The 115,343-nt window shown below is 58.6% G+C and carries 92 protein-coding genes; 40 read left to right on the forward strand and 52 right to left on the reverse strand.

Going from position 1 to position 115,343, the window contains the following annotated elements:
- The first annotated feature begins 91 nt into the window (after nt 1–91).
- Genes bchF through hemA form a run of 14 tightly spaced genes read left to right on the forward strand, consistent with a single transcriptional unit; the run spans nt 92 to nt 15,327 of the window.
- Nucleotides 92–598, forward strand: coding sequence for a 2-vinyl bacteriochlorophyllide hydratase (gene bchF, locus AB731_RS12380; RefSeq protein WP_047094350.1), 507 nt, complete (start codon nt 92–94; stop codon nt 596–598).
- Nucleotides 595–1,890: a ferredoxin:protochlorophyllide reductase (ATP-dependent) subunit N gene (locus AB731_RS12385; protein ID WP_047094351.1), complete on the forward strand. Its 1,296-nt coding sequence runs from the start codon at nt 595–597 to the stop codon at nt 1,888–1,890. Before bchF ends, AB731_RS12385 begins: the two co-directional genes overlap by 4 nt.
- A gap of 4 nt (nt 1,891–1,894) precedes the next feature.
- Nucleotides 1,895–3,430, forward strand: coding sequence for a ferredoxin:protochlorophyllide reductase (ATP-dependent) subunit B (gene bchB / locus AB731_RS12390; RefSeq protein ID WP_047094352.1), 1,536 nt, complete (start codon nt 1,895–1,897; stop codon nt 3,428–3,430).
- A complete protein-coding gene (locus tag AB731_RS12395) occupies nt 3,402–7,007 on the forward strand; it encodes a magnesium chelatase subunit H (protein WP_064971836.1) in 3,606 nt (1,201 codons plus the stop codon). Before bchB ends, AB731_RS12395 begins: the two co-directional genes overlap by 29 nt.
- 9 nt (nt 7,008–7,016) lie before the next feature.
- On the forward strand, nt 7,017–7,916 hold the full coding sequence (gene bchL, locus AB731_RS12400) for a ferredoxin:protochlorophyllide reductase (ATP-dependent) iron-sulfur ATP-binding protein (RefSeq protein ID WP_047094354.1): 900 nt from the start codon (nt 7,017–7,019) through the stop codon (nt 7,914–7,916).
- Nucleotides 7,916–8,647: a magnesium protoporphyrin IX methyltransferase gene (gene bchM, locus AB731_RS12405; RefSeq protein WP_047094355.1), complete on the forward strand. Its 732-nt coding sequence runs from the start codon at nt 7,916–7,918 to the stop codon at nt 8,645–8,647. The genes bchL and bchM overlap by 1 nt, the downstream gene beginning before the upstream one ends.
- A complete protein-coding gene (locus AB731_RS12410; RefSeq protein WP_047094356.1) occupies nt 8,647–10,074 on the forward strand; it encodes a BCD family MFS transporter in 1,428 nt (475 codons plus the stop codon). The genes bchM and AB731_RS12410 overlap by 1 nt, the downstream gene beginning before the upstream one ends.
- A gap of 21 nt (nt 10,075–10,095) precedes the next feature.
- Nucleotides 10,096–10,848 carry a photosynthetic reaction center subunit H gene (gene puhA, locus AB731_RS12415; RefSeq protein WP_047094357.1) on the forward strand — a complete coding sequence of 251 codons (753 nt, stop codon included), beginning with the start codon at nt 10,096–10,098 and terminating at the stop codon, nt 10,846–10,848.
- Nucleotides 10,845–11,474, forward strand: coding sequence for a photosynthetic complex putative assembly protein PuhB (puhB, locus tag AB731_RS12420; protein ID WP_047094358.1), 630 nt, complete (start codon nt 10,845–10,847; stop codon nt 11,472–11,474). Before puhA ends, puhB begins: the two co-directional genes overlap by 4 nt.
- Entirely contained in the window at nt 11,471–11,956 is a 486-nt protein-coding gene (gene puhC / locus AB731_RS12425) for a photosynthetic complex assembly protein PuhC (protein ID WP_047094359.1), read from the forward strand. Before puhB ends, puhC begins: the two co-directional genes overlap by 4 nt.
- A complete protein-coding gene (locus AB731_RS12430) occupies nt 11,953–12,240 on the forward strand; it encodes a hypothetical protein (RefSeq protein WP_047094360.1) in 288 nt (95 codons plus the stop codon). Before puhC ends, AB731_RS12430 begins: the two co-directional genes overlap by 4 nt.
- The gene (acsF, locus tag AB731_RS12435) at nt 12,237–13,298 is read left to right on the forward strand and encodes a magnesium-protoporphyrin IX monomethyl ester (oxidative) cyclase (RefSeq protein WP_047094361.1); all 1,062 of its coding nucleotides are present in this window, start codon (nt 12,237–12,239) and stop codon (nt 13,296–13,298) included. Before AB731_RS12430 ends, acsF begins: the two co-directional genes overlap by 4 nt.
- Entirely contained in the window at nt 13,292–14,104 is an 813-nt protein-coding gene (puhE, locus tag AB731_RS12440; RefSeq protein WP_047094362.1) for a putative photosynthetic complex assembly protein PuhE, read from the forward strand. Before acsF ends, puhE begins: the two co-directional genes overlap by 7 nt.
- A 2-nt stretch (nt 14,105–14,106) precedes the next feature.
- Nucleotides 14,107–15,327: a 5-aminolevulinate synthase gene (gene hemA / locus AB731_RS12445; RefSeq protein ID WP_047094363.1), complete on the forward strand. Its 1,221-nt coding sequence runs from the start codon at nt 14,107–14,109 to the stop codon at nt 15,325–15,327.
- Nucleotides 15,328–15,407: 80 nt separating this feature from the next.
- Here the strand turns inward: hemA and AB731_RS12450 are convergent, their stop codons facing one another.
- The 3 genes from AB731_RS12450 to AB731_RS12460 form a co-directional block, all read right to left on the reverse strand.
- A complete protein-coding gene (locus AB731_RS12450; protein ID WP_047094364.1) occupies nt 15,408–15,920 on the reverse strand; it encodes a c-type cytochrome in 513 nt (170 codons plus the stop codon).
- Between the two features lie 233 nt (nt 15,921–16,153).
- Nucleotides 16,154–16,912 (reverse strand): enoyl-CoA hydratase/isomerase family protein, encoded by a 759-nt coding sequence (locus AB731_RS12455; protein WP_047094365.1) that lies wholly within the window; start codon nt 16,910–16,912, stop codon nt 16,154–16,156.
- 119 nt (nt 16,913–17,031) lie between these two features.
- Nucleotides 17,032–17,268: a DUF6356 family protein gene (locus AB731_RS12460; RefSeq protein WP_047094366.1), complete on the reverse strand. Its 237-nt coding sequence runs from the start codon at nt 17,266–17,268 to the stop codon at nt 17,032–17,034.
- A gap of 104 nt (nt 17,269–17,372) precedes the next feature.
- On the opposite strand from AB731_RS12460, the gene AB731_RS12465 reads away from it, so the two are divergent.
- Nucleotides 17,373–17,849 carry an Lrp/AsnC family transcriptional regulator gene (locus AB731_RS12465; RefSeq protein WP_047094367.1) on the forward strand — a complete coding sequence of 159 codons (477 nt, stop codon included), beginning with the start codon at nt 17,373–17,375 and terminating at the stop codon, nt 17,847–17,849.
- A 45-nt stretch (nt 17,850–17,894) separates the two neighbouring features.
- On the opposite strand, the gene AB731_RS12470 is transcribed toward AB731_RS12465, so the two are convergent.
- Genes AB731_RS12470 through AB731_RS12480 form a run of 3 tightly spaced genes read right to left on the reverse strand, consistent with a single transcriptional unit; the run spans nt 17,895 to nt 20,046 of the window.
- The gene (locus AB731_RS12470) at nt 17,895–18,965 is read right to left on the reverse strand and encodes a YeiH family protein (RefSeq protein ID WP_047094368.1); all 1,071 of its coding nucleotides are present in this window, start codon (nt 18,963–18,965) and stop codon (nt 17,895–17,897) included.
- Nucleotides 18,962–19,387: a cytidine deaminase gene (locus AB731_RS12475; RefSeq protein ID WP_047094369.1), complete on the reverse strand. Its 426-nt coding sequence runs from the start codon at nt 19,385–19,387 to the stop codon at nt 18,962–18,964. Before AB731_RS12475 ends, AB731_RS12470 begins: the two co-directional genes overlap by 4 nt.
- Nucleotides 19,384–20,046: a queuosine precursor transporter gene (locus AB731_RS12480; RefSeq protein WP_047094370.1), complete on the reverse strand. Its 663-nt coding sequence runs from the start codon at nt 20,044–20,046 to the stop codon at nt 19,384–19,386. Before AB731_RS12480 ends, AB731_RS12475 begins: the two co-directional genes overlap by 4 nt.
- Nucleotides 20,047–20,155: 109 nt before the next feature.
- Here AB731_RS12480 and AB731_RS12485 point away from each other — a divergent pair, with 109 nt between their 5' ends.
- The 4 genes from AB731_RS12485 to AB731_RS12500 all read left to right on the forward strand — a co-directional run bounded on the left by AB731_RS12485 (nt 20,156) and on the right by AB731_RS12500 (nt 27,958).
- Nucleotides 20,156–21,514: a NupC/NupG family nucleoside CNT transporter gene (locus AB731_RS12485; RefSeq protein ID WP_047094371.1), complete on the forward strand. Its 1,359-nt coding sequence runs from the start codon at nt 20,156–20,158 to the stop codon at nt 21,512–21,514.
- Between the two features lie 11 nt (nt 21,515–21,525).
- Nucleotides 21,526–22,449 (forward strand): isopenicillin N synthase family dioxygenase, encoded by a 924-nt coding sequence (locus tag AB731_RS12490; RefSeq protein ID WP_047094372.1) that lies wholly within the window; start codon nt 21,526–21,528, stop codon nt 22,447–22,449.
- Between the two features lie 238 nt (nt 22,450–22,687).
- Entirely contained in the window at nt 22,688–26,170 is a 3,483-nt protein-coding gene (locus AB731_RS12495) for a TonB-dependent receptor (protein WP_047094373.1), read from the forward strand.
- Between the two features lie 90 nt (nt 26,171–26,260).
- Entirely contained in the window at nt 26,261–27,958 is a 1,698-nt protein-coding gene (locus AB731_RS12500; protein WP_047094374.1) for a bifunctional metallophosphatase/5'-nucleotidase, read from the forward strand.
- Between the two features lie 11 nt (nt 27,959–27,969).
- On the opposite strand, the gene AB731_RS12505 is transcribed toward AB731_RS12500, so the two are convergent.
- The 12 genes from AB731_RS12505 to AB731_RS12560 all read right to left on the reverse strand — a co-directional run bounded on the left by AB731_RS12505 (nt 27,970) and on the right by AB731_RS12560 (nt 47,134).
- Entirely contained in the window at nt 27,970–29,424 is a 1,455-nt protein-coding gene (locus AB731_RS12505) for an AMP nucleosidase (protein ID WP_052769081.1), read from the reverse strand.
- 41 nt (nt 29,425–29,465) lie between these two features.
- Nucleotides 29,466–30,290 (reverse strand): S1/P1 nuclease, encoded by an 825-nt coding sequence (locus tag AB731_RS12510; RefSeq protein ID WP_231638943.1) that lies wholly within the window; start codon nt 30,288–30,290, stop codon nt 29,466–29,468.
- 190 nt (nt 30,291–30,480) lie between these two features.
- Nucleotides 30,481–31,512: a sugar kinase gene (locus AB731_RS12515; RefSeq protein ID WP_047094376.1), complete on the reverse strand. Its 1,032-nt coding sequence runs from the start codon at nt 31,510–31,512 to the stop codon at nt 30,481–30,483.
- A gap of 4 nt (nt 31,513–31,516) precedes the next feature.
- Nucleotides 31,517–32,170 (reverse strand): bifunctional 4-hydroxy-2-oxoglutarate aldolase/2-dehydro-3-deoxy-phosphogluconate aldolase, encoded by a 654-nt coding sequence (eda, locus tag AB731_RS12520; protein WP_047094377.1) that lies wholly within the window; start codon nt 32,168–32,170, stop codon nt 31,517–31,519.
- A gap of 30 nt (nt 32,171–32,200) precedes the next feature.
- The gene (locus AB731_RS12525) at nt 32,201–32,953 is read right to left on the reverse strand and encodes an SDR family NAD(P)-dependent oxidoreductase (RefSeq protein WP_047094378.1); all 753 of its coding nucleotides are present in this window, start codon (nt 32,951–32,953) and stop codon (nt 32,201–32,203) included.
- Nucleotides 32,954–32,967: 14 nt separating this feature from the next.
- A complete protein-coding gene (locus tag AB731_RS12530) occupies nt 32,968–34,257 on the reverse strand; it encodes an MFS transporter (RefSeq protein WP_047094379.1) in 1,290 nt (429 codons plus the stop codon).
- Nucleotides 34,254–36,437, reverse strand: a complete 2,184-nt coding sequence (locus AB731_RS12535; protein ID WP_047094380.1) for an alginate lyase family protein — start codon at nt 36,435–36,437, stop codon at nt 34,254–34,256. Before AB731_RS12535 ends, AB731_RS12530 begins: the two co-directional genes overlap by 4 nt.
- On the reverse strand, nt 36,434–38,674 hold the full coding sequence (locus AB731_RS12540) for a polysaccharide lyase 6 family protein (protein WP_047094381.1): 2,241 nt from the start codon (nt 38,672–38,674) through the stop codon (nt 36,434–36,436). Before AB731_RS12540 ends, AB731_RS12535 begins: the two co-directional genes overlap by 4 nt.
- Nucleotides 38,675–38,787: 113 nt before the next feature.
- Complete coding sequence (locus AB731_RS12545) at nt 38,788–39,528, reverse strand: FadR/GntR family transcriptional regulator (protein WP_047094543.1); 741 nt, start codon at nt 39,526–39,528, stop codon at nt 38,788–38,790.
- Between the two features lie 131 nt (nt 39,529–39,659).
- A complete protein-coding gene (locus AB731_RS12550; RefSeq protein WP_052769059.1) occupies nt 39,660–42,758 on the reverse strand; it encodes a TonB-dependent receptor in 3,099 nt (1,032 codons plus the stop codon).
- Between the two features lie 275 nt (nt 42,759–43,033).
- On the reverse strand, nt 43,034–46,102 hold the full coding sequence (locus tag AB731_RS12555; RefSeq protein WP_047094382.1) for a TonB-dependent receptor: 3,069 nt from the start codon (nt 46,100–46,102) through the stop codon (nt 43,034–43,036).
- Nucleotides 46,103–46,495: 393 nt separating this feature from the next.
- Nucleotides 46,496–47,134, reverse strand: a complete 639-nt coding sequence (locus AB731_RS12560) for a TetR/AcrR family transcriptional regulator (protein WP_047094383.1) — start codon at nt 47,132–47,134, stop codon at nt 46,496–46,498.
- Nucleotides 47,135–47,276: 142 nt separating this feature from the next.
- On the opposite strand from AB731_RS12560, the gene AB731_RS12565 reads away from it, so the two are divergent.
- The 5 genes from AB731_RS12565 (at nt 47,277) to acs (ending at nt 53,570) form a co-directional block, all read left to right on the forward strand.
- Nucleotides 47,277–48,413, forward strand: a complete 1,137-nt coding sequence (locus tag AB731_RS12565) for an ABC transporter permease (RefSeq protein ID WP_047094384.1) — start codon at nt 47,277–47,279, stop codon at nt 48,411–48,413.
- On the forward strand, nt 48,410–49,147 hold the full coding sequence (locus tag AB731_RS12570) for an ABC transporter ATP-binding protein (RefSeq protein ID WP_082126492.1): 738 nt from the start codon (nt 48,410–48,412) through the stop codon (nt 49,145–49,147). Before AB731_RS12565 ends, AB731_RS12570 begins: the two co-directional genes overlap by 4 nt.
- Nucleotides 49,148–49,156: 9 nt before the next feature.
- Nucleotides 49,157–50,143, forward strand: coding sequence for an efflux RND transporter periplasmic adaptor subunit (locus AB731_RS12575; protein ID WP_231638944.1), 987 nt, complete (start codon nt 49,157–49,159; stop codon nt 50,141–50,143).
- Nucleotides 50,144–50,147: 4 nt separating this feature from the next.
- Nucleotides 50,148–51,554 (forward strand): efflux transporter outer membrane subunit, encoded by a 1,407-nt coding sequence (locus AB731_RS12580; RefSeq protein ID WP_047094386.1) that lies wholly within the window; start codon nt 50,148–50,150, stop codon nt 51,552–51,554.
- 84 nt (nt 51,555–51,638) lie between these two features.
- Nucleotides 51,639–53,570, forward strand: coding sequence for an acetate--CoA ligase (gene acs, locus AB731_RS12585; RefSeq protein ID WP_047094546.1), 1,932 nt, complete (start codon nt 51,639–51,641; stop codon nt 53,568–53,570).
- 10 nt (nt 53,571–53,580) lie between these two features.
- On the opposite strand, the gene AB731_RS12590 is transcribed toward acs, so the two are convergent.
- From AB731_RS12590 to AB731_RS12600, 3 genes are read right to left on the reverse strand one after another with little or no spacing between them, the layout of a single operon-like run.
- Complete coding sequence (locus AB731_RS12590) at nt 53,581–54,891, reverse strand: spinster family MFS transporter (RefSeq protein WP_047094387.1); 1,311 nt, start codon at nt 54,889–54,891, stop codon at nt 53,581–53,583.
- The gene (locus AB731_RS12595; protein ID WP_331386710.1) at nt 54,888–55,790 is read right to left on the reverse strand and encodes an alpha/beta fold hydrolase; all 903 of its coding nucleotides are present in this window, start codon (nt 55,788–55,790) and stop codon (nt 54,888–54,890) included. The genes AB731_RS12590 and AB731_RS12595 overlap by 4 nt, the downstream gene beginning before the upstream one ends.
- Nucleotides 55,780–58,131 carry a TonB-dependent receptor gene (locus tag AB731_RS12600; protein ID WP_047094388.1) on the reverse strand — a complete coding sequence of 784 codons (2,352 nt, stop codon included), beginning with the start codon at nt 58,129–58,131 and terminating at the stop codon, nt 55,780–55,782. Before AB731_RS12600 ends, AB731_RS12595 begins: the two co-directional genes overlap by 11 nt.
- 109 nt (nt 58,132–58,240) lie before the next feature.
- On the opposite strand from AB731_RS12600, the gene AB731_RS12605 reads away from it, so the two are divergent.
- Nucleotides 58,241–58,867, forward strand: coding sequence for a TetR/AcrR family transcriptional regulator (locus AB731_RS12605; protein WP_047094389.1), 627 nt, complete (start codon nt 58,241–58,243; stop codon nt 58,865–58,867).
- 8 nt (nt 58,868–58,875) lie between these two features.
- Here AB731_RS12605 and AB731_RS12610 read toward each other — a convergent pair whose 3' ends face one another.
- Both AB731_RS12610 and AB731_RS12615 read right to left on the reverse strand, forming a co-directional pair.
- The gene (locus AB731_RS12610) at nt 58,876–59,577 is read right to left on the reverse strand and encodes a Crp/Fnr family transcriptional regulator (protein ID WP_047094390.1); all 702 of its coding nucleotides are present in this window, start codon (nt 59,575–59,577) and stop codon (nt 58,876–58,878) included.
- Nucleotides 59,578–59,623: 46 nt separating this feature from the next.
- Nucleotides 59,624–60,805 (reverse strand): acetyl-CoA C-acyltransferase family protein, encoded by a 1,182-nt coding sequence (locus tag AB731_RS12615; RefSeq protein WP_047094391.1) that lies wholly within the window; start codon nt 60,803–60,805, stop codon nt 59,624–59,626.
- 248 nt (nt 60,806–61,053) lie between these two features.
- Between AB731_RS12615 and AB731_RS12620 the strand changes: the two genes are divergently transcribed.
- Both AB731_RS12620 and AB731_RS12625 read left to right on the forward strand, forming a co-directional pair.
- On the forward strand, nt 61,054–62,265 hold the full coding sequence (locus tag AB731_RS12620) for an aromatic ring-hydroxylating oxygenase subunit alpha (protein WP_047094392.1): 1,212 nt from the start codon (nt 61,054–61,056) through the stop codon (nt 62,263–62,265).
- Nucleotides 62,262–63,179, forward strand: coding sequence for an SDR family oxidoreductase (locus AB731_RS12625; protein WP_047094393.1), 918 nt, complete (start codon nt 62,262–62,264; stop codon nt 63,177–63,179). The genes AB731_RS12620 and AB731_RS12625 overlap by 4 nt, the downstream gene beginning before the upstream one ends.
- Before the next feature lie 28 nt (nt 63,180–63,207).
- Here AB731_RS12625 and AB731_RS12630 read toward each other — a convergent pair whose 3' ends face one another.
- Together AB731_RS12630 and AB731_RS12635 are read right to left on the reverse strand one after the other, a co-directional pair.
- Nucleotides 63,208–64,842: a class I adenylate-forming enzyme family protein gene (locus AB731_RS12630; RefSeq protein ID WP_047094394.1), complete on the reverse strand. Its 1,635-nt coding sequence runs from the start codon at nt 64,840–64,842 to the stop codon at nt 63,208–63,210.
- 31 nt (nt 64,843–64,873) lie between these two features.
- Entirely contained in the window at nt 64,874–65,368 is a 495-nt protein-coding gene (locus tag AB731_RS12635) for a VOC family protein (RefSeq protein ID WP_231638945.1), read from the reverse strand.
- Between the two features lie 160 nt (nt 65,369–65,528).
- Here AB731_RS12635 and AB731_RS12640 point away from each other — a divergent pair, with 160 nt between their 5' ends.
- The gene (locus AB731_RS12640) at nt 65,529–65,984 is read left to right on the forward strand and encodes a MaoC/PaaZ C-terminal domain-containing protein (protein WP_047094395.1); all 456 of its coding nucleotides are present in this window, start codon (nt 65,529–65,531) and stop codon (nt 65,982–65,984) included.
- A 4-nt stretch (nt 65,985–65,988) separates the two neighbouring features.
- Here the strand turns inward: AB731_RS12640 and AB731_RS12645 are convergent, their stop codons facing one another.
- Genes AB731_RS12645 through AB731_RS12665 form a run of 5 tightly spaced genes read right to left on the reverse strand, consistent with a single transcriptional unit; the run spans nt 65,989 to nt 72,481 of the window.
- Complete coding sequence (locus AB731_RS12645; RefSeq protein ID WP_047094396.1) at nt 65,989–66,606, reverse strand: FMN-dependent NADH-azoreductase; 618 nt, start codon at nt 66,604–66,606, stop codon at nt 65,989–65,991.
- A 4-nt stretch (nt 66,607–66,610) separates the two neighbouring features.
- Nucleotides 66,611–66,943 (reverse strand): Rieske (2Fe-2S) protein, encoded by a 333-nt coding sequence (locus tag AB731_RS12650; protein WP_047094397.1) that lies wholly within the window; start codon nt 66,941–66,943, stop codon nt 66,611–66,613.
- A gap of 1 nt (nt 66,944) precedes the next feature.
- On the reverse strand, nt 66,945–68,105 hold the full coding sequence (locus tag AB731_RS12655) for an acyl-CoA dehydrogenase family protein (protein ID WP_047094398.1): 1,161 nt from the start codon (nt 68,103–68,105) through the stop codon (nt 66,945–66,947).
- 7 nt (nt 68,106–68,112) lie between these two features.
- On the reverse strand, nt 68,113–70,002 hold the full coding sequence (locus AB731_RS12660) for an outer membrane protein assembly factor BamB family protein (RefSeq protein ID WP_231638946.1): 1,890 nt from the start codon (nt 70,000–70,002) through the stop codon (nt 68,113–68,115).
- Between the two features lie 4 nt (nt 70,003–70,006).
- Nucleotides 70,007–72,481, reverse strand: a complete 2,475-nt coding sequence (locus AB731_RS12665) for a TonB-dependent receptor (protein ID WP_047094399.1) — start codon at nt 72,479–72,481, stop codon at nt 70,007–70,009.
- A gap of 160 nt (nt 72,482–72,641) precedes the next feature.
- Here AB731_RS12665 and AB731_RS12670 point away from each other — a divergent pair, with 160 nt between their 5' ends.
- Genes AB731_RS12670 through AB731_RS12680 form a run of 3 tightly spaced genes read left to right on the forward strand, consistent with a single transcriptional unit; the run spans nt 72,642 to nt 74,601 of the window.
- On the forward strand, nt 72,642–73,994 hold the full coding sequence (locus tag AB731_RS12670; protein ID WP_047094400.1) for an aromatic ring-hydroxylating oxygenase subunit alpha: 1,353 nt from the start codon (nt 72,642–72,644) through the stop codon (nt 73,992–73,994).
- A 9-nt stretch (nt 73,995–74,003) separates the two neighbouring features.
- Entirely contained in the window at nt 74,004–74,294 is a 291-nt protein-coding gene (locus AB731_RS12675; RefSeq protein ID WP_047094401.1) for a putative quinol monooxygenase, read from the forward strand.
- Nucleotides 74,281–74,601 (forward strand): putative quinol monooxygenase, encoded by a 321-nt coding sequence (locus AB731_RS12680; RefSeq protein ID WP_047094402.1) that lies wholly within the window; start codon nt 74,281–74,283, stop codon nt 74,599–74,601. Before AB731_RS12675 ends, AB731_RS12680 begins: the two co-directional genes overlap by 14 nt.
- A 66-nt stretch (nt 74,602–74,667) precedes the next feature.
- Here the strand turns inward: AB731_RS12680 and AB731_RS12685 are convergent, their stop codons facing one another.
- Genes AB731_RS12685 through AB731_RS12715 form a run of 7 tightly spaced genes read right to left on the reverse strand, consistent with a single transcriptional unit; the run spans nt 74,668 to nt 81,789 of the window.
- Nucleotides 74,668–76,077, reverse strand: a complete 1,410-nt coding sequence (locus AB731_RS12685; protein ID WP_047094403.1) for a 2-oxo acid dehydrogenase subunit E2 — start codon at nt 76,075–76,077, stop codon at nt 74,668–74,670.
- 4 nt (nt 76,078–76,081) lie between these two features.
- On the reverse strand, nt 76,082–77,092 hold the full coding sequence (locus AB731_RS12690; protein ID WP_047094404.1) for an alpha-ketoacid dehydrogenase subunit beta: 1,011 nt from the start codon (nt 77,090–77,092) through the stop codon (nt 76,082–76,084).
- 14 nt (nt 77,093–77,106) lie between these two features.
- Entirely contained in the window at nt 77,107–78,078 is a 972-nt protein-coding gene (locus AB731_RS12695) for a thiamine pyrophosphate-dependent dehydrogenase E1 component subunit alpha (protein ID WP_047094405.1), read from the reverse strand.
- Nucleotides 78,078–79,421: an aromatic ring-hydroxylating oxygenase subunit alpha gene (locus tag AB731_RS12700; protein WP_047094406.1), complete on the reverse strand. Its 1,344-nt coding sequence runs from the start codon at nt 79,419–79,421 to the stop codon at nt 78,078–78,080. The genes AB731_RS12695 and AB731_RS12700 overlap by 1 nt, the downstream gene beginning before the upstream one ends.
- Before the next feature lie 24 nt (nt 79,422–79,445).
- The gene (locus tag AB731_RS12705; RefSeq protein WP_047094407.1) at nt 79,446–80,207 is read right to left on the reverse strand and encodes an SDR family NAD(P)-dependent oxidoreductase; all 762 of its coding nucleotides are present in this window, start codon (nt 80,205–80,207) and stop codon (nt 79,446–79,448) included.
- Between the two features lie 4 nt (nt 80,208–80,211).
- Nucleotides 80,212–80,976 carry an SDR family NAD(P)-dependent oxidoreductase gene (locus AB731_RS12710; RefSeq protein ID WP_047094408.1) on the reverse strand — a complete coding sequence of 255 codons (765 nt, stop codon included), beginning with the start codon at nt 80,974–80,976 and terminating at the stop codon, nt 80,212–80,214.
- A 57-nt stretch (nt 80,977–81,033) separates the two neighbouring features.
- Nucleotides 81,034–81,789: an SDR family NAD(P)-dependent oxidoreductase gene (locus AB731_RS12715; protein ID WP_047094409.1), complete on the reverse strand. Its 756-nt coding sequence runs from the start codon at nt 81,787–81,789 to the stop codon at nt 81,034–81,036.
- Between the two features lie 91 nt (nt 81,790–81,880).
- On the opposite strand from AB731_RS12715, the gene AB731_RS12720 reads away from it, so the two are divergent.
- The gene (locus AB731_RS12720; RefSeq protein WP_052769060.1) at nt 81,881–82,552 is read left to right on the forward strand and encodes a TetR/AcrR family transcriptional regulator; all 672 of its coding nucleotides are present in this window, start codon (nt 81,881–81,883) and stop codon (nt 82,550–82,552) included.
- A gap of 3 nt (nt 82,553–82,555) precedes the next feature.
- Here AB731_RS12720 and AB731_RS12725 read toward each other — a convergent pair whose 3' ends face one another.
- Entirely contained in the window at nt 82,556–83,284 is a 729-nt protein-coding gene (locus AB731_RS12725) for a ThuA domain-containing protein (protein ID WP_047094551.1), read from the reverse strand.
- A 101-nt stretch (nt 83,285–83,385) separates the two neighbouring features.
- On the opposite strand from AB731_RS12725, the gene AB731_RS12730 reads away from it, so the two are divergent.
- Complete coding sequence (locus AB731_RS12730) at nt 83,386–84,600, forward strand: CaiB/BaiF CoA transferase family protein (protein ID WP_047094410.1); 1,215 nt, start codon at nt 83,386–83,388, stop codon at nt 84,598–84,600.
- On the opposite strand, the gene AB731_RS12735 is transcribed toward AB731_RS12730, so the two are convergent.
- A complete protein-coding gene (locus AB731_RS12735; protein ID WP_047094411.1) occupies nt 84,588–84,956 on the reverse strand; it encodes a Zn-ribbon domain-containing OB-fold protein in 369 nt (122 codons plus the stop codon). The genes AB731_RS12730 and AB731_RS12735 overlap by 13 nt on opposite strands.
- A gap of 65 nt (nt 84,957–85,021) precedes the next feature.
- On the opposite strand from AB731_RS12735, the gene AB731_RS12740 reads away from it, so the two are divergent.
- Complete coding sequence (locus tag AB731_RS12740) at nt 85,022–86,173, forward strand: thiolase (protein WP_047094412.1); 1,152 nt, start codon at nt 85,022–85,024, stop codon at nt 86,171–86,173.
- 24 nt (nt 86,174–86,197) lie between these two features.
- The gene (locus AB731_RS12745; RefSeq protein ID WP_047094413.1) at nt 86,198–86,758 is read left to right on the forward strand and encodes a carboxymuconolactone decarboxylase family protein; all 561 of its coding nucleotides are present in this window, start codon (nt 86,198–86,200) and stop codon (nt 86,756–86,758) included.
- A 24-nt stretch (nt 86,759–86,782) separates the two neighbouring features.
- Here the strand turns inward: AB731_RS12745 and AB731_RS12750 are convergent, their stop codons facing one another.
- Complete coding sequence (locus tag AB731_RS12750) at nt 86,783–87,043, reverse strand: hypothetical protein (protein WP_047094414.1); 261 nt, start codon at nt 87,041–87,043, stop codon at nt 86,783–86,785.
- Nucleotides 87,044–87,150: 107 nt separating this feature from the next.
- Here AB731_RS12750 and AB731_RS12755 point away from each other — a divergent pair, with 107 nt between their 5' ends.
- Nucleotides 87,151–89,025: an ABC-F family ATP-binding cassette domain-containing protein gene (locus AB731_RS12755; protein ID WP_047094552.1), complete on the forward strand. Its 1,875-nt coding sequence runs from the start codon at nt 87,151–87,153 to the stop codon at nt 89,023–89,025.
- Here AB731_RS12755 and glgX read toward each other — a convergent pair.
- From glgX to AB731_RS12785, 6 genes are read right to left on the reverse strand one after another with little or no spacing between them, the layout of a single operon-like run.
- Nucleotides 89,022–90,809, reverse strand: a complete 1,788-nt coding sequence (gene glgX / locus AB731_RS12760) for a glycogen debranching protein GlgX (RefSeq protein WP_047094415.1) — start codon at nt 90,807–90,809, stop codon at nt 89,022–89,024. The two genes, AB731_RS12755 and glgX, sit on opposite strands and share 4 nt — an antisense overlap.
- Nucleotides 90,806–92,434, reverse strand: a complete 1,629-nt coding sequence (locus tag AB731_RS12765) for an alpha-D-glucose phosphate-specific phosphoglucomutase (protein WP_047094416.1) — start codon at nt 92,432–92,434, stop codon at nt 90,806–90,808. Before AB731_RS12765 ends, glgX begins: the two co-directional genes overlap by 4 nt.
- Nucleotides 92,431–93,888 (reverse strand): glycogen synthase GlgA, encoded by a 1,458-nt coding sequence (glgA, locus tag AB731_RS12770; RefSeq protein WP_047094417.1) that lies wholly within the window; start codon nt 93,886–93,888, stop codon nt 92,431–92,433. Before glgA ends, AB731_RS12765 begins: the two co-directional genes overlap by 4 nt.
- The gene (gene glgC, locus AB731_RS12775; protein ID WP_082126494.1) at nt 93,888–95,153 is read right to left on the reverse strand and encodes a glucose-1-phosphate adenylyltransferase; all 1,266 of its coding nucleotides are present in this window, start codon (nt 95,151–95,153) and stop codon (nt 93,888–93,890) included. The genes glgA and glgC overlap by 1 nt, the downstream gene beginning before the upstream one ends.
- Before the next feature lie 21 nt (nt 95,154–95,174).
- The gene (gene glgB / locus AB731_RS12780; protein WP_047094418.1) at nt 95,175–97,343 is read right to left on the reverse strand and encodes a 1,4-alpha-glucan branching protein GlgB; all 2,169 of its coding nucleotides are present in this window, start codon (nt 97,341–97,343) and stop codon (nt 95,175–95,177) included.
- A complete protein-coding gene (locus AB731_RS12785; protein ID WP_047094419.1) occupies nt 97,340–99,772 on the reverse strand; it encodes a glycogen/starch/alpha-glucan phosphorylase in 2,433 nt (810 codons plus the stop codon). The genes glgB and AB731_RS12785 overlap by 4 nt, the downstream gene beginning before the upstream one ends.
- 195 nt (nt 99,773–99,967) lie before the next feature.
- Here AB731_RS12785 and malQ point away from each other — a divergent pair, with 195 nt between their 5' ends.
- The 3 genes from malQ (at nt 99,968) to AB731_RS12800 (ending at nt 104,401) form a co-directional block, all read left to right on the forward strand.
- On the forward strand, nt 99,968–101,956 hold the full coding sequence (gene malQ, locus AB731_RS12790) for a 4-alpha-glucanotransferase (protein ID WP_047094420.1): 1,989 nt from the start codon (nt 99,968–99,970) through the stop codon (nt 101,954–101,956).
- Nucleotides 101,957–102,088: 132 nt separating this feature from the next.
- Nucleotides 102,089–102,889 carry an SGNH/GDSL hydrolase family protein gene (locus AB731_RS12795; RefSeq protein ID WP_156167466.1) on the forward strand — a complete coding sequence of 267 codons (801 nt, stop codon included), beginning with the start codon at nt 102,089–102,091 and terminating at the stop codon, nt 102,887–102,889.
- Nucleotides 102,890–102,931: 42 nt separating this feature from the next.
- Nucleotides 102,932–104,401 carry an SLC13 family permease gene (locus tag AB731_RS12800; RefSeq protein ID WP_047094421.1) on the forward strand — a complete coding sequence of 490 codons (1,470 nt, stop codon included), beginning with the start codon at nt 102,932–102,934 and terminating at the stop codon, nt 104,399–104,401.
- A 5-nt stretch (nt 104,402–104,406) separates the two neighbouring features.
- On the opposite strand, the gene AB731_RS12805 is transcribed toward AB731_RS12800, so the two are convergent.
- Both AB731_RS12805 and AB731_RS12810 read right to left on the reverse strand, forming a co-directional pair.
- Nucleotides 104,407–105,621 carry a M14 family metallopeptidase gene (locus tag AB731_RS12805; RefSeq protein WP_082126495.1) on the reverse strand — a complete coding sequence of 405 codons (1,215 nt, stop codon included), beginning with the start codon at nt 105,619–105,621 and terminating at the stop codon, nt 104,407–104,409.
- Between the two features lie 49 nt (nt 105,622–105,670).
- Nucleotides 105,671–108,790 carry a TonB-dependent receptor domain-containing protein gene (locus tag AB731_RS12810; RefSeq protein ID WP_052769063.1) on the reverse strand — a complete coding sequence of 1,040 codons (3,120 nt, stop codon included), beginning with the start codon at nt 108,788–108,790 and terminating at the stop codon, nt 105,671–105,673.
- Between the two features lie 230 nt (nt 108,791–109,020).
- On the opposite strand from AB731_RS12810, the gene AB731_RS12815 reads away from it, so the two are divergent.
- Nucleotides 109,021–111,264: a CHASE2 domain-containing protein gene (locus AB731_RS12815; RefSeq protein WP_047094422.1), complete on the forward strand. Its 2,244-nt coding sequence runs from the start codon at nt 109,021–109,023 to the stop codon at nt 111,262–111,264.
- Between the two features lie 6 nt (nt 111,265–111,270).
- Here AB731_RS12815 and AB731_RS12820 read toward each other — a convergent pair whose 3' ends face one another.
- The 4 genes from AB731_RS12820 to AB731_RS12835 form a co-directional block, all read right to left on the reverse strand.
- The gene (locus AB731_RS12820) at nt 111,271–112,359 is read right to left on the reverse strand and encodes a FecR domain-containing protein (RefSeq protein WP_047094423.1); all 1,089 of its coding nucleotides are present in this window, start codon (nt 112,357–112,359) and stop codon (nt 111,271–111,273) included.
- Between the two features lie 3 nt (nt 112,360–112,362).
- Entirely contained in the window at nt 112,363–112,791 is a 429-nt protein-coding gene (locus AB731_RS12825; RefSeq protein WP_047094424.1) for a hypothetical protein, read from the reverse strand.
- A gap of 164 nt (nt 112,792–112,955) precedes the next feature.
- Nucleotides 112,956–113,408, reverse strand: coding sequence for a methyltransferase family protein (locus AB731_RS12830; protein WP_047310228.1), 453 nt, complete (start codon nt 113,406–113,408; stop codon nt 112,956–112,958).
- 24 nt (nt 113,409–113,432) lie between these two features.
- A complete protein-coding gene (locus AB731_RS12835; protein ID WP_047094426.1) occupies nt 113,433–115,190 on the reverse strand; it encodes a SulP family inorganic anion transporter in 1,758 nt (585 codons plus the stop codon).
- Nucleotides 115,191–115,343: the final 153 nt, after the last annotated feature.

Consider the following 115,343-nt stretch of genomic DNA (forward strand, 5'->3'; position numbering starts at 1 on the left):
AGTTTGGTTGACACTTTGCCAGATATGGGAGTAGGCTCCAATTATGAACTGGCGAAAAATATCGCCGCATAGCGGAGGGGACAGCACTGAAATGCAGAGCGCCGTACATGGCCGTGAACTGCCCCGGAAAAGCCGGGCTCTTTACACGCCGGAAGAGCGCTGCCGGCGCGATGCGTCCCGCTGGACCATCGTTCAAGGTGTGCTCGCACCGCTGCAATTCGTAGTCTTCCTGACCAGCCTCATATTGGTGTTGCGATACCTTGCAAATGGCGAAGGTGCCTTCGCCGCAGATGCCTCCATCGTTCTGAAAACAATCGTTCTTTATACCATCATGATCACAGGCTCGATCTGGGAGAAAGTGGTCTTCGACAAGTGGCTTTTTGCTCCCGCGTTCTTCTGGGAAGACGTGTTTTCAATGCTCGTCCTGGCGCTGCACACAGCCTATCTTGTGATGCTGTTTGGCGGCATCGGATCGGCTGAGGAGCGCATGCTTGTCGCGCTTGCAGCCTACGCTGCCTACGTCATCAATGCGGGTCAGTTCCTGTTGAAACTGCGCGCCGCGCGACTCGAATCAAATTCGCGTGCGGTGACGGCATGAGCATCACCCAGACACTCCCCGCCAACGGTTCGGACTGCGCGCCGGTGCTGAACAAAGGCGTGCTACGGGAACGTGGCCAGCGCGAGGTATTCTGCGGACTTACCGGCATCGTCTGGCTGCACCGCAAGATGCAGGATGCCTTTTTCCTCGTCGTGGGCTCGCGCACCTGTGCACATTTGCTGCAATCCGCAGCCGGGGTGATGATTTTCGCAGAGCCACGCTTTGCCACAGCTATCATCGAGGAACGCGATCTTGCCGGCATGGCCGACTGCCATGACGAACTCGACAGGATCGTGGACAAGCTGCTCACCCGCCGTCCCGAAATCAAAACGCTGTTTCTGGTGGGATCATGCCCTTCCGAAGTCATCAAGATGGACCTTGCGAAGGCCGCACAGCGCCTTGGGACCGAATATGCGGGGCAGACGCGCATCCTCAATTATTCCGGAAGCGGGATTGAAACGACTTTCACCGAAGGCGAAGATGCATGTCTCGCCACTCTGGTGCCGGAAATGCCGGTTGCGAGGCCTGATGCCGCGCAAGAGCTCCTGATTGTCGGCGCATTGCCGGATATCGTAGAAGACCAGTTCCTGCGTCTGTTTGCCGAACTCGGCATCGAGCCAGTGCACTGTCTGCCAGCGCGCCGGGCTTGCGACCTCCCCTCGGTCGGCCCGAATACGCGCTACCTTCTCGCGCAGCCCTTCCTTACGGAAACGGCTCTGGCGCTGGAGGATCGCGGTGCGCAGCGGCTCGATGCCCTTTTCCCTTTCGGCGCAGAGGGCACAACCGCATGGCTCCGCGCTGCTGCCGATGCTTTCGGCGTGGACGAAATGCATTTCAACCGCGTGGTCGCGCCGGGCCGCGAACGCGCCAAGCGTGCGATCGCCCACAGCCGCGAACGGCTTGAAGGCAAGCGCATTACTTTCCTGCCGGATTCCCAGCTGGAAGTGCCACTTGCCCGCTTCCTTGCCACCGAGGCAGGTATGATCCCTGTGGAAGTCGGCACGCCGTACCTCCACCGCCAGCACACCGCACGCGAGCTGGAACTGCTGCCCGAAAGTACCCGCATTTCCGAAGGCCAGGATGTCGACAAGCAGCTGGACCGGGTGCGCGAAGACAAGCCCGACCTTACCGTTTGCGGTCTTGGCCTTGCCAATCCGCTGGAGTCCGAAGGCTTCACCACCAAATGGGCAATAGAGCTCGTTTTCTCCCCTATTCACGGCTTTGAGCAGGCAGGCGATCTGGCTGAACTCTTTGCCCGTCCGCTCCGGCGGCGTGACGTGTTGAGGGTCTAGGGCGATGCAGCTTTCCGTCTGGACTTATGAAGGCCCGCCCCATGTCGGCGCAATGCGTGTCGCAACCGCGATGGAAGGTATGCATTATGTGCTGCACGCGCCGCAAGGCGATACATACGCGGATCTGCTGTTCACGATGATCGAGCGGCGCGGCAAGCGTCCTCCTGTCACATACACAACCTTCCAGGCCCGCGATCTGGGCAAGGATACAGCCCAGCTGTTTCAGGACGCTGCGCGCGACGCCTTGGAGCGGTTCAAACCGCAGGCGATGATGGTCGGCGCAAGTTGCACCGCAGAACTTATCCAGGACGATCCGGCCGGCCTTGCCGAAGCAATGCGCCTGCCCTGCCCTGTCATCCCGCTGGAGCTGCCAAGCTATCAGCGCAAGGAAAACTGGGGCGCTGCGGAAAGCTTCTACCAGATCGTTCGCAAGCTGGCCGATACTGCCATCACGCCGCGCGGTGAAAAGCGCGCACTGGTCAATATCCTCGGCCCTGCTGCACTCGGCTTCCGTCACCGCGACGATGTGATCGAAGTGCGCAAGATCCTCGATACGCTCGGCATCGAAGTCAACATGGTCGCCCCGCTCGGCGCATCGCCAGCAGATATCGCCCGTATCGGCGCGGCTGATTTCAACATCGTGCTGTATCCGGAAATCGGCGACGAAGCTGCGCGCTGGCTGGAAAAGACATTCCACCAGCCTGCCATTCGCACAGTGCCGATCGGTGTCGGCGCAACGCGCGAATTCATCACCGGTGTAGCCGCTCTCGCAGGCGTTGATCCAGAACCTGCTTTGGGTGACAGTAGTTCACGGATGCCCTGGTGGAGCCGTTCGGTCGACTCGACTTACCTCACGGGCAAGCGTGTGTTTATCTTTGGCGATGCGACCCATGCCGTCGCCGCCGCCCGGATCGCGCAGGAAGAACTGGGCTTCGTGGTCTGCGGCCTTGGTTGCTACAACCGCGAATTTGCCCGCGATGTGCGCGCTGCTGCCAAGAAGTACGGCGTCGAACCGCTGATCACCGACGATCACATGGAAGTCGAAGACGCGATTGCCGCAGCTTCGCCAGAACTGGTTCTGGGCACGCAGATGGAACGGCACATTGCCAAGCGTTTCGGCATGCCCTGCGCCGTGATCTCCTCGCCGGTCCATGTGCAGGATTTCCCTGCACGCCATTCCCCACAAATGGGTTTCGAAGGCGCGAATGTGATCTTCGACAGCTGGGTGCACCCGCTGGTGATGGGCCTTGAAGAGCATCTTCTGGTCATGTTCCGCGATGATTTCGAATTTTCGGACGAAGCTGGCCCCTCCCATCATGCAGCGCATTCACCCAAGACTGCAGCGCCAAAAGTCGAGATTGAAGAACCGGCGAGCGAAGGCGAATTGTGGACTGAAGAGGCATCGCGCGAACTGAAGAAGATTCCATTCTTCGTTCGCGGCAAGGCACGCCGCAATACAGAGGCCTTCGCCGCTGAACAGGGCCGCGCCGAGATCGACATTGCCACACTATATGACGCGAAAGCGCATTATGCACGGTAACCGCAAGCCTCCCGTGCGCGTCGTTTTCGTGACGCTGGACAATCACCTGAAAGGTGCAGTCGAGCGTGCGGACCGTGCGCTTTGCGGTGAGAATATCGATGTGACGCTGTACGCTGCCGCCGACTGGGACCGCGACAGCAGCGCGCTGGACCAGACCAAGGCTGCGATCGAGAAGGCCGACCTGGTCATCGTATCAATGTTGTTCCTGGACGATCATGTTCGCGCGATCCTGCCCACGCTGGAGGCGCGGCAGGAAAATTGCGACGCGATGGTTTGCATGATGTCTGCCGGGGAAGTCGTGAAGTTGACCCGCATGGGCGCTTACCGGATGGATGCCCCTGCAAAGGGGCCGCTGGCGCTGCTGAAGAAATTGCGCGGATCGAAGAAGCCCGGCGCAAGCTCGGGCGCCAAGCAGATGCGCATGTTGCGCCGCCTGCCCAAAATCCTGAAGTTCATTCCTGGCACTGCGCAGGATGTGCGCGCCTATTTCCTCACCCTGCAATATTGGCTGTCAGGTTCTGAAGAGAACGTGGTGGCCATGGTCCGCTCGCTCATTGATCGTTACGCCGCTGGCGAGCGCGAAGAGCGGCGCGGGGCAACGCACGCGGATGCGCCGCACGAATATCCTGAAGTCGGCGTCTATCACCCGCGCACCGATCAACGGATCAGCGAAAGCGAGCGCCTTCTGCCGCGCAAGAAGGGAGCTAACGGCACTGTTGGGCTGCTGATGCTGCGCTCTTATCTGCTGGGCAATGATAGCGGCCATTATGACGGCGTGATTGCTGCGATGGAAGCAGCCGGCCTGCGCGTGATCCCCGCTTTTGCCAGCGGCCTTGACGCACGGCCCGCGATTGACAAATTCTTCGTCCGGAACGGCAAGCCGCAAGTTGATGCGGTGATAAACCTCACCGGCTTTTCGCTGGTTGGTGGCCCTGCGTATAATGACGCCGGTGCTGCGGCGGAATGCCTTACCAAGCTCGATGTGCCATTCATCGCGGCGCATCCCATTGAATTCCAGTCGCTTGAAGAATGGGGCGCGCGCCATCAGGGCCTGCTGCCGCTCGAAACGACGATCATGGTCGCCATTCCGGAACTGGACGGTTCGATTGTCCCGATGGTGTTTGGCGGCCGTTCGAATGGTTCGGGTGAAGCGTGCCAGGGCTGCAGCCGCGCTTGCGTGTTTGAACCTACCGGCTCGGTCCGGGCGATGCGCAGTTGCCCCGAACGCGCCGAAATGCTGGCTGCAAAAACGGTCAGGCTGATCGCCAATCGCAATGCAGAACGCGCCGAGCGCAAGCTGGCGGTTGTCCTGTTCAACTTCCCACCGAACGCAGGAGCGACCGGAACCGCTGCTTTCCTTGCCGTATACGAGTCTCTGCATGCAACGCTGCTGCGCCTGGCCGATGAAGGCTATAGCGTGGATGTGCCGGAAAGCGTCGATGCGCTGCGCGATGCCATCCTTCACGGCAATGCCGCGCGCTACGGTTCCGAAGCCAATGTTGCTGCCCGCGTCGATGCTGACACCCACGTCCGCCGCGAACCGCATCTGGCCGAAATCGAAGCGCAATGGGGCCCTGCACCTGGCAAAATCCAGAGCGATGGCTCGCATATCCAGATATTCGGCGCGCACTTCGGCAATGTCTTTGTAGGGGTGCAGCCGGCCTTCGGGTATGAAGGCGATCCGATGCGCCTGATGTTCGACGGCGATTTCGCACCGACACACGCCTTTGCCGCCTTTTACCGCTGGATCCGCGAAGACTTTGGCGCACATTCGGTGCTGCATTTCGGCACGCATGGCGCGCTGGAATTCATGCCCGGCAAGCAGACTGGCCTGTCTGCCGATTGCTGGCCGGAACGCCTGCTGGGCGATCTGCCGAATTTCTATCTCTATGCGTCGAACAATCCGTCCGAAGGCATTCTGGCCAAGCGCCGCTCTGGCGCGACGCTGATCAGCTATCTCACGCCTTCACTGGCACAGGCTGGCCTTTACAAAGGCTTTGCCGATCTCAAGACCAGCGTTGAACGGCTGCGCAATACCAATGATGCAGAAGAGCGCGCCGCGCTGGAGGCAATGATTGCCGACCAGTGCGACGCGCTGGATATCGAAGGCGGCGATGCCAGCGATTTGGCCGCGCGCCTGTATGAACTCGAACGCACCTTGATCCCTCACGGCCTGCATGTGCTGGGCAAGGCACCTGTGGGCGAAGAGCGCGTCGATATGCTCGACGCAATGATGGGCGCAGATCCGGACGCAGACCGCGACGAATTGAACGCCCTGCTCGACAGCTGCAATGAACTCGGCTCGCTCGTCCATGCGCTGGATGGCGGCTACGTTCGCCCTGCACCCGGGGGCGATATTCTTGCCAATCCGGCTGTGCTGCCGACGGGCCGCAACATCCATGGGTTCGACCCGTTCCGCATCCCCACGCGCTTCGCCTGCGAAGAAGGCCGCAAGCAGGCAGAGGGGCTGATCGCCCGCCACGTGGAAAGCGGAGAGCCTTATCCCGAAAGCCTCGCCATGGTGCTGTGGGGCACGGACAATATGAAGAGCGAGGGCGTGCAGATCGCCCAGGTTCTCACCTTGATCGGCGCGCGCCCACGGATGGACAATTATGGCCGCCTTGCTGGTGCCGAACTGATCCCTCTGGAAGAACTGGGCCGCCCGCGCATTGACGTGGTCGCCACCCTGTCCGGCATTTTCCGCGACCTGCTGCCACTTCAAACGCGCATGCTGGCCGAAGCTGCCCTACTGGCCTCACAAGCAGACGAGCCGCTGGAAATGAACTTCGTGCGCAAGCACAGCCTCGCCCATCAGGCGACGCACAATTGCGATCTCGAAACTGCATCGCTGCGGGTCTTCTCCAATGCCGAAGGTGCCTACGGCGCCAATGTGAACCAGTTGATCGACGGCGGCGTGTGGACCGATCAGGATGATCTGGCCAACGCTTTCGAGAACAAGAAAGGCTACGCCTACGGGGTTTCCGGCGCGCCGGTGAAGCACAGCGCATTGCTGCGCAGCGCGCTAGCCGATGTCGAATTTACTTACCAGAACCTTGAAAGTGTCGAGATCGGCATCACTGACATCGATCAGTATGTCGATGGTCTGGGCGGCGTCACACGCTCTGTTGCGCGGGCGCGCGGCAAGAACGCCCCGGTTTATATTCTCGACGCGACGCAAGGCGGCGCTGCGAAAGTGCGTACGCTGTCCGAACAGGTCGCGCTCGAAACCCGCAGCCGCACGCTCAACCCCAAGTGGTACGAAGGGATGCTGAAGCACGGCTATGAAGGCGTGCGTAGCATCGAAAGCCACGTGACCAATACCTTTGGCTGGTCTGCCACTACCGGCCAGGTCGATCCGTGGGTCTACCAGAAAATCAGCGAGACTTTTGTGCTCGACCCCGAAATGCGTGAGCGGCTCTCCGCTCTCAACCCGAAAAGTTCGGCGCGTGTCGCAACGCGCCTGCTCGAAGCCTGCGAACGCAACCTTTGGGAACCGGACGAGGACACGCTGGAGGCACTCCGTGCTGCAAGTGATGATCTGGAAGACCGGCTCGAAGGCGTGATTGCGGCTGAATAGGAGAATATAATGAACCTGCTAGATCCCCGTGCCAAATTCAGTGCTCCCGATGGCGAGGGTTCGGTTCAGGTCGCGCTTGATCCGGAAGATGCGATCAAGGGGGCCAAGGTATTTGCGGTTTATGGCAAGGGCGGGATCGGCAAATCGACCACGTCTTCCAACTTATCGGCTGCCTTTTCCAAATTGGGCCACCGGGTGTTGCAAATCGGCTGCGATCCCAAGCATGATTCCACTTTCACCCTCACCAAAAAGCTTATGCCTACGGTGATCGATGTGCTGGAATCGGTGGAATTCCATGCAGAGGAACTGCGCCCCGAAGATTACATGTTCGAAGGCTACAACGGCGTGATGTGCGTCGAAGCTGGCGGCCCCCCTGCGGGCACAGGCTGCGGCGGTTATGTGGTAGGCCAGACGGTGAAATTGCTCAAGCAGCACCACCTGCTGGAAGACACTGACGTGGTGATCTTCGACGTGCTGGGCGATGTGGTGTGCGGCGGGTTCGCCGCACCGCTGCAACATGCAGAACGCGCCGTGATTGTCGCGGCCAATGACTTCGACAGCATCTTCGCCATGAACCGCATCGTCGCCGCGATCGGTGCGAAGGCCAAGAATTACGAAGTTCGGCTGGCAGGCGTGATCGCCAATCGTTCTGCCGCGACTGACGAGATTGACCGCTTCGCGAATGAAATCGGCATGCAGCGTCTGGCGCATTTCAAGGATCTCGATGCCATCCGTCGGAGCCGCCTGAAAAAATGCACCCTGTTTGAAATGGGAGAGGATGATCCCGAAGTGCTTGCTGCACAGATGGAATACATCCGCCTTGCCCAGCTCCTTTGGGACGGTGTCGAACCACAAGAAGCGCGCCCGATGAAGGACCGCGATATCTTTGATTTCCTGGGGTTCGAATAATGGCCAGTCACGCCCAAACTCACCAGGCCCACACCAATCACGCTCCTACGCAGTATGATACGCAGCGCGAAAAGCTGGCCGAGTATTTCGACCGGACCGCACAGAAAGCATGGATCGACCTGACATCCGACGCCAAGGTCAGCGGCATCCGCGCCACTGTTCGTGCCGGGCGTGACGAGATGCGCGGCACCTTGCTCAGCTGGCTGCCGCAAGATTTGCGCCGCCAACGCATGCTCGATGCAGGCTGCGGCACAGGCGCACTCAGCATGGAAGCTGCCTGCCGGGGAGCGGACATCACCGCGATCGACATTGCTGGCGGCCTGGTGGACATCGCGCGCAAGCGGGCGGACACATTCCACGGCCATGGGCGGATCGACTGGCGCGTGGGCGATATGCTTGACCCGGCACTGGGTGAATTTGACCATGTGGTCGCGATGGATTCGCTGATCCACTATTCGCTGGATGACATGGTCGACACGATCACATGGCTTACGCAGCGCACCAACCGCTCAATCCTCTTCACTTTCGCGCCCTACACTCCCGTGCTCGGCGCGATGCATACGGTGGGCAAGCTGTTCCCGCGTTCTGACCGGTCCCCCGCAATTGTGGTCGTTTCCGAAGAGCGCCTGCGCGAAAAGCTGGCCGGTATCGGTGAATGGCGCGTGGCCCGCAGCCACCGCGTCTCCAGCGGCTTTTACAAATCCCATGCAATGGAACTGGTGCGCCGCTAATGGAACAAGGCCCTCCCCAATCTGCGAACTGGCGCGCGGTAGCAACCGCGTGGCTGCCGTTTGCGGATGCGGCGAGTGCCGACCTGCCATTGAAGCAATTGCTGCGCCTTTCACTTTTCCAGTTCAGCGTCGGCATGGCGTTGGTACTGCTCAACGGCACGCTCAACCGGGTCATGATTGTGGAACTTGGCATTCCCGCCTGGCTGGTCGCGCTGATGATCGCCGTTCCGCTGATGATTGCGCCATTTCGTGCCGCATTGGGCCACCGCTCCGACACGCACCGTTCAGTGCTCGGCTGGCGGCGCGTGCCCTACATCTGGTTCGGATCGCTGATGCAGTTCGGCGGGCTGGCCATCATGCCATTTGCGTTGTTGCTGATGAGCCGCCCGGATGCCTTTATCCTTGGGGTGGCCGCCAGCGCGCTGGCGTTCCTGCTGGCGGGTGCTGGCATGCACACGGTCCAGACAGCGGGCCTTGCGCTTGCGACAGACCTCGCCCCTGAGGAAAAGCGCCCGCGCGCCGTGGCCCTGCTCTATGTCATGCTGCTTGTCGGCATGATGTTTGCAGCGCTGGTCATTGGCGGTCTGCTGCGTGATTTCACGCCGACACGGCTTGTTCAGGTCATCCAAGGTGCAGCGGTCCTCACCATCATTCTTAACATGATCGCCCTGTGGAAGCAGGAGCCGCGCAACCGCGCCCTGACCGACACCAGCGAACCGCGCATTCCTTTTGCGCATGTCTGGAAGGGCTTTACCGCGCAGCCAAACACCGTGCGCCTGCTGGTCGCCATTGGCCTGGGCACAATGGGCTTTGCCATGCAGGATGCGCTGCTTGAACCATTTGGCGGCGAAATTCTGCACCTTTCCGTAGGCGCAACTACCGGCTTGACCGGTGCATGGGCCTTTGGCGCGCTGCTGGGCTTCGCATTTTCTGCCAGCCACCTGACGCGCGGCACCGATCCTCTACGGCTTTCCGGGACAGGCGTGGTCATCGGCATTTCCGCCTTTATGATGGTTTTGTTCGCTGATCCGCTTGGCGCGCCCGCCTTGCTGGGTCTTGGCGCTGTTGCCATCGGTCTTGGCGTCGGCCTGTTTTCAGTCGGCACGCTGGTTGCCGCCATGGCGCTGGCGCCGAAGGAAAGTGCTGGCCTGGCTCTGGGCGCATGGGGCGCTGTGCAGGCAACGGCCATGGGCTTTGCCATCGCATTGGGCGGCATCATCCGCGACGTGGTTGGCAGCTTTGCTGCTGCCGAGGGTCTCGGCACAGCACTGGCGGACCGCGCAACCGGCTATACTGCGGTCTACACACTCGAAATCATTCTCTTGCTTGGCACATTGATCGTGCTTGGCCCCCTCGTTGGACGCACTCGCTCCGGCGGATCTGACAATGCAGCCACACCCTTCGGCTTGCAGGAATTCCCGACATGATACCCGCGAAAGGAAACACCCATGGCTAATGGCAATATCGACGTTGCGGAGCTGGCGCTCCTTTTATTCGTCCTGTTTTTCGTAACGCTGCTTTTCTACCTGCGGCGCGAAGACCGGCGGGAAGGTTATCCGTTGGAAGACGCCATGACGGGCCATATCAATCCACCGGGCGGCCCGCTCAATACCGCTGAGCCCAAGACGTTCAAACTGCCATTCGGCAAGGGCACAGCGACTGCACCGCATAACAATCGCGACGCGTTTGAACTTGCCGGCGAGCGCCGCGAGCCCTTTGACGGCGCACCCTATTTCCCCACCGGCAATCCGCTGGTCGATGGCATGGGCCCGGCAGGTTACGCAGACCGCGCGAAATATCCTGATATGACCGCGCACGGCACGGCGCGCATCGTGCCAATTTCGCAGGACGATGATATCACCGTCGCACCGCTCAGCACCGATCCACGCGGGCTGAAGCTGGTCGCGGCAGATGGCAAGGTGGCTGGCACTATCACCGACCTGTGGGTCGACCGGGCCGAGCACATGATCCGCTATCTGGAAGTCGACATCGGCGAGAAAAAAGTGCTCGCACCAATGGCGATGGCCGTTGTTCGCAAAGACCGGGTGATGATCGATGCGATCAACGCTGCTGACTATGCTGGCGTGCCTGCGCTGGCATCGGGTGAAGAGATCACCCGTTACGAAGAGGAGCGCGTCGTCGCCTACTTCGGCGGCGGATATCTCTACGCCAAGGAATGCCGTCAGGAGCCATTCGTATGATCGAATATGATCATGAGCCTGTTCGCGGCCTGCCGGGTGACTTGCCTGCAGGAGAGGAAATCCTCTGGCAGGGAGCACCTGACTGGCGGGTCTTCCTGCGATCTGCACTGAAATCGCGGTGGATCATCGGCTATTTCGTCGCCATCGCGCTTGTCGCATTGGCAAGCGGATCGTTCGGTGGTGCACTTGCCAGCGCGATCAGCGGTGTGCTCGCCGTGGGCCTGCTCGCGGTCTATGCCGTTCTGGTGGCCCGAACCACGGTCTACACGATCACCAATCGCCGGGTTGTGCTGCGTATTGGCGTGGCGCTGAACAAGTGCATCAACCTGCCGCTCAAGCTGATCGGCGCTGCCCATCTTCGCCCACAAGGCGGTGAGTTCGGCGATATAGCGCTGGAGCTGCTGGGCCGCCACGGCCTTGGCTATGCGATGATCTGGCCGCATGCCCGCCCACTCAAGCTGCGCTCTGCCCAGCCGATGATGCGCGGCCTGCCGGATGCACAGAACGTTGCAGGCCTGCTGACCAAGGCTTGTGCAGCTGTGGTTGCCAACGCTCCAGTCAATGACGCTCCGAAGCAGGCAGGCGCAGCTGTACTTCCGGGCCGGTTTGAGGAAGCCATCGCATGAGCCACGCGCATAGCCATGAAAACACCGTCCCGAAGCCTGCCCTTGTCGCAGCCGGGCTGCTGGTTGGTGCCTGCCTGCTGATGACGTCCGCCGTTTCGCTCGGCTTCATGGACAGACAAGCCGTGCCGACCGTAGCGCGCGCAGAAGCCAATGTTGCGCCCGTCACGCAGCGCTCGCTGCAATTCCTCGACCAGGAAGACGGCACTGTATTGATCGCCGATGTCAGCACTGGCGAAACGGTCCAGGTAATCGACATGGAAACGCAAAGCGGCGGCTTTGTGCGCGGCGTATTGCGCGGTCTTGCCCGCGAACGCCGCCTTAACGGGATTGGATCTGAGCCTCCGTTCGACCTCACCCTGTGGGAAGATGGCGGAATTTCGCTGACCGACAGTGCAACGGGCCGGATCATTGAACTCGGTGCGTTCGGACCGGACAACCGCGCCGTTTTTGCCGCGATGCTGTCCGGCGGAAACATCACATGATGCCGCAGACTTTCGACATGCCTTGCCGCATCGCGGTCGAACAAAGCGACGCGCATTTCCACGCGCATGTCGAACTGGCTGACAATATCGCCATCTATCCGGGAGACCGCGTGCGGGTTCACGGCGATCCTATCAGCGTCGATTTTGGCGAGAGTGCCACGTTTGAACGCATGGCCACCGTCACCAGGGCAGGCCCCATGCGGCGCGGCTGGACCAAGATTGCTGCCTATTTCGATTTTGCCGAACTTGTTGAAGTTAGTTTCAATCCAGGGAGGGTGCGATGAACGCCCACACGCCGATCACCAGCGAAGACACCATGGAAATGGCCAAGCACGAAACCGTGCTCAGCCCGCGTTTTTATACCACCGATTTCGATGCGCTCGACGCGATCGACGTGTCGCTGGTGCGCACCGAATGGGACTCGCTGATCGAGGAAATGAAGGGCGATCCGAACAAGCAGCACTTCAAGAAGGACGACAGCTTCAAGGGCGCGATTGACCGGCTGGAGCCGGAGCTGCGCGCGGAGATGATCGACTTCCTGGTCAGCTCCCTGACGGCGGAGTTCTCCGGCTGTGTGCTGTATGCAGAAATCGCCAAGCGGACCAAGAACCCGGATGTGAAGCAGCTGTTCAAACTGCTTGCCCGTGATGAAAGCCGCCATGCCGGCTTTATCAATGAATCGCTGAAAGATGCCGGGATCGGGATTGATCTGGGCTATTTGACGAAGACCAAGAAATACACCTTCTTCAAGCCGAAATTCATCTGGTATGCCGTCTATCTGTCTGAAAAGATCGGCTATGCGCGCTACATTACGATCTACCGCCATCTCGCCGCCAATCCGGACAAGATGATCCACCCGATTTTCAACTGGTTCGAAGAATGGTGCAATGATGAATTCCGCCACGGCGATGCTTTCGCGCTGCTGATGCATGCCGATCCCAAGCTGCTGAAAGGCCATAACAAGCTGTGGATCCGGTTCTTCCTCCTGGCTGTATATGCCACCATGTATGTGCGCGATCACAATCGTCCGGTGTTTCACGCCGCGCTGGGCATCGATCCAACCGAATATGACTACAAGGTCTTCTCGATCTGCAACCAGATCAGCCGCCAGGTCTTCCCGGTAGAACTGGACATTGATGACCCCGCCTTCCGCCGCAAGATGGAGGCACTGCTTCAGGCCAGTCACAAGATCGAAGACGGTAAGGAACGCGGCGGTATCGTTGGCGGCTTGATGCGGCTCAGTGGCATGGCCGGTGCAGGCTGGAACTTTGCGCGCATGTATTTCCACCGCGCCAAGCCGAACACTCTTCCAGAAACCGTCAGGCTCCAGCCCGCATGGTAAGCTGGAGCGGCCATATCCTGCCTGTTCTGGCGACGATTGCGATCTGGTTCATCGCCACGGGGCTCGTCGCATGGATCGATAACCGCGAACGCCGCACTTTTCCGCGCAGTCTTGCGCTGGGCGGTATTGCTGGTCTCGTCGGATTGACCGCGATTTTCCTGACCATGGGTTCAGCCTCGCTCTGGTCTGCCTACATCGCATTTGGCGGCGCAATTCTGGTCTGGGCATGGCACGAAATCGGCTTCCTGACCGGTGCGGTTTCCGGGCCTCGCCGGGAAAGGTGCGATCCTTCAGTCAGCGGCTGGGAAAGATTTCGTCAGGCCAGTGCAACGCTGATCCATCATGAAATTACTCTGGCAGTAACAGCGCTTCTCTTGATCTCGATCACCTGGAACGAAGCCAACCAGATCGCGGCGATGACTTTCACGCTGCTGTACGCAATGCGCCTATCGACCAAGCTCAACATCTTTTACGGCGTGCCCAATTCGGCAACCGACATCCTGCCGCCACACCTGGCCTATATGAAGAGCTACTATGGTCCTGCCCGCCTCGGCTGGCCTTTGCCACTATCAATCGCCGCGGCTGCCGGACTTACAATCTGGCTCGGCAATGTTGCCATGGCATCGCCCGCTGGTAGTGCAGAGGCGGTAGGCGCAAGCCTTTTGTTCGCATTTGCCGCGCTGGGCACAATTGAACACCTTTTTCTCGCCCTGCCGTTTCGCGACGGCGTGCTGTGGGGCTGGGCCTTGCCCAGTGCGCGGCGCAAGAAAATTGGGCGAAATCCGATTACCGAAGGGGATAGCTGACCATGAATTTTGACGGGTTTTTCAAAGCTGAACTGGAAGCTGTCCGCGAAGAAGGGCGTTACCGGGTCTTCACTGAAATCGAGCGGCGACGAGGCGCATTTCCACATGCCACGCGCTACGTTCAGGACGGCACGCAGGAAGTAACCGTCTGGTGTTCCAATGATTACCTGGGGATGGGTCAGCATTCCATTGTTATCGATGCGATGCACAAGGTCCTTGACGAATGCGGAGCAGGTGCTGGCGGAACGCGCAATATCTCCGGTACAAATCATCACCACGTGTTGCTGGAACAGGAATTGGCCGACCTGCACGGTAAGGAAGCTGCCCTACTGTTCACTAGCGGATACGTCTCCAACTGGGCGGGCCTTGGCACTTTAGCGAGCCGTATTCCCGGCTGCGTCGTGTTTTCTGACGCGCTCAACCACGCCTCCATGATCGAAGGCATTCGCCACAGCCGCGCAGAATACAAGATCTGGAAGCACAACGATCCCAAGGATCTCGATCGTCTGTTGTCGGCCTACGGTTCTGATGTGCCCAAGCTGGTCGCTTTCGAAAGCGTATATTCGATGGACGGCGATATCGCCCCCATCGCCGAGATCCTCGACGTGTGCGAGAAGCATGGCGCGATGACTTATATCGACGAAGTGCATGCCGTTGGCCTGTACGGCCCGCGCGGCGGCGGCATCGCCGAACGCGAAGGCCTGATGGACCGCATCACCGTGATCGAAGGAACGCTGGGCAAGGCATTCGGCGTGATGGGGGGCTACATTGCAGCCTCCGCCGACCTGGTGGATTTCGTGCGGACTTTCTCAAGCGGCTTCATCTTCAGCACGGCGCTTCCACCTGCAGTGGCTGCTGGCGCATGCGCCAGCATCAAACACCTTAAAGCCAGCAGTCATGAACGCGAAATGCAGCAGGACCGCGTGGCGACGGTGCGGCGCAAGCTCGACATGCTCGGCATCCCGCATCTGCCGAATCCCAGCCACATTATTCCAGTGATGGTAGGCGATGCGCACAAGTGTAAGATGATCAGCGACTGGCTGATGGACAATCACGGTATCTATGTTCAGCCGATCAATTATCCGACTGTGCCGGTCGGGAGTGAACGACTGCGGATCACGCCCTCTCCTGTGCATGGCGATGGTGATATTGACCGGTTGATCAACGCGCTGAGCGATATCTGGTCTCAATGCGAATTGGCCCGCGGGTCTGTCGCCGCCTGACATCTAAACCTTCGCCGGACACAAAAAGGGGCGCGGACCATACGGTACGCGCCCCCTTTTGTTGGTCGTTAAAAAACCGCTTATTGAGCGCCAGCGCCCTGAAGATAGGCGATCACATCAGCGCGGTCCTGTCCTTCGGGAAGCCCAGCGAATGCCATCTTGGTGCCCGGCACGACGCGCGCAGGATTTTCAAGATACTGGAACATCTTCTCAGGTGTCCAGGTGATGCCGCTGTTGGCGTTTGCCGGCGTGTAGTTAAAGCCATCTACCGTACCAGCTGCACGGCCAACGATACCAGCAAGCGATGGACCAACGCGGTTCACGCCTTCTTCAAGTACGTGGCATGTCTGGCACTGGGCGAAAACCTGTTCGCCATGCGCCACGTCCGGTGTGAAGGACGCAAGCGTTGTGCCGTCGAGCGTGTCAGTTGAATCGGCCGTGGGGGCAGCCGCTTCTGCAGTATCGCCAGCATCAGCGGTTTCGCTGGTTGTAGCTGGTGTGTCGTCCGCAGGTGGCGGTGCATCAGAGCCGCCACAGGCAGCGAGCAAACTGGCACCAGCGATGGCCGAAAGATACTTCAAACGAGTATTCATCAATTCAAACCCCTCTTCTATTTTTGTCGTATTACTCACGAAAAATATCGCGGATCTGTTTCTCAACGCACAAATGCGAAACACGTGCCCAGGAAAATCTGCTTTTGAATTATAACTCACCCGTTTGCAAAGCAAAAGCTTGGTCTTTGGGCGGTGTTGGGGAGACCTGCGCGCCGTTATCCAGGATCAGACATCAATACAAAATAACAAGCAGACCCGCTGCCTTGCGATGTTCACCCATTGAAATCCGGTTTGCGTTTGCCAGCGAAGGCCGCGGCACCTTCTGCAAAGTCGCCGCGCATGAAGGCATCGGTAAAGATCGCCAGCGTCTGGTCGTCATCGCCGGTCTGACCATCGAGAACGCGGCGCACGAACATCTTGATTTCACGGATTGAATGCGGACTGGCAGAAAGGATGTCATTCAACAAGCCGCGTGGACTGTCGGCGATCATCTCGACAAGTCCGATGCGCTGCGCTTCGGCGGCGTCCAGCAGTCCACCGGTGAATAGCATCCGCTTAGCCTGGCCCGGCCCGACAAGATCAGTCAGCAATTTCACATCATGCAGCGGGTATACAATCCCCAACTTGCCCGGTGTAATTCCAAAACGCGCCTTGTCGGTTGCGACGCGCAGATCGCAGGCAATGGCGATCCCGCAGCCACCGCCCACACAATCCCCTTCGACAAAAGCAACGGTCGGCAGGGTCAGCCGCGCCAGATCATGTTGCACACGGTTGATCGCCGCCTGATTGGCCGCGAGCCACGCGCCATCGTCCTTATGCAGGAGCATTTCCTTAATGTCGGCACCAGCACAAAACACACCGCCTGGCTGCGCGGAGCGAATAACCAAGGTCCGCACGGCAGGATCAGCCCGCGCCTGTTCCAGCAAGCCCGGCATAGCTTCCCACATGGCCATATTGAACGCGTTGCGCTTATCCAGTCGGTCGATAAGCAAATGCGCGACGGGGCCATCGAATTCGAGGCGAAGGTTCATGCTGAATGGCTTTCAGGAAGTGGTCTGCATTGGTCCACATCTTCAAAGCCTGCATGTCAATCCCTGCGAAGACAGCGAGGCCTGGAAAAAAAGCGAGTAAGCTGCTCAGCGAGGCTGTTTCAGATAATGTAGCTCCAGCCGTCGGGCAGCTTCGTCCGGTTGGCGACCATTCGGTCATGCAGATGGGCGATCTGCTTACTGCCCGTTTTTATAAACAGGAATGGGAATACGCCGTGCAGAACGCAGGCCAATCCCGCCCAGATCATGCGGAACCCGAAACCTGATGCGTGAACAAGATGCTCACCATAGGTCTCACCGACGTCGGCGGGGTGCTGTGTGAAGGTCTTCAGGATCATTTTTGCCTATCCATTCTGTTTGCAGGACTTATATGCTACTGTCTGCTGAAATTCTTCCCAAATTTATCGCTTTTTTGCCTCATGTCAGTTAGTGTATCTCATATATGATCGATAAATTGAAACTTGATTCCATAGACTGGGCCATCCTGGGCCAATTGCAGCGCGATGCTTCGCAAACAGTCCAGGCAATCGGCGATCAGGTCGGTCTGTCGTCCAATCCCTGCTGGAGGCGGATCAAGCGGATGGAGGATGCAGGAGTAATCGCCAAACGCGTCGCCCTGCTTGATCCGCACGCGGTGGGGCTGGCCACAACCGTCTTTGTGGCGATCCGTATAAACCGGCACGATTCCGGATGGCTGGAGACTTTCGCCGCAGCCATCAATGCGCTCGACGAAGTGATAGAATGTCATCGGATGGCAGGAGATATCGATTATATGCTGAAACTGAGGGTCCGGGACATTGCCGATTACGACCGCATCTATCAGCGCTTGATCGGGCGTGTTGCGGGCCTTTCGGATGTCACAGCCAGCTTCTCTATGGAGGAGATGAAATTCACTACCGCCTTGCCGCGGCCTGACTAACGCAAACTGGCTCCGGCTATTGTCCGCACGGCAGTACGCAGCTGGCTAGAGCAGCAAGCTGGCTACAGCGAAGGCGATTGCAAAAGAGGCAAGCGTCGCACCGATGACGGGAAGTAGTGTGGACCATCCCGCCTCCAGCAAATCGGACAAGCGAGAGCGCATTGCGGTGGCCGTCACTGCAAGCAATAGCAGAGCCTTGGAAGCATCCAGTGCGCCGCCGCGAACGACCGCCGGCACATCAATCATGCTGTTCGCTATCAGCAAAACCAGAAACCCGATGATGAACCAAGGCAGAAATGCGCGGCCCCTGCTGGCAATTCCCTTTGCGCCCGATCCGCCCAGCCAGACAGCAACCAGCGCCACAATCGGACCAAGCATCGCAACACGCGCCAGTTTCACCACTGTTCCGTCGCGCCCGGCGGCGTCGGAATAGGCGAAGGCACCGCCAATTGCCTGCCCTGCATCATGCACCGATGCGCCGATTAGGAAGCCTGCCTGCCGGTCTGAAAACTCCGCCAGTTGCGCAAGCGCCGGATAGGCGGACATGGCAATCGCGCTGGCAACTGCCACCCCGACCAACGTGACGGAAAAGCGCGCCTGATCCAGCCGGTCCTTGCCAATAACGCCGTACAGCGCGAGTGCGGCGGAGGCACCGCAAATCGCGGTCGCTCCGCCCGCCAGCATACCTGCTTCACGCGATTGCCCACTTAGGCGCGCTGTAATCATGGCTGCACCAAATGCGCCAAGCATCACCAACAGCAGGCCGCCAAAGGCCACCCAGCCCAGCGCCATGACTTGCGCGAAAGTGACTTGCAGCCCAAGCAATACAATACCGAATTGCAAGAACCGTTTCGCCGCAAAATCCAGGCCAGGCGCAGTCACCTCGACTTCCGATACAAAGCTCAAAGCCAGACCGATAAGCAAACCCAGCAGGATAACCGGGAAGCCATATTGGCTCGCTAGCCAGGCCGCCGCCAGTGCTGCGGTCCCGCAGAGTAACAATCCCGGAACATATTCGCTGAAAGCCCGCTGCGCAGCGGGAGCCGCCGTGTCTTCGGCAAGATACAGTTCCCCGAACAGATCGCCAGCGTTGTAGTCGGATGAGCGCCGCGTCATTCGAGGATAAAGGCGTTCGGAAGAAGTGTGCTGATATCTGTGTGCAGGCGGTCTTCACCCGCCGCATCGCAGCAGATAATCCGGGTATTGCTCTTTGCCAATTGCGCGGCCTCCGCAATCGCCTGCCTGCACCCTCCGCATGGCGTGATCGCGCCATTACCGCCTTCGGTATCGCTACGGTGTCCGCCAACGATTGCAATGCGCGCAACATTTTCGAGGCCGAAGGCCTGCTGTGCCGCGGTCAGAGCGGATTGCTCTGCACACACGCCCAGCCGGTAACAGGCGTTTTCCATATTCGCGCCCACGGCAATCCGGCCATCGGTGCTTTCCACCGCACAGCCGACCAGGAAATTCGAATAGGGCGCATGGGCCCGTGCCCTTGCCTCGCGCGCCATGGCGATCAGCGCGTCCTCGTTCTTCATGCTTCACGGTCCAGACGTTTCGCCAGGGCAACCGCGCCAGCAATCAGGAACGGCACCAGCACGAAAGAAAGCACAACCTTGGCGATGGCTTGGCCGACGAGCAAATTGCCAATGGGGAATTCGCCATAGAATGCCAGCGTTATGAAGATCAGCGTATCGACCGCCTGACTGATGGCAGAGGCAATCGCGCCGCGCGCCATGAGCCAGAAGCCGCCCCCATCGCCCTTGCCGCGCAGTTTGTTGAATATCCAGACATTCAGCAGCAGTGATACACCATAGGCGACCGGCCCGGCCGCCATGATCCGCGGCGTCTGCCCATGGACCGTATCAAATGCTGCGAGATTTTCGGCAGGCATTTCTGGCGAAGCCGGCAACGCGAGCACCAGGAAAATGAGGCCGATGGAAAAGGCGAGCGGCAAAAAGCCCCACAGCACCAACCTGTCGGCAACTGGCTTGCCATGCTGCTGCGAAACAACGCTGGAAATCACAACCAGCAACAAGAACGCCAGAATGCCGCTTTCGACCACAATGGGCCCGATCGCGAACTGTTTGAAAGCCAGCACCCCCGCGATCACGGTCATCCCGCCATACAGCAGGGTCATCACGAAGAGCGAGCGGGCAATCGGCACGGTGCCGGCGGGCAATGGTGGGTTGGTCATCCACGATGGCTATGGCCCGAAGGCAGCGATTGGCAAGTCCTCGTGCGGGATAACTCCCAATTTCCGTTTGTACACGGCGGGGGAATCGGCAAGGACCCAAATCGACTGCATGTTAGGAGAAGCCGTGCCTCCCCAAATCGTATCACTCGCCGGGATCGCTGTGATCCTGTTGATCGCATTCCTGTTATCAACCGGAAAGCGCCGCATCAAATTGCGTATCGTCGGGGCGGCCTTTGCGCTTCAGGCGCTGATGGCAGTTCTTGTGCTCAGTACGCCTTGGGGCGTGCAGGCGATCCAGTTTCTGTCCAATGGCGTCATCGCGCTGCTGGACTATTCCAAGGTCGGGATCGAAGCCGTGTTCGGCTCCATGGATGCAAACCCCTTCACCAACACCTTTGTTATCGCGGCGTTGCCTGTGATCGTGTTCTTCGCAGCGATTGTTTCGATTCTGTACCATTGGGGCATCATGCAGCGGCTGGTGCGCTGGGTTGGCGGAGCGATTGGCTGGATTACCGGCATCAGCAAAGTGGAAGCGCTGGGCAGTGCAGCCAATATCTTTGTCGGCCAGTCGGAAAGCCCGCTTGTCGTGCGGCCATATCTTGCAGCTCTCTCTCCGAGCCGGTTGTTCACCTTGATGACCGTGGGCATGGCCGGGGTCGCAGGGACTATTCTTGCGGCATACGCCAGTTTTATCGGTTCAGAAGCTGTCCCGTTCTTGCTGGCCGCTGCCTTCATGTCCGCACCTGGCGGTATCCTGATGGCCAAGATCATCATGCCCGACGATGAAAGCGATCTGGCGCGCGATGCGGCCATATTGTCCGGTGTCGAAACCGAAGAGATCAAACTGCCTGATGCGCGTATCAGCGCGGAGGGGCCAGCTGCACTTACCGAAGGCGGAAAGGCGCATGAGGTCGAGGTCGCCGAAACCTTTGAAGAAGGGCACAAGCCCGCAAACGTGATCGAAGCTGCCGCACAGGGTACACAGACGGGCGTAAAGCTGGCCGTGGCAGTAGGCGCGATGGTGATGGTCTTTGTCGCGCTGGTGGCGCTGGCCAATGGCATCCTTGGCGGCGTTGGCGGCTGGTTCGGCTATCCCGATGTCAGTTTCCAGCAGTTGCTCGGCTTTGTCTTTGCACCGGTGATGTATCTGATCGGCGTGCCTTGGAACGAGGCCGGAATCGCCGGAGGTTTGTTCGGCACCAAGATCGTTCTCAACGAATTTGTGGCGTTCATTGAACTGGGCAGCCTGAGCGAGGGCACGTTTTCGGTACGCACAACTGCCATCGTGACCTTTGCACTATGCGGCTTTGCCAATTTCAGTTCGATTGCCATCCAGATGGCGGTGACAGGAGGCCTTGCGCCCAATCAGCGTCCGGTTATTGCAAAGCTGGGCCTGCGCGCACTGGCGGCAGGCTCTCTTGCCAATTTGATGAGCGCGGCACTGGCCGGGCTCTTGCTGCCCTACTGAGGACCCGGGAAATGGCCGAGCTTGCATCCATATCACTCGAACAGCCGCTGGAAGAGATTTCAGACGAGCTGGGTAACAGCTTTGCCGAATTCGGTTTCGCTATCGTCCGCGATCACGGCATTCCGCAGGATCTGATCGATCGAGCAGAAGATTTGGCCAAAGCCTTTTTCGCGCTCCCGGAAAATACGAAGAAAGCGTACCATATTGCGGGCGGCGGCGGAGCGCGAGGCTACACTCCCTTTGGAACAGAAATTGCCAAGGACGCAGAGGTCCATGACCTGAAGGAATTCTGGCACGTCGGGCGTAGCCTGCCGGAAGGCCATGCGCTTTCGGATTTCATGGCACCCAATATCTGGCCATCCGAAATCCCGGGCTTTCAACAAACTTTCGAGCAGCTTTATACAGAGTTCGAAAAAGCGGGCGACACGATCCTGCGGGCCATCGCGATGCACCTTGGTCTGGCAGATGATTACTTCGTACCAACGGTGGAGGACGGCAATTCGGTAATGCGCCTGCTGCATTATCCACCACTCGCCAATGACGTGCCCAAAGGCGCGATCAGAGCTGCCGCGCATGGTGATATCAACACCATCACGCTGCTGCTTGGAGCCGAAGAAGCAGGGCTGGAACTGCTGAACAAGCAAGGCGAATGGGTGCCTGTCTCGCCGCCCAAGGGCGCGTTGGCAGTCAATGTGGGGGACATGCTGGAACGGCTGACAAACTGCCGCCTGCGGTCAACGACGCACCGCGTCGTCAATCCCGGCGGCGAGGCAGCGCGCCGCTCACGTTATTCCATGCCGTTCTTCCTCCATTTCCGGCCAGATTTCGTGATCGAGCCGCTGGAACAATGCCTCGCGCCAGGTGACAAACCTGCCCCGCCGATCACCTCCCATGAGTTTTTGCTCCAGCGATTGCGGGAAATCGGCCTCGCCTGACAGGCTCAACCGATTCGCAGGGAAATTGACGGATTGCACCGCTTGGGCTCGCCAGAATGTTGCGATGCAGCAACAGTTGCTTCTGAAACCATGCTCAACCCACAAGAAATAGCCCGAATCTGACCCCTAGAGATTGCAGTGTCACATCTCTGTAAGAAAAGTGCCGTTGAGCACGGCTATCCAGCCAATCACCCACTCTCAGGGCTAAGCGTTCTCCAGATCAAGGATTTCCAGGGACATGAAAATCAGATTCCTTCTTGCTGCCAGTGTGGCAAGCATCGCCAGCGCCGCAATGCTGCCGCAAATGGCACAGGCCCAGCAAATTACTTCCGGCGTTCAGGGCGAAGTCACGGACTCCGAAGGCAACCCGCTTCCTGGCGCGGTTGTTACCGTCACTGACACCCGTACTGACAATACTCGCACACAAACTGCCGATGTCGACGGGTCCTTCCGCTTCGGCTCGCTGGTTTCGGGCGGTCCCTACACCGTTACCGTCACCGCGCCGGGTTTCGAAGGCCAGTCGGTTGAAGACCAGTACATCAGCATTTCGGGCAACACGTCCTACACCTTCGCTCTGACATCTGCTGCGGCCGCCAGCGAAAACGTGATCGTCGTCAGCGGCGCGCGTGTGAACGTGCAGCAGCTTGCCGTCGGGCCGAGCTTGTCCTTCGACCAGCAGACACTGGAAAGCTTCCCTTCGATTACGCGTGACGTGCGCGACATCATCCGCATCGACCCTCGCGTCAGCCTCGACCGCGACAACGAAGTTGACCGCATTTCCTGCCTGGGCGGCAACGATCGCGGCAACACTTTCACCGTTGACGGCACCATTCAGGCTGACGTTTTCGGCTTGAACGGCACGCCGTTCGCAGCGCGTAACGCCCTGCCCCTGCCGTTTGACACCATCCGTGAAACATCGGTCGAATTCGCTCCGTTCGATGTGGAATACTCGGACTTCACCGGCTGTCTCGTGAACGTTGTTACAAAGTCGGGCACCAATCAGTTCCACGGCAGCGCGTTCTTCAATTACCGCGATTCCGCATTGCGTGGCAACTCGATCGATGGCGACGATTTCAGCGTCGATCCTTTCCAGGAAAAGCGTTGGGGCGCGACACTGGGTGGTCCAATCATCCCTGATCGCCTGTTCTTCTTCGCCGGTTACGAAGAAACCGACCTTGGCGGTGCCAATGATTTCGGTCCGTTCGGCGCCAACTTCCCGAACGAGGCACTTTTCGTAACGCAAGGCCAGTTCGACGAATTCTCCCAGATCGCAAGCAGCGTCTATGGCCAGGAAACCGGCGGCTACCCCCGCACACTGGCAGAATCTTCGGTCCGTTATTTCGGTCGTCTCGATGCTTACATCACTGACGGGCAGCGTCTGGAAGCGACCTACCAGCGCCTTGAAGAAACCAATGTCGAAAGCGATTTCGGCGGCGACAATCTGACCGGCCTGAATTCGTTCGAAGACGAAGGCACGATCTCCGACTATTATTCGCTGCGTCTGTATTCCGACTGGAATGACGTGCTTTCTACCGAAATCCGCCTCAGCCGCGCAGACGTGGCCGATCAGCAGGGCCCGTTCGGTGGTGGTGAAGCCCAGTCGGACAATCCGATCCCGCGTCTGGTCGTGGGTGTAACCGGCCCCGGCGCTGATGGCGTCATCGGAACTGCCGATGACCGCAATGGCGTGCTGTCCACCGGCCCGGGCATCTTCCGCTCGGCCAACCAGCTCAACACCAACATCGACCAGATCAAGGTTCAGGCGAACCTCAATCTCGATCGTCACCAGATCAAGTTCGGTGCGGACATAAACGATCTGGAAGTGTTCAATCTGTTCGCAATCAACGCGACGGGTTCGCTCTACTTCCAGAGCCTGGCGGACTTCCAGCAAGGCCTGCTGTCTGACGGTAGCGAGCTGTTCCCGGATGCAGACGAAGTTGTTGCCGGCCTTGCATATGGTGCTGACATCAACGCTGCGTCGGGCGGCGATATCAACAACGCTGCCGCAGCATTCAGCCGCCGCATCTATTCCATCTACTTCCAGGATGAAATCCAGGCGACGCCGCAGCTTAGCCTTACCGCAGGTTTGCGTCTGCAATGGTATGATGGCGACGAGCCGACTGAAAACCCCAATTTCATCACGCGTTATGGCTTTTCAAACGCCACATCGTTCAGTGATCTGGGCAAGCTTTGGTTGCCGCGCCTTTCGGCCACTTATGAGCTGGACAACGACGGGTTCCTTTCCAACTCCAGCCTTACCGGCGGCATCGGCCGCTTTGCTGGCGGCGATCCGGTCGTATATTTCTCGAACGCATTTTCGAACAACGGCTTCTCGTCCGCACTTGGCGCACTTACTTTCGGCTGCAACACGCCGAATGATGGTGTCCAGGCCGATGTTGTCACCAACGGCACCTTCACAGGCTTCCCGCAGTGCGTAATCGACAGCGGCGCGAATACCGCTGCTGCCGGCCTGGCCGACACCCAGTCGACCGATCCGGAATTCAATGTACCAAGCGTGTGGCGTGCCAACATCGGCTTCGCCACGGAAATTGGCACCGAGGGAGGCTTCTTCAGCAACTGGAACCTGAATCTCGATTATATCTACAGCCGGTATATCGATACGCTAAACTTCGTCGACCTGTCGCAGACGCCTAACATCACGCGCGGCCTCAACGGCTTTACCGTAGATGGCCGTCCGATTTACGCGGCAATCGATCCGACCGATTCAGATGCGGCAGGGTGTAACGCAAATCTGGTCTATCCAGGTGGCACTCCGCCGGTTTGGAACAACGTGACCGCACAGTGTTTCAACCGCATTGGCCGTGATGATGAAATCCAGCTGACCAACGGCCCGGATTATTCCAGCCAGACCGCATCGGTGATCCTGAACAAGCGCTTCGACGGCGGACTGTTCACGCAAGGCGGCAGCACACGTATGACCTTTGGTTATGCCTGGACTGATGCCGACAACAACCGCAACGTCGGTTCTTCCACCGCGACTTCGTCCTATGACGTGACTGCGGCGTTCGACCGGCAGAACCCGGCAATTTCGCGGTCCAACTACGAAACGCGTCACAATTTCACTGCTGCGCTCTCGCTCCGTGAAGAATTCATCGAGGACTATTCCACCAGCCTCGGCATCTTCTTCTCTGCACGTTCGGGCCGTCCATACAGCCTGACATTCAACGGCGGCGGCGTGTTCAACGACAGTTCTTCGGGTAATGACAACGCACTGCTTTATGTGCCGACCGGCCCGAACGATCCAAACGTCGTTTTCCGCGATTATGTCGTAAGGGGCAATGTAGTCCAGACGGCACAGCAGGCTTCGGATCGGTTGTTCGCCTATCTCGACGATAACCCTCTCAATTGTGACATCCCGCGCGGTCAGACGATCGAGCGTAACACCTGCAGCAATGACTGGTATTACGACGTGGATCTGCGCATGAGCCAGGAACTCCCGTTCCTCGGTTCGGTCACAGGTCTGGTGCAGGACAAGATCGAGTTGTTCTTCGACTTCGACAACTTCCTGAACTTCGTCGATGATGGTGCGAACCTGTTCACCCGTCGCGGCGGCTTCCAGCAGACTGTCGAATTGATCGATACTTCCGTTGATTCGCAGGGCCGCTACGTGCTCTCCAACTTCAACGCGAATGACTTTGAATCGCTCGGTCTCTCGGCTTCGATCTGGCGCATCCAGGTGGGCGTCCGTTACGAGTTCTGATCGCTTCGATCATAACGAATAAAAAGGCGGCGGCGTTCGAAAGAGCGCCGCCGCCTTTCTTTTGTCACAAGCTTGGGCATAAGGGATGGCATGAACACGAAACTCTGTGCCGCGCTGCTCGGCAGTCTTTCACTTTCCGCCTGTGCGACGGTGCCCGCCAATGTCCTTGGCGCGCCATCCGAAAGCGCTGCCGTGACTGTGCAAATCCTCGCGATCAACGATTTCCACGGCAATCTGGAAACGCCGCAAGGCACCTACACATTTGTCGATTCAGGCGAGACAAGACGCGCCCGGCTTGGCGGTGCAGCGCACCTTGCCGCCGCGCTAAACAATCTGCGCGAAGGCAATTCAGTGACGGTAGCCGCTGGCGATCTTATCGGTGCAAGCCCGCTTATTTCGTCACTTTTCCTTGATGAACCATCGGTCCGCGCATTGTCGGAAATGGGTCTAGAGATAGCTTCTGTTGGCAACCACGAATTTGACCGCGGCACGCAGGAATTGCTGCGGATTCAGCAAGGCGGCTGTGAAAAGTTCACCTTGCGGGAGCCATGCGCGGTGGAGCCATTCGCAGGTGCCGGATTCGCTTATCTCGCCGGCAATGTCGTGGACAGCACCGGCAGGACTTTGCTTCCCGGCACATCCATGCGCGAAATCGACGGTGCGCAGATTGGCTTCATCGGTCTGACGCTGCAAGATACCGCCAATCTGGTGGCTGCCCAGGCGACCGAGGGATATGATTTTCTGGACGAGGCAGACACTGCAAACAGGCTTGCGATGGACCTGCGCGAACAGGGCGCGGATACTGTGATCTTGCTTATCCATGAAGGCGCAGATGTTGAAGGCCGGTACAGTCTTGCCGGTTGCCCAGAGGTGTCCGGTCCAATTGTGTCGATTGTGGAACGGCTCGATCCGTCGATTTCGCTAGTCGTCTCAGGCCACACCCATCAGGCTTATGTCTGTAATGTCGCTAATTCTGCGGGCGGAGAGACATTGCTGACCTCTGGAGGAAGTTTCGGCGGCTTCGTGACAGACATCACCATGACGATTGATCCGGTCAGCGATACGGTCTCGTCCGTCAATGGCCGCAATGTCGCAGTCGACGGGAGCGCCGGCAGCGACGCTGCGATCGAGAGCCTTGTCGCGGTTTATGCAGAGGCATCGGGACCAGTGACCAACAGGGCCGTCGGCACAATCACCGACAATGGCGAACGCGGAGAAGACTGCGCAGACAATTCCGCCCAGGGTCTGGTTGCAGATTCCTACCTCGCCGGCGCAAACGCTGCCCTGACGGAACCGGTTGATCTTGCTTTGGTCAATTCCGGCGGCGTCCGTGCAGATCTTTCGGGCGCTGATGACGGCTTGCTGACCTTCGGAGAGCTTGCCGCTATTGCGCCGTTCGGCAACGCACTGATCGTATTGGAAATGTCAGGCGCAGAAATTAGCGCTGCGCTGGAGCAACAGTTTTGCGAAGAGGGGCCGGCAACCATCTGTACTTCGCGCATTATCCCGTCTGCCGCCATGCAATATACCGTCGATCGCGCGCTTCCGGTCCGGCAGCGCGTTACGTCGATCACGCTCGGCGGAGAGCCGCTGGATGAAGCGCGCAAGTACCGCGTCGTCACCAACAGCTTCCTTGTCGGCGGCGGTGATGGCTTCGTCCAGTTCACGCAGGTCCCAGAGATCGACAATGTCGGCTTCGATATCGACGCACTGGAAGCGTATGTAGCAGCGGGCAGCCTGACTGTTCCCGTGTGTGGGCGCGTGCGCGACCTTACGCCCCGCAGCTAACTGATCAGCAGCTAACGCAAAGGAGGTTCGTCGAAGCTGCGCAGCTTGCGGCTGTGGAAACTGCCGCCGACCTTACTCAGCAGGGCCAGAGTCTCGATCCCGATCCGCAGATGCTGGCTAATCGACGTTTCGTAGAAACTGTTCGCTTGTCCCGGCAGCTTTATCTCACCGTGCAGCGGCTTGTCAGACACGCACAGCAAGGTGCCATAGGGTACCCGGAAGCGATACCCCTGGGCAGCCACAGTTGCTGATTCCATATCAATCGCCACGGCGCGGCTCTGATTGAACCGCAAGGCCGAGCGGGTGTAGTGCAGTTCCCAATTGCGATCATCGGTCGTTACTACCGTGCCCGTGCGCAGGCGGCCCTTCAGCTGCTCGTCGCTATCGCTGGTAATGTTACGAGCGGCATCGAACATCGCTGTTTGAACCTCTGCAATCGGAGGTATCGGAATTTCGGGCGGGATTTCATTGTCGAGCACATTGTCATCGCGCAAATACGCATGGGCCAGCACGTAATCGCCGATCTTCTGACTGGGCCGCAATCCGCCGCAATGGCCGATCATCAACCAGACCTCCGGCCGCAATACTGCAATGTGATCACAAATGGTTTTCGCGTTGGAAGGACCCACACCGATATTGACCAGCGTGATGCCCGAATTGTCTTTGCCGACCAGGTGATAGGCAGGCATCTGGTGCTTGCGCCAGGTGCCCTCCGTAACTTTCGCGCGCGCGCCTTCCAGATTGCCGCGTTCGATCACCACGCCGGGCGCGGAAAAACTGTCATAGCGGCTGTCAGGATCGGCCAATTGGGCCAGTGCAAAATCAATGAATTCTTCGACATACCGGATATAGTTTGTGAACAATACATAGCGCTGGAAATGCTGCGCCGGCGTGCCGGCGTAATGCCGCAACCGGGCAAGGCTGAAGTCGGTGCGAAGCGCGTCAAACAAGGACAAAGGCCGCTGGTCGGACCCGTCACTGATCCATGTGCCATCGACCACTTCGTCGCCGATCTTTACCAGATCGGAAGCCGGAAAATGGCGAGTCAGCTCGGCGCTGCTGGCGCCCTGCAATTCAAGCGCGCCGCCATCCAGCACATATTGATAAGGTATTTCGTCAGCGGATCGGCCTACTTCCAGTTCGACGGGATAGTCATTCACCAGATGCTGCAACTGCTCTTTCAAATAAGGCCGGAAAAGCCCCGGTTCTGCAATGGAGCTGCAATAAGTGCCGGACTGGTTCAGCCGCGCGAAAGAACGGGCCGGATGGCTGGTCCGCTCGTCATCGGAATACCGCAGTGTCAGTTCAGGATAGGCAAAAATGCCTTTCGCCCTTGCAGCGGGATCCGGCGGTGTCCGGTCCTCCGCATAGCGGCGCACGGCCGCTACCAGATTGGCGCGGGAGGAATTCGAGATTTCCTCCAGCTGGTCCAGAATACCGTCAATTTCGCCTGCTGTTGTCGGCACAAACACTCCATTTTCAAAACTGCTGATTTCGATGGCCTAGCCTACCTTTCGGCAAACACCCAATCGAGATAGGCTGCCAGTCGAATGCCCGATTGGGCGAGGCGTTCCTCTGCGGACGGCATCCATGTCCAATAATAATCATAACGGATTCTCACGGGCGATTCCCGTGTGCCCATGCCCAGCTCCGGCCCGGTCTCGGGATAGATGCGATCGCGCAGTGCACTGCTTTCGGCAATCCAGGTGACCGGATCAGCATCCCACCATCCCAGCACTTCTTCCGATCCGATCCGCCGTTCCAGCCGGTCTGCATATTCAGTATAGGAAAGCTGCTGTTGCAGGATCATTCCCGAATCCCAGACCGAATGCAGATTGGTCGTTTCGTCAAACCATCTGACGATCACGTTATTGCCGCCGCGATCAGTGCCGTTCCCGGTATGCAACGGCTGATGCAGGTCGGACACGATGTGCACGATAAAGCGCAAGGCCAGCGCCTTCTCTTCCCGGGTGGCCGTTTCGTCCCGCAATGTAGCCGTAAACCGTTCCAGCGCCGTTAGTGCATCGCCTTCGGGGGGATGCTCCAACTGATCGGCTGATCGGCCTTCTGGCAGCGTGACATAGTGGAAAGGACCAGCCTCTTCCTGCCAGAATGGTGCCGGATTGGAACGCTGTTCATCCGGCCAGGTGCTGCCTTCTGGCAATCCTTCGGTGCCCAGGATCGCTGCAATCTCGGCGCGCGTTCTCCCGCTGATATTGTCTTCGGCGATTTCGGCCGTGACCCGGTGACCGATAGGCCCCCAGGCAGCGGCAGGGATCGACGAGAAGAGCGCGGTAGCGGCGAGCGAGAATGCGAGTGTTTTGATCATCATGCGCAATTAGCTACACGATATGACATCGCTGTGAATACCGAACTCAACGTTTCTGGGGATGCCGCAAGCTCTATAAAGAGTGGGTGCGGCTGAAGGCACACTTGCAAAATGCATGGATAAAGGGGCAGCGATGCATCAGCACCGCTACCCCTCTGTGCGCGTAATTCCGATTATGTCGGATTTTTTGCGGTTAGCGCTGGACGCGGCCCGATCCGTCACCAGTCATCAGTTTTTCAACTTCCGGAACGCTTACGCGATTGAAGTCGCCCATGATTGTGTGCTTGAGCGCGCTGGCTGCCACAGCAAATTCAAGGCTTTGCTGGCGATCTTCGTAGGCGTTGAGGCCGTAAATCAGCGCCGATGCAAAACTGTCACCACCGCCAACACGGTCTACAATATCGGTCAATTCATAACGCTTGGACAGCATGAAGCCGTCATCGCGCGTGCGCAGGCAGGCGGACCAATTGTTGCGGTCAGCGCTCAGGCTTTCACGCAGAGTGATCGCGATTGTGTGCATATCGGGGTAAATATCGAGCACCTTCTGGCCCAGCGCTTCATATTTCGCCGTATCCAGTTCGCCCGATTCCACATCGACATCGACAGAGATATCGAGCGACTTCTGGCAGTCTTCTTCATTGGCGATGCCGACATCGACATATTTCACCAGTTCACGCATCACTTCAGGCGCGGTCTTGCCGTACTTCCACAGCTTCCCGCGGAAGTTGAAGTCGCACGATACGGTAACGCCCGCGTCTTTGGCAGCTTTCACGCAGGCCATCGAAAGATCGGCCGCCGACTGGCTGAGCGCAGGAGTAATACCGGTAATGTGCAGCCACTTCACGCCGTTGAAGATGGTGGGCCAATCAAACTCGTCTGCACTGGCATTGCAGATGGAGGAATTGGCGCGGTCGTAAACAACCTTCGAGGCGCGCTGGTTGGAGCCCGTTTCCAGGAAATAGATGCCGACACGGTCGCCGGAACGGCTGACGTGGGCGGTGTCCACGCCAAACTTGCGCAGTTCCATGATGGCGTTTTCGCCAATGTCATTGTCGGGTAACGCGCTGACAAAACCTGCATCGAGGCCGTAATTGCACAGTGCTACCGCGACATTGGCTTCGCCGCCGCCGAAAGTCGCTTCGAAACCGGGCGACTGGAAAAACCGCTCGTGCCCCGGTGTCTTGAGACGCAACATGATTTCACCGAATGAAAGAAAATCCGCCATAGTCTTAACCTTGGTTCCTTGATTTGCCTGCGATCGCGACAGCTTCGCGGGCGAGTTGTTCGACAGCGGCGAAATCACCACCATGCGTTGATTCTTTTGGTGTCAGCCAGCTTCCGCCACATGCCAGGACGTGCGGCAGGGCCAGAAAATCAGGCAGGTTGGCAGCGCTGACGCCGCCGGTTGGCATGAACCGCATGTCGCGGAACACCGATCCCAGCGCTTTCAACATGGGAACGCCCCCCGCCAGGGTTGCCGGGAAGAACTTCACATCGCGCAGGCCCAGCGCATAGGCGCGCTGCACTTCGCCAGCGGTCATGGTGCCGGGATAGACCGGGATATCCTCACCCATGCAGTATTCGACGATGTCATCGACAAGGCCGGGGCAAACCGTGAACTGGCTGCCAGCCTTCTGGACCGCCTGTGCCTGCTCGCGCGTCAGGACGGTGCCCGCCCCCACGATCAGACCTTCGGTCTCGGCAATGATGGCTTCCATGCCTTGCAATGCCGCATCGCTGCGCATCACCACTTCGATAACGGTCAGGCCGCCAGCTTGCAGCGCCTTTGCCGTCTTTACCGCGATAGCCGGATCATCCTCTGCGATAAGAGGGACGACCGGGGCTACCGCGAGACGGGCGGCCAGATCTTCTTTAATTGTCACTTGTGTCCACCTGCATCTGCGATTCGGGGCTTAAGAGTAGCCGAGGCCCCCGTTTATATCCAAATTGACACCGGTGACAAATGAAGCTTCGTCTGATGCCAAATATGCCACGGCATCAGCGATTTCCTCGGCCTTGCCCTGACGCTTGAGAGGAGTTGCATTGGCGACGTTTTCCCGGGCTGCATCGGGCGTAAACGTATCGTGGAACGTGGTTGCGATCATGCCGGGGCACAGGGCGTTCACGCGAATGCCGTCCGGGCCAAGTTCCTTTGCCAGACCTCGTGTAAAGGTCATCACAGCGCCCTTGGACGTGGCATAGGCAATCGCGCCGCCGCCGCCGCCATCACGGCCGGCCAGAGAGGCAAGGTTCACGATCGCGCTGCCTTTGGACATATGCGGCACGACAGCCTTGCACGTCATGAACGTAGATGTGAGGTTGAGCTGCATGACATGGTTGAAGAATTCTTCGTCCATTTCACCCAGCTTCTTGCGTGCGACCATACCGCCAGCATTGTTCACAAGGATATGGATGTGATCGCCAAAAGCGTCGCGCGCGGCTGCCACCAATGCATCGACATCGGCAGATTTGGTCACATCGGCCTTCACCTTGATCGCCTTGCCGCCTGCCGCTTCGACAGCTGCTACCGCTGCATCGGCATCTGCTTCATTGCTGTTGTAGTTGATGACAACGTTGGCGCCTTCACTTCCCAGCTTCACACACACGGCCCGGCCGATGTCGCGACTGCCGCCAGTGACGATGGCGGTTTTGCCTGCAAATTTCATGATATTATCCCTGATTATCCGAGTTGGTTATTTGGTTTATTTGCATTGAGAGGTTTGATTTCCGGGCACAGAATGAAGATCGACAGAACAGTCAGGATCGCCAGTGCCGCGCCGACCACGAATGCCGGAGTGTATGAATTGACCGTGATGACCGGGATCAGGAAATTGAGCCCGACCACCGCCAGCTTGGCCGCTGTCCCTGCGAAGCCTGCCAGCGAGCCCACGGAAGCGCCGCTGTAGAAATCACTCGGCAGCGTCTGGATATTGCCAATCGCTGTCTGGAACCCGAACAGGATCACCGCCATGATCAGCACCGCGGTCAGCGGTGTGGCTGCCTGCGTTGTGAGCAATAGCGACACCAGCATGATCAAACCGCCAAGCGCGATCACGGTTTTCCGCGTGCGATTGACTGTCCAGCCCGATTTGATCCGGTTGCCTGCCAGCCAACCGCCGAACCATGCGCCGAACATCGCGCCAACATATGGTACCCAGGCGTAGGTCGCGATTTCTTCGACGCCGAAGCCATAGGTGTTGAACAGGTAGATCGGCAGCCAGCCAACGAACAGCCACCAGATCGGATCGATGAAGAAGCTGGCGAGAATTACACCCCAGCTTTCCTTGCGGCTGAGGATTTCGCCGGTCTTTGGCGCATAGTCGGCGATCTCGTTGGTTTCTGCATTACGCTGGCCTTTGAGAATGAACTGCCGCTCTTCCTCACCAAGCCACGGGTGCGCCTCAGGTCCTGATTTGTAGACGATCAACCAAGGCACGAGCCACAGGAAGCCCAGCGCACCAACCGCGATGAAAGTTGCCTGCCAGCTGCCAAGAAATACGAACAACAGGCCGATGATCGGGGCTGATACGATACCGCCAATGGCAGCACCGGAATTGAAAATTCCTTGTGCCAGCGCGCGTTCGTCAATCGGAAACCATTCGGCATTTGCCTTGGTCGCTCCTGGCCAGTTGCCCGCTTCCGACACGCCCAGAAGCCCCCGGAATAACGCAAACGTCATCAGGGAGTGAGCGACCGCATGAAGCATTGTGGCTGCCGACCAGACAACGATGGACAGGACAAAGCCCAACCGCACACCGATCCAGTCGAATATTTTCCCGAAAATCGATTGGCCGAATGCATAGGCGAACGTGAACACATTCAGGATGATGGCATAATCCGTTTCGGTCAGCCCGAGCTCGGAAGATATTTCCGGCCACAAGAACCCCAACGCCCCGCGATCAATATAATTGATGATGGTTGCCAGAGCGACAAGCCCCACAATCCAGAACCGGAATTTACCCTTCATCATGTGTCGTCTCCCCCTCCCAGAGGTACACGCGCGGCATAGCCCCGCCAGTTGATTTCGCGCCCTTCAATCGTGACGCTGTGTTGTGCTGCGGGATCATTGTCCCACGATATGGCGACAACCACTTCCTGACCGGCAAGCGTCTCGATAAAAACAAGGTCATACCCGTGGGAGCGGACATGGTGCAGCGATGCGATCTGGCTGTTGCTGCCAATCGTCTGTTCAGTTGCGCCGTCATAAAGACCGTGCGATTCCAGCACACTGACGAAGCTTGCACTGTCCGTACCGCTGACCCGCTGGATCACCAGCGGTTCGCGCCGCAGGTTGAAGTCCGGATCGTTTGCGCCGCTTTCGCCCAGGATCACTTCCATGCCCGCGCTCGGTACGAAACGGTAAGTGTAAAACCGGCCATCCAGCAGCCATGTCATAAAACCTTGGTCAGGCGCAGGCGTGGCGCTGCCATCGACCCAGATGTGCTGATAGCCATTGTCAGCGCCAAGAACCGGGCGACCCGCAATGTTGCGCACAGGATCAAACCCCAGCCGCATGATGTGGCCCGAATAATGCAGTGGCAGGTCGAATTGTACTTCGCTTGTGCCCTGCGCCCGCAGCACATCGAGCGCCAGCGGCTGTGACAGGCCTTCGATATCAACCATAGCCAGAACGCGCGTCATGCTGACGCCTTCATTCGGATAGGCACTGTCGATCCCGGCCGCGCTGACCTGGAACCCATCTTCAACGTTGAAGTAATGCTGCGTAGGCCACGCTGTATCGGCCAGATCGCGCACGCCGTAAAAATGGCTCTGCTCGTTCACGACCAGCGCATTGTGAGCGATGGTCTGCTTGGCCCAGGTCTCGTTTTCCGGCAGGTAGCGACCACCCTCCTTCGCCTCGATATTGAGGAACCGTGCGGCACCATAATCACGCACGATTTCATTGCCGCGATCATACAGCTGCCAGCTCAATTTATCGAAATGGCCGTGCCCCATCCCTTGCGACGCATTTTTGGCGACCATTGCCATGTGCATCGGGCCCTGCCCGCTGCGCATCACTGCAACAGCGCCCTGATCACCGTCAGGCCCGTCGCTGAACAGCATGGAACGGAACTGGAAGGGTTCCGCTTCGTCAGCTGCCAGCGCACGCGACATTTCCAGCCCGGCAGGTGTGATAACTGTGCGCCCCTGCTGGCGCGCAATATCCAGCAGGGCAGGATCACGGGTTACCGAATATCCGATGGCAACGCCTTCATACAGCTCGGCCGTATTCAGGCTCTTGTCGCGGATGGCATCGTTGAACGGGAAGAAATACCCGTCATAGGTCAGCTGGATCGTCGCGTTGAGCGCCTTCACCAGAATGCCGCCGCGATGTTCGAATATGCGCAAGGCCGGATCATTACGCTGTATCGCGCCCGCAAATACCATAAACGGCAACATGGCGAAGCGCTGGTAATAGGGGCCTTCGGTATAATATCCATCCGGCGAGAACAGCAGTTCGGTCTGGCGGACAAAGCCAGCCTCGCCGTCACCCGCGCTGCCATACAGCGCGCGGTGAACCAGATCATCATCGCCCAGCACATAACCGGCCATGCCCACACCTGCTGTTGCCCACGTGGCGTGATTGTGGATGAGGTTGAAGGTCGCTTCTGAATCAACCGACAGGAATTCGGCTGCGCGGCGGAAAACGTCATCATCGATGCGCTGGCGGTCCGCCGTATCAAGGTCATCGCGCACGGTTTCATATGCCTGCACCGCGTGCACCATCCACATGGCATCATTCAGCACCTGCCAGAACAAGCGCCCGACGTTCTGGTTGGCACGCGCGGGATGATCCCCAAGTGTAGGATAAAGGTCCGCATATTCGAGCAGCATATCGCGCACGAATGCCAGATAGCGTTCTTCGCCTGTCAATTGATAAAGATGGCCGGCAAGGTACATCGCGCGGTAATTGCGCTTGTGCTGTTCGTGGGTGTAGCCGCCGCCCGGATCGGCAGGGACGGGCACAGTTATGCCCGCCGCGATCATGCCGTTTACGAATTCCTCTGCGAGCGCCATTTCGCTGGCGAACAGCTGTGGATACGCCATTGCTGACGCGGATTGCCCGGCAGCATCAAATTCCTGTGCCGCAGCGGGCAGCGACAACGCCAGTCCAGTTGCAGCAAGAGCGAGTGCGATAGAGCGCTTCATTGGGCGGAGATTTCGGTAGTGAGGTTTTCGCTCATTTCGACACGCGGTTCACCCGCATAGTTCAGCTCAGTCAATTCCGGTCCGGGCGTCGCAGCGAAGGTATTGCGAGTTATGGCGGTAACCGGCGTCCCGACGGTATGTGTGATGCCAATAGGCGCTGAAGAGACAAACGCATTCTGGCCGATCATCGTGCGCTGCGCGCCATGCAGGTCGATGGAACTGCGCGACCCCGATCCAACATTCTCAAAAATGGACCCAGCAATGTTCACGTGCGGACCAAAAGTGCTTTCGTCGCGCCCGCCGCGATATACTTCTGCCGCAGAGCCGGTGACGTTCCGGACGATAGAATCCTGAATATCGAGATATTCGATATTGTACTGGCCCTGGTCATCATATTCGGATGCCGCAGAAACAACCGCTCCGCTGATATTTTCGAATATACTGTCACGAATATCGACCCGGTCTGCGAGCGTGGACTTGCCGAAATAAATGACGTCGAAATCGCGGTTCACATCGAGATTGCGGACGACGACGCGCTCCAGCTCAATCTGCAGATTGCCGCGGATCGGGATGCTGGCTGTGCGGATTACCGCGTTGCCGGATGCGTCGTCCGCCTCTGCGCCGTCGATTGTCAGGTCCTCCAATCGCAACCGTCCACCTTCGCGCATCTCGAACAACGTGGGCCGCACGAATGTAAGTATCGTGTCGCTTTCGCCCGTGATCGTCAGCGAGCGGCTGATGGGAATGATCCGATCAACCACATAGTGGCCCGGCGAAAGCTGCAATGTATCACCGTCATGGGCATCAGCTATTGCGTCTATAAGTGCAGTGCCGGACATTTCGACTTCGATCGCGCGCCCTGTTCCGAATGGCTCCTGCGCGCCCGGCTTCGGGTACCAGTCCACGCCAACTTCATCCAGCGACATGACCCGCAAGTCACGCGGGGCACCTACTGCGGCAAGCGAAGGGTCTACCGGATAGAGCAGGCCGTTCCCGCCCCGCTCCATTGCCGTGTCAACACGCCGGACCGCGTCCAATGCGCTGTGGAGCTGCCCGGAAACTACCGCATTTCCAGCGAACGCGATGCCGGAGATATCGGCATCCACTTCGAGGAATGTCCCCTCCTCGCGCCCGCCAAGAAGGTTGGAATAGAAATAACTGTCTGACGGTGCAGCAGAGCGTTCTTCATCAGCACCTGCGCCAAAGGTTATCCTGTCACTGTCGATAATCGTGTTGCGCAGGATCTGTGCATATTGCACTTCAACATAGCGGTTGGCGGGCGAGTTGGGCACGCCGTTCATCACGGTCAACGCGCTGGCAAAGCCATTGCCGCGCAGGCCTTCCATATAATTGTCCTGCACTGTCTGACGGCGATTGATGACGCGGATCCCGCCAGTGTGGTCTTCACCATCGCCGATAAAGACATTGCGCTCCACCAAATTACCGTCGCCGTGGCGCAGCGTCAGCGCCCCGCGTGACCGCAGGAACAGATTGCCCCGCACGGTATTGCCACCAGCCTTGACCGAGATGATTTCCACCTCACCGCTGCAGCGATCAAAGACGTTGTTTTCCACCAGCGTATTTGAATCAAATTCTGCAAAATGGCTGGTCCCGATGCGCAGGGTTTCCCCCCCATTGGAACCAAGGTTCGGGCGCGGTCCGAAATAGTTGTGATCGATGCTGTGGTTGTTTTCACGGCTGCCTTCGGTGTTGAGCCGTACCGCCAAAGTCACACCGCGATTGGTCTTGCCCACCAGATGATTGTGATCGAAACGGTTGTCTTGCCCGTAGATGCCAACCCAATAGTCAGTTTCATTGCGGTCCGGCTTGCTGAAATGATCAATTACAGTTTGCGTCACACGCGAATTGCGCGCCAGATCTTCGCTGTCGCGGCGGAAGGAAATCACTTCCCCTGTGGGGCTGAAACCATCGCGGAATACAAGCCCTGACACGATAATGTGCTGGCCACCGATACGCAGATTTGATTGGCCAGTCAGGACAACTTCGCCCGGAGTTTCCGCCGCCAATGTAATCGGCGCATCGGCACTGCCTTGGCCAGTAATCACAATTTCAAAATCGCGCCACTCGCCATTGGCCAGGGTGATCGTGTCGCCTGCGCTCACTTGCCCTAGTGCGGCCGCGTATTCATCCGGATTGCTGACAAAGCGATCTTCCGCGCGGGCTGGTGCGACCCAAAGGGAAAGCGCCGCAACGCAAAGGCCCATCCTGCCGAACATCCGTCATCCCTCTCATTATAGTTTGAGAAGGACAATACGGTTGGCGGGCTCTGTGTCAACCAGATTTCTATGCCAAATCTAGATAACTGTCATACCAGTTTACCAGGTGTGACCTAATGTAGCTTTGCGGCAGAAAGGAAGCGTTCGCGGCTCGCGCTGGCACGCTCCTGCACCTCTGCAAGCGCCTGCCGCTCGGTCGCATCAAGCATCGTTTCGATCAGTCGTTGAAAATGTTCGCGCATTGCCGCGCGCGCTGCGCCCGAATCGCGTGCCTTCAAGGCCTGAAAGACGGCGCGGTGCTCTTCCGTGCGGATATGCTTATCGTGGTTGCAGACGGATTCGTAGACAGCTTTTACCTGCGGTATCGAATCACGCATCCGCCACAATTGCTTCACGCTATGGAGGATTGCCGCGTTCCTGGAAGCCGATGCGATCGTCTCGTGGAACATCTCATCGGCCAGGTCTGCTTGTTCTTTATTGCCAACCGCCATGCGATTGACGAGGTCTTCTATCTGGTCGATCTGTTCATCGGTGATGTGGTGCGCTGCCAGCGCCGCAGCCTCGGATTCGATCAGCATGCGCGCTTCGGTAACTTCAAATGCGCTAACGCTTGGCAGCCGCTCTTCGGATTGGGGCATGCCTTCGCTGACATATACGCCGGACCCTGTCTTGATTTCGAGCCGGCCGATTGCCTGCAGCGCGATTTCCGCCTCGCGGATCGTCACGCGGCTGACATCGAACTTTTCGGCAAGCTCACGCTCACCGGGCAAGCGTGAGCCGATAGGGAAGGCTCCCTCGTCGATCATCTCGGCAATTTGCCTTGCGATGGATTGGTAAAGTCTTTTCGCAGTCATCCCCTGCCCCGAATTCATGTGCACAGATGCGCGCTATGTTAAACTCCAGACTAATTGGTTTTGCCACTGATCGCAACTGAGTGAAATTGAGAGGTGCCCATAACGCGGTACGGGCACCTCTCAGGGAGAAATCAGAAGCGGAAACGCACGCCGGCAAAGAACCTTGGCCCATATACCGAAGCTGATGAGAAATCGTCCGGTGCGCCGCGATAATCGATGCGCGGCTCGTTGAACAGGTTGATCCCTTCGAGACGAACTGTGACATTATCGGCCACACGCAGCGATATCCGCGCCTCGAAGACGCTGGTATCGTCAACGTAACGGATACGGCCTGGTGTCGCCACGAACTGCTGGAAGTAGTTCGAACGATATTTCCACACACCTTGCAGCTCGATCGGGCCAATTTCGTAATATGCCTGCGCCGATACAACGTGCTTCGACAGACCGAAGATGTTTGCCGGAACGATGAGGCCCTCCTGCACTCCGGCGATCGAACCATCATCGTTGAAGTTGGTTACCGCGCCGAGCGTATCGTCCTCGAATTCGAAATTCGAATTCGCGTAGTTATAGCTCAGCTTGAAGCCCAGCCCGTCAAGCGGCGCAGGCAACCAGCTGAACCGGTGTGCTGCGGTAAGTTCCAGCCCATAGATGTCGCTGCTTTCGCCAGTGACATTCGTGGTGGACACGATCGTTTCCAGATCGATGCCATCGACATTGAAGATTTCGGTCTGGCGGGAGTTTACGAAGCCACCATCGAAGTTCTTGTAATACACGCCGACCGCCAGGATCGAATCTTCGTCCGGATACCATTCAAGCGCAACGTCCGCGTTCCATGACAGAAGCGGTTGGGTGAAAGGATTACCGGTTGCGCCCGCAGAACCCAGCGCTTCTTCGACGGAGAACACCGGTGCACCTTCGTCAACCAGGGCGTTGAAAGTACGCCCAAAGCTAAGCGAAGACGGGTCCGGACGCGAAAGCGCGCGATAGACTGCGAAGCGTCCGAGCAAATCGGGAGTGAATTCGCCAGTCAAGTTGAAGCTCGGCAAATATTCCGTGTAGGAGCCACCGCCCGAGACGACGACGAGCGAATTTTCGTCCGAAACGATGTCGATCAGTTCACCGGTCGTATCATCAAACACAGCGTTCAGTGTTCCGCGGAAACCGCGCGAGTCCACTTCAGTATGAACCACGCGGACACCGAGGTTCCCACGCACCGGAAGCGAACCGAGATCACCGTTGAAGTTGGCCTGGACGTAACCGGCCCAGGTACGCTCTGTAACATCGCTGTTCTGGATTGAATCGAAATCGCCGGTCGGGAAAATCGGCACGCCATTGTTGTCGAAAGAGAGGCCCGAGGGGTCTTCACGCTCCAGCACCTGCACCACGCAAAGCGCGTCGAACGTGGCGTAAGAGTTGGCAGTGCCAATCACATTGCCATTTTCATCAAGGTTCGTGATCAGCGGATTGCCACCCGATACCGAGGACAGGAAGCCGGAAACCGGGAAGCTGGTCCGGCATTCACGGTTGGCTGCGGCCAATGCGCCTGTATCGTCAGTGTCGTTGTAGTTGTTTTCAAACCGGCTTGAGCCAGAGGCACCCGGGACGTCGCGATAGTTCAGATCCTGGTAGCGCACACCGGTCATGATGGATGAAATGAAACCATCCAGTTCATATTCGGCATCCAACCGTCCGGCCCAGATCGAATTGTACCGGTCCTGTTCAAGATCGGCGCGCACGCGTGGATCGTTTGCGAACAGATCGTGGTTGGTCACGTCGAAATTCTGGGTGAAGAAATTCAGCGCCTGCGAACCATTTTGCATGATCTGCACAGCAGTTTCGACGCGGTCGTTGGTCGAACTGCCATCGCTTTCGCGGGCGTCGGGCCACACTGCGGCACCCGTGATATCTTCGTTATCCTCCGTCCGGAAACGGACCTGCACGGCCTGTTCGATCCGCTGTGTTTCAGAATAGGAAACGTCACCCGAAATGGTCAGGCGATCACCAGGCGAAGCGACAAAGTTGATGCCGCCACCGTAATAGTTCTCCTCACGCTGGAGATATTCGCTGATTGCTTCGATACGCTGTTCGCCAGTGTACTGACGCAGGGCGCCGCTTTCGGTGTAGATCAGGGGCAGATCGATGCGGTTCGGATCACCCGGCGCATCCACGCGGCGGCCTTCCACAAAACCAAGGTCGCTGCGCTGCTCCCTGTAGAAACGCTTCGCATACTGGAAATCGGCATTCAGCTCGAAGGTCGGCGAAGGCCGGTACTGAAGCGCAGCGAAGAAGGAATCGCGCTCGTCATCGGTAATGTTGGTACGCAGGCCATAACTGTTACGCGCGATGATGAAATCGTTGGTATTCGTGCCGTCGCGCAGCGCGTTGACGACGTCTTCGTTGGAGTTGCAATTGCCGTCATCATAGACCCCTGCGTTCGGCGTTGTCGGATCAAGGACACACGCCTGGATCGTATTGCTGACATTCGCTTCGCGTTCCGGGTTGGTGGAGCGGTTGGTCTGGTAGCCGAGCGAAATTCCCAGCTCGCCAAACCCGCCGAGATCATACTGATCGACATAGCTGAGCGTAATCCGGTGACCGAAATCACGGAAACGCTGGTCTTCATCAACGTTGAAATTCTGCGGATTGTAAGGAAGTTTGTACTCGGCCTGGAACCGTCGGCGGCCGTAATCGAGCGGCGCTACGGTTTCCAGCGCGATCTGGCCTGCCACACCGCCTTCAATCAGGCTGGCAGACTGGGTTTTGTAGATGGCCAGCGTGTTGAACAGTTCCGAAGGGAACTGGCTGAAGTTAACCGAACGGTCGCCACTGCCGTTTGTGGCAATGCGGCCGTTGATCGTGGTTGAACTGAGGAACGGCCCAAGGCCGCGAAGTGCGATTTCCGTGGCCCCGCCCTGTTCGCGGTGAGAAGCTGCACCGGTAATCGTTTCAAGCGCTTCACCAATGGACAATGCCGGAAGATCGCCGATTTCATCCGATGTCAGCACGTCGACAATCAGATCGTTTTCGCGCTTTTCCTCAATGGAAGACTGGATTGTGCCGCGAATACCCGTGACGACGATGTCACCCCCCGGTGCCGCGCCTTCGTCACCAGCATCCTGCGCCATGACCGGCACTGCCGACAAGACCATTGCGCTGGTGGCAAGCAAACCCGCCATCATGTGCTGCTTCTTATTAGAGCGGCGAGCACCGTCCATACCAAAACCCATCATTACTCTCCCAGAGTCGTTGTTATGGGTTCAGGGTACGCTGGGAGGCAACTATGTCAACCTAACGGACATGCCAATATGGGTTATCCTGTAATACCAATTGGTGTGTTGTAAATATGATACATTTTGCGAGTTGGTATGGATGTCCATAAACCACAGCTGCTTTCTCCCATTGCGCAGGGGCTTGGCCTGGAGGTTTCACATTACCTGCCCACAACGAAAAAGCGCCCCACAATCGTGAGACGCTTTTCCTTTGTTCGGTGATGTTACCGCGAGCGTTAGAAGCTGAGCGTAGCACCAAAGGTGAGGCGGCGATCTGGCAGACCCTGGAAACAGAACAGTCCGCCTTCGTTCACGCATGACTGCGTAATGTCGGACTTGGTCAGGTTCACACCTTCAACACCAAAACTCAGGTAATCCGTCACATTGTAGACCACACTGGCGTTAAGCTGCCCCCTTGCTTCCGTAACGACCGGGAAGCCAAGGGTACTGTTTGTTGATGCACCACCAGCTGTATCGAGCGTGCGGAACGCGTCACGCCAGGTGTAGCGTGCACGGGCCGACAGTCCGTACTTCTCGTAGAACAGCGTCACGTTGTACGCATGCGGCGAGAAGTCGAGCAAGCCCTGGACGGCAGTGACTTCAACGAAGTCGACAATGTTGTAAACGCCATTGATCGCGTTGAAAATATCCGTGCCGCGGTTCGCAGAAGTGTTGAACGCCTCACCACCACCAAATTCCTGGTAGGTGTAGTTGGCAATCACACCAAAGCCGGATGCGAAGCCCAGAGTATCTTCGAAATCGGACAAATCATACTGGAACGCCACTTCGATACCGGTCTGCGTGGTCGATGCAGTGTCGTTAATCTGCGTGATGATATCCACGCAGATACCCGTGCCCTGGATATTGGAAGATACATTACGGTTGGCGATCGGGTTGAAGATACCGCCGGCTTCGCAAGGCGCGGTGATATCCCGGAACCCGTTCCCATCTTCTGCAGCCTGTTCAAGCTGCTCCACAAACAGATTGTCACGCACCTTGTGGAAGACACCTACGCTCAACAAAGCTGATGGCGCGAAGTACCAGTCAACAGAAGCATCATAGGAAGCCACGGTTTCCGGTGCCAGGCCTGGGTTGCCGATCCGGATGGCAGCCTGCGAACTGGTGCCGAACACTGTCGACGTGGACAGCGAGTTGAAATCGGGACGGTTGATATCCTCTGTATAGGATGCCCGCAGAACAACGTTTTCGATCGGTTCTGCAACCAGGTTTACGCGCGGCAACCATTCGTCATAATTGCCGGTCGTCGTCTCCCGAGTGACACCCCCGGTATCCTGGTTGATGTTGTTGCCGGTCGAATCCACGGAGGTCCCGAGATAGCGTAGACCGATATTGCCGCGCAGGATTCCGAAATCGAAGTTCGCCTGGGCATAGGCTGCTACAGTTGTTTCATCGATATTGAAGAAGCCCGTTGGGACTGCCTCTGCATCACCGATTGTCTTCATTCCCGGCACCGTCAGAAGCGCAGCTCGCAAAGCGTTCAGCGTGCCTTCCGGATCGTTGAAAGACCTGTCTGGATCGATCAGCAGGAAGTCCCGGAACGCCAGTTCACGCCCGTCGAAATCACCGGCGAAATCAGGCCCCGGTACAAGCAGGTCCGCAAAGGCGGTGCCGCGAGGACTATCGCTCAGGCGGGTCAGGTTGAGGTTGGACGCAACATCCTGGAAGTAGCTGTTCCGATTGTTGTAACGCACACCGAAGTCGAGCGATTCAACGATCTGCAGCCAGTCCGAAGTATCGTAAGATACGTCGACACGGAAAGCATCTTCGCTGTTCTCGATTTCGTCATTTCCGACCGTAATCGACTGCAAAACGACGTTCGCCGGATTCAGCAGATCGGCAATCGACGGGGCAAAAGGCGACTGGGTATCAATGCCGAACGTCAAGCCGTTGCTCAGATCGTAGCGGAACGGCACTGAGTTGTCGTTCAGCGGATTGTTGCCGCCATCAAGCGGGGCATTTGGATTGATGAAGTTGAGCGTGGTGCTGAGATTGGGGTTGCGTGTGTCCGAACGCGAAGTCGAACCTTCGACGCGGATTGAAACGCGGCCAAGTTCCCAATCGAAGCCGGCGCGGTAGAGCTGGCTTTCGGTCAGGCGAGCGCCGGTGTCGCTGGAGAAGCGCAGGTTCGGATCGTCATCATCGGCAGTCAAAACCACATCAACGGTCCCCGTAAGGGCGGCCTGGATGCTGCCCAGCTCAACACCGTCGAGCGAACCGAAGTTCACGGTTTCGAACGTGTCGGGCACGTTGAAGTTGAGAACAGAGCTTACGCCTGATCCCTGGATGCGGCTGCTTTCCTGGCGACGCTGCTGGTCGTTGTAGAAGGCATCAAAGAAGAACGTCAGATTGTCAGCAGGTGCCCACTCGACGGAACCGGCGAAGTTCACGGTCTCATACTGGAAATTTTCCAGTTCCTGGTTCAGGAATTGAATTCCGAGGAAATCAAAGCTCTGCGCTGCCGGACGACGTGTTGCCTGATCTTCCAGGGTCAGTTCCGGCGGAGTTGCATTGTTGAACCGAAAGACATCGGCATTCACATTTTCCACAAGGCCGCCATCGCGGTCAACGCGTGGACGCAGCGAAAGGGCGTCTTGTTCGGTATAGCTGCCGGATACCACGATGCCGATGTCACCAATTCCGGTCTGCCAGTTGTCACCGAAGCTGGCGGCGACGCGCGGTGTGATACTGTCCGCAAATTCGCTGTACTCACCCTGCACCCGGAGTGATGCAACGCGGCCGACGATTTCGAGCGGGCGAATGGTGCGCAGGTTGATCGTACCGCCGACCGACCCTTCGATCGTGCGGGCTTCCGGCGCCTTGATCACTTCGAGCGAAGCAATGATGGCGGCGTTCACATCTTCAAAGTTGATGCCGCCACGGCCGGAGCCTGAACCCACGGTCGAAACGCCGTTGATTTCTGTGCGGTTGTCGTTGGTACCGCGGATCTGCACACCGCTGCCGACACCGGCGCGGCGAGTGATCTGGACACCGGGGATGTTTTCAAGAACTTCTGCGAGGTTCTGATCGGGCAGTTTACCGATGTCCTCCGCCTGGATGACCTCAATCAGACTGCCGGCATTGCGCTCTTCATTCAGGGCGCTCTGAAGCGCGCTGCGAATGCCGGTTACGACAATCACTTCGCTTTCGTCAACTGCAGGGTCTTCGCCTACGGTTGCGGCGTCCTGAGCCAGAGCGGGCGCGGTGCTGATAGCGAGAGCACTTCCGGCCAGAAGACCAGCGACAATACGATCACGACGGCAAAAGCCGCCCTTAAAATTCCTCACAATTTCTCTCCCATTTAATATTCTTTACGCAAAACTAGATTTGCATACCTGTTTGTCAACCCCAATTCATACCTCTTGGGGTTAAACTGTCATACCAATTTGCCGATTCTTCGCTGGACCCTCTTGTCGCCGTTACGTCCAAGAGCCGGATCAGGATCGGCATCTCTCATTTGCCTCTCTCGCCACGCGGTTCCGCAGCTCAAGCTCTTCCCCCTTAAGTACAAATTATCGAAAATGACAGCGGTGTCATTACGGCAGGCAATGATCGTGCTGGCGTAGTGGCCATTTTGACACAGTCGTGAGGGAATGATGATTTGTGAACGAGCTGGTATGCCAAAGCTGACGAACACAATCGCCTGCGGGGCGTTGGGTCGGGGCGCTGGGTCGGGGTGCTTATCCGGATTGGGGTGCGGTCGCGTAGGCGCGGCAGAAGACCTCTACCGCCTGTTCGATGCGCTGGCGGTTTCGGTTTTCATCGATCGGCTTGCCAAAGCGCCGGTCCAGATCTCCCATACCCTTGCACATACTGGCAAACTGCTCGGCTGCCAGTTCCGGATCATCAACTACCAGTTCCCCCGCCTCCACCATCGCCAGGATGAAAGCGGTAAACGCAGCCTTCATCCTGTGCGGCCCTGCCGCAAGAAAGGCGGCGCCTATTTCGGGCTCCGCTTCTGTTTCGGCAGCGATCCGGCGTTCGAACTGGACCATTTCGTCCCGCGACAGGAATTGCACCATCGCTTCACCAATCGCGGTCAGCCTTTGGCGCAGAGTGCCGCGCGTGATGTTCTCTATGGAAAAATGCTCCCGCATCATCTCGCACTGGCTTTCTACCGCAGCCACAAACAGGCCGCGCTTGTCCTGGAAATGGTTGTAGATGGTAACTTTGGAAACGCCCGCGTCGGCAGCAATCTGCTCGATAAAAGACCCTGCGAAACCTTTGTCGAAAAATGCCGCAGTGGCAGCGGCGATAATGGCCGCCCGCTTTGCCGCGTCCGCTGGTCTGCCGATACGTCTTTCAGGCTGGGTTGACAAAATGAACGGCTCCGTACAATTAAACGCGACCGTTCAATAATGAACGTATCGCGTCAGCATGGCAAGGACGTCAGCAAGGCCGGGGCGTCAGCAAGGCCGGGGCGTCAGCAAGACAGGGCCGTCAGCAAGACAGGGGATACGCATGAACTGGATTGCCATTCGCATGCTCACCGGCGACGCGCAGAAATTCTACGGCCTGCTGTTCGGCATTGCTTTCTCGACTCTGCTGATCACCCAGCAATTGACGGTTTTCGTCAATCTGATCGAGCGGGGGGCGAGCGGTGTTTATAACGAACCGACTGCGGATGTCTGGGTGATGGATGAAGTCAGCCGCACAACGGATGTGAACTTCCCGATGCCGTCTACTGCGCTGGATTCGGTTCGCGGCGTGGAAGGTGTTGAATGGGCCGTTCCGCATTTGCGCGCCAATGCCTCTGTCAGAACGCGCGAAGGTGATCTGGAAGGCGTGACTGTTATCGGCGTCGATGATGCGACATTGATCGGCCTGCCGGCCCGGATGGCCGAAGGCAGTGCCGATGTGCTGTCGCAGCCCGATACGGTGATCATCGATGATGTGGGTGTGGGCAATCTGTTTGAAGCCGGTCAGTCGCCCATCGGTGTCCGGCTGGAACTCAACGATCAGCGCGCAGTGATACGCGGCGTTGCAGACGCAATACCCAGCTTCACCAGCCAGGTCTCGCTTTACACCAAATACAGCCAGGCGCTGCAATATGTGCCGGGTACGCGCAATCGGCTGTCCTTCATTCTGGTAAGCGCCGCAGATGGTATCACCCCGCAGCAGCTTGCTGACAGGATTCAGGCCGACACTGGCCTTCGCGCGCGCACCCGCGATCAATTCGCCCGTGACGGTGTGGATTTCATTATCGAAAACACCGGCATTCCCATTAACTTCGGGATCACAGTTGTGCTTGGTTTCATAGTCGGGGTTGCGATTGTCGGGCTGACATTCAGCCTGTTTATCCGCGACAACATCAAACAGTTCGGCGCGCTGAAAGCGATTGGCGTTCGCAATGGCAAGATCCGCGGCATGGTTGCCACGCAGGCGGGAATGGTCGGGTTGATCGGATATGCGCTCGGCCTGCTGGGCACAGTAGGCTTTATCTGGGGCAATTCCGGCAGTGCTTTCTTCAAGGGCTTTTATATCCCTTGGGAAGTGCCGTTGATCAGCCTTGTGGCGATGATTGTCATTATCACCATCACTGGCTGGCTAGCCCTGCGCGGCGTCATGAAGACAGAACCGGCGGCGGTTTTCCGGTGAGCGAGACCAGGCCCATTACCGCCACGCGCACCGGTCGCGCCGCAATTTCGGCGCGCAATATCTCGCGCGATTTCGAGGCAGGTCAGGAAACGATCCGGGTGCTGCACGGCATCGACCTTGATGTGTGCCCGGGTGAATTGACCTATCTTGTCGGTGAAAGCGGATCGGGCAAGACGACACTTATTTCGATAATGTGCGGCATTCTGTGGCCGACAGAAGGCTCGGTGGAGGTATTCGGCACCGATATCTACGGGCTGACGGATGATGATCTGGTCGATTTCAGATTGCAGAACATCGGCTTCATATTCCAGCAGTACAATCTGATCCCGGCCATCGATGCGGCCAGCAACGCTGCGGTGCCGCTGATTGCGCAAGGCATGGACCGCCGCAAAGCCCGCGCCAAGGCGGCTGAAATGCTTGACGCGCTAAATATCGCCGATCAGGCCGACAAATTGCCGAACCAGCTTTCCGGCGGCCAGCAGCAGCGCGTCGCCATTGCCCGCGCTCTGGTGCACGAACCGCGCCTTGTCGTGTGCGATGAACCGACCGCTGCGCTTGATGCCAAATCGGGCCGCCGCGTTATGGACCTGCTGCGCGATGTCGCTCTGGCAGAGGATCGCAGCGTCATCATCGTAACGCACGACAACCGCATTTTCGATCTCGCCGACCGTATCCTTGTTCTGGAAGACGGCCGCATTACCCATGACGGCACCGACGTGCCGGACGATCACTAGACTGGATGCATGATGGCCAATCCGTTCAAGAACCTGTCTTTCTCGCGCCAGATCCTGCCTGCTTTGGCGGTTCTCGGGCTGATCGTGGCAGCTGCGTTTATCTCGGGTACATTGCCGAACCGGGAACTGACCGAGCCCGAACGCGAACCTCCCCGCGCTACAGGTGATCTGGCCAATTCCGCACGCATTGCAGGGTCCGGAGTGGTTGAACCGTCAAGCGAGGTTATCGCCATTGGCACGGCGCTTTCAGGGCTGGTGACAGACTTGCTTGTGCAGCCCGGAGATTTCGTTTCGCAGGGTCAGCCGCTCTTCACAGTAGACACGCGCGCCATCCGTTCGCAGCTTGCCGAAGCCAATTCCGCGATTGCCGAAGCACAGGCCGCAATTTCGGAAGCGCGCACTGCACAAACTACTGCCATCCGCCAGCTTGACCTGTATCGAAATGTGTCGGACCCGGCTGCGGTCAGCCGCGCCGAAGTCATCCGGGCTGAAGGCGATGCGATGGCGGCCGGGGAACGGCTCAATCTCGCTCGGGCACGTTTGGGTGCCGCTCAGGCCCGGGCAAGTTCCATCCAGACAGAACTGGGCAGAGCAACCGTGCGCGCGCCGATGGCCGGGCAGATTCTCAGCGTGGATATCCGCCCCGGCGAGTTTCTTTCTACCGGCGGCGGCGGATCGCAGAACATCATCGAAATGGGCGAAACCCGTCCGCTCCATATCCGCATTGACGTTGACGAAGAGCAGGCACCGCGCGTCGATCTTGGAGCGCCAGCGATCGTATCCCCGCGCGGGGCGGCAGAAAATCAGGTCAGCGCCAGCTTTGTGCGCGCCGAACCGGTTGTGGTGCCCAAGCGGCAGTTGACCAATACGGCGGCCGAGCGCGTGGACGTGCGGGTGCTACAGATCATTTACGCCCTGCCCGACAGTGCCCGCGAGAATTTCCGCGTAGGGCAGCAGGTCGATGCCTTCATCCCGGCAACCGGGGACGAGGGCTGAACCTATGCGCACGCCTGCCATCCTTTCCGCTCTGCTTCCTGCAATGGCGCTCGGTGCCTGCGTTGCCGGTCCTCCGCCCGAAATCGCAACCCCTGCGCCAGCGCTGCCTGCCGAGTTCCTGTTCGCTGCCGGATCCAGTACGGATGCAAGCGTAGCGCAGTTGCTGCCGCATGATGACCCGGCCTATCAGGCACTTTCCTCACAGGCGCTCTCAGGTTCACCATCGCTGGCTGAAGCTATCGCTCGCATTGATCAGGCCCGGGCCGGAGCCGCACGCGCAAGCGCCGGACGATTGCCCGAAGCGGGGATGAACGGTTCGGTCACCGGAAGCCGCCAGAACATCAACATTCCCGCCAATTCGCCATTCTCGATCGAAACGGAGCAAATCAGCTACTCGGCAAATCTGGTTGCGAGCTGGGATCCGGACATCTTCGGCGTATTGCGCGAACAGGAGCGCGCGGCGGTCGCCCGCATTGATGCTGCCCAAGCTGGCGCGGCTGCAGTGCAGCTGGCGTTGCTGGCGGAAATCGCCGGAACGGTCATCGACTGGCGGACCATTGAAGCGCGCGAAACCGCATTGCAGCGTGACCTTGAGGCCGCGCTTGAATTGGTGCGCCTTTCGCGGGTGCGCGAAGATGCGGGCATCGCGCCCGGATTCGACCGTGTTCGCGCAGAAAGCGCCGCAGCTTCTTCCCGCAGCCGTCTGGCCAGCCTTGCCAGCGAACGCAACCGGCTGGCCGGCAGGCTGGTTACCCTGACAGCCCAGCCCATGCGGCAAGTGCTGGACGCCCTCGCCCTGCCCGCACCGCTTCTAACCCTGCCCGCTGTGCCAGCGGCCGCGCCTTCTTTGCTGCTGACCAACCGGCCTGATGTGCTGCGAGCTGCTGCCAATCTCGCCGCCGAAGATGCGGAGCTTGCCGCAACGGTCCGCAGCCGGTTCCCCAAGTTCGATCTAAGCGCCGCGCTCGGCCTGCTCTCTTTCGATCTGGGCGACCTGCTGGACGAAGACAGCATAGTCGGTTCGCTTGCTGCGTCTGTGGCCGCACCATTGCTCGATTTTGGTCGCCTTGAAGCGGAAATTGACGGTGCTGCCGCGCAAAAGCGAGCGGCATTTCAAGCCTATCGCGGCGCTGTCTACAACGCGCTTGGGGAGGCAGAGACGAGCTACGGCCTTGTCGCCTCCACTGATGCCGAGGCAGGATTTGCCATCGCAGAGCGGGACAGCGCGGAGCGTAGCGCAAGACTTGCCAACACCCGCTTCGAGGCTGGACTTGCCGATTTCCTCACCGTGCTGGATGCGCGCCGCGTTGCTGATGCCAGTGGAGAACGCGCCGCTGCCGCCATAGGCCGGGCACGCCGCGCGCGGGTGCTGTTGTGGCAATCCTTGGGCGGAGACCGACAGACTGATTAGGTTTCATTGCGATCCGACCTTTGTTTGGAGGGCGTGCGGCGCTAAACAGTCCCAAAGACTGCAAAACCCCAAGAGGATCCGATGATGCGAGACCTGGTTCAACGCCCAGAAGGCACCGCAAGCACCCATTGCACGGCGGAGCAATACGACGCGATGTACCGCCAGTCCCTCGCGAACCCTGACGCCTTCTGGCTGGAGCAAGCGCAGCGGCTGGACTGGTCTACTTTTCCGACCAAGGCTGGCGAATGGTCCTTCGATCCGGTGGACATTGCCTGGTATTCCGACGGCTCGCTGAACCTGTGCCACAACGCGGTGGACCGGCATCTGGCGGACAATGGCGATACCGTCGCTTTCATATTCGAACCGGACAGTCCGGACAGCCCCTCGCGCAGCCTGACTTACCGCGAACTGCACAGCGAAGTCGTGCGCATGGCCAATGCACTGAAAGCCATGGGTGTTACGAAGGGTGACCGCGTCACGCTGTATATGCCGATGATCGTGGAAGGGGCCGCAGCGATGCTGGCCTGCGCGCGCATTGGCGCGATCCACTCGGTCGTGTTCGGCGGCTTTTCGCCAGAGGCTCTGGCAGGCCGGATCGAAGGCTGCGAAAGTCGCTTTATCGTGACCGCCGATGAAGGTCTGCGCGGCACGAAGCGCGTGCCGCTGAAAGACAATATCGATGCTGCCATCGCGCTGCTCGATGCAAACTCGCCCGTCGATGGCGTGCTGGTCATCCGGCATACCGGCGGCAAGATCGCCATGCAGGATGGCCGCGACCACTGGTATACGGATGTTGCCAGCGATGCCGATTGCCCGTGCGTGGAAATGCATGCGGAAGACCCATTGTTCATCCTCTACACCAGCGGCTCCACCGGAAAGCCGAAGGGCGTGCTGCACACAACCGGCGGATACGCCGTGTGGGCGGCGGCAACTTTCTATTACACTTTCGATTACCAGCCGGGCGAAGTCTTCTGGTGCAGCGCCGATATCGGCTGGGTCACCGGCCACAGCTATGTCACTTACGGCCCGCTGCTGAACGGCGGCACCAGCGTCATCTTTGAAGGCGTGCCCAATTATCCCGACCATGGCCGGTTCTGGGATGTGATCGACAGGCACAAGGTCAACATCTTCTACACCGCACCCACCGCGATCCGTGCACTGATGCGCGAAGGCAATGACTGGGTCACGAGCCGCGACTTGTCCTCGCTCCGCCTGCTCGGCACCGTAGGAGAACCCATCAATCCGGAGGCATGGCGCTGGTATTACGAAGTTGTCGGCAAAAGCAATTGTCCGATCGTCGACACATGGTGGCAGACGGAAACGGGCGGCCACATGATCACCACCCTGCCTTATGCGCATGACATGAAGCCGGGCAGCGCGGGCAAGCCCTTCTTCGGAGTGCAGCCGCTGCTGGTTGATAATGAAGGCAATCCGCTGGAAGGGGCGGCGGACGGTAATCTGTGCATCACCCATAGTTGGCCGGGGCAGGCGCGCACGGTGTACGGCGATCATGACCGCTTTATCGAGGCATATTTCAGCACCTTTCCGGGCCGCTATTTCACTGGCGACGGATGCAGGCGCGATGAGGATGGTTATTACTGGATCACAGGCCGCGTGGATGATGTGATCAACGTTTCAGGGCACCGCATGGGCACTGCCGAGGTTGAGAGCGCGCTGGTGCTGCATCCCAAGGTTTCAGAGGCGGCCGTCGTCGGCTTCCCGCATGATATCAAGGGCCAAGGCATCTATTGTTACGTGACGTTGATGGAAGGCGAAAACACCAGCGCCGCGTTGACGGCGGAATTGCGCCAATGGGTGCGCAAGGAAATCGGCCCCATCGCTACGCCGGACCACCTGCAATTCACCAGCGGCCTGCCTAAAACCCGCAGCGGCAAGATCATGCGCCGCATCTTGCGCAAGATTGCGGAGAATGATTACGGCGCTTTGGGTGATACTTCTACGCTGGCCGATCCCTCTCTGGTGGACCGTTTGATAGAGGGCCGGCAAAACCGCTGAGCTTTTCCGCTCACCCCTGCTCGTGAACCCAGTCCTTGCGCAGGAACGGCCCGGCAAGCGCCATAAGCAATGCGGCGAGCACATACAGCACCAGCGCATAAAGCATCGAATAGCGTAAGGCTTCATCACCATAAATGGGCTGAAGCAGGTCTGAAAAAGCTCCGAGCGCATAAATCCCGCCGCCAAGGCCGATGAGATTGTTGATCAGCAGGAACAGCGCAGATGCCGTGGAGCGCGCCGCCGGCACCACCAAATGCTGGATCGCCGAGAGCACTGGCCCAAGCCAGACATAGGCGAGCGCTTGCGGCAGGAGGAACAGCAGGAAGGCAAACTGCGCGTCGCTGCTGGTAATGCCAGCCGCAAACAGAGGCGCACCAAGCAGGAACGCGATGCCGGGCAACCATGCAAAATAGGCGCGGTCGCGGCCTCCCAGCCGGTCCGCGATCAAGCCGCCTGCCATCACCCCGACAACTCCGCCGATAAGCAGCAGAGCGCCGAAGAATTGCGATGCCTGCACCAGATCATAACCGAAGCTTCGGATCAGCAGGCTGGGTAGCCAGAAGGCTATGCCGTAGCCGAGCATGGACGATGTCGCTGCTCCGAATGAGAGCAACCAGAACGACGGCTTGTGGGCGAGAACGGCGGCGGTTTCTTTCAGCGTGGGCCGGATCGAAACCTCTGCCGTGGTATCTGCCACTCCGACTGCCAGAGGGGCGGATTTGGCCTTATCGCGCACCAGCAATTTGAAGATCGGCGCAATGATGACGCCGGACAATCCGACTGCGAAAAACGCCGTGCGCCAATCCACTGTCGCAGCAATGTATCCGCCAACCAGCACGCCAAGGCCGGAGCCGATGGGAATGCCCAGCGAATAAACAGAAAGCGCTGTGGCCCGCTGCGAGCTGGGAAAATAGTCGCCGATCAGTGCGTAGGACGGGGCAACGCCGCCCGCCTCGCCAATACCGACACCCAGCCGGGCGAGGAATATCTGCCAGAAATTGGTCGCCAGACCGCACAGCGCGGTAAAGCCGCTCCATGCCGCCAGCGATACGGTAATGACCCAGCTACGGCTCGTGCGATCTGCCAGAGCCGCCAGAGGCACCGCCATCGTGGAATAGAGGAGCGCGAACGCAATCCCGCCCAGCAGCCCCATTTCGCCGTCGGACAATTGCAAATCGGCCTGAATCGGCGCGGCGAGGATCGACAGGATTTGCCGGTCTACGAAATTGAAGATGTAGACCACCAGCAGCATCAACAATACCGTGTTGCGGTTGGGATCGCCTTTGGCCGGGGCACCTACCGCTGCTTGGTCAGAGTTCATCCGTAATGCTCCTTTAGGAAAGCCGTGATGCCCGAAAGCGCCGCTGGCTCATCCAGCATCGGAGCGTGGCCGCGATTGGGCACTTCTATGGCCGTGAATGGCCCCTGATGAAGCTCTTCCATCCGCCCTAGCGTACCCGGTGAAAGCAAGTCCGACAATGCACCGCGCACGGCAAGCACCGGCGTTTCGCCCAATGCCTGCCATAGCGGCCACAAATCAGCCTGCGGAGTATCACCGATATCGGCAAACCCCTGCGCTATGGCCGGATCATAGGCGAAGGCTATGTGGCCATCAGGCAAGGTGCGGCAGGTTCGCTGCGCCCACTGCTGCCAATCGGCCTTAACGAAATCTGGAAAGGCAGTTGCATTGATTGCGGCGCAGGCCCCCGCTGCATCATCCCAGCTTTCGAAAGTCGTGCCCCCGCCGACATAGCCCGCGATACGTGCAAGCCCCTCCTCCGCCAGTTCCGGACCCACATCGTTGAAGATGATTGCCGGAAATGCACTGGGTTGCATCGCATTCATCACCAGCGCGATCAGCCCGCCCATGGACGTGCCTATCAGCGCCGGGCTTTCAAGGCCCAGACTGCCGAGAAGCGCGAACATATCGCCGGCATAGATATCGGGTCGGTAGTTCGCCGGATCAGGATCGTCCTGCGACAGCCCCCGCCCTCGTTGATCGGGAACGATCAGCCGGTACTCGCTTGCCAGATGCACTGCCAGAGGCTCGAAATCTGCGCTGTTACGAGTCAGCCCGTGCATCATCAGCACGGGCTGACCCGCCCCCCCATAATCGCGCGCGAACAATTCAAGCCGCCCGCACGCGCTGGTATAGCGATGCTCAACGTAATCCGTCACGCCGTCCATTTCCTGTCCGCCGCGCAGGCGATCAGAATTCAATGGTAGCGGTGACGTAGACCTGGCGCGGATTGCCGTAGAATGCCGTCAACGTGCCTTCTGTCCCGAGGTTCGGTGTTGGCTGCCCGCCGGTCAGCACCGGCTCGCCGGTCACCGGATTGATCGCGATGAACGTATAGCCCGATGTGCGATACTCCTTGTCGGTCAGATTCCTGCCGTAAAGGCCCAGGCTCCAACCGCTGTCGTCATTGTAGACAATACTGGCATCGACAAGCGCATAGCCGCCTTGGTCGAGGAACGGGTTGGCGATCTCGAACTGCGTGGTGGAACTGCGGAAAGACACCGTGCTTCCCAGATACAGCTCTCCATTGCCGACCGGAGTGCTGTAACCCAGCGTCGCGCTGCCGCTCCATTCCGGTGTATTCTGCACTTCGCGGAATTCCGACACTTCGGTGGGCGTGCGGCCGATATCGGTGATGAACTGCGTGTATTCCGCATCGATCCAGCCGAGCGATCCGATGAAGCGTAGTTCATCACCAGAACCGAGAAGGTCGCGCGCCAGACGGGCATTGGTTTCCAGCTCCAGCCCCATGAACTCGGCGGCACCAGCATTGGAGACAACACCGCAGAACGATGGAGCGCCGTTGTCGGTACAAGCGACTGAACCCGGGATCTGGACATCTGTATAATCGGCGTAAAAGCCAGCCAGCGCGATATAGACGGCATCATCCAGCAAACTGCCCTTGTAGCCGACTTCGTAGCTGTCGACCGATTCCGGTGCGAAGCTCAGGAAGTCGGCGACTTCCGCGTCGGTTGGCGAGCCGGGAGTTGCCGCAGGGGCGTTCAGCCCGACACCGCGCGGATCGAACCCACCGCCTTTGAAGCCTTGGGAGAAACTCGCGTAAATATTGTGGTCCGGTGTCGGCTGATAGCTGAGCGAGACGCGCGGAGTGAACTTGTTGAAATTCTCCGACCCGTCAAAATCGGTGCTCGGCCCAGCGCCAAAGAACGGGGTGCCCGGGCCGCCGAATACCGGGGAACCCCCGCCCTGGTAATTCTGGCGCAGAATGGTCGCGGAGCGTTCATCCCAAGTGTAGCGGCCACCGACAGACAGGCTGAGTTGATCGGTAATGTCATAGGTAAAATCGCCGAAGACAGCGTAGGTCTCGGTATCGACATTGGCCTGCGTGAACGCGGTAAAGCCGCCGAATGTGGTGAACAGGCGCACATCGAACTGCGTATCGGCAGCGGCATTCAGATAGTACCCGCCGAGCAGGCCGGTGAAACGCCCGCCATCGTCCCAGATCAGCTGCAACTCCTGGCTTGTCTGCTCGTTATTGTAAAACGCCGGCACATCCAGGTCGACCGCAGGCAAAGCATCGAAATCAATTGGCGATGCGCTCTGGTCGGCGCGGTATGCGGTGATGGACCGCAAGGTCAGCGCGTCTGACAGGTCGATGCGGGCATTGATCGCAATGCCATATGCTTCCACGTCCTGATCAGGATCGACAAGCCCGCCGCGCGTGTCGAACACATTGTCCAGCACAGGCGCCCCCGATGCTACGCCGGGGATCAGGCGATGGCCGCCGCGCGCATTGCTGAGGTCGTGCGTGTAATCGCCGGAAATGCGCAGCAGATATGACTCGCCATTGCCGCCGACTTCGATCGTGCCGCGCGCAGCCCAGATGTCCTTGTTATAATTGTCCTCACCCGTGGTCAGGTTTTCACCAAAACCGCCGCGTGACAGGCGTGCCACCGAAGCGCCGACACGGACCGGATCGGCGATAGGGGCGGACACGGTTACCACACCTTCAGCGCGGTCAAAAGTTCCGTACGTCCCACGCAGCCGGACGCTGAATTCATCGGGCAATTCGCGGGTGACATATTTTACCGCGCCGCCAATCGTATTGCGGCCATACAGCGTGCCCTGCGGACCACGCAGCACTTCAATCCGCTCGACATCATAGATATCCAGCACGGCGGCTTGCGGGCGGTTCAGGTAAACATCGTCCAGATAAATGCCGACGCCCTGCTCAAAGCCGGAAACCGGATCTTGCTGCCCGATGCCGCGAATGAAGGCGGACAAGGTGGAGTTGGTGCCGCGCGATTCTTCCAGCGTGGTGTTGGGCGTGATCTGCGCAATATCAGTGATGTCGACCGAACCACGGCGTTGCAATTCCTCCGCGCCAAAGCTGCTGACGGCGACAGGCACATCGAGCAAGCGCTCTTCCCGGCGGCGAGCAGTGACGACGATAGAACCGCCACTGGCCTCCTCGGCTTGCACTTCATCAGGACCACCCTGTTGTTGCGCATGCGCTGGCACGGCCAAGGCACAAAGGACCAGCGCGGAGGCAGCGGACTGCCGCAGAAAGGCTTTCGACATCAATTCTCTCCCAGAGACTTCTTATTGTTGGATCGCCTGATATTGAAACATGAACCACCTTTCAACTTTAATCTTTGCACCTCGCTGCAATTCGGGTTAGCACCGTGTCATGGCCGCAACACAGAGCAACGATCCGGGAGACCACGCCAAAGTACCGCGCACCGCGCGCGGCCGGGAAACACTGCGCAAATTGCTTGATGCAGCAGCGCTGGAGTTTGGCGAAAAGGGATTCCACGAAGCCTCCATCAGCGGGATAACGCGCCGCGCAGGCACCGCGCTGGGCAGTTTCTACACCTATTTCGAGAGCAAGGACGCGATCTTCCGGGCGCTGGTGAAAGACATGAGCGCGCAGGTTGCGCGGCAAGTAGGGGAAGCAGTTGCGCCGGAAACGGCCGCGTTCGATATCGAGCGCGCCGCGCTGCATTCCTTCCTGGATTTTGCCCGAGAGCATAAGGAAATCTACCGCATCATTGATGAAGCAGAATTCGTCGATCCGACAAGTTTCCGGCAGCACTATGAAACAACCGCCGTCCGCATCCTCGATCGTTTGCACAAGGGCGAAGCAGACGGGGAATTTCGTGACGGTATGGAAGAAGCGCACGCCTGGGCGCTGATGGGCATGAACGTCTTCCTCGGACTGCGGTTTTCAGTCTGGTCGGAAAGCTGCGATGCGGAGCGGATCGCGGGCCTCGCCAACGACATGCTGAGGTCCGGCATTGGCCGCAGCGGCGACTGATCGGCGGCTTAGCGCGCCATCGCCAGCAGCGCTGGACGGTCGATAATCTCGACGGCGCGCCGGTTGGGCAACGCAATGACGCCTGAGCGGTTGAGCGCCATCATCTGACGGCTGACAGTCTCTATTGTAAGGCCCAGCACATCGCCGATCTGTTGCCGCGAAAACGGAAGATCAAACCCTTTGAGTGGTTGCGGATTGGCCCCGCCTTCGCAATCGGCAGGGGCCAGCCTTTCAGACATTTCGAGCAGGAAAGTCGCGACCTTCTCCTGAGCATTCTTGCGCGACAGCAACAGCATCCAGCGCCGCGTCCGGTCAAGTTCTGTCAGTGTACGTTCCAGCAATTTGTGTTCAAGCCTGGGATGCTCGCCCGCAAACCTGTCAAAATCAGACCGCGCGAACACACACACTTCCGCATCGGTCAGGGCGGTTACCGTGTATTCGGTCGATCGCCCGAAAGGGCGGCCAATGAAATCAGCCGGATAGACAACCCCGACAATCTGCTCTCGGCCATCCTCTGTGCCAGCGCTCAGCTTCAGCAGGCCGCTAATCACATTGGCGACGAGCACAGAATCTTCGCCTTCCCAAACTAGCGATTCGCCAGGTGCAAGCTTGCGCTGGCGGCCGATAGTACTGAGCAGCGCAATCTCTCCTGCATCAAGGCCGGAACAGATCGCAGTGTTGCGTACCACGCATGTGTCGCAGGATGACATAAGTCATGCCTTACCAGCGATACAGGCTTGCCTCAAACGTAATTGATCAATCGCAATTTTCGATGACCAGCGCGATGCCCTGCCCGCCGCCGATGCACATGGTAATCAGGCCATACTTGCCCCCGATCCGTTTCAGCTCATACATGCATTTGACCGTCAGAATTGCGCCCGTCGCTCCTACAGGATGACCCAGAGATACGCCCGAGCCGTTGGGATTGGTCTTTGCCGGATCAAAGCCCAGCTGCTTCGCCACGCCGCAAGCCTGCGCTGCAAATGCCTCGTTGCTTTCGATCACGTCGATATCATCGAGAGAGACGCCAGCACGCTCCAATGCGATCGGAACGGCATGCACCGGGCCAAGGCCCATCACTTCAGGATCGACCCCTGCGTGGCCCCAGCCAAGGATCTTGGCCATCGGCTTCAGGCCTTGTTCGTCGACTGCTTTGCCGCTTGCTAGCACCACAGCCGCCGCCCCGTCATTGATGCCGCTGGCATTGCCGGCGGTAACGGTGCCGTCTTTCTTGAACACAGGTCGCAGGCCTGCCATCGATTCCATCGTAGCATCGGCGCGGACATGTTCATCGGTATCGAAATGCGTCACGCCCTTGCGCGATTGGATTTCGACCGCGACGATCTGATCCTTGAAGTACCCTTGCTCGGTCGCATTCGCCGCACGCTTGTGGCTTTCGACCGCCAGCGCGTCCTGCTCTTCACGGCTGATGGACAGGCGCTCGGCCACATTTTCTGCGGTGATGCCCATGTGGAAATTCTCGAACGGATCGTGCAGCGCGCCCAGCATCCCGTCCTGCAAAGTCAAATCACCCAGCTTCGTGCCGTAGCGCGCGCCGTTCGTCATGTGCGGAGCGTGAGACATCACCTCCGCCCCAGCCCCGATCGCGAAATCGCACTCACCCAGCGCAATCGCCTGCGAGACAGAAACAATTGCCTGCAAGCCCGATCCGCACAGCCGGTTCACATTCATAGCCGTGCTTTCAACGGGAATTCCGGCATTTACCGAGGCAACCCGGCTGACATAGGCATCGGAAGGCTGGGTCGGGATCACAATGCCCATGGCAGTCTGCGAGATTTTTGCAGGAGCCACTCCGGCACGCTCCAGCGCTTCCTTGATCACGATCGTGCCAAGCTCTGCCGGGCGAAATTTCGCGAGCGTTCCGCCAAAAGTGCCGATGGCCGTGCGGGCGCCGGAGAGAATATAGATGTCTTGCATTGTCAGGGTCCACTGCCTTGGGTTGTCTTCAAATCAGCGCATGAGCTAAGTTGCTCTTTGCAATATCGGGTCGGCGCTTCCTAGAACCGCGCCATTCTAAGGCCAAGCTGCGATTAGCCGCTATCCTCTTGGTTCAGCCTATCATGCCTCTTGGTGATGGCCCATATACAAGGCAATAAAAAAACATTCATGATTGTTTTATCCGTTAGCCGCGTTATGGTCATTAACCCAAGCTGGAGGATGCGAAAATGGACGCGGCGCAGACGGCCCAGATAAAGCAGAACATGGAGATGGAGGCGGAGCGCAAAGCTCCGCCGAGCGGTTTTCCGCGCCTTCCTGCAATCCCCGCTGGCCGCTACGTAGATGACGAGTTTCTCGGCCTGGAGCGCGAATTCATGTGGAAGCGCGCTTGGCTGTATGGCTGCCATGCGGACCAGATTCCTGATCCGGGTGACTGGATGCTGATCCGCAATACCGGTTCCCCCATCATCGTCCTGCGCGATTTGTCCGGCGAATTTCGGGCCTTCTACAACACCTGCCAGCACCGCGGCGCGCCTTTGGTGACCGAAGATGCAGGCAATGGCCGCGGTTTTGTATGCGGCTATCACGGATGGTCCTACACGATGGATGGCAGGCTGGTCGCCGTACGTGACAAGCGCGATTTTGCCGATTTCGACATGTCATGCCATTCGCTCAAGCCTGTTCGCTGTGAAACTCTGGGCAAGCTGATCTTCATCAACGAAGACCCCGAAGCCGAACCGCTGATGGACCATTTCGGCCCGATGGCGGCCGAGTTCGAGCAGTTCGAATTCGACAAGCTCGATTTTGTCGAAAGCCGGTCTTACGAAGTCGAATGCAACGTAAAGGTACTGCTGGATGCCTTTCTCGAAGTGTACCACCTCAAGTCCATCCATCAAAAATCGGTCGACCGGTTCCTCGATCATCGCGGCATGACCGCTGTGCTATGGCCCAAGGGTCATTCGCGCATGGTAACGCCCAACAAGCGGCCTGATTGGCAGGACCCCGGCACAATCGGCATGCCCAAGCTGCCCCATGTCACAGAAATTCCACGCGACAATAACGTCAGCTACATGATCTATCCCAATTTCGTGATGCCGCCGTCCGACAGCGGCGTTCCGCTGCTGCAATTCTGGCCGACCGGGACCAATACCTGCCGGGTTGTCTCCACATGGATTGCGCCGGAGTATGATCCCGAAAATCCGCACCCCAAATGGGCGGAGCGCACCGCCAATTGGGAGCGTATCCTGTATGAAGATCTGCAATATGCTCCGCAAATTCAGGAATCACTGGAATCGCCGGGCTTTGTAGGTATGCCGTTGAATTATCAGGAGCGGCGCCTCTATCATTGGCATGAAGAACTGGACCGCCGTATCGGTGCGAACCGCCTGCCGGAAAACCTCGCGGTGGAGCCGGTTTTGCAAGATTGGGTGGACGCGTGAACACATTTGATCCGGTAACGTCCGCAGACCCCTCCACTTCAGAGAGCCGCCCGAAATTCGGCTTCACCAATGAACAATTGGCAGCGATGGACACGGTCTACCGTGATGGCTTGCTTGACGGTCAGGTCGTCATTGTCAGCGGCGGCGGCTCGGGAATTGGCAAAGGCATCGCCTTCCTGTGCAACCGCCTTGGCGCTGAAGTTGTGATTTGTGGGCGAACCGAAGACAAGCTGCTCTCCGCAGCTGACGGTATGGAAGCCGCGACCGGACGACGCCCGATGCACATACCCATGTCCATCCGCGAGCCGGAGGAGGTGGATGCCTTCTACGATGCCGTCTTCGAACGTTTTGGCAAAGTAGATCACCTTATCAACAATGCCGGCGGACAATTTCCGCAGGACGCGATAGACTTCAGTCGCAAGGGCTGGATGTCGGTGATTGACCTCAACCTCAATGGCACCTGGTGGATGACGCAGACGCTGGCGCAGCGATGGCGTGAAGCTGGCGCGCCAGGCAATGTGCTTTCGATTGTCGCCAATGTGGAGCGCGGCATGCCGCAGGCAGCCCATACATGCGCGGCGCGTGCGGGCGTAATTTACTTGTCGAAGACGCTGGCGACCGAGTGGGCTCCGCTCGGTATCCGCGTGAACTGCATCGCGCCCGGAGTGATCGAAAGCGAAGGCTTCCGCGTCTATCCGCCAGAAGCGCTGGAACGCTTTCACGACGCGAACCCGATGAAGAAGCGCGGCGATGTTTGGGATATTGCCGAGGCATGCGTCTATCTGATGGCACCATCAGGCGATTTCATCACCGGGGATCTGCTGGTCATCGACGGCGGGCAAGCCCAGAATGGCGCAGTATGGCCCGCAGGCCGGCCAGATTGGTTCGGCGGCACAAAGTCCGACCGGACCTGATTACTCCGGCCTGATTGGCTTCGCCTTATCAGCTTTCCAGGTCAAGTTCCCTGATCAGCTCGTCGCGCAGGCGGAATTTCTGAATCTTCGATGTCGACATCGGCCAGCTTTCCACGAAGCGAATATCGCGTGGCAATTTGAAATTGGCGATCTGGCCGCGGCAATGCTCGATCAGTTCCTGCGGGCTGGCCTGCTTGCCTTGCGCAAGCTCCACAAATCCTACCGGCACCTCGACATAACGCTCATCCGGAATGCCCACGACTTGCGCCAGCTTCACCGCATCATGCGTTTGAAGCGCGCCTTCAATTTCTGCCGCTGCGACGTTTTCCCCGCCGACCTTCAGCATATCCTTGGTGCGCCCGTGGAACATGATCGTTCCGGCCTCATCGAGCGAACCAATGTCGCCGGTGTGCAGCCAGCCATCGCGAATACTCTCTGCCGTCTTCTCAGGTGAGTTGTAATAGCCATCGAGCATATTCGGCCCACGCGCGCAGATTTCGCCGCGCTCTCCCGTCGCGCATTCGCGCCCTGTTTCAAAGTCGACGATGCGCAGTTCCCACTCATCCAACGGCACGCCGAGCCTGGTGGTGCGGCTTTCTTCGCTTTCATCCAGTGCGCTGGTGCAGATCGTACCTGCGGCTTCTGTCAAACCATATGTGCCGACATGGATGATGGACGGCATTGCTTTGATCATCGCAGTTTTGATCCAAGCTGGCTGGACGGCAAAATTGCTGTTCATCAGACGCATGGAGGACAGATCGGTCTTGGCGAAGCGCTCGTGCGAAATAAGGTCCTGCATAATCGTGACGAAGGCGGGATAAGCAATTGTCGCGCGCTCCCGCTCCAGCATTTCCAGCGCAGTACCGGCTTCGAAGAAGGTTACGGTGAGATATGCCCCGCCTGCATCGATCACCATCATCATCGGCAGAATTCCGGCGATGTGGTAGATCGGCAGCGGTGACCAGACTTTGTCATCGGCCGTCACTTGATAACGCTTGCCGAGATTGCGGCTGTTACCGACCATCGCCCGGTTGCTGATCATGCAGCCTTTCGGATTGGAAGTGGTGCCCGAGGTGTAGAGGATGAGGCCGATATCGCTTGGCTCGACGGCTTCGGCGCATTCATCAATGACAGCCTGAGGTATTTCCCGGCCAAGCTCCATGGCTTTGCTGCGCGGTAGAACGGAAGGGCTGCATCGCTCCTCCAGGCAGATAATCTGACGCAATTCTGGTGCTTCTGCCAAATCGAGAGCCATCGGATCCTGAGCGGACTGCAACGTTGGCAGAGCGGTGTGCAACCGCTCCTGAAAGTCCAGCGAGTCGGCGACCTTACCAGTCGTCACCATGATGCGGAGCGCGGCATCCTTAGTCAGATAGGCCAATTCCCCCGGCTGGTAGCGCGCATTGATGGGAACAGCGACCGCGCCGAGCAGTGCGCAGCCGAAGTAGACTTCCAGAAAGTCCGGGCAGGTCGGCAGCAATATGCCGATATGATCACCCCGTTTTACTCCCAGCGCGGTGAATGCGCGCGCCCAATCGGATGCTTGCTGGTAAAGCTGCGTGTAGCTTAGGCGCCGGTCCGGAAAGACCAGCGCGTCTCCATCCCCGATCGCATCTGCCCTGTCCTTCAGCAGCTTGCCGATCGTGTAGATTTCATCACTCATCGCTCTCTCCAATTGACGCGTTATCTCGCGCTCAAAGCTCGCGTAACAAGGTTGCCGGGTCGCCGTCCCAAGTGTCTCCGGCGCGTTCTATCGCGGCGAAGAAGCTGCGAATGGCGGGGCTGTCTTCCAATATCTCGACCATATGACCCAGCGCGCTGCGGCAATCGACGTAGCAGAACCTGACCGCGCCAAAGAGGCCGCTGCTGGCCACTTCAAAGCCTTGCGCGGTGTAATGCTCTAAAGCGGCATCGTAATCGCTCGCCATGATTGCGGTGTGGTGCATGCCTTCTTCGCCCGCCGGCACCATGTCGCGGTAGCAGGAGGGGTTGTCGTCATGCTGCTGCACCAGTTCCACCTGCACTGGCCCGGCCTGCGCAATGGCGGTTGAGAAGTCGATTGGGCCAGCCGTGCCGCGATACATCGGCTCTGCAATGGCGATGTGCCGGTTGACCAGAAACGGGCCAACGCCAGTCGTGCGATGCCAGCGATGCGCCGCCTCTTCGAGATCGGCGACCACCCAGGACATTTGAAAAATGCCCGGTCCTGATTCTGGGTTGCGCATCCGCTTTGGCCCTGATTGGTTATAGAAGTGCACAATAGCATTGCCGCCCGCCATGTAAACATACAGGCATGATTGTTTTTTTGTGACGAGGCCCTAGAAATGAGGTCAGCAAGGAACCCCATAAATGTCGACCAAGCGCCCCTTATTAAAGTTCGAAGATCTGGAAATCGGGCTGTCCCGAAAGTCCTCCAGCCGCACCATAACCGAAGCGGAAATCGTGGAGTTTGCGCGGCAATATGATCCGCAGTGGTTTCACACCGATCCCGAAGCGGCAAAGCAATCGACCTTTGGCGAAGTCGTGGCGAGCGGGGTGCATGTGCTGGCGATATGGCGGCAGCTTGATCACGAGATCAATTCGGACATCGACTACGTCTGCGGCATCGGATTCGACAATTTCCGACTGAAGAATGCACTTCGCCCGGGTGACACGGTGTTCGTGACGTCTCGTATACTGTCCAAGGAGCCATCAAAAAGCGGAAAGCCGCGCGGAACCTGTGTTGGGTATTACGAAATGCGCAACCAGAAGGACGAGATCGTGCTGCATTTCGAAAGCATCAATCTGGTTCACACGCGGCGTTAGCGTATTACCAATCGCGCGCTAGTGTCACAGCCTTTTCGCTGGCCGTATCCATCGCCTTCGCCACTTCATCTTCCGCTCCGAAAGTCGGCGATACATTCACCGTGTCGATTTGCGTAACGCCGATAAAGCCGAGCCACGCCTCCAGATACTTCGACTGGAAATCGAGGATGTCCAATCCGGCATCCTGTCCGAAAGGCATCGCGCTGGCAGCAACGATCAAGGCACGCTTTCCTGCGGCCAGCCCTTCAACATTGCCCGCCGCATCATTGCGGAACGTCATTCCCGGCTGGGTCACCACATCAACGAAGTGCTTCAGCCTGTAAGGAATGCCGAAATTCCACATCGGCGTGCTGATCAAAAAGCTGTCGTGATCCAGAAAGGACTGCGCAACAGCGCTGATTGCGCCCCATTGGTTCGACACATCCTCCGGCACGGGATTACCGTGCAGCAGATCATAGCGTCCTTCGATCATGTCACCTTCCAGTGTCGGCAGATTCATCGACCAGAGATCGGCATGAGTTACACTGGTTGAAGATGGCAACGCCGCCAGAAAGCGCTGCGCGACTTCCCGGGAGCGGGAACGGTTCGCGCGCGGGCTTGCATCGAGATGGAGAAGGCGCACGGCGCTAGTCCTCGGGCGGATCGAGCCGAATGGAAAGGTCGACGGCGATCCCCTCTTCCGTCTCCTCGCAGTGCCACGCCTTGATAGGTTTATCGGTCAATTTGCCCTTCGGACAGCCATTGCGCAAATCAAAGCCAGCGCCGTGCAGGGGACAGAAGATCATCACCTTCTTTACCTTGCCGCCGTGCAATTCCTGATAGGCATGGCTGCATCTGTTTTCGACCGCGAAGACGCCGAAGGCGGTCCGCGCCAGCAGCACTTGCTCACCGCCATGTTCCACAACGACGGTGTCGTTCAAAGGCACCTCTTCGGCCTGCGCGATCAGTTCCAGCGCCATGTCAGGCGCGCTGGTTGAAGCGGCGGCCCACCATGGCGCTGGCGATGTTGGTTTTCTGGATATCAATCGCTCCACCAGCAATACCCCAGCCCCATGAATCGCGCATCCGGCGCTCCATCGGGAAATCCTTGCTGTAGCCATAGGCGCCCATCAGCTGGACCGCATTGCCGGTAACTTCGCGCGAAATCGAATTGGCGAAGCATTTGGCGATGGAGCTTTCCTGGATTGAAGGAAGGCCGTCCTGCGCATTGGACGCTGCGCGCCAGATCAACAGCCGCGCCGCATCAACCTGCATCTGCATTTCCGCCAGCTTCAGCTGTACAGCCTGAAAATCGACAATCGGCTTGCCGAACTGCTTACGCTCCTGAACATATTCAATGACATCTTCCAGCGCGCCGGACGCCTGCGCCATGGACATGGTAGCATTGCCGCAACGTTCCAGATCGAAAGCTTCCATCAGTTTCTTGAAGCCGCCTGCGGGTACGACCACATTCTCTTTCGGCACACGGCATTCATCGAACATCAGGTCCGACGATGGGATACCGCGAAAGCCCATCAGCTCTTCATTAGGGCCGAAGGTCAATCCGGGCGTGTCCGCCTCTACGAATACCGCCCCAATGCCGCGCGCGCCGGGATCATCCGACATGCGGCAGTAAACGACATAGCCATCGGCGTGGCCGCCGCCTGAACACCATCGCTTGGTACCGGTGACGACCAGATGATCGCCATCATCTACCGCGCGGGTCGTCAAATCGGTAAGCGCGCTGCCAGCATCGGGCTCGGACATGCTGACCGCCACGATCATATCGCCGCTGCATACGGCAGGCACCACGCGCTGTTTCAGGGCATCGCCTGCAAAACGCTCAATCGCGCGGACCGGGCCGACTGCAGATTCGAAAATCGGAAATGCCACAGCAGAGGAAATCTTGCCGAATTCCTCCAGCACGAGCAGCGCCTCCAAATTGCCCAGCCCCATTCCGCCAAGTTCTTCGGGGATGTTCATGCCGAGAAAGCCCAGCTCCGCATATTGCTTTACCAATGCGCGCGAGGGCGGCTTGTTTGTTGCCTCCAGCTCGTTTGCAATGGCGGGCAATTCCTCGCGCGCGAAGCGCCGCGCTGCATCCTGCAATTCGCGCTGATCATCGGTAAGCTGAAAGTTCATCGGGTTCCTATTGCTTCTCGAACACGAGCAAGACGTTGCCCGGCAAATGGAAGTAAAGGCCATAGCCGCTGTTGGCGATGACATGGCCGTTGTAAACTGCTGGCCCGGGGCCGCTCATGCCGCCGCCGCGCCCGATTGCGCCGGTCACAGTGTCAACCTGCTGTCGGGTGTTGTAATTCCACAGCACCCTGCCGGTGCGCCTGTCATAGGCGCGCAAGCGTCCATCGAGGTGGCCAGCGATAACTGCGCCAGGAACGGAAGTGGCCGCCGCTGATATTCCCGGATCGCAATACAGCTCTCCATCGCAGATATTGTTCGCCTTGTTGCGCCACAAAATGCGCCCGTCGGCGGCGTTGATGGCATGAATGCCTGCGCCGTTGATCGACGTATCGTATTCGCGGCCATCATGTGTGTCGGCAAGGTCCGTAATGGGAACGTAGACCGTGCTGCCCTGGCTCGACATGCCGAAGTGGACGCCGCCCTGCGTGCCGCCGTGGCCAAGTCTGCGCTCCCAAACCTGCCGGCCTGTTTCAGGATCGACCCCGTGGACTACGCCGGATTTGGAACCGACCACGATCATGTCCCGGCCATTGCCGATCGGGACAAGCAAGGCCGATGCCGCGATATCGAGATCGGGGCCGTTTTCCTCAGGGCAATTTTCATTACCCATCATGCAGCCCACATTCCACGCGTCGTTTTCAGTGAATTGCACGTGCCATAGCTTGCGCCCGGTCCGGGCATCGACGGCAAATAGTGCATCAGAATTGCCATCTGCCGGGGATGAGTAATTTTCGCCTGACCCGAAATAGAACCGGTTGCGGGCCGGATCATAGGTCGGGCTGTTCCACACAGGAGCACCGGATGGGCCAAGTATGCGCGCACCCGCGCTGGTTTCGCCCTGCTGGGTCGGCGGATTGGGGACGGTATAGGTCTTCCACTCCCGCTCTCCCGTGGCGGGGTTGAGCGCAACCACCGCGCCGCGGAATGTGCAGCAGGAATAATTCGGATCAGCGGCCGATGTTACCTCCAGCGAGGATACCGGCACGGCCAGCATTCCGCCGCCCAGTGTCGGGGTGCCGGTGATGGTTGCGTTGGGGTGGTCGTCCACCGACACGCGCCAGATTTCCTCGCCCGTCATGGCATTGATGGCATAAACCCGGCCAAGAATATCGCCGAAATAGAGCCGTTCGTTTTCTGCGTCGGCAACAATTGCGGTGCGCACTTCGGCGCCTGCCCGGTATGTCCATTCAGCGCACCCGCTGTCGAGATCGAAGGCGTAAACCTTGCCATTCTGGCTGCCAACAAACACGGTATTCCAACCGACTGCCGGCTGCGAACGCGCCCGGATCGCACCTGGATAGGCAAACGCCCATTTCAGCTGCAAATCGCCAAAGTCACCAGCGTCTATTCCTCCGACCGATGCCGGCACGAAACGGGAATTGTCATGCCCCCATCCAACCGCAGCGGGCGGCGGTGCGCTCATGTCCAGCCGGGTGTCCTCGCATGCTGGCGGAGGTGCAGGAGGTTGATAATCGTCCAGCTCGATCCGCGCGAGATACTCCGCAATATGCAGCTGCTCCTCTGAGGAAAGATGTGCAGCCTGCTGCTGCATGATCCCTTCGCTCATCGAGGAAAGGACGATGTCAGGCTCCAGCATTTCCAGCCACACAATGGCAGGTGCCTTGGGCACCGTACCGTTGTGACATGACGCGCAGTTTTCGTTGAAGAGAGCTTGCCCCGGATGATTTTCAACGTTGATCGGCGTACCGACCCTCGTCACCAGATCATCCGTCGACTCTAGCTGGCCACCTGCCTCGCCGTCACCCGGAGCAAGCTGGTCGCATGCTCCGAGCAGACTGGCGGCAAGGAGAACCGAGAGGGAAAAGCCCTTCTTCACGAACCTATTCTCCCAGGCTGAACCCCACTTCAACGCCGAAGAACCGCGGCGGACCGAATTGGCTGTTGAGCCAGAGACCGGCCACATTCTGCGAGGCTGTGCGATACCGCTCGTCGGACAGGTTCTGACCGATCAGGCGGACATAATACGCCTCATCAGTGCGGCTCAGAGTGATCGACGCATTGAGCAACGTGCGCGAGTTGAGGAAGGTATTGCCAAGCGGATCATCGATCGCCTGCGTGAACAGGCTGCTGCTTTGGTACGCGACATTGCCGTTGAACGTCAGCTCGAAATCATTGTTCAGCTCGAAGTTGTAATTTCCGTCCAGGGTCCACTGCCATTCAGGCGCACGGTCCAGCGGCGAGGTCGATAGATCATAACCGGCATTGGGTGCATCATATTCGCCGTAGCTGGCATCCTGATAGCCAAGGATACCGCGAAGGGTGAGCCCGTCAGTCGGCTCTGCGGTGAGTTCGGCTTCGATCCCGGCCACCTCGGCACTGGCTGCGTTCACGAAAATGGTAACCTGATTGGGCGAGCCATTTACTTCGATAGGCACGTTCAGCTGGCGCTGGAGATCGTTGTATTCGACGTAAAAGCCGGTGAGATTAAACCGCAACCGGTTATCGAACAGCTCAGACTTTACGCCCAGTTCAAAACTGTCAGCAGTTTCCGGCCGGGTAGCCTGCGCCGCTTCGGCAAAGGCATCCAAATCGGCTCCGAACGCCGCGAAGCCGCCGATCTGGTCGTTGAAACCGCCAGCTTTGAAGCCATGCGACACCGTGCTGTAGAAGAACAGATCGGGCGTCGCCTGATAGCCGAGGCTTGCACGCCAGGTCAGTTCGCTGGCAGAATCTTCAACCTGGATGACATTTGCGGGGAAGTTGTAAACGCTGGCATCCAGTGCTTCATCAATCGAAATACCCAGATCGAAACCGCCTTCGAGTTCGGCGATGAAGGCCTGTTGGCGGCCTCGCCACGTCTTGTCTTCCCAAGTATATCGCAAGCCGCCCGTCAGGGTTAGTTCCGGCGTAATTTCGAACGTACCTTCACCGAATATAGCAGTGGATTCAGCCTCCTGCGCGTTACACAGGATGTACGGCGTATCGTTCCAATTGCCGAAAGGCAGAGGGCCGCCTGTCAGATCGAGGAAACCCAGAATCTGCGAGACGCAGAAATCGGTATCGTCAGTCTGGTAAAACGCGCCGACAATCGCATTGAAGGGGCCTTCGAAGTCAGTCGAGAAGCGCAGTTCCTGCTGGAAGGTCTCACGGTCGTCATCACGTGTCGCATCGAAAATCGACAGCGGATTGCCATTCACATCCAGCGGCGCATCGCCCGGATAACTGTTTGGCAGACGCGAGCGTTGGCTGCGCCAACCGGTCACAGACGTAAGTGTGCCGATGTCGAAATCGAAATCGATATTGGCATAAAGCCCGTCGACGTCGATCCGCTGACCACGGCCCGCAAACAGAAGCGCATCATCGCGCAATGTAATCCCGGCGTTATCCAGCGGATCATCGCTTGCGGGGTTTGGCGAACCGGTATTCAGCAGATCGGTAAGGAACGGCGTAGTGCCGGTAAAGCGGTCGTTTTCATTGACCGATGGCACCGAACCAGAGCGGTCGCGCAGGAATTCATACTGGAACAGCGCACTGATGTTGTCTGTTGGTTCAAACAGCAGCTTTGCACGCGCCGACCAAACTTCAGTATTACCGATGCGATCGCCGTTGAGGCAGCCCTCCGAATCCTGGAATGGATTGGCGACAAAGCCCGTTATCGGGCCATAGCATGCACCGTTACGGTAATAACCGTCGGTGGAATCAAGCCCGCCGACGATACGCAAAGCCAACATGTCATCGACCAGTGGAATATTCAGCGCAGCCTTAGCACTTGCCGTTCCAAAGCTGCCTGCCTGGACACGAGCATCAAGGCCGAACACGTTCATCTCTGGCCTGATCGTGCGGACCGTTACGGCCCCACCAGTAGTGTTCTTGCCGAACAGTGTTCCTTGCGGTCCGCGCAGCACCTCTACCTGCTCGACATCGAAAGTGTCGAGCAATTGGGTCTGGACGCTGGGGATTACAAAGTCGTCCACCAAAACGGCCACGGGAGGTTCAAAATAAACGATGATGTTGTTCTGGCCAACGCCGCGCATTGCGAAACTTGCCGCGTTGAAGCCGGTGATCGTCTCGGCAGAGAAGTTGGGGACGAATGTCGCCAGGCCGCCAATGTCACCGACATTGGACTGCTCGATCAGCGAACGGTCGATCGCAGACACAGCCACTGCGGTCGTTTGAAGGTCGGTATCGCGGCGGGTTGCTGTCACAACAATCCGGCCAATTCCTTCACCCTGTGCAGCCGCAGCCTCACCCTCAGGATCTTGCGCTGATGCATCTTGTGCGAAAGCAATTCCCGGAGCCATCCCGAGGGAAAGCGCAATTGCCGCAGCACCACCATACAAAACCGACTTTTTCATTTCTCTCTCCCAGCAACCTCTCGCAGCAGCGGCGTTCCATGCACCGCTTGCCAGTTGACATGACAGTCCTGCCACAGCAGAATATAACAATCAATCATGCTTGTTTTTTTATTGGTCAAATTGTTGCCGTAAAACCGCACCATTGGCCCGGGAGCTTCAGATGAACTTCGATTTCCGAAACTGGGACATTCATGTCGGCACCCCCCACCCCTTCAACGCAGAACGCCCGCGCCCCAACAATGGCACGGCCCGACCGGACCCTTCGCGGTTTTACACACGTGAAAGCTGGGAAGCGGAATGGGAAAACATGTTCACGAAAACATGGCTGCTGGCAGGCGTGGAAAGTGACATCCCGGACGAGGGCGATTGGCTGCGTTTTGAAATCGGACCTGAATCTTTCGTCGTGGTCCGGCAGGCCGATGGCGGGGTAAAAGCATTCTATAATGTCTGCCCGCACCGCGGCAGCCAGATCGCGCTGACAGACTTTGGATCAGCTGGCAGCTTCACCTGCCCTTTCCATTCGTGGAAGTTCGATCTGGAAGGCAAGAATGTGGAGATCACCGATGAGGAAACATTCAACCCCGATGTTCTGTGTCATGGAACCGACCTGACCGAAGTCCGCTGCGAGGCAGCGGCGGGGCTGGTGTTCATCTCGATGAATAATGATGTGATGCCCCTTGCAGAATTTCTGGGCGAAGTTGCAGACCACCTTGGCCTGTATGACATTGGCGAAATGGTGTGCGTACAACACAAGAAATCGGATTGGGCGGCAAACTGGAAAGGCGGGGTTGATGCCTTTTATGAAATCTATCACCTCCACGCCGTTCACCCGCAGACCCAGGCGGTGATGGATGATCGCACGCAGATCGACCTGTTCCCAAACGGGATGAGCCGCCAGTTCGTGCCCTTCGCGCAGCCAAGCCCGCGCTTTCCCGATCAGGAAACGGTCAACGAGGGCATCAAGATGATGCTGGCCGATGCGGGGATTGATCCCGATAGCTTTTCGGGCACTGCGCAGGAAAGCCGCGCTGCGATCCAGCAGGCCAAGCGCGCGCGCTCCGACAAATACGGTCTTGGATATGACAAATTCAGCGACACGCAGCTGAGTGATTCCACGATTTATGGCCTGTTCCCCAACATCCAGATCGGCTGCCATCCAGAGGCGGTGTTCATTCACCGCTTCCTGCCTGACCCGAAGGACCCGGAGCAGTTCACTTACGAAACCATCATCCTGTTCAAGCCGGAGGATATTCCCGGTCACAGGCCGCCTGCATGGATGGGCCTTGCCGCCGATGCCGATTGCAGCGGCATTACCCGGCCCGATATTGTGCACACAGGCATTGGCGAACCGCCGGAGCTTGGCGAAGTGCTGGATCAGGACAGTGAATTGCTTCCCATAGTGCAGAAGGGTTCACGCTCTCGCGGGTTCAAGGGGCCTTTGTGGAGCGAGCAGGAAGCGCGCCTACGCCATTTTCACGTTGAACTCGACCGCTACATCGGCGGCGAGAAATAGGAGCACCGGATGCCAACCACATTTCTATCACGCTTCAAGATCAAGCCGGAAAAGGACGCCGAATTCGTCAGCCTGATCGGGGCGATGGAAGACAACGCCAGCCGGGAGCCGGACACGCTGCAATACAAATTCTACCGGCTGGCAGAACCGCATGCTTATGCCGTGTACGAAAGTTTCACGAATGAGGCTGCCGATACCGCGCACCAGCAAAACCCCGAAAGCGCAGACGTAATCGCCAAGATGATCGACTGCATCGACGGCACATACCACCGGGAGTATCTCTACGATGTCAAAAGCTGAACGCGGCGGCGCGCCCGGCAAGAGCTTTATCGCAACGCTGCGGGTGAAGCCTGAAAAACGCGATGACTTTATCGCTCTGCAAACCGAACTGAAAGGCCTGGTCCACGATCACGAGCCGGACGCATACGTCTATGAAGTGCTTCAGGCGGAGGATGACGAAAACCTGTTTTACTGTGTTGCCACGTTCAAGGATGAGACGGCTTTCGATCACCACATGGGCATCGATTTTCATGACCGGCTGGTTCCGCCGATATTGGATTGTCTGGCGGAAGACATGCAGCTTACGTTCTTGCGGTCGCACGCATAGCGCCCTTCGGGATCGCCCCGGGCAAGAAGGGAAAGGGGGCCGGCATCTGTCGGCCCCTTTTTCGTTTCAGAGCCGCTCGGGGTTCTCGAGAAGTTCGGCCAGCGCCGCCAGGAAACGCGCACCATCCGCGCCGTCAATCGCGCGGTGATCGCAGCTGAGTGACAACTGCATAACCGGTGCCAGTGTGATCTCTCCGCCATCATCTATCGGCGCATTGCGGGCCTTGCCCACAGCAAGGATCGCGCCCTGCGGCGGATTGATAATCGCATCGAATGCGTCGACTCCGAAGCCCCCAAGATTGGAGATAGAGAAGCTGCCACCCTGGAATTCTTCGGCTTTGAGCTTGCCTTCCCGGGCGCGTGCGGCGAGGTCGGCCATCCGCTCGGCAATCTCTTTTACAGTCAGATCGTTCGCGTGTTTGACGATGGGCGTAATCAGCCCCTTGTCAGTCGCAACCGCAACCGAAATATCTGCATGGCTGAACCGGTGGATGGCCCCGTCATGGACCTGCACGTTCACTTCTGGAACTTCCAGCAATGCGAGTGCGCTGGCGCGGATCAGGTAATCGTTGATTGTGCCGGGCTTGGCTTGCGCCTGCCGCAGGGCGATGAGCCTGTCGGCCCGCACCGCGCGGCGCAAATAGATATGCGGGATGGCCTGCTTTGCCTTGGTAAGGCGGCGCGCGATGGTCTTGCGCATGGCCGTCATCGGGATGATTTCCACGCCTTCCTGGGCCAGCGGCGCGGCTTGTGCCTCCTCGCCGCCGCCAATCAGCGCCAGCACATCGGCTTTGCCAATACGGCCCCGTGCACCGGTGCCGGTGACCTGCGAGAGATCGACACCGTTCTGGGCGGCGATCCGGCGCGCCAGGGGGGAGGCATAGGCCTCTTCTTGCCCGGTAATTTCAATCGGGCCCTTCAGCGCAGGTTGCCGACTGCCGCGAATGGCCTTGTCTACGTCCTGCCGCGTGATGCGCCCGTGGCGCCCGCTTGGCGTAATGTCGGAAGGCTGCAAACCAGCCGCTTCCGCGGCAAAGCGTGCGGCAGGAGATATGGCGACATCCCTGGCAATTGTGCTGCGCTTGACCTGCTGCGCCGCGCCTTCATTCCTCTTGCTGGAGCTGGCGCTTTGAGTTGGGGCGGAAGAAGGCGTTTCACTTTCCGCCTCGGCTGCGCTGCTACCCGATGGTTTGTAGCTCGCGACAAAGGCATCCACCTCGCCCGCATCGACGCCGGTATCACCCATCACACCAAGTAAAGCGCCGACTGGCTTGGTCTCTTGCTCGCCTGCCAATATTCGCACGAGGCAGCCATCGGCCTCTGCCTCCACCTCGTTGGTGATCTTGTCGGTTTCAATCAGGACGATTACATCGCCCTTGGCGAATGGCTTGCCTTCTTCGACTTGCCACTGCGCAACCGTGCCTTCGGTCATTTCGATGCCCCATTTGGGCATGGTGAAAGGTTTGAGCGCGGCCATGCCTTCAGCCCCAATCCAGCGTGCGGCGCACCGCTGCTTCGATGGCTGGCGGGCCGGGAACGTAGGCGCGTTCAAGTTCCGGCGCGAAGGGAATGGGCGTGTGCGGCGCGGTGACGCATTCGGGCGGAGCATCAAGGCTGCTGAAAGCCTTTTGCGCGACCAGGGCGGTTATGTCGGTGGCAACGCTGCAACGCGGCGGGCTTTCATCCACCACCACCAGCCGGCCTGTCTGTTCAACGCTGTCCAGAATGGCCTCTTCATCGAGCGGGCTGGTGGTGCGCGGGTCTATTACATCGCAGCCGATACCTTCCTCCGCCAGCTTGTCCGCTACCTTCTCGGCGAAGCTGACCATGCGGCCCAACGCGACAATCGTTACATCGCCGCCTTCACGCGCCATGCGGGCGTGACCGAACGGCACACGGTGGAGGCCTTCGGGCACTTCGCCCTTCTTACCGTAAAGCGCCTTGTGTTCGAAGAACATTACCGGGTCATCACCGTGCAGCGCCTCGTTCATCAGGCCCTTGGCATCGGCGGGCGTGGTGGGCAGCACCACTTTCAGGCCGGGAATTGCGGTGAGCAGATTGTAAAAGGCTTGGCTGTGCTGCGCGGCGGAATTCATACCTGCGCCATAGATCAGCCGCACCACCACCGGGCAGCGCGCCTTACCGCCGAACATGTAGCGGAACTTTGCGATCTGGTTGATCAGCTGATCACCGCACACACCGATAAAATCAGCGAACATCAACTCTGCCACAGGGCGCATTCCGGCCAAAGCCGCGCCAGCCGCCGCGCCGATAATGGCGCTTTCGGAAATGGGCGTGTCGATTACCCGTTCAGGGCCGAATTTGCCGATCAGGCCGGTGCTGGTGCCCCAGATGCCGCCAATGGCTTCCTGCCCGCCAGCAGTGCCCGCCCCGCCCGCGACGTCTTCGCCCAGCAGAATAACGCTGGGATCGCGCTCCATCGCATCGTGAAGCGTCTGGTTGATCGCTTCGCGTATGTTCATCACGGCCATATCAGCGCGTTCCCTCAATATGCCGCATAGACATCTTCCTCGATTTGCGACGGATCGCATTTCTCGGCCTCTCGCGCCTCATCGACTGCTGCGTCGATCAAGGCTGTGACTTCTTCGTCGATGGCATCGAGCTGTGCCAGGTCGAGCATCTCATCTGTGGCTTCATGCGCGCGGAATATCTTCAGGGCGTCACGCTCCTCTCGCAGCCGGTCGACTTCACCCTTCGCCCGGTATCGCTGCGGATCGCCTTCGAAATGTCCGTAGAAACGCTCTGTATCGAGCTCAATCGCAGCGGGTTTTCCGCTCCCGCGCACGTGATCGAGCAGTTCGGCCATCGTTTCAAAAGTGTCGTAGAAATCGCAGCCATTGGCGCGCCAGACTTCCATGCCGAACGCCTTGGCGCGGCTGGCGATATCCCTGTCGGTCGCCACGGCGTATTTGTCGCCGGTGTGTTCCGAATAGTGGTTGTTCTCGAACACGAAGATGGCTGGCACGCTTATCACAGCAGCCATGTTCATGGCCTCGAACGTGGTGCCTTGATTGCACGCCCCATCACCCGAAAACGCAATCGCGACCTTACCCTTGCCCTCTGCCCGCGCAGCAATCGCAGCACCCACAGCTTGCGGTGCGCCCGCGCCGACAATGCCATTCGCGCCGAGCATTCCGATGGAGGTATCGGCAATATGCATGGAGCCGCCGCGCCCTTTGCAAAGGCCGTCGCGGCGGCCGTAAATCTCTTTCATCATCGCCTTCACATCGCATCCCTTGGCTATGCAGTGTCCGTGGCCGCGATGGGTGGACACGATCATGTCATCATTATCCAGATGCTCGCACACGCCCACTGCGGCGGCTTCCTGCCCTGCGTAAAGATGTGTGAAGCCGGGGATTTCACCCTTGGCGATTTCTTCGTGCAAGCGTTCTTCAAATTGGCGAATTGTGGCCATGCGGCGATAGGCGCGGAGCAAGCCATCTTGCGAATATTGCATCAGATATCCCCCTCGCCCGGGCCATTATTGCCGTAGATGTAATCGCTCAGCGTTCGGTGGAAATGGCGCAGGCGGATCTCCTGATCGCCCAGCCAAAGCCCTTCGAAAGCTTCACTGCGCATCCCCGCCTGCACGTGCGGCAGGTTGAACGCATCCTGATCGAGCACTTGCCCGATAGTCTTGTCACCATGCCTGAAGATCTGATGCCGCACGCGTTCGGGCCATTTCTCCCCCTCGGGCACCAGCTCGAACATCCAGATGTCATAAAACATCTTGTTCGGATCGGTCGGGTGAGGCCGCTGGCGGAACATCATCACGTCATCCGAATGCACGTTCAGCGAAACATTGGGGAAGATTGTGTAGTGATAATCATCCGTCAGCTGTTCGTCATTCAGCTCTGAATAGTCCTTGCCCTGCTCCGGCCCGTTCTCCCGCTTGAACTTCTGCAGAGCCTCCCGAATACCGCTGATCGGGCCTTCATATTCAGCCGGGTCCATTCCGGCAGCTTCCATCATTCCGGCGATCAGCGGCGGCATAATGGATGGCAATTGCACGCGCGGGCTGACGGCGGCGAAGGGGATGAGATAGCGGTTGTGCTTGTCGTAGCAGTCATACTGCACGTTCACATCGTCCAGATACCACTTCAGCTGCGGGTGAATGCCCTGGACGTGGTAGGTTTCACTGAAGGCATCGACGCTGGCCTTCCAGTTGCAATCCCATTCCACCGTCACATCGCGCGTCCACGCCATGCGTTCCATATGGTATGGGTTCAGATGTTGCGGAATGACACCGAGGTAATCCAGCAAAGGCTCAATATCGGAGTCGAGAGAGAACCACACGAAGCTGCCCCATTCGTCCGCCTTAACGGGCTTCACCCGGCCACATGGCGGCGCGCCTTGCGGAAAAGTCTCTCGGTCCGGAATGTGGAGCAGCTTGCCTTTCGAAGAATAGGCCCAGTGGTGATAGCTGCACCTGAAAACACCGTCTTCCTCGGCAACCGAACCCAGCCCTTCTTCGGGAATCAGTCGGTTTCCGCGGTGCAAACAGACATTGTAGAAGCCGCTGACAGAGCCATCCTTCTGCCGCACCAGCAGCACGGATTCCTTGCCGATATTGGTGCAGATGTAATCCCCTGCCTCAGGAATATCATCCGAACGCCCACCGAGCAGCCAGGTCTTGGTCCACACCCGGTCCCATTCCAGCTGCATGAACTCTTTCGAGGTGTAGCGTTCTGCCGGAATCAAATCATGGCCAAGGTCCGGATCGGGCGCCTTTTCAATGGGCGTGCCACCGGGCACAGCCTCGGCCGCGCGCTTTATTGTCTGCTGGCGTTTCACATCCATGACGGGAAGCCTGTCGCCTTTCTTCTAAAAATGCGTGTTCTTAGTGAAGCCGCCATCGACGACCAGATGCGAACCGTTGCACCAGCTTGCCGCCGGACTGGCGAGAAAGCCGACAGCGCGGGCGATTTCCTCAGGTTTACCGAAGCGGCCTTCAGGCTGCTTGCGGATGAGCGACTGGTAAAACTTCTCCATCGCGCCTTTCAGCATTTCCCAATTGCCGCCTTCAAATTCTACCGGGCCGGGCGACACCACATTCACGCGGATACCGTCCTTGCCGTGGGCAAGACCAAGCTGCTTGCCATAAGTGATGAGCGAGGCCTTCAGCGCGTTGTAGCCTTGCGGCCCGCCCATATCCTCCAGCGCAGAGGTTGACGCGATCAGCACGATCGAGCCGTGCTTGCGCTCTATCATGCCTTCGATCACTGCATCGACAGCGCGGACAGGGCCCATCACATCGACCTTGAAGTTCTTTTCCCAGTATTTGAGGCTGCCCAGACCGCCAGAGGCGGAGGTGACGGGGACAAGAATGTCCACACCGTCCAGCTCTTCATCGGCCCATTCCATCCAGGCTTTGAACTCATCGCCATCGGTGACGTCGCAGCCTTTGCCGATGACCTTGGTTTCGTACTTCTTCAGATTGGCCACCGCGTCCTTGACGGAATCGTCATTGCGGGCGGTGATCGCCACGTCGCAGCCTTCCCGCGCAAACAGTTCTGCAATCGCGTAACCGATGCCGCGCGCGCCGCCGACGACGATGGCCTTCTTGCCTTTAAGTCCCAGATCCATGCTTTTACGCCTTCCTCAATCCTCTGAATTCGGCAGCATTGGGCAAACGGCCCAACTGCGCCCCGCCAGAAACCTGCACGGTTTCCCCGGTGGTGAAACAATCATCGGCCAGTAGCCAGCAGGCGGCAGATGCAACTTCGTTTGGCAGCACAGCGCGCCCTTCAATCGGCACATGGCCGAGATATAATCTGGTCAATGCCGGATCGGCAAAGATCGCCTCTGTCATCGGCGTTTGCGAGAACCCCGGCGCAACTGCATTCACGCGAATGCCGCGCTCTCCCAGCTCAATTGCCGCCACGCGCACCAATTGCTCAAGCGCCGCCTTGGCACAGCTGTAAGATGTCAGCCCGGCCCCGGCGAGCGATGCAGTGACAGAGGAAAACAGCACAACGCTGCCACCATCGGGCATTGCGAGAATTGCATGCTTCAGGAGCAGCGCATTGGCAGTGAAATGCATTTCCATCTGATCTTCGATCTGCTCGCGTGCGATCCGCGAAATCCCGCCCGCGCAAGTCGTGCCAGCCGCATTGACCAGCAGATCGAACGGGCCAGCCGCATCGCACATCGCCTGAATGGACGCCTCGTCACGCATGTCGCAAACAACATGCGCACCGCCCAGCCGTTCAGCCAGAGAGCGCACTGCCTCCTCGCTCCGCGCAGCGACTGTCACATGGCACCCCTCATCAGCAAGGCGCAACGCCACAGCTTCGCCCAGTCCACCCGGACTGGACGCGCCGATCACCAATGCTTTCTTGACGCCAAAGCTCATGCGAGCACCCTAGGACATGCCGCACCATCTGCAAGAAAAAAGTCAGACATGATTGTTTTATGGCCGGATGTAGGCCCCGTTGTCGATCAGATATTCGCCGCCCGTCAGGAAGCGCGCATCGTCACTGCACAGGAACACGATCAGGCTGGCCACATCCGATGGCGCGCCGATTGCGCCTGCAGGCAGCACACCGGAATCCACTGCCTGTTCTTCACCCGGACGACCCATCGCGCCCTGTATCATCGGTGTTTCAATGGCGGAGGGGTGGAGAGTATTGCAGCGAACCTTATATCCCTTGTCCTGACAGTGGATCGCCAGCGATTTGCTCATGGAGCGTACCGCGCCCTTGGCCGCAGAATAGGCGAAGAAGGGCGGGAAGCCTTGATGGCTGGCGGTCGAACACATGTTGATGATCGATCCATTCTCGGACTTGGATAGCAGTGGCAGGCCCAGCTTGCAGCCAAGGAACACACCCTTGCACATAATGTCCATAGTCCGGTCGAATTGCTCGTCCGTCGTCTCTTCCGGATCAGCCACGACGACTATGCCGGCATTGTTGACGAGAATATCCAGCTTGCCATGATCCGCAGCAATCCGGGCAAACACGGCTTCCCAGTCTGACCGGGAGGACACGTCATGCTTCATCGCGACAGCCGTATCGCCAATCGCGTCGGCAACAGCCTTCGCCGCATTTTCATCAATATCGGTCACGTAGACATGCGCGCCCTCTGCCGCGAGCTGCATGCAGTCCTGCTTGCCCAGTCCTGACCCGCCCCCGGTTACCAGCGCGATGCGATTTTCCAGCTTACCCATTTCTATTCTCCCGTTGATTTATTTGACTGCGCTGTTCGCTAGTCGTTATGGAACTTGCAAAAGCAGACACATCTGCTTTTTTCGTAGATTGATGAAGGCCATGCCTACCCAAAAGATACCCTCCCCCGGCAAGACTGCCAGCATCGGCAGTGCGCGACAACTGATCGAACCGACGGCGCAGGCGTTGAAGAGCGCGAAAACACGCTCGCGTCTGATCGACGCCACGATCCGGTGCCTGGTCAAATTCAGCTATGCCGATACCACGACGCCGAAAGTGGCGGAGGAAGCCGGGCTGTCGCGCGGCGCCATGCTGCATCATTTCGAAAACGGTCGGCAGCTGATGCAAGCCACGCTGGTAGAATTGCACCGCAAGCGCCTGCGCGCGTTTCGCCGGGCTGCTGGCACGCTTGATCACGATGCGCGCACGCTGCTCCATGCCTATTGGGACCAATTGTTGCGCCCGAACTTCATCGCGTTTCAGGAACTCGCCAACGCATCGCGTACGGACAAGGAACTGGCCGCAGTGCTGGAACCGGTTCGCCGCGAATTCGACGAACGCTGGCACGAATTGGCGATCGAGCTTTTCCCCGAGTGGGCGGACGATCTGGCGGCATTCAAAATTGCGCTGGCGCTGACGCAGAATACGCTGGAAGGCATGGCGCTTAACCGGGTGACGCACGGCATCGACGAAGAGACGATTTCTCTGGTGCTGGATCATCTGGAAAAGGTCATCCTTGATCTTCGTCCCGACCGCAGAAGCTGACACTCAGCCGCGGCGCTGCCCCCACGCTATGCCGCGTCGCAAAAGCTTATAAAATACCGGATAATTCCAGGCACATCGCTCCGGATGCGGATAAAATGGCGCCACCGGCATAAGGTCATAATGGCCGCGGCAATGGCCCAGAGTCAGATAGAGCACAGCCCCTTTCCCCACTGGGCGCTCATACAGAACCGGCACCTCGGCTTCATCCCATTCACGGTCGCCGAAATCTGGACAGGTGCCTGTGAAACTTGTGTGGAGCAGCGTTTTGAAGTCCGCCGTTTTACGGGTCAGGTAAAGCTCATCAACGACCGAGAAATCGCGCAAGCCTCTGGTCATTTCATGATCGCTGTCCGTGACTTTGACCTTGTATGGACCGATCGGCGGATGGCCGGTGAACTGCGTGCCCAACAGCTTCATGAAGTCCGGCGCTTCATCAGGCGTTTCGACTTCGCCATTCTCGCCAAAGCGCAGGATGGAATTTGTGCCATGCAGGGCCAGCCAGCGTCCGCCTGCGCGCAGCCAATCAGACAGGACCGCGACTTCCTCCGGCTCGGGCACCAGGTCGCAGGTATAGGTTATAAGCAGGTCCGCCTGCCGGATAAGGCCTGTATCGGAATAATTCGCTGCCACGCTGGTGCGCAGCTCCGGCTGCTCGGCCAGCAGCTTGAGCAGTTCCAGCCGGGCAAAGTCGATATCGTGATATTTCCCAGCCGCCACCAGATGCACTTTCACCTGATTTCTCCCGCTCTTTTGAACCATCGTACCATCTCACCTTGCACTTCGGACATTCCTGCCGCAAAAACAAGCATGACTGTTTTTTTAATGAGGAATTCATGACCGCAGCCGGAGCCGGAAAAGGCCCTTTAAAGGGGGTCCGCGTCCTCGATCTCACCAGCGTGCTGATGGGACCATACACGACGCAGATCTTCGCCGATCTAGGGGCGGATGTGATCAAGGTAGAGGCTCCCTCTGGCGACACCACACGCTCCTTGCCCCCGGGGCCAGCGGATGATTGCGGCGCCATGTTCATGAACGTCAATCGCGGCAAGCGCAGCCTTGTGCTTGACCTGAAACAGGCAAATGCACGTGAAGCCTTGCTGCGCATGGCGGAAGATGCCGATGTCTTCATCCACTCCATGCGCGCCAAGGCAATGGGCCGGCTCGGCCTGTCCTATGCCGAGCTGAAAGCACGCAATCCTAAGATCATCTACGCCAATTTGTACGGCTATGGCCGTGAAGGGCCTTATGCCGATTTCCCGGCCTATGATGATATCGTGCAGGCCGCATCGGGCATTGTCGATCTGCAAGCTTCGCTTTCGGGAGGGGAGCCGACTTATCTGGCGACAGTCGTGGCGGATAAGGTGGCGGGCCTGACCGCCGCCTATGCCGTAATGGCCGCCCTGTTCGAGCGGGAGCGGAGCGGGCGCGGGCAGGAAATCGAAGTGCCAATGTTCGAAACACTGGCGTCATTTTCCATGGTGGAGCATCTGTGCGGCGCCTTGTTCGATCCGCCAATCGGCCCGACCGGCTACGCCAGGGCGCTTTCGCCGGAGCGCAAGCCTTACCGCACCAAAGATGGCTACATTGCGGTGATGATCTACAATGATCGTCACTGGAGCAATTTTTTTGACGCCATCGGCAATCCTGAATGGTCCAAAGACCCGATGTTTGCATCACTGCGGTCGCGCACGCAGAATATCACCAAGGTGCTCGGCCAGCTTTCCGAAGTTCTGGCGCAGCGCACGACTGACGAATGGATGGACTTGCTGACCAAGGCGCAGTGCCCGGCGATGCCAGTCCGCTCCATCGATGATCTGATCGACGATCCGCATCTTGAAGCCGTTGGTTTCTGGCAGCGCTTCGAGACACCGGACGGTCTGGTCCGCATGCCCGGCGTTCCTGTGCGCTTTTCGGAAACGCCCGGACAAGCTGGCAGGCCTGGCCCAAGGCTCGGGTCAGACAGCCGCGATGTCCTCAGTGAAGCAGGGTTCTCCGAAAGCGAGATTGACGATCTGGTGGTGCCGTCAAAAGGCGGTCAGGCCCTATGAAACACTACCTGCGGCCCGCTCTCAGTCTGCACTATTTGCGCGGAAACTTGCGTGCCGATAACGATCTTGTCAGGTCCGGATCCGTCCACACGGCTCATCATCCTCGCCCCTTCTTCCAGATCTACAAGAACCACGTTGTAAGGCTGCTGCGGCGGCTTCGGGTGAATGACCGACACCGAATACACCGTGCCGCGGCCGCTCGCCTCCACCCATTCCAGCGGCTGACCCTCCGGGCCGGCAAGACGCGGAGGAAAATAGCTGGTGCCGTCGATTGTATCACGCTGGATAAGGAACCGGCCGTCCGCAAGGGCGGCACGCCAACGCGCCTCGGGAGAAATTACGCCGTGTTCGGTCATGCACGGGGAATATGGCGCAGCCGCACGAACGTCAATCTCGCCGGGGTCAGTTATGGGGTCGTCCGATGAGCGAACCCTTCCCCCGTGCACGCTCGGCAATTGCCGGACTGGCAACATTCGGAATAGGAGAGATGCCTGGGTTCAGCTCGATTGAAATGGCGGCGCAGGCTGGACTGTTGGCCGTGCAGGATGCCGGACTTGCCATCAATCAGGTGGATGCGGTGTTCTGTTGCTTGCCCGATGACCTGTTCGGCGGCCTCACGCTGGCCGAGTATCTCGGCCTTCACCCGCGCTTTACGGATAGTAACCGGACGGGCGGATCGTCCTTTGCCAGCCATATCATAACCGCCGCGATCATGATCGAAGCTGGCTATATCGACAACGCCCTGATCGCCTATGGCTCGAACCAGCGCAGCAGTGGCGGCAGGCTGGCGACGCCTGCAAAAAGTTCTGTGTGGGAGCAGCCTTACAAGCCGATCTTTCCGCTTAGCAGTTACGCGCTGGCTGCGGCGCGCCATATGCATCAGTTCGGTACTACGCGCGAGCAAATGGCCAGTGTGGCCGTTGCAGCGCGCGAGTGGGCAAACACCAATCCCGAAGCCTTCGCCAAAGGTCCGCTCTCGATTGAAGATTGCCTGGCATCGCGCATGATCAGCTCTCCCATCAGCAAGGCGGATTGCTGCCTCGTGACAGATGGCGCTGCTGCCATCCTCCTGACGAGCACGGAGCGCGCCAAAGGCGGGCCGCGTCCTGCTGTGCCGGTTTTGGGAGCGGCAGCGGCAACCTGGCACAATTCGATCAGCTCCATGCCAGATCTGACGACGACCGCCGCGCAGGAATCGGGCGCAAGGGCAATGTCCGCAGCAGGCGTCACGCCTGGCGATTTCGATACCGTGCAACTGTATGATGCCTTCACGATCAACACGATCCTGTTCCTCGAAGACCTCGGTTTTTGCGCAAAGGGCGAAGGCGGGCCATTCGTGGAAAGCGGCGCGATCGCGCCCGGCGGCAGTCTGCCGGTCAACACCAATGGCGGCGGGCTAAGCTGTTGCCACCCCGGCATGTATGGCCTGTTCGCAATCATAGAGGCCGCGCGGCAAATCCGGGGCGAAGCGGCCAATCATCAGGAGGGCGCGCAGCTATGTCTTGCCCATACCAATGGCGGCACGCTGTCCAGTCAGGCCACCATCATTCTCGGATCGGAAGCAACGATCTGACCGGATAATCACAGGAGAGAAGCCATGCCCCGCATCACCATTCCGCAAGAGCACGCCCATGATCCCTTGGGCTACACATGGTCAAAATTCACGCCAGAAATTGGCGCAGCGGCAGCAGCCTATTCCCTTGCCGTGTATGAACATTCGCAGCTTTCCATGCGTGAAATGGAAGCGGCGCGAATGCGCACGGCGCATATCAACGGATGCAATCTGTGCCGCGATATGCGGGCGGAACGCGATCTGGCTGGTCATATTGAACGCAGCGGAGGCGATGCCGAAAAGGCCGCACAGGTGCGCGACAACACGCCCCCGGACGAGAAATTCTATGCCGATATTGCTGACTGGCGAAATTCGGACAGTTTCTCACCGCGCGAGAAACTCGCAATCGAATTTGCCGAACGATTTGGCGAAGCGCCGCAGTCGATGGACGAGGACGAGGATTTCTGGGCTGCAATGCATGAGCATTTCAGCGACACCGAAATCGTCGATCTGACCTTTGCCATCGGTTCATGGGTCGCGCTGGGCCGCTTCACCCACATCCTTGCGCTGGACGGGGTGTGCATGCCGACAATGCCCGATAATTAGGGTGCCGGAAAATTAGATAGGGGGCTACTCGGGCGGCGCGGCGGCCATCAGGTCCATCAGATTGCGAGCAGCCTCCCTGTCTTCCTCATGCTTGAAGGCCACATCCAGATCGGGCGCGGCATCGAACATCAACAACATGCTCCACAGCGCAAACTTGCGGTTGCGGTCCTGCTCCAGTCCGAAATCCACCAGCATCCGGTCAACTCCGGCGGGGAGAGCAACCGGGTCTACCGCCGCGAAATCCGCTGTCCCGAAATAGCGTTGCAGCATGTCTTGCATATCCATCGGGCCAGCTTAGCGGGGGCGCAGCGCGATGTCAGGCGGCAAAGTTACCTTGCACTGCACAATAGTTTCGTTTGGGCTAGCCGCAATGCGCTGCTATGGGGCCGCAAATGCTCACTATCGACGGTATCACCGTTCGGCTTGGCGGCCGGACAATTCTCGACCGCGCCAGCGCAACGGTGCCGGTTGGCGCGCGCGTTGGCTTGATCGGCCGCAACGGGGCGGGCAAGTCCACGCTGATGAAAGCCATGATCGGCGAACTTGAGCCGGACGATGGCGAGATTTCCAAGCCGACCAAGGCCCGTATCGGCTATATCGCGCAGCAGGCGCCAAGCGGATCGATGACACCCGAAGAGGTCGTACTGGCCGCCGATGTGGAGCGGGCGCAGCTGCTGGCCGAATCCGAAACATGCATGGACGATATGGACCGCCTGGGTGAAGTCCACGAACGCCTGCTCGCCATCGATGCCTACAGCGCACCGGCACGCGCGGCGAAAATCCTGAGCGGTCTGGGCTTTGACGAGGAAATGCAGAAGCAGCCCGTCGATACCTTTTCCGGCGGTTGGAAAATGCGTATGGCGCTGGGCGCGCTGTTGTTTTCCGAACCCGATATTCTGCTGCTGGATGAACCTTCCAACCACCTCGATCTGGAAGCAACGCTGTGGCTGGAAAACTTTCTGAAATCCTACCCCGCAACCCTGCTCGTCATCAGCCATGAACGCGACCTGCTGAACAAAGTTGTCGATCACATCCTGCATTTGCAGGGCGGACAATTGACGCTGTATCCTGGCGGATATGACGCGTTTGAAAAGCTGCGGGCAGAGCGCGCCGCGCAGCTCGCCTCGGCCAAGGCATCGCAGGATGCGCAGCGTGCGCGGCTTCAGGATTATGTCGCCCGCAACAGCGCGCGCGCTTCCACCGCGAAGCAGGCACAGTCCCGCGCCAAAATGCTGGCGAAAATGCAGCCCATTGCTGCTTTGATCGAAGACCCATCGCTCAGCTTCGATTTTCCCGATCCTGCTGAACTGCGGTCGCCGATGATCCAGCTGGAACACGCCGCGGTCGGATATAATGACGCGCCGCCGGTGCTGCAGCGGCTCAATATGCGGATTGATGCGGACGACCGGATTGCACTGCTTGGCCGGAACGGAAACGGCAAGACCACGCTGGCTCGGCTGCTCGCCGCGCAATTGCCTGCCGCAGAAGGCGAAATGCTCAGCCCGGGCAAAATGTCGGTCGGTTATTTCACGCAGTATCAGGTGGAAGAACTCGCCAGCGATGATACGCCGCTGGAACTGATGTCGCGGGCGATGGAGGGTAAAACGCCGGGCGCTGTGCGCGCACAGCTAGGCCGCTTCGGCTTTTCCGGCGCGCGCGCTGAACAACGGGTCGAGAAACTGTCTGGCGGAGAGCGCGCTCGGCTCGCGCTGGCGATCATCACCCGCGATGCCCCGCATTTGCTGATTCTGGACGAGCCTACCAACCACTTGGACGTCGATGCCCGCGAAGCTCTGATCCAGGCATTAAACGATTATTCCGGAGCAGTAATTCTCATCAGCCATGATCGCCACATGGTCGAGCTGACAGCAGATCGCCTCGTGCTGGTCGATAACGGGACTGCCAAGGAATACAAAGGCAGCATGGACGATTATATCGACTTCGTATTGGGCCGGAACCAGCCGAAAAAGGACGCCAAGAAAGCTCCTGCCAAGGCGAAAACGCCAGTGAATTCTCCGAAGGATCAGGCGAAAGAGCGCTACGTCCGGTCAGAACTGGAGAAGGCTGAAAAGTCTATGGCTCGTATTGCGGCAGACGTCGAGAAGCTGGATTTGGCGATGGTTGAACTCAACCGGACGCCTTCAGCGGATACAGGTTCCAAGATGGAAAAGCTGCTGGCAGACCGCGCACGGGCAAGCGACAGACTGGCAAAGGCGGAGGCCACTTGGCTGGCCGCCGGAGAACAGCTTGAGGAATTCGCCAGCTAGGCAGGTCTCCAACGGGCATGTTTTGTCGGCCCCTCGCGGCTGATCGAAAGACTCAGATTGGCGCTGTTCAAGCGATACTTGAGCACGCCGACTTCCTGCCAATCCCCATTACCCATCGGCTCGCCATTTGACTTCACCCATTCGCCCTCTTGCGGAAAGCTGGTGAAGAACGCCAACTGCTCTGCACGCGCTTTCGCAAGGTCTGCGGTGAAGCTTTCCAGCGCCAGATCGCGTCCTTTCCAATCGACCCAGCCGATTTCATTGTCCTGCGCATAGGCATTGTTGTTGCCGCGCTGGCTTCGTCCGAATTCATCACCCGCTGTCAGCATGATTGTGCCGGTAGATGCAAACAATGTGCTGAGCAGTGCGCGCAAATCAGCGTCGCGGCAGGCCAGCACTTCCGGATCATCGCTTGGCCCTTCGACGCCGCAGTTCCACGAAAAATTCTCTCCGTGCCCGTCACGGTTTGCCTCGCCATTGGCCTCATTATGCTTGTACAAATAAGCAACGCTGTCGGCGAGCGTGAAACCGTCATGCGCTGCGAGGAAATTGACGCTGCGGCATTGCTCCGGGAAAATGTCGGATGACCCGGCGATCCGCGTGACCACGTCGCCAATCGTCCCGTCACCGCGCCAGAAGCGCCGTACATCGTCACGGTATTTGTCGTTCCATTCGAGCCAATCTGCGGGAAAATTGCCGAGCTGATAGCCGCCGGGGCCAATGTCCCACGGCTCTGCAATCATCACTCGGTCAGCGAGCAAGGGGTCAGCCGCTATCTCGGCGAATATGGGCGCGTCAGCGGAAAAGCCGGGGCCGCGCGCCATGATCGGGGCCAGATCGAACCGGAAGCCGTCTACCCCGCAATTGCGCACAAAATGGTGCAGGCTGGCGACCGTCAATTCGCGGACCGCCGGATTGGCGAAATCGAGCGTATTGCCGCAGCCGGTGTCATTGATCAGGCTGCCGTCCGGGGCATGGGCATATCCGGCATTGTCCAGCCCGCGCAGGGAGATCACGCCGCCGTGAATGTCGCTTTCGCCAGTATGGTTGAACACCAGATCAAGGATCACACCGATACCTGCATCATGCAGCGCCGCGGCTGTCTTACGCAGCTCTGCCACGCCGCCGGGGCAAAGCCCGGGATCGAGCGCCATCATCGCCACGGGATTGTACCCCCATGCATTGCTGAGTCCGAGCGGGCCGAGGTGGCGTTCGTCAATCCATGCAGTAATCGGCATTAGCTCGATGGCGGAGACATGCAGTTTCTTGAGATGTGCGAGCACCGCCGGATGAGCGAGTGCCGCAACGGTGCCGCGAATGCCTTTCGGCACATCGGGATGCAGCATGGTGAAGCCGCGCACATTGATCTCGTAGATCAACCCGCCGCGCTGAAATTTTGGAGCTTCCTTCCGAACTGGCTCGCTGGCCATGGGCACAATCGCGCGCGGCACCAGATGCGCGGTGTCCACGCCAAACTGCGTCAACGCAGGGTCTTGCACAAACCGCCTGTCCAGCTCCACCGCGTAGGGATCAACCAGCAATTTGGCCGGATCGAACCACAAACCGTGTTCAGGTGCCCACTCGCCATCCGCCCGGTATCCGTAGGCGGCCCCGGCGTGCTGGCCCGCCAATTCGGCGAACCAATCATCGCCCTGCCGATCCATAGGGATGCGGCGTTCATCAGCGCCATCGAACAGGCAGAGCCAAAGTGCGGAGGCCTGCGGAGAGCGAACCCGAAAGTGGGTCACGCCGCCCAGACTGGTTGCACCGTAAGCTGGCGTCACGTCACCACATCGGGCGCAGTGCGGCCCGTGTGCTGCGCAATCCCGGCGATGCTTTCGGCAGCGATGATTATTTCGGCCAGCATATCAGGTGTTTCGCGGTCGATTGCGCCGTCGCCTGGTTCGTACCGCTCCAGATAAACGCGCAAAGTCGCGCCCTGCGTGCCCGTGCCCGAAAGCCTGAACACCACGCGGGAACCGCCTTCGAAGAGCACCCTGATGCCCTGGTTTTCGCTGACCGAGCCATCAACGGGATCGGTGTAGGAGAAGCTGTCCGCCTCTGCGACGGTCAGCGATCCAAATGCGCGCCCCGGCAAGTCCGGGAGCGCAGCGATCAGCGCAGCCATCAAGGCATCAGCCCGCTCTGTCTCGATCGCTTCATAATCGTGGCGTGCGTAATAATTGCGGCCGAATTGCGCCCAATGCTCCCGAGCCAGATCGTCAACGCTGACCTTTCGCACGGCAAGGATATTAAGCCACAGCAGCACGGCCCACAGCCCATCCTTCTCGCGCACATGATCAGAACCGGTGCCTGCGCTTTCTTCACCGCAGATCGTCGCCATTCCTGCATCAAGCAATGTGCCGAAGAACTTCCAGCCGGTCGGTGTTTCATAACACGCAATGCCCTGCGCCGCCGCCACCCGGTCTGCTGCGGCGCTGGTGGGCATCGAACGTGCGATGCCTTTCAGTCCGGCAGCATAGCCGGGCGCGAGATGCGCATTGGCGGCCAACATGGCAAGCGAATCCGATGGGGTGATGAAGCGACCTCGTCCGATGATCAGATTGCGGTCGCCGTCGCCATCCGATGCTGCGCCGAAATCGGGCGCATCGGGGCTCATCATCGTATCGTACAATTCCTTGGCATGAACCAGATTGGGATCAGGATGATGACCGCCGAAATCTTCCAGCGGCGTGCCGTTGCGCACTGTACCTGCGGCAAAACCAAGCCGCCCTTCCAGGATTTCCGTGGCATAAGGGCCTGTCACTGCGCTCATCGCATCGAAGGCCATGGCGAACCCGCCTTCCACGGCGGCGCGAATGGCCGGGAAATCGAAAAGGTTTTCCATCAGTTCGGCGTAATCAGCTACCGGGTCGATCACTTGAACCATCATACCGGCGACCTCGGTCTCCCCGTCGTTATCAAGGTCGACGTCAGGCGTCTCTACAGTCATCCAGCAGTCGATTGTCTGGGTGCGCGCGTAGATTGCCTCGGTAATCGCTTCTGGCGCAGGGCCGCCGTTGGCGATGTTGTATTTGATGCCGAAATCTTCTTCCGGCCCGCCGGGATTGTGGCTGGCAGACAGGATCAATCCGCCGCTGGCACCGTATTTGCGGATGACATGGCTGGCAGCCGGCGTTGACAGGATGCCGCCGCGCCCGACGATGACTTTGCCATAGCCATTGGCTGCCGCTATGCGGATGGCCTGCTGAATTGCCGTGCGGTTGTAATACCGCCCGTCCCCGCCGAGCACGAGGGTCGTCCCGGCTGGCCGTTCAACCGCATCGAATACCGATTGAACAAAATTCTCAGTGTAACCCGCCTGCTGGAAGACTCGGACCTTCTTGCGAAGGCCTGAAGTCCCCGGCTTCTGGCCTTCAAACGGCTGCGATGGTATTGTCTGTATCACGCTTTTTCCCCGGTAAGCTGGCGGTAGATCGCAGCATATTCAGCGCCGCTGCGCGCCCACGAAAAATCCGCTCCCATGCCGTTACGCTGGATTTTCTGCCATAGTTTGGGCTGGCGATAGAGTTCGACCGTCCGGCTGATCGCGGACGCGAGCGCATGGTAATGCACGCCGTCGAACTGGACGCCCGTGGCTACGCCTGCAGCCAGCGCCGCCGGATTGGCATCGATCACAGTGTCCGACAGTCCGCCAGTGCGGGACACCACCGGCACGCAGCCATAGGCAAGGCCGTAAAGTTGGGTCAGGCCGCATGGCTCGAACCGGCTCGGCACCAATATGGCATCGCCGCCGCCCTGCATCTGGTGCGACAACGCCTCGTCATAGCCGAAATGCAGTCCGACTTTGCCCGGATGGCGCGCTGCGCCTGCCTTCAGCGCATCGACAATCTCGGCATCGCCTGATCCCAAAAGCGCAAGCCTGCCGCCATTGCCCACCAGATGATCGAGCACTTCGGGAATGACATCGGCACCCTTTTGCCATGTCAGCCGCGTGACCATGATGAACAGCGGCCCGTCGCTTTTTTCGAGACCGAAATGTTCTTCCAGCGCGCGCTTGTTGGCCTTGCGCTTGGACAGGCTACGCGCGGTGTAATTGGCCGCCAGCGCGGGATCCGATTGCGGATCCCACTCCTTGGTATCGATACCGTTGACTATCCCGCGCACCCGGTCTCCGCGCGATGCGACCAGGCCTTCAAGTCCCATGCCGAATTCACTACGGACTATTTCCCGCGCATAGGTCGGGCTGACGGTCGTGACCATGTCAGCCAGTTGCAGCCCCGATTTAAGGAAGCCCACCCCGCCATAAGTCTCAACACCCTCGATCGACCAGGCCTTCTTGGGCAATTCAAGGCCGCCAAAAATCTTTCGGTCATACCAGCCCTGAAACGCCATATTGTGGATCGTCATAACGCTGGGAACGGGTGGGCCGGAGCCAAACGGCGCGAAGCGCAGGTAAGCGAGAGCCATGGCCGCCTGCCAATCATGGGCATGGACCAGATCGAACGAAAGCTTCTTGACAGCGCCAGAGGCAATATCCGCCGCCGCACGCCCAAATGCGGCAAAGCGCCGCCAATTGTCATCCCAGTCCTTGCCTGCGCTATCGCTGTAGGGATTGCCATCCCGCGCAAAAAATCCCGGCGCATCGAGCACCAACAGATCATGCGCACCGATTTTGGCGCTCAGCAACTGGGCAGGCTCGCCCAGCAAGGCATCCCATTTGTGCAGCCGCTTCGCCTTGCCGATTGCCGCGCCCACTGCGGGGTAGCCAGGCAAGAGGGTGGTCACTGCAATACCCTGCTGATCAAGCGCAGCGGGCAGTGCGCCCGCAACGTCGGCCAGACCCCCGGTCTTCACCAGAGGTACGGCCTCAGATGCTACCGAGAGAACCTTCAATGGCATTATTCACCCTGCATCTTGGCCATCATGGCCTTGGTAATTAGCGTCACGCCCTTCTCGCTTCGACGGAAATGCTTTGCATCAAGGACAGGGTCTTCGCCGACGACCAGTCCTTCCGGAATACGCACGCCGGAATCGACGATGACATTGGTCAGACGCGCACCGCGCCCAATATTGCAATGCGGCAGGATCACCGCGCGCTCCACGCTGGAGAAGCTGCCCATTTTCACGCTGCTATAGAGCAGGCTGTTGCTTACGGTCGCGCCTGAAACGATGCAATTCTGCGAGATAAGGCTGGAAACTGCGGTCCCCCGCCTACCGTCTTCATCATGCACGAACTTGGCCGGTGCGGCGACGATCTGGTCGGTCCAGATTGGCCATTCGCGGTCATATAGGTCCAGCCTCGGCACCACGTCGGTCAAATCGAGATTGGCTTCGAAATAGGCATCCAGCGTGCCGACATCGCGCCAGTATTCCTCAATCTCTTCAGCGGCCCGGATGCAGCTGTCGGTAAAGCGGTGCGCGACTGCCTTACCGTGCTTCACGATATAGGGGATGATATCGCCGCCAAAGTCGCGGCCAGATTCCGGATCGGCTGCGTCGCGGCGTAATTGGTCAAACAGGAAGTCCGTGTTGAAAACATAGATACCCATCGACGCGAGTGCCATTTCCGGGTCACCGGGAATGCCGGGAGGGTCGGCAGGCTTTTCAACGAAATCGGTAATTCCGTCTTTTTCATCGACATGCATCACGCCAAAGCCGGTGGCTTCCATACGCGGCACGACCAGACAGCCCACAGTTACATCTGCGCCGGAATCGACATGCTGGCGCAGCATCAGTTCGTAATCCATCTTGTACACATGGTCGCCCGCCAGAATGACCATATATTTAGGCGCAAGACTTTGAATAATATCGATATTCTGGAACACTGCATCGGCAGTGCCTTCATACCACTGGTTTTCCGAAACACGCTGCGAAGCGGGCAAAATATCGAAGCTTTCGTTGCGTTCGGGACGCATGAAATTCCAGGCGCGCTGCATGTGGCGGATCAGAGAGTGCGCCTTGTACTGCGTTGCAACACCGATGCGCCGAATGCCTGAATTGATCGCATTGGACAGGGCAAAATCAATGATTCTAGAGACGCCCCCGAAATACACCGCCGGCTTGGCGCGGTTATCGGTCAGTTCCATCAAGCGGCTGCCACGTCCACCCGCCAGAACATAGGCCATCGCGTCACGCGCAAGCGGCTGGTTCCTCTTTTCCTTCATCGTATGCTCTCCCGTATGTGTTTATTCGTCCCATTCCAGCATGACCGTAGCCAATGGAGGAAGGACCACTTCTGCAGCGCCGCTTTTTGCGGTCACCTGTCCTAGATTGCCCTTGCCGCTGCCGCCGTATGTCTCGCCATCGCTGTTGAGAATTTCGCGCCATTTGCCGTCATGCGGCAGAGGCACGCGGTAATTATCGTGAAAAGCGGGCGTCATATTGCTGATCACCGCAATCGGCTTTTCACCCGGCGCCTTGCGCAGAAATGCGAACACCGAGTTCTGGCTGTCATCACCGATCAGCCATTCGAACCCTTCCTCTTCGCAATCGCGCGCATGCAGCGCAGGTTTGGCGGCGTAGAGATGGTTCAAATCACGCACCAGATTGCGCACGCCTTCGTGCATCGGGGAACAGCGCAAATCCCAATCAAGAGCGCGTTCTTCAGACCATTCGCGCCGCTGCGCAAATTCCTGCCCCATGAACAACAGCTTCTTGCCCGGATAACCCCACATCAGGCCGTAATATGCGCGCAGATTGGCAAATTTCTGCCAGTCATCGCCGCTCATCTTGGTCAGCATCGATCCCTTGCCGTGAACCACTTCATCATGGCTTATCGGCAGTACGAAATTCTCGCTGAAGGCGTAGACCAGACCGAATGTGATATCGTCATGATGGAACTGCCGGTGGATCGGATCACGCGCCATATATTGCAGCGTATCGTGCATGAAACCCATGTTCCATTTGAACCCGAAACCCAGCGCGGTCGATCCCGGCGCATCATCATAGGCAGGCTGTGACACGCCCGGCCACGATGTCGATTCTTCGGCGATGGTCATGATCCCGGCGTGGCTGGCATAGAGCGCGCGGTTCATTGCACGCAGCAGGGCCACCGCCTCCCAGTTTTCCCGCCCGCCCTGCTCGTTAGGTATCCATTCGCCATCTTCACGGCTGTAATCGCGGTAGAGCATGGAGGCGACTGCATCTACGCGCAGCCCGTCCACGTGGTAATGTTCAGCCCAGAACAATGCGTTGTTAATCAGGAAGCTGGCAACTTCGCGGCGTCCAAAATTGTAGATCGCGGTGTTCCAGTCCGGGTGGAAGCCGAGCTTGGGATCCTCGTGTTCGTACAGAGCGGTCCCGTCAAACTTGGCGAGGCCATGATCGTCCACGGGGAAGTGGGCAGGCACCCAATCAATCAGTACAGAGATGCCAGCGCGGTGGGCACCGTCCACGAACCGGGCAAAGCCGTCCGGCCCGCCAAAGCGCGCAGACGGCGCATACAGCCCGGTGGTCTGATAGCCCCAACTCGGATCGTAGGGATGTTCTGACACCGGCAGAAATTCGATATGGGTGAAGCCCATGTCAGCGACATAGGGGATCAGCTTTTCGGCCATCGCATCCCAGCTCAGGAACCAGCCGTTTTCGTCCCGATCCCACGATCCAGGGTGGACTTCGTAAATGGAAATCGGTTCCCTGCGCGCATCGACCGAAGCCCAATGCGCGCGGTGCTCTGCATCGCCCCAGTCAGGCTTGCCCGGATCGGATGTGAGAGAGGCGGTTTTGGGCCGGAGTTCGGCAGCAAAGGCGAACGGGTCTGCCTTCAAAGGAAGTACGGTGCCGTCCGGACCGACAATGCGGTATTTGTAGGCGCGTCCAGCGCCCAGATCGGGAATGAAGATTTCCCACACGCCGATATCCAGCCGCTTGCGCAAGGGATGGCGCGTGCCATCCCAATCGTTGAAATCGCCGACCAGCGAAACGTGACTGGCATTGGGTGCCCAGACCGCGAAGTGAACACCTTTGGCCCCTTCGTGCTCGATCAGATGCGCGCCCATTTTGTCGAACAGCCGCTGATGCGTACCCTCCGCAATCAGGAAATCATCCATCGGGCCCATCACTGGACCAAAGCTGTAAGGATCGGTGACCCACCATTCATGCTTGCCAGCAGTGCAGCGATATTTGACCGGCTGACGCTTGCCTTTGACCTTGCCTTCAAACAATCCTCGCTCGTCAACCCGAGCCAGCTTGCCGAGCTTCTTGCCCTTCAGATCATGCGCCTCGGCAGTTTCTGCGCCGGGCAGGATCGCCCGGGCAAAGGCGCCTTCGGGCCCATCATGGATGCCGAGCAGCGAAAACGGGTCCGCATGAGTTCCGGCCATCAAGGCCTCTATCGCGGACCCGGATGGCTTCACATCACGCCCCAAATATCGCGCGCATATTCGGAAATCGTCCGATCGGAACTGAACCAGCCGACATTGGCGATATTGCGAATGGCCGCTGCCTGCCAGCCCGCCGTATCGCGCCAGCGGCGATCCACATCGCGCTGCGCTTCGCTGTAGCTTTCAAAATCGGCGGCAAGCATGAACCAGTCACTATCATAAAGACCGTCCATGAGTCCCGCGTAACGCTTGGGATCATCCGGAGAGAATACGCCGGATGAAATCCCCTGCACCGCCTGCCGCAGCTCCGGGTTGTTTTCGATAATCTCACGCGGATTGTAATCACCTGCGCGCTGCGCAGCTACTTCCTCTGCGGTCAGACCGAAGATCACGATATTTTCGCGCCCGACATGTTCCATGATTTCGATATTCGCGCCGTCCAGCGTACCGATTGTCAGCGCGCCGTTCAGAGCGAATTTCATGTTGCCCGTGCCTGATGCTTCCATCCCGGCGGTGGAAATCTGTTCGGAAAGATCGGAAGCTGGAATGATCCGTTCCGCCATCGATACATTGTAATTCGGCACGAACACGACCTTCAGCAGATCGCCCACAACCGGGTCGGAATTGACGCGGCGTGCGATGTCATTCGCCAGTTTGATGATCAGCTTGGCGTTATGATAGCTGGACGCTGCCTTGCCGCCGAAAATCTTGACGCGCGGCACCCAGTCGATTTCAGGATGGCTGCGGATTTGATCGTACAGAGCCACCGTCTCGATCAAATTGAGCAGTTGGCGCTTGTACTCGTGAATGCGCTTGATCTGCACATCGAACATGGCGTCAGGGTTCAGTGATATCCCCATCAAACCTTTCAAGTGATCGGCCAACGCGACCTTGTTCGCGCGTTTTACTGCCAACACGTGTTCGCCCAGCGCCGCATCATCAGCCAGCGCATTAAGCGCCGACAGCTTCATTGCATCGTCAAGGAATTCGTCGCCGATTGCTTCCTTTATCACACCGGTCAGGCCGGGATTGCATTGCTGCAACCAGCGGCGCGGCGTGACGCCATTGGTCTTGTTGTTGATCTTGTCCGGATAAAGCTTGTGCAAATCGGCAAAGACCGTGGTCTTCATCAGTTCGGTATGCAGCGCCGCAACGCCGTTTACGCTGTGCGCCCCGGCAAAGGCCAGGTTTGCCATGCGGATACGGCGGTCCCCGCCTTCATCGATCAGGGATATGGCAGAAACTTCGTCCCAGCTCATGCCAATTTCACGCGCCTGTTTCAGCACGCCGCTGTTTATCTGGTAAACGAGCTGCATGTGCCGCGGGAACAATCGTTCAAACAATGGCAGCGGCCAGCTTTCCAGCGCTTCTGGAAGCAACGTGTGGTTGGTGTAGCCAAAAGTTTCGCGGGTCACATCCCATGCCTCGGCAAATTCCAGCCCGTGATCGTCGATCAGCAGACGCATCAATTCGGCAACCGCAACCGCTGGATGGGTATCGTTCAGCTGGATCGCGGCCTTGTCCGGCAAGGTGCGGATATCACCGTGATACTGCACATGACGGCGCACGATGTCCTGGATGGAGGCAGAGGTGAAGAAATACTCCTGCCGCAGCCGTAATTCCTGGCCGGCGGGGCTGGAATCGGCGGGATATAGGACCCGCACAAGTGAGTCCGCGCGCAGGACGTCGACCAAGGCGCCAACGTGGTCGCCAGCATTGAATGCCTCCAGCTTGATGGGATCAAGCGCGCTCGCACTCCAGAGGCGCAGCGTATTGACTCGCTTGCCGCGCCAGCCGACGACAGGTGTATCGAAGGCCGTTGCCTCGACCTCCTCTGCCGGAACCCATTTCACGCCATCATCGGTAACCACCGCTTCGCCGCCAAAGCCGATCCGGTAGGCACTTTCACGGCGTTCGAATTCCCATGGATTTCCATGTGCCAGCCATGTTTCGGGCAGCTCGACCTGCCAGCCATCGTCGATGCGCTGGCGGAACATGCCGTTTACATAGCGTATGCCGTAACCGTATGCCGGGATATCAAGGCTGGCGAGGCTTTCCATGAAACACGCTGCCAATCGGCCAAGCCCGCCATTACCAAGCGCCGCATCCGGCTCCAGCTCTTCCAGCTCTGCCAGGTTGAGACCGTGTTCGCGCAGCGCGCGGTCCATTTCCTTGGTCAGCCCGAGGTTCGACAGCGCATCGCGCAGCAATCGCCCGATCAGGAATTCAAGGCTGAGATAATAGACCCGCTTCCCTTTCGCCTCATGCGTTCGAGATGTGGACTCAATCCAGCGATCGATAATTTCATCGCGCAAGGCCAACACGGCAGAGGCGAACCAATCGTGTTCCTTCGCGGCAGTCTCGTTCTTGCCGATCCTGTGGCGTAGAATGTTCATGATCCGCGCTTCGAGCTGCTCGGATTTAATATCGGAATTGGCGGGCAAGAAAATTGCACTCCTCATCTGGTTACGTTGTTACGTCCTGCTTTTGCCGGTCCGTGTGGTGGGTTGTGCACTCTCGCCACTCTATCCCTGGGGACAGCCTAGGGGTTTCTGATAGGCTTACGCAATCAATCATTCTGCCGTGCAATCGAATTCATTGATCCCGTCGTCATTTGCGCAGTTGCAAGCGGGACGCAGGTAGTCGATGCCCGCGCTATGAGCCGTACAGTGTCCTCCACCACTTCCCCAGAAATCCATCAGCTTGCTTCCGCTGCGGGACTGCAACGCGGCTGGCGTGACGTTGAAGGGAATGAGCAGGAGATTTCCGACATGGCGCTTGCCGGTGTGTTGCATGCACTTGGCCATGAAACAGGTTCAAGCCGCCAGATAGAGCGCAGCCTGGCCGGCATTGCGGAACAGACCCACGGGCTTCCTTCAATGCTGGTAACAGAAGTTGGCCTGCCAACGGCTCTACCTTCCAAGGCATCGTCTGCCGAGATCACCGGTGAAGACGGCGTAACGCAAAAGATAGCTGTCGAGAACGGGGTTCTCGGTGTGGTTTCCCAGCCGGGTTACTACGATCTCAAGCTGGGTCGACGTTGCATCAAGCTTGCGGTTGCTCCGCGCGAGTGCCCATGGCCCGCGCCTGATACGCGGCGGATGTGGGGGACTTCGGTTCAGGTTCCCGCCTTGCGCGGTGTCGTTCCGCGCGCGTTCGGCGGATTTGGAGAGCTTGCCGCTGCGGCCAAGGCGCTTGGCGCCAAAGGCTGTGATGCGATGGCAATCAATCCCGTCCATGCCCTGTTCCCCGGCACGGGCGAGGATTACAGCCCCTATTCCCCGTCCAGCCGCACCTTCCTGAACGCCTCGATGGCAGATCCCGCTTTGCTCGGCTTTCCAGCTTTGCCACCTGAAGCCTCGGACGAATTGATCGACTGGCCGGCGGCATTGCCAAAGCGGCTGGCAGAATTACGCGCAATCTTCGCGGGATTGGGCCCCCAATTGCGCGCGCAGATCAACTTGGCGAGTGGGGACGAAAGCGAAGCTCTTGGGCGCCATGCACTGTTCGATGCACTGGATTGCCATTTCCGGCCTGGCGGCGCGAAAGGATGGCGCGATTGGCCTGCGAAATTCCAAAGACCGGAAAGCGCAGCGGTGAAGCGCTTTGCCAAGGACAAAGCTGAAGAGATAGAGTTCCACCTGTTCGCCCAATGGATGGCGCGCGAAAGTCTGGCGGCGGCCCACCGGCAGTCCCGCGATGCCGGAATGGACATCGGCCTGATCACTGATCTGGCAGTTGGCGTGCATCTGGCGGGCAGCGACACTTGGGCCATGCGTGATGCGATGCTGCAAGGGCTTACTATCGGCGCGCCGCCCGATCCGCTTGGTCCGTTGGGTCAGAACTGGTGCATCACCGGATTTTCGCCGAAGGGGCTGCGCGCCAGCGGGTATCGCCCCTTTATCGAGATGATCCGTTCGGCTTTGCGTTCGGCAGGAGGCTTGCGCATCGACCACGCCTTCGGCCTCGCGCGACTGTGGGTGATCCCGGAAGGTGAGCCATCTTCGAACGGCGCCTATATTACCTATCCGTTCCTGGACCTCGTGCGATTGGTCACGCTGGAAGCGCACCTCGCCCAGGCCCTGATCATCGCAGAGGATCTGGGCACGAGCCCTTCTGGCTTCACCCATGCTGTGACGTCGCGCAAGATGCTGGGCATGCGGGTATTGTGGTTTGAACGCGCGATGGATGACGGCTTTATCGGCGCGCATGATTATCCGGCAAACAGCGTCGCGATGACTGGCACGCATGATACGCCAACTGTTGCGGGATGGTGGGCGGCACGTGATCTTGACTGGGCTGAAAAGCTGGGCCGGCTGGCGGAAGGAACCGACCGGACCGAAGCAGAAGAGAGGCGCGATTGGGACCGCGGATTGTTGTGGTCTACCATGACTGGCAGCAGCGAAAGACCTGCGCCCGGCGACACAGACGCAGTGGTGGACGCGGCGGTGAACCATATCGCCGGGTCATCGTCCGTTTTGGCGATCACCCCGCTCGAAGACCTGATTGGCGAAATGGAGCAACCCAACCTTCCCGGCACAACGCATGAACATCCCAATTGGCGGCGACGCCTGCCGGAACCTCTCGATGAAATTGTGCGCAAGCCGGATGTGGCCAAGCGGATGCGCGTGCTTTCAGTGAGGTAACGTAGGCGGCCGCAGATTTCCTCCACAAGCTCCATACTGGCGCAAGCCTGATCACTGTGGCATGTCCGCAATCCTATGAGGATCATCAGCTTTCTAAGTAACCGCCGAGCGGCAAGTTTGCTTGCCGCCGCGATGTTTGCCTCATCCTGCACATCTCCGGTTACACAAGGCGTAAGGATTGATCCAAATGCGCTACCGGTTTCGTCCGTCACACCGGAAATAGGGCAGCTTTCGGCTCCCGCTCCGAGCCGGATCCTGTTCGTTGGCAACAGCTATTTTTATTATAATGACAGTCTGCACAATCACGTCCAGCGCATGGTGGCCGAAGCCGGACTGATCGAGCGCAGGGACCTGACGTACAAATCAGCGACGATTGGCGGAGCGATGCTGTCAGATCATCCGATCGACCATCTGCTCGATCCAGACAATTTGAGAGTTTCGGAGCCTTTTCAAACCGTCATCATGCAGGGCATCAGTTCAGCAGCACTCACGCCGGAACGCCGCGCGAATTTTGCATCGACGGCGGCAGATTATGCGCAGCGGGTCAGGGCTGCGGGCGGAGAGCCGGTGCTGTACATGACGCCGGCATACGTGCCCCCACATGCACAATACCGACCGGACATGATCAGCGAAATTGCATCGCTCTATATCGCGACCGGCAACGAGATAGACGCGCTGGTCATTCCCGTGGGCCTGGCATTTGAAGAAGCCTATCGCCGCCGTCCCGACATTGTTTTGCACAAGGCTTTTGACGGATCGCATCCCAGTTTACTGGGCACCTATCTTGCCGCTGCGACGGTCTTTGCAAGCATTTATGAAAGCTCTCCCGTCGGTAATGGCTACGACTATTTTGGCGCGGTCAGCGAAGCAGATGCGCTGTTCCTGCAATCAGTCGCCGACGAAACCGTGCGCGAGTTTTATGGGCGCGACTAGCGCGGCCTCTTGGCTCCATTCCTTTCCTGAAAGTCCTTTGCCATGAGCGCAGACGCCCTTGCCGACAAACCGTCAGAAGCCAGCCCGAAACTGGTTGGCCTTGCCGCAGGTATCGCCGCATTTGTCGCGATACTGACATTCTTCACGCCAGAAGGTTTGGACTATCCGGCAAGATTTGTGGCCGCATCCGGCACGATGATGGCAATCTGGTGGGCCACAGAGGCCATCCCTCTGCCAGTGACTGCACTATTACCGATCATCGTTTTTCCATTGGCTGGTGTGGCGGGCATTGAAGGCGCTGCCGCCCCTTACGCCAACCCCATAATCTTCCTGTTCCTGGGGGGGTTTATCGTCGCATTGGCAGTTGAGCGCAGTGAACTTCACCGACGTATTGCGATGCTTATTTTCCGCGCGATGGGCAAAAGCGGGAAAGGCCTGGTGGCGGGGTTCATGCTCGCCGCCGCCCTGCTCAGCATGTGGATTTCGAACACTTCGACCACTCTGATGCTGTTTCCGATCGCGGTGTCTTTGGCACTGCTGGTTGGAGAGACTTCTCCCGGCCTGACCGACAAAGCCAAGCGTGATTTCCAGATCTCATTGTTGCTTGGCCTTGCCTATGGCGCGTCGATTGGCGGGGTCGCGACACTTGTGGGTACGCCCACCAACGCCTTTATGGTCGGCTTTCTGCAAAGCGAATATCAGATCGAAATTCCTTTCGCGCAGTGGATGTTGATCGGCATTCCCGTTTCGATCATCCTGCTGCCGCTCGGCTGGATGTTGCTGACCCGTTTCCTTTATCCGGTGTCATTCGTTTCTTCACCCGAGACACGGGAGGAGCTGGCGCGCCAATATGACGCGCTGGGTGCAATGTCGAATTCCGAAAAACGCACCGCGATGCTCTTCCTTCTGCTCGTGCTCGGCTGGGTTCTGCGAAAGCCGTTCGCCGATGCAACTGGCATTGAAGGGTTGAGCGATGCGGGCGTCGCCATGGCCGCCGCGCTGATCGCCTTTGTCATCCCCAGCGGCACCGATCGGCATGCTCTGGTGACTTGGGAAGACACCAAGCGCCTTCCTTGGGGCGTGCTGATTTTATTTGGCGGCGGACTGTCGCTGGCAGCGGCCCTGTCGGCCACGGGTATGACCTTGTGGCTGGGCCAGCAACTTGCACCGCTGGGCGCGATCAATCACATCCTGCTGGTCGTCGCGCTCACCAGTCTGGTAATCTTCCTGACCGAACTCACCAGCAATGTCGCTACCACGGCCACTTTGCTGCCAGTGGTTGCGGCGCTGGCGTTTGAGCTCGGGCTTGATCCGCTGATACTGGTTGTACCGGTCACGATTGCCGCTAGTTGCGCCTTTATGCTGCCGGTCGCAACGCCGCCCAACGCCATCGTATTCAGTACCGGCGAAGTGCAGATCAGGGATATGATGCGCGCGGGTTTTTGGCTGAATATCGTGGCAATCGTGCTGGTTTCCATCATCGCCGTGTGGCTTGTACCAGCCGTTCTATAGGCCAGCTATTCCGGCGGGTATGCGAGCAATGTTTCCATCATCGCGATGGCCGATTCACGCCCGATTCTGCGGATCAACGCCCTGTCGGTCTCATCGCCGATTTCGAATGTGACACCAGGCACGCCATAAGTATCAAAGGCATAGGCCTTTGAAATCGGCCTGCCCACTGTGTGGCGCGCATCGCGGTTCACATCGTAGCCGGCCATCCGGTCCTGATAACGCGCAAGCCAATTGCGGGTGAAAAGTTCCGGATCAGTCGGAAGCTCATCGGGAATGGTGTAGAACACATCCCTGTTGGTGGAATGGAAATCGAGAATCAGGCGCAGGTCTTGCCAGGGATCGGCACCGATGGCGTTCAACACATCGCGCATCAGGCGGGTCTCAGGCTGGCTGAACGGCCCCCAATCCCTGTTCAGGTCAACGCCGCCGGTATTGTGCCGCCAATATCCCCGCACCACCCCATCAGGGTTCAGCAGCGGAACTGCGGTCACGTGAAAGCGAGCCCGAAACTGCACCGCCAGCGGATCATTTCCAAGCAGTGTCTCCACGAAAGGAAACATCACTAGCGCGCCAGTGACTTCAGGCGGGTGCTGCCGTCCGATCAGAACGATCTGCTCACGTGCGTCGGCATTGCCGATGGACAGCGCTTCGATGGGGCGGCCCTCTGCCGAGGGCCCCAGCAAATAGCGGCCTGCATTGCCGCCTGTCAGCAAACCATCCATCCAGCCATCATAGGTCGCAGGCGCGATGATTTCCTGCGCCGATACGAACAACGGTTCCCCGGTGGTGGCAATTGTCAAATCAGCAAAGTCCATGCCCGCAAACTCACGCACCGCAACCTGGTCGGGATCGAGATATTCCCAGTTTACCCCGTCCGTGCTGACCTTGGGCCAATAGCGGTGCCCGCATTCAGTATAGGAAAGCCGGATGGAAACATCGGTAGCTTCGGCGGTGTGGACCCGGAATGCGTACCACGGACTGCAATTGATCGGCGGTGCATTCTCGGGCGCGATGGTGATGGCAATTTGTCCATCGTCGCCAATGGTGCAACTGGAGAGTGCGCCAGCGGGAAAATTCGTGTCGATAGCGAGCGATTGGCCAACACAACGAGCCTCAGCCGGAATATCCAGCAGCGGCCGCTCCGGCATCTCTGCACCCATTGATGTGCAACCCGCTACGCAAAGCGCGCTTGCGAGGATGGCTGCGTTTCGCAGGGGCATCAGTTTCTCCTATCAAGAGCCGCCGCAACAATTGCGGCGGCTCTTTGACTCAGAAGTTCTTGCGGATGTCGATCGAGAACTGACGGCCGCGTGCATTATGGATGCTGCCGTAATAGCCGAAACTCTCATCCGCGATCGGAGGATCTTCATCAAACAGATTGTTGATACCAAATCGGATTCGCGTGTCGTTTAGCGGGCCATCGTTCTCGATGGTGTAACTGATCGATGCGTTCATCGTGAACCAGTCATCAACCGGGAACAGCTCGGCTGTATCGTCCTGCTGCGCGCTATCATCGAAAAATGAATCGATATAGCGCCCGAACACATTAACCCGGACCGGACCGTTTTCCCAGGTCACAGAACCTGTTGCGCGCCATTTCGGTCGCCCGTCGATTTCCAGCAATTCGCCAAAGCCGGTCGGTTGCAGTGCTGCAATATCGCCAAGTGAGAGTTCGGGAATTCCAGCGAGTAGCGGATTGAGATCTTCGAATAGCGGCAAGGCATCAGGGCCTGCCTCCTGCTTGAAGCTTATCAGCCGCGCCCCGTTGAATTGCAGATCAAACGTGCCGAACGATGTATCGAAATTATAGAACAAACCGATATCCACCCCTTCCGAGGTGCGCCGGTCAAGATTGCGATACGGGTTTAGAATCTGGATGATATCGCCAGCGGGATTGATGCCAGTACCAGCATACAGATCAAGCTGTCCCGCATCCGGCGCTTCACGCAAGACATTGGGGTTAAAGCTGCCTTGCAAGCGCTGCACAAGATCAAGCAGCAAGGCATTGCCATTCCCGAAGATGCCGATGATGCCATCTTGCTCGACCTGCCAGTAATCTGCGGTGATTGTCAGCCCGGGGATGAAACCGGGCGTGAATACTACGCCCAGATTGATGCTCTCTGTTTCCTCCGGATCAAGAGTACGCGCACCTTCCCGGAAATCAATTGTGCCAACCGTGCCGCAATCAGGCACATCGTCCTCTTCACCCTTGATGATCTCGGCAACGCATTCGGGCGCCAACAACACGGAATTGGAGCGCGTCGTGCCTTCGTCATTAATCTGGATCAGGTTTGGCGCTCGAAAACCTTGTGACCATGCGCCGCGCAGCAACAAGTCGCCGAATGGACGCCAGGCGACCGCAGCGCGCGGTACTAGTGCACTGGAAGAGTCAGAAAACTCCTCGAAGCGTGCAGCCAATTGCACCTCCAGCTCATGGATAAGCGGGATGTCCATTTCGGGGGAAACCACGGGCACCAGCGCCTCGGCAAAGGCAGAATAGACTTCACGATTTCCACTTGTATCGGGCGACGGGCTGGAACCCAGCACATCACTGCCAAAGAAATCGCCATTTACCGCATTTGTAAATGTGATTGTTCCATCCAGCCGCGGATCGCGGTCATCAATAAAGGTTTCGCGGCGGAATTCGACGCCCGCTGCAACACCGACACCGCCGCCGGGGACGGCGAAGACATTGGCGTTGGAAACGCGGAAATCGGCTAACGCCAGGGTCGTCTCGCCCTTGCGGAATACATCCGTGGTGATCGTATCCAGCACGGCCTGCGAATTGGGAGTGCAATCGCCGTTGTTCGCGCCATTGACGCCCTCACCCGGGAAACAGCCGCCATTGAAGGGATTGTAGGCTGTCTCATCCGTGCGGTTGATCGCATCCTGAACAAGCGTACTGGAAACACGATTGCGGGTAAGATCATTGGTATTGGCCTGAGAATACAGCAAGCCAGCATCATAGTCCCAGGCGCCGATTTCTCCGCGCAGGCCCAGCACCATCCGGTAAACATCCTTGTCTACGCTGCCTTGCCGGGGGCCTGCATCGACGAAACGATAATCTTCAAGCAGCAATGCGCGCCCGCCGGCGCCCACTCCCGAACCGATGCCATTGTCGACGCGGTTCGGATTTGCCGAACCATCGGCAAGCGTTGTCGGGCCAAGCGGGTTCCAATAGGCCGTTGCTTCTATGCCAAGTGGCACCGCCGACAACATGGTGTTCTGTTCACGCTCGCGGTAAAATTCGGAACGATAAAACGACCCTTCAAAATACAGTTCCGCCGCATCGCTCAGTTCGTAACTCGCCAAAGCCTGCACGCTGTAGCGGTCCTTTTCGGAATAGAGCTGGCGATCACCCTGAAGGTCATAGCGGATGTCGCGATCAATCGTGCCGCCGTTGTCGGCGCAAATACCATTCCCCAGATCTATGACCCGTCCATCGCTATCCGCTGCACCATTGGGTCCGAATAAAGAGCATGGCTGAAGGTGGAAATCATCATCACGCAGCGCAGTGGTGTTGGATGATGTTGCGCTCGACCCCTGGATATCGAAGGCGCCCCAGGGCGAATTGATCGAACGGTTGTCGAACTGGGTATCGCCTTCAAAATCCGTGCCGACTAGGAAAGGGCGCAGATCGCTGCTGCGCGAATAATCACGCACCGATGCACTTACGCCGTTTTCGTGGAAATAGTGGCCATTTACGGTCAGATTGCCCCGGCCATCGGCAAAATCGAAGCCGTAGCCACCTTGCAGGCTGAAGCTGTAGAGCCCGATGTTATCGGATTCGCGGTAATTGGCTTGTAGAAAACCTCCGGTGCGGCCGCCGCGCAGTATCGTGTTGACCACACCTGCCACAGCATCCGCACCATAAACGGCCGATGCGCCATCGCGCAGGATCTCAACACGGCGCACCGATCCGGGCACGATCGTGTTCGTGTCCGGCGACACCACAGGAACGAAAAGCTCCGTCTGGAACCCGGGATTCAGCACCATCCGCCGACCATTGATCAGCATCAGTGTGTTGCCCGTGCCAAGGCCGCGCAAGTTTATCGATCCGATGTCGCCGCGCGCGCCGTTCACACCGCCCGCCGTGCTTTGTTCATTGAAGTTTACTGCGCCGGCCTGCGGAATTGCGCGAAACAACTCGTCGCCAGAGGCTGGATCAATGGCATCGATCAGATCTTCACCGACAACCGTTACAGGAAGAACATCATCAACCTGAGCGCCCTGAATTCTGGAGCCGGTAACGACGATCTCAATATCTGGATCAGAATCGTCGCCTTGCTCAGTTTCAGATTCGTCTTGAGCCAGCACCGGAGTAGCTGCGACCCCCATGAGGGCGGTCCCGCAAAGGAACACTGCAATACGCTTGCCCGAAAATTTCATATATTCTCCCCTGTTTGTGTGCTGCATGGCGTATTCGCGCCTGCGACATCTTGCGACAAACTGCAGCAAGTCTTCTGCTGCCGCAAGGGACGCATCGTAAACGCAATGCCTGTTGCCCTCTTGCCACAAATGCCTCTGGTGAAGTTCTCAGGCATGTAGAGAACCGCTGCTGCTTGCACGTGCCGCAATCGCAGGCCTAAGCTGCAAAACAGGGCCCGGGGGATGCAGTAATGTTTCAAAAAGTGCAGCGACTGCGCGGGCTCGGCCCGGAAATGGCGGGCGTCATCGTATTGCTGTTCGTGGCGCTGCTGCAATTTGCAGACTTTGGCCCGCTTGAACGCATTCGCTGGCAAGTCTTCGACAATTACCAGATGGCTTCGCCGCGCGCCCAAGCGGGCGAAGGGCAAGTTGTTGTCGTAGACATAGACGAAGCATCGATTGCGCAGCTGGGACAATGGCCATGGCCGCGCACCGACCTTGCCAAGCTGACCCGCAGGCTGGGTGAAGCCGGTGCCGTCGTCGTCGCTTATGATATCGTTTTTTCCGAACCCGACAGGACTTCACCAGCGGCAATCGCCGAAAGGTATGCCCGTTCTGGCGAAGGGGCGGCACTGGGAGAGGGGCTTGCGGGCCTGCCCAGCCATGATGCGCTGCTTGCAGAGGCATTTGCCACGGTGCCGGTGGTAACCGGCTTCTTCCTCGATTCCTCGGAAATCGGCCGCGATGTCGAGCCTGCCGCCAGCTTCACCATCAATGGCACTGTGCCTGACGAATATGTGCGTGAATATCCCGGTGCGCTTCTGCCTCTTCCTGAACTGGAGGATGCATCTGCCGGGATCGGATCGGTCACAATCGATCCCGATGCTGACGGCATCGTCCGGCGGGCCAGCATGGTGGCAATCCACCGCGGCGTTTTGGTGCCGGCGCTGTCGCTGGAAGCTGTGCGGGTTGCACAGGACCTTGGTTCGCCAAACCTGCTGGCAAGCGATGGTTCGGGACAGACGCTTTCAGCACCGGGTGCAGCGGTATCGGTACGCCTTGGCAACAAGGAGATACCGGTTAATGATGCGGGTGAAATGTGGATCCATTTTACGCCGCCAAACTCGGTTGCGATGATCCCTGCTGCGCCGATAATAACCGATGCCATAAGTGACGCTGAACTGGCCATCCAGGTGGCGGGCAAGATCGTCTTTGTTGGCGGTAGCGCGCAAGGGTTGCAAGACCTTGTCGCCACGCCGGTCAGCCAGTCTCAGGTTGCCGGGGTCAGCGTACACGCGGCGGCGGCCGAGCAAATCCTGGCCGGCGATTTCCTTGACCGGCCCGATTGGGCACTTGGCCTCGAACTCCTGCTGGTATTGGTGCTTGGAGGCGGACTGGTTTTGTTGCTTCCGCGGCTTGGTGCCCTGTCCAGCGCGCTGGTTGCCGGGGCAATTATTGCAGCGGTCATCACGGGAAGCTGGCTTGCCTTTACCCAGCTGCGTTATCTGCTTGATCCAACATATCCGATTGTCGCGCTCGGCGCGATCTACGTTGTGCAGACAGCGGCGGTGTTTTTCCGCGAGGAACGCCAGCGGCGCTATATCCACTCAGCCTTCGATCGCTATCTTTCGCCCGAAATGGTCCGCCAGATTGCCGCCAGTCCCGAAACGCTCGAGCTTGGCGGCGAAGAGCGCGACATGAGCGTGATGATGTGTGACATTCGCGGCTTTTCCCGCATTTCGGAACGCTATACCCCGCGCGAAGTCATCGAATTCCTGATCGCTTTCCTGTCTCCGATGAGCGAGATTCTGCTGAGCCACAAGGCCACGCTCGACAAGTATATAGGGGACGCCATTCTGGCGTTCTGGAACGCCCCGCTCGACGATCCGGATCACCACCGCAATGCGGCCCGTGCAGCACTGGAAATGATCAGGGCGACTCACGAACTCAATGCCGCCATGGCGGGCCGCACCGATGTGGTCTGGCCGGATGAGGTGAAGATCGGAATCGGCCTCAATTCAGGCGTGTGCTGTGTCGGGAACATGGGCTCTCGCCAGCGGCTGTCCTACACTTTGATCGGTGACCCCGTGAACGTCGCGTCGCGGCTTGAAGGGCTGACCAAGCAGTATGGCGTACCGATCATTGCGGGCAGCGCGCTCGCCAATCAGCTTCACGGTTTCGCGCTGCTGGAAATAGACCGCGTGCGCGTTGTCGGGCGTGAGACGCCCGAAACCATCTTTGCGCTGCTCGGCGACGAAGTTCTTCGGGATGATGATGGTTTTGTAAGGCTGTCCGCAAGCCACGTCGCCATGATGACCGCTTACAGAGGGCAGGATTGGACCGCAGCTGAACAGCGGTTGCAGGAAGGCGCGGCGCAATATGACGCGCTAGGCATTGCAGATCTGCACGTTCTGTACCGGGACCGGATCGCGCAATTGCGGCAAGACCCGTCAGACGACGATTGGGACGGGGTATTTCAGGCAACCCGGAAGTAAGCCGGGCTAATCGATTTTCGGATCGCCGCGCGGCGGTGTCTCTGCCGTATCACTCGGTGGTGTCTCTGCCGTGTCACTCGGCGGTGTCTCTGCCGTGTCACGCGGCGGTGTCTCTGCCGTGTCACGCGGCGCTTCTTCAGGCGGCACTTCCGCCGTTCCGGATACGTCATCCTGCGGATACTGCGGCTGACGCGGCGGAATGCCCACAACAGGCGGAACACCTGGTTGATCGGGACTGTCCGCGGTGGGCGTGCCCTGTACGTTATCATCGCCGCTTGTGAGCAGAAGACCCACCGCAACTGCCCCTACCGCTATGGGTATCAAGGTTTCCAGGAAGCTGCCGCCACTGTTTGCGCGGGCAACTTCTGGTGCAAGTTCTTCCTGCACATCGGCCAGGCCGCTGTCCGACATACGGAACGGTCCGATAGGCGGTGAACCATTGAAAGGTATGTAGGATGCCTGCCCGGGTTCACTGAGCACTATGGTAACCCCTGCAGCCTCTACCTCGACCAGCCCCAGCGTCAGCCCGCCACCTGTATTAGCGCCCGGGCCGCGCAAGATAACAAGCGTCGCCTCATCATCATCGCTGCGCATGCCGCCAACGGCATCTTCGTCCTCGGCGATATCCTCCGCATCCTCCCCAACAAGCACATCGAGTGCGGTGCCGCGAATGCCAATTCGGCCTGCCGGCGTGCGGATATTGGTGTCGTTCCCGTCGCTTTGCCTGCCAGAGAGGTACCGCAGGGCGCCCTGCAGGAACGTGACGACCGTGGAACTGCCCGCATCGGGGTCATAAACGTGCCGGTCAATGCGCACGCGGGAGCGGGCGCCGATGCCGTAAGACGAACGGTCCAGCAGCAGGATCTGCAATTGTGAACGGCTTTCGGTCTCGATCAGATCGCCCCAGGCGATCCTGTCTCTCCGACGCAATTCGCGCGGACGACGCAGACTGTCATTGTCGAGCGTGACCTCGCCTACGACTGTGGATGCATTGCCGATCTCGGTCCGCTGGGCATGTGCCGGAGAAACCATGGGCACGGCGGCAAGTATCGTACCGGTTGCAAGTAGGGCGAAAAGACGTTTGGTGCTGCGCATGATCTACCCCTTCTTGCCCCCGCCCTGCACCGGTGCGGCAGGCAAGACCCTGAATTCATTGCTCGCGGCCGGACAGCGAGCGCGCAGTTCGGACAGGTTCTGCCGCCCGAAATCGTCTTCATCCATATTGTTTATTTCAACACGGGCACCTTGCTGATCGTCAATCGCGCACAGGTAGAAGGCATGCAGCATTCGTGCGTTCAGCGATTCTGGATAAACAGCCATGACCCGCTCCAGCGCGGCGAGAGCTTCCAGCAACAGGCCACGCGCGGCCTGATCCTGCGCCGCAGCGATCCCGCTCTCTTCATTGACCGTCAGATCAGACAGCCGGTCCAATTCGTCGAACGATTGCGCGTTCACCGGATTGGATAGCGCCATTCCCGCAGCGCCAAGCAAAGCAAGGCAAGCGATCTTGGTCACGAATTCTGCCATTTAACGTCATCCCCCAGAAGACACACTTATGTCATGGATGCGCACCGCAAGGCAAACGAAGGGCTGATTTAATCGGTGCCCTGAGGTCATTTCCGGCAGCAACCACCTCGCCCTGTCAGCAGCGTTATTGATTAGGGTTTGCGCCTGCCCCAAGTTCATCTTGCCTAAATCCAGCGCCGCACACGCTGCCTGTAGCTGCGGAATTGGTCTCCGAAGATCGCCTCAAGCCGTTCTTCTTCCGGTATAATCTGGAATCTGGTGATGTATGCGGCGAAAATCACAATGATCGCAAAGCCGGCGGCAGAACCGAGCCAGACGGCCACACCCGACAACAGCACTACCATCCCGAGATACATTGGATTGCGGGTAAAATTATAAAGACCGCCGACGACCAGCTTTGACGCTTTCTCAGGCGAAAGCGGCGTCACAGTCGTCCTGGCCCTGCGAAATGCAGCGATAGAAACAAGATCGATCACAATCCCCGCAGCGATGAGGGAGCACGCCAGAACCGGCTGAAACGGAAATGTGAAATGCAATTCGGGTAAAGCTTCGTCAAGACTCCACATGGCCAGCCCGCAAAGTGCTGCAACGATAGGTGGAGGGATCAGCAACTTCACTTCAGTCTCCGAAATTCGGCATATTCAGATAAGCCCGCGCGCCGCGTCATGATCTGTCGGAGCGCGCGGCTCGCCTGTGTCCTTTGATGCCTGCGCAAATGCCTGATCCTGCGACAGGAACACCTTGCCGTTCAATTCATCAAGGAAATCCGTTCGCTTCAGGCGATCCATGACCGGCCCTTTGACCTCGGACAGATGCAGACAGATCCCGCCATCTGCCAGACGGTGGCTTATCGCCTCCAGACTTTCCAGGCCCGAAGCATCCACTTCATTGACCGCACTGCACATCAAAATAACGTGCCGCACCGCCGGGCGATCTGCCACTTGCTCAAGCACATATTCCTCAAGCCAGCGCGCATTGAGATACGTCAGCGCTTCATCGATACGGATCGACAGAACGTGCGGGACTGTGAAAACCTTGTGCCGCTCCACATTGCGGAAATGCTCCGTTTCAGGAACGCGCCCGACAATTGCGGCATGCGGGCGGCTGGCACGCCAGAGATACAGCAGCAAACCCAAAGCAACACCGGCGATAACCCCCAGTTCAACGCCGGCCAGAAGCGTGCAGACAATGGTCACGACATGCGCGGCAAAGTCCGCCTTCGAATAACGCCAAAGCTGTCCTGGCGTCTTGAGATCGACCAGGCTTAACACTGCGACAATGATGGTTGCGGCAAGGGTCGCGATGGGCAGATTGAACAGCAGCGGTGTGAGGAAAAGCGTGGCGAACGCTATGCCGATGGCCGTGTAGGCACCGGCGGCGGGGGTTTGCGCACCAGCATCAAAATTGACAGCGGAGCGGGCGAACCCGCCTGTCACCGGATATCCACCGGAAAACGCGCTGGCGATATTTGCCGCGCCCAATCCGATCAACTCCTGGTCAGGGGCAATCCTTTGGCGCCGCTTGGCAGCCAATGTTTGCGCAACAGATACACTTTCAACGAAACCGATGATCGAAATTAGCAATGCAGGCACCCAGAGCTTCTCGATCAGCGAGATATCTGTCGAGGGCATGGCGAAGGGCGGCAGGCCTTGCGGAATGGCACCGACAAGGCTGACACCGCGCCCATCCAGATCGAAGGCAAGCACGGCAAGGATCGTTAACGCAACAGCAGCGACGGGCCCCGCCTTGGCGACCATTTCGGCAGCGCGTGCTGGCAGCCCCATGCCCTGCAGCGCCGGTTTAGCGCCCTTTCGCACCCAGAAGAGAAAGAGCGTCGCAGGAATGCCAATCGCAAGCGTCCATGAATTCGTGTCGCCAAAAGACCGCGCCAGCGAGCCGAGCATTTCAGGCCAATTGTCACCGCCTGCACTTATCCCGAAAATATGCTTCAGCTGGCTTGTCGCGATCAGGATTCCCGACGCGGTGATGAAACCGCTGATAACCGGATGAGACAACAGATTGGCCAGGAAACCGGCGCGCAACAGACCCAAAACCGCAAGCATGATGCCGGAAAGGAATGCGAGCGTGATGGCCGCCTCCAGATAAGCCGCAGTGCCTTGATCGGCGACCGCTCCTGCAGCCGATGCCGTCATCAAGGATACAACCGCCACAGGCCCAACCGCCAGCGTACGACTGGTGCCAAAGATCGCGTACAAGACCAGCGGCAGGATTGAAGCGTACAAACCAACAACCGGCGGAAGCCCAGCCAAAAGGGCATAGGCAAGGCTTTGTGGTATCAGCATTATCGTGACGATCACGGCCGCCAGAAGGTCATGCGACAGCACTGAACGGTTGTAGGTTCGCCCCCATTCAAGAATTGGAAAATAGCGCGAGAGCATAATATTCTTTCCCAGAGACGAGCGCCTGTTGCGCGGTCAGTCCAAACCGGCCCCCAAGCCATTTACGTTCCTGTGTCGACAGAAACAATCTCGCAGGCTTCCTGACAACCATCGCCCGTGCAGGAAACCTTCAGCGTTGGTTTGAAATAGCCC

It is taken from the genome of Aurantiacibacter marinus (genome assembly GCF_001021555.1).
GTDB lineage: Bacteria > Pseudomonadota > Alphaproteobacteria > Sphingomonadales > Sphingomonadaceae > Alteraurantiacibacter > Alteraurantiacibacter marinus.

Coding starts and splice junctions, on each gene's coding strand:
- AB731_RS12805 (WP_082126495.1), bottom strand. CDS start 105,621: ATGCCCCTGCGAAACGCAGCCATCCTCGCAAGCGCGCTTTGCGTAGCG.
- AB731_RS12615 (WP_047094391.1), bottom strand. CDS start 60,805: ATGCAAGACATCTATATTCTCTCCGGCGCCCGCACGGCCATCGGCACT.
- AB731_RS12605 (WP_047094389.1), top strand. CDS start 58,241: ATGGCCGCAACACAGAGCAACGATCCGGGAGACCACGCCAAAGTACCG.
- AB731_RS12460 (WP_047094366.1), bottom strand. CDS start 17,268: ATGATCCTGAAGACCTTCACACAGCACCCCGCCGACGTCGGTGAGACC.
- AB731_RS12705 (WP_047094407.1), bottom strand. CDS start 80,207: ATGGATCTGGGACTTAAAGGCAAGAAGGCCATCGTCGTCGGCGGCGCG.
- AB731_RS12655 (WP_047094398.1), bottom strand. CDS start 68,105: ATGAACTTTCAGCTTACCGATGATCAGCGCGAATTGCAGGATGCAGCG.
- acs (WP_047094546.1), top strand. CDS start 51,639: ATGCGAGACCTGGTTCAACGCCCAGAAGGCACCGCAAGCACCCATTGC.
- AB731_RS12385 (WP_047094351.1), top strand. CDS start 595: ATGAGCATCACCCAGACACTCCCCGCCAACGGTTCGGACTGCGCGCCG.
- AB731_RS12465 (WP_047094367.1), top strand. CDS start 17,373: ATGATCGATAAATTGAAACTTGATTCCATAGACTGGGCCATCCTGGGC.
- AB731_RS12410 (WP_047094356.1), top strand. CDS start 8,647: ATGGAACAAGGCCCTCCCCAATCTGCGAACTGGCGCGCGGTAGCAACC.
- AB731_RS12755 (WP_047094552.1), top strand. CDS start 87,151: ATGCTCACTATCGACGGTATCACCGTTCGGCTTGGCGGCCGGACAATT.
- AB731_RS12450 (WP_047094364.1), bottom strand. CDS start 15,920: ATGAATACTCGTTTGAAGTATCTTTCGGCCATCGCTGGTGCCAGTTTG.
- bchB (WP_047094352.1), top strand. CDS start 1,895: ATGCAGCTTTCCGTCTGGACTTATGAAGGCCCGCCCCATGTCGGCGCA.
- AB731_RS12820 (WP_047094423.1), bottom strand. CDS start 112,359: ATGCGCAGCACCAAACGTCTTTTCGCCCTACTTGCAACCGGTACGATA.
- AB731_RS12490 (WP_047094372.1), top strand. CDS start 21,526: ATGGCCGAGCTTGCATCCATATCACTCGAACAGCCGCTGGAAGAGATT.
- AB731_RS12500 (WP_047094374.1), top strand. CDS start 26,261: ATGAACACGAAACTCTGTGCCGCGCTGCTCGGCAGTCTTTCACTTTCC.
- AB731_RS12470 (WP_047094368.1), bottom strand. CDS start 18,965: ATGACGCGGCGCTCATCCGACTACAACGCTGGCGATCTGTTCGGGGAA.
- AB731_RS12590 (WP_047094387.1), bottom strand. CDS start 54,891: ATGAACTCTGACCAAGCAGCGGTAGGTGCCCCGGCCAAAGGCGATCCC.
- AB731_RS12620 (WP_047094392.1), top strand. CDS start 61,054: ATGGACGCGGCGCAGACGGCCCAGATAAAGCAGAACATGGAGATGGAG.
- AB731_RS12675 (WP_047094401.1), top strand. CDS start 74,004: ATGCCAACCACATTTCTATCACGCTTCAAGATCAAGCCGGAAAAGGAC.
- AB731_RS12565 (WP_047094384.1), top strand. CDS start 47,277: ATGAACTGGATTGCCATTCGCATGCTCACCGGCGACGCGCAGAAATTC.
- AB731_RS12750 (WP_047094414.1), bottom strand. CDS start 87,043: ATGGATATGCAAGACATGCTGCAACGCTATTTCGGGACAGCGGATTTC.
- AB731_RS12710 (WP_047094408.1), bottom strand. CDS start 80,976: ATGAGCTTTGGCGTCAAGAAAGCATTGGTGATCGGCGCGTCCAGTCCG.
- AB731_RS12580 (WP_047094386.1), top strand. CDS start 50,148: ATGCGCACGCCTGCCATCCTTTCCGCTCTGCTTCCTGCAATGGCGCTC.
- AB731_RS12640 (WP_047094395.1), top strand. CDS start 65,529: ATGTCGACCAAGCGCCCCTTATTAAAGTTCGAAGATCTGGAAATCGGG.
- glgA (WP_047094417.1), bottom strand. CDS start 93,888: ATGCCATTGAAGGTTCTCTCGGTAGCATCTGAGGCCGTACCTCTGGTG.
- AB731_RS12695 (WP_047094405.1), bottom strand. CDS start 78,078: ATGCAATATTCGCAAGATGGCTTGCTCCGCGCCTATCGCCGCATGGCC.
- AB731_RS12480 (WP_047094370.1), bottom strand. CDS start 20,046: ATGACCAACCCACCATTGCCCGCCGGCACCGTGCCGATTGCCCGCTCG.
- AB731_RS12610 (WP_047094390.1), bottom strand. CDS start 59,577: ATGTCATCCTGCGACACATGCGTGGTACGCAACACTGCGATCTGTTCC.
- AB731_RS12455 (WP_047094365.1), bottom strand. CDS start 16,912: ATGAACCTTCGCCTCGAATTCGATGGCCCCGTCGCGCATTTGCTTATC.
- AB731_RS12720 (WP_052769060.1), top strand. CDS start 81,881: ATGAAGGCCATGCCTACCCAAAAGATACCCTCCCCCGGCAAGACTGCC.
- AB731_RS12530 (WP_047094379.1), bottom strand. CDS start 34,257: ATGATGAAGGGTAAATTCCGGTTCTGGATTGTGGGGCTTGTCGCTCTG.
- AB731_RS12475 (WP_047094369.1), bottom strand. CDS start 19,387: ATGAAGAACGAGGACGCGCTGATCGCCATGGCGCGCGAGGCAAGGGCA.
- bchL (WP_047094354.1), top strand. CDS start 7,017: ATGAACCTGCTAGATCCCCGTGCCAAATTCAGTGCTCCCGATGGCGAG.
- AB731_RS12515 (WP_047094376.1), bottom strand. CDS start 31,512: ATGGCGGATTTTCTTTCATTCGGTGAAATCATGTTGCGTCTCAAGACA.
- AB731_RS12600 (WP_047094388.1), bottom strand. CDS start 58,131: ATGTCGAAAGCCTTTCTGCGGCAGTCCGCTGCCTCCGCGCTGGTCCTT.
- AB731_RS12430 (WP_047094360.1), top strand. CDS start 11,953: ATGATGCCGCAGACTTTCGACATGCCTTGCCGCATCGCGGTCGAACAA.
- AB731_RS12540 (WP_047094381.1), bottom strand. CDS start 38,674: ATGTTCGGCAGGATGGGCCTTTGCGTTGCGGCGCTTTCCCTTTGGGTC.
- malQ (WP_047094420.1), top strand. CDS start 99,968: ATGAGCCGTACAGTGTCCTCCACCACTTCCCCAGAAATCCATCAGCTT.
- puhB (WP_047094358.1), top strand. CDS start 10,845: ATGATCGAATATGATCATGAGCCTGTTCGCGGCCTGCCGGGTGACTTG.
- AB731_RS12630 (WP_047094394.1), bottom strand. CDS start 64,842: ATGAGTGATGAAATCTACACGATCGGCAAGCTGCTGAAGGACAGGGCA.
- puhE (WP_047094362.1), top strand. CDS start 13,292: ATGGTAAGCTGGAGCGGCCATATCCTGCCTGTTCTGGCGACGATTGCG.
- AB731_RS12815 (WP_047094422.1), top strand. CDS start 109,021: ATGTTTCAAAAAGTGCAGCGACTGCGCGGGCTCGGCCCGGAAATGGCG.
- AB731_RS12825 (WP_047094424.1), bottom strand. CDS start 112,791: ATGGCAGAATTCGTGACCAAGATCGCTTGCCTTGCTTTGCTTGGCGCT.
- puhC (WP_047094359.1), top strand. CDS start 11,471: ATGAGCCACGCGCATAGCCATGAAAACACCGTCCCGAAGCCTGCCCTT.
- AB731_RS12795 (WP_156167466.1), top strand. CDS start 102,089: ATGTTTGCCTCATCCTGCACATCTCCGGTTACACAAGGCGTAAGGATT.
- AB731_RS12670 (WP_047094400.1), top strand. CDS start 72,642: ATGAACTTCGATTTCCGAAACTGGGACATTCATGTCGGCACCCCCCAC.
- AB731_RS12730 (WP_047094410.1), top strand. CDS start 83,386: ATGACCGCAGCCGGAGCCGGAAAAGGCCCTTTAAAGGGGGTCCGCGTC.
- AB731_RS12685 (WP_047094403.1), bottom strand. CDS start 76,077: ATGGCCGCGCTCAAACCTTTCACCATGCCCAAATGGGGCATCGAAATG.
- AB731_RS12810 (WP_052769063.1), bottom strand. CDS start 108,790: ATGAAATTTTCGGGCAAGCGTATTGCAGTGTTCCTTTGCGGGACCGCC.
- AB731_RS12745 (WP_047094413.1), top strand. CDS start 86,198: ATGCCCCGCATCACCATTCCGCAAGAGCACGCCCATGATCCCTTGGGC.
- puhA (WP_047094357.1), top strand. CDS start 10,096: ATGGCTAATGGCAATATCGACGTTGCGGAGCTGGCGCTCCTTTTATTC.
- AB731_RS12575 (WP_231638944.1), top strand. CDS start 49,157: ATGATGGCCAATCCGTTCAAGAACCTGTCTTTCTCGCGCCAGATCCTG.
- AB731_RS12495 (WP_047094373.1), top strand. CDS start 22,688: ATGAAAATCAGATTCCTTCTTGCTGCCAGTGTGGCAAGCATCGCCAGC.
- AB731_RS12485 (WP_047094371.1), top strand. CDS start 20,156: ATGTTAGGAGAAGCCGTGCCTCCCCAAATCGTATCACTCGCCGGGATC.
- glgC (WP_082126494.1), bottom strand. CDS start 95,153: ATGAAGGAAAAGAGGAACCAGCCGCTTGCGCGTGACGCGATGGCCTAT.
- AB731_RS12785 (WP_047094419.1), bottom strand. CDS start 99,772: ATGAGGAGTGCAATTTTCTTGCCCGCCAATTCCGATATTAAATCCGAG.
- bchM (WP_047094355.1), top strand. CDS start 7,916: ATGGCCAGTCACGCCCAAACTCACCAGGCCCACACCAATCACGCTCCT.
- AB731_RS12835 (WP_047094426.1), bottom strand. CDS start 115,190: ATGCTCTCGCGCTATTTTCCAATTCTTGAATGGGGGCGAACCTACAAC.
- AB731_RS12740 (WP_047094412.1), top strand. CDS start 85,022: ATGAGCGAACCCTTCCCCCGTGCACGCTCGGCAATTGCCGGACTGGCA.
- AB731_RS12690 (WP_047094404.1), bottom strand. CDS start 77,092: ATGGCCGTGATGAACATACGCGAAGCGATCAACCAGACGCTTCACGAT.
- bchF (WP_047094350.1), top strand. CDS start 92: ATGCAGAGCGCCGTACATGGCCGTGAACTGCCCCGGAAAAGCCGGGCT.
- AB731_RS12680 (WP_047094402.1), top strand. CDS start 74,281: ATGTCAAAAGCTGAACGCGGCGGCGCGCCCGGCAAGAGCTTTATCGCA.
- acsF (WP_047094361.1), top strand. CDS start 12,237: ATGAACGCCCACACGCCGATCACCAGCGAAGACACCATGGAAATGGCC.
- AB731_RS12700 (WP_047094406.1), bottom strand. CDS start 79,421: ATGGATGTGAAACGCCAGCAGACAATAAAGCGCGCGGCCGAGGCTGTG.
- AB731_RS12715 (WP_047094409.1), bottom strand. CDS start 81,789: ATGGGTAAGCTGGAAAATCGCATCGCGCTGGTAACCGGGGGCGGGTCA.
- AB731_RS12395 (WP_064971836.1), top strand. CDS start 3,402: ATGACGCGAAAGCGCATTATGCACGGTAACCGCAAGCCTCCCGTGCGC.
- AB731_RS12545 (WP_047094543.1), bottom strand. CDS start 39,528: ATGACTGCGAAAAGACTTTACCAATCCATCGCAAGGCAAATTGCCGAG.
- AB731_RS12510 (WP_231638943.1), bottom strand. CDS start 30,290: ATGATGATCAAAACACTCGCATTCTCGCTCGCCGCTACCGCGCTCTTC.
- AB731_RS12800 (WP_047094421.1), top strand. CDS start 102,932: ATGAGCGCAGACGCCCTTGCCGACAAACCGTCAGAAGCCAGCCCGAAA.
- hemA (WP_047094363.1), top strand. CDS start 14,107: ATGAATTTTGACGGGTTTTTCAAAGCTGAACTGGAAGCTGTCCGCGAA.
- AB731_RS12650 (WP_047094397.1), bottom strand. CDS start 66,943: ATGGCGCTGGAACTGATCGCGCAGGCCGAAGAGGTGCCTTTGAACGAC.
- AB731_RS12665 (WP_047094399.1), bottom strand. CDS start 72,481: ATGAAAAAGTCGGTTTTGTATGGTGGTGCTGCGGCAATTGCGCTTTCC.
- AB731_RS12525 (WP_047094378.1), bottom strand. CDS start 32,953: ATGAAATTTGCAGGCAAAACCGCCATCGTCACTGGCGGCAGTCGCGAC.
- AB731_RS12550 (WP_052769059.1), bottom strand. CDS start 42,758: ATGATGGGTTTTGGTATGGACGGTGCTCGCCGCTCTAATAAGAAGCAG.
- AB731_RS12535 (WP_047094380.1), bottom strand. CDS start 36,437: ATGAAGCGCTCTATCGCACTCGCTCTTGCTGCAACTGGACTGGCGTTG.
- AB731_RS12735 (WP_047094411.1), bottom strand. CDS start 84,956: ATGACCGAACACGGCGTAATTTCTCCCGAGGCGCGTTGGCGTGCCGCC.
- AB731_RS12635 (WP_231638945.1), bottom strand. CDS start 65,368: ATGTCCTGGGTGGTCGCCGATCTCGAAGAGGCGGCGCATCGCTGGCAT.